The following is a 115,343-nucleotide window of genomic DNA, read 5'->3' on the forward strand; positions in this document are numbered from 1 at the left end:
TTCAATTTGATCAATAAGAGGGCCGATAATATCGTATGCCTCTACCCCTTCTTTTGCAGCCTCTGTTACTAAATACTGGCGCATATCAGGCTTAACTAACGTAAAACATATAAGTGCTTGATTACTCTTAGCAATCGAAATCACTTCTTTTAATGTCCCTGTATCTTCTACATACGGTACACGTCTAATATCAGGAGCAAATGGGAATTGCCCCATTGCTGCTCGAACAACCAAATCAGCCGTTTCCCCTACAGAGTCAGATACGACATATACGATTTTATTATCCATTACATTACCTCACTTTAAACAAATTACACTTATTCGTTATTTACTAAATTTACAAACGCACGTGTAATATTTGTTTTTGTAATTCGCCCAATCACTTCTAAACCTTGTTTCGTATCTTTTACAACTGGCATTGCATCAATCTGTCTTTCTATTAATTCCATCGCAATATCATATAAAGAATCCTCTCTACGACACATCGCAATGTTTGGCATCCTTGTCATGATAATATTAACCGGAAGAGAGGTTAAATCCTGCTTTCCTAAGCTCGCTCTTAATAAATCTTTACGAGACACAACACCAACTAATAGAGTCATCTGATCTACAACGAACAATGTACCAACGTCCTCTAAAAACATCGTACAAATTGCATCGTATACGGAAACATTTTTATCAATTACAACCGGTCTAGATTGATAATCTTGTACTTTAATTTTCTTAACAGCTTCAGATAATAGCTGCCCCCCAGTTTTACCCGTATAAAAATAACCTACGCGTGGACGTGCTTCTAAATAACCAGCCATCGTTAAAATTGCTAAGTCTGGTCTTAGCGTCGCACGTGTTAGACCCAATTGCGCTGCAATTGATTCCCCTGTAATAGGACCGTGATCTTTTACAATCTGAATGATATGTTCTTGCCGTTTATTCAGCTCTATGATAATCACCACCTTTAATGCACAACGAAAAAAGTTATACTATCTCTTAAATATTATATACTAAATATGCTATTCGAAAAAGAAAGTATGTAAAAAGGACCGTATACGGCCCAAAATTATATTTGAAACTTATCAAGTTGTTCTAAAAAACGTCTTGATTTCAAATAAATTCCGCAATATTCATCATAATATGTATTCAATACTAAACGCATTTGTTTTTTTGTGCTATCCTTTACCGATACATTTCCGAGCCTATGTAAATCGAAATGGAAGAAAAGACGTAATAATTTATGAACAGCTTCTCCTACCGGTATACGATATGGGTCTTGCTCTGCATGACGTGAGCACAGAAAACCGCCTTCCCTGACGGAGAAGGCGACAAAGTCTGTTTCTTGATGACAAATCGCACATGTATCAAAGTACGGGCGCATCCCTAATACCGGAAGCATTTTCGTTTGATAAATTAATGATAATACTTCTGGATCAACACCCTCACACATATAATGCAACGTTTGATATAACATTTCAAATAAATACGGATTATGTTTTTTATCTTCTGTTGCTTTATCAGTTAACTCAACAATAAATGATGCATAAGCAGTTAAAAATATATCCTCGCGAATTTCTTTCATAGTTGAAATAATCTCGCCTTGTTGCAATGTTCCAAGCCCAGATCCCATTTGAATTAGAAAATGGCCATGTGTCATTAATTGCGACACAGATGCTAATCGGCTTTTCGGTTTTTTTGCCCCTCTTGCCATTGCACTTACCTTACCAAGTTCTCTTGAGAATATTGTAACAATTTTGTTCGTTTCTCCGTAATCTGTCGTACGGATAACGATGCCCTCAACTTTTTGAAACATGTTCGTCACCATCCAAGGTTTGAACAAAACGGGTCAAGAAATTGGAGAGTCTAGATGCGCTAGCTCCTCTTCATGTTGATCCATCTCATCGTTTACGTCTTTTTCCATTTCTTTCAAAAGCAAGTACGTTTCAATGCTTCCTGTTTTGGAGAAAAACTTCCAGGTAAAATCTAGCATAAGAATCCACCTTTCTCAATAAGCGTAGCCTATAAACCAATTTCCTTTGTTGTTATTAAATTGACCCATTTTGTCCATTTTCATGTGAGAAAAATTTTTCCTAATTTATCAAAGTTCATAAAAACCAATAATCAGTGGATGAACCAACCATCCACTGATTACAACTTTACTCTATTTTAGTACTCATCCTCGCGGAAACCTAGGTCACGAAGCTGAGACATTTTATTACGCCAATCTTTTTGCACTTTTACCCATACTTCTAAAAATACTTTAGAACCAAGTAGCGCTTCAATATCAAAACGAGCTCGCTTACCAACTTCTTTTAACATTTTCCCTTGTTTTCCGATGATGATTCCTTTTTGTGATGCACGTTCAACAACAATCGTTGCATTTATATAAACTGCCCCGCCCTCACGCTTTTGAATCGCATCGATAACAACAGCCACAGAATGCGGCACTTCTTCACGTGTTAAATGTAGTACTTTCTCACGAATAAGCTCTGCAATAATAAATCTCTCCGGATGATCCGTTACTTGATTCTCTGGATAGTATTGTGGTCCTTCTGGTAAATACTTTTTAATTGTTCCAATTAAAGCGTCCACATTATTACCGTCTAACGCAGAAATTGGTACAATCTCTGCAAATTCATGTAGTTTACGATATTGATCAATTAACTCTAGTAATTGCTCTGGATGAAGTTGGTCAATTTTATTAATGACTAAAAATACTGGTTGTTTCGTTTCTTTTAATTTCTCAATGATGAATTCCTCACCACGACCAAATCCTTCAACTGCATTAACCATAAACAGAACAATATCAACTTCTTTTAATGTCGTTTGCGCCATCTTTACCATGAAGTCGCCTAATTTATGTTTAGGTTTATGTATTCCTGGTGTATCAATGAAAATAACTTGTGCATCATTTTCTGTATATACACCTTGAATTTTATTACGAGTCGTTTGTGGCTTATCACTCATAATAGCAATTTTCTGGCCGATAATACGGTTTAAAAATGTAGATTTTCCAACATTCGGTCTGCCAATAATAGAGACAAAACCTGATTTATAACCTTTTCTATTCATGTAAATCCTCCGCTAAAAATGCTCCTGGTAACAATTCTCCGACTGTCGTCTCTTGAATGTCACCATGTAAGTTTGATAAGTATACTTTCGTATCCTGTTTACATAATTCTACCATAACTTGTCGACATGCTCCACAAGGAGGTACTGGACGCTTTGTATCTGCTACAACCGCAATGGCTACAAATTCGTTATCCCCTTCAGAAACCGCCTTAAATAAAGCTGTTCTTTCAGCACAATTACATAAGCCATATGATGCATTCTCAACATTACATCCACGATACACTTTTCCATCGCGCGTTAATAATGCTGCACCTACTTGAAATTTAGAATATGGTACGTACGCTTGTTTACGCGCTTCGATTGCTTCTAGAATTAATTGTTTACTATTCATATTCCCGCATCCTTCCTGTTCACAGCTATGAAGAGATACACTCTCTCATTAAAGGCCCTTACGGCACTTCCAAAGCTTAATAAAAGCTTCGGAATGCAACTATACCATATACGGTAAAAAGATAATAGCACCAATTATAACAGCTATAATTGCAAACAATAAAACCGCTCCTGCCGCAACATCCTTTGCAATTTTTGCAAACGGATGAATATCGGCAGTCGCTAAATCTACCGTTTTTTCCACAGCCGTATTTACCATCTCTAAACTCATTACACTCCCTATTACAATAAGTAATATCATCCACTCTATTTTCGTAATATGGAAATAAAAGCCGCAGCATATAACAATGACTGCGGCTAAATAATGGATTTTCATATTTCGTTCATGACGAAAACAAAAGAATATACCAGCTATAGCATATCCAAAACTATCTATAAGTTTTCCTTTTTTCATCGTCCTAATCCAAAAGCTTCTAAAATTTCTTTTTGTCTTCCGAACATTTCTTTTTCATCTTCTTCTGTCATGTGATCATAACCAAGTAAATGTAAAAAGCCATGTAACGCCAAAAATCCAAGTTCACGATCGAAAGAATGTCCGTACTCTTCAGCTTGCTCTTTCGCCCTTGGAATAGAGATAATAAGATCCCCTAACATGCGCGGCATCTCTGCACCAACAATCTCCATTTCTCCTTCTCCCATCTCTTCCATGGCAAAGGATATTACATCTGTAGGTTGATCTTTATCTCGGTAATCACGATTAATTTCTCTAATGCGCTCATTATCTACAAATGTCACCGATACCTCCGCACCATCCTCGATATTTTCCATTTGAGCTGCTTTTTCTAACACTTCACGAATTAAACTCATATACTCTTCTTTTACTTCTTCTGTTTCATCAATAAAATCAATTAACAAATTCATTCTTTCTCCTTTTCTTCCGGAGGTTCCGGATATGTAATACGCGAATGGAAAATACCATTTAACGTTTCACACAACGTTTTTCCAACGATTTGTAGTTCCTTAAACGTCAAATCACATTCACTAAATTGACCGTCTTGCAGTCGATCTTTAATAATACTTTGCACCAAATTATTAATTTGTTCTGGCGTTGGGTGATTCATAGAACGTACCGCAGCTTCTACACTATCAGCAATACCAACAATTGCCGATTCTTTCGAAGTTGCTTTTGAACCTGGATAACGGAACATCTCTTCTGTATATTTTTCTTTATCTTCTTTAATAGCTTTATAATAAAAATATTTCAGTAACGTTGTACCGTGATGTTGCCCAGCGATATCAATAATTTCTTGTGGAATATGATATTCTTCGAGCATTCTTACTCCATCCGTTACGTGAGCAATTATAATATCTTTACTCGTTACAGGATCTAATTTATCATGCGGGTTTTTAATTCCCATTTGGTTTTCAATAAAGAATTGCGGTTGTACTGTTTTTCCTACATCATGATAATATGCCCCTACACGCGCTAATACACCATTTGCCCCAACTGCTTCACAAGCAGCCTCAGAAAGATTCGCTACCATTACACTATGATGATATGTCCCTGGCGCTTCTAACAAAATTCTGCGTAAAAGCGGATGATTTGGACTTGATAGTTCCATAAGCTTCATACTTGATACGATTCCAAGTCCACTTTCTAAATATGGTAAAATCCCCATAGCCAAAACGGATGATATAATCCCTGAAAGTGAAGCCATTAATAATTGCGTACCAATTTCAAGAGGCGAAAAATTCCCATTACGTAATAATAAAAGCGCCGCCAATACGACTACATTTAATACAGAAACGAGTATACCAGCTTGTAAAATCATTGTACGACGATTTTTTTCTCGCAAGAAAATACTAACCGATAACGAACTTAACAATACGTAAATCCCTACACTATAATTTAATGTACTCGTTACTCCTTCATTAAACATAATACTTCCGCATACAGAAAAAATCATACTCGTTAAAAAGACAAATCGATCACCAATCATTAGTTTTACAAGTATTGTTCCCATCGCAACTGGGACAACATATGCAATCCCTGCGTATTCAAGTTTTTGAAACAAACTAATGATTTTCATTAAGACGATTGTGATAGACAAAATTGTAATATACGCTAAAACATACGGTCTATCTTCTCTTTTTCTCTTTAAAAATAATTCAAATTGTTTATGCATAAAGTATAGTAACACACCAATGAGTACCGCTAATCCAACATAAGGTTGAAAACCGTTCCCTTTTTCTAACAAACCAACTAATTTCAACTGATTATACACATCACTTGAAATTGTTTCACCTTCTCTAACAAGAACTTGTCCTTGAAGAATATAAACAGGTGGAACTAAATCTTCCTCTGCTTTTCTCTTCTCTTTCGTTAAGATTGGGTCATAAAAATAGTTAGCTGAAATTGCATATCTTCCTAGCGCCTTAATTGATTCTTTTAAACCATTATCAACATTAACACTATTCATCTCACTTACATATCGTTCTTTCGCATCTTTCAATTCGTCCATTTTAATATGCTCAGTCATGATACTATTAATCGCTGTGACCGCAGCATCTTTCGCTAATACTAATTGGCTCGGATCTGCATTAATCAAATTCAGTAAGTTTGAATCAGATAACTCTTTCGTTAAGTCAGCGGGTAGTTTCTTTTTTAACTTGTCCACTTTCTCAGCATCAGTCATCTTTTTTTGATCATCCGGTCCAACAGCTTTAATCTCTTGCACCACTTCATCCACTTTAGCAAAGACGTCATTCACAATATCAACTTTGTTTTGTTTATACTCACTTTTATATGTATATTGATCTTCAACTTTTGTAGCGGCTTCTTTTTTCTTTTTATCCGTTGTAACTTTATCTTCAATTTTTATAGGAGAATGGATTGTCTTTTTCGCAATAGAATACATATTAACATCTAATTGTTCTGGTTTTACATTATTCATAAGCGCAAAAAACAGCACTGCTCCTAACACAACGTAAGAAATCCAACTTAGTTTTTTCGAATGTTGTAAATTACGAAACCACTTAGAAATTTCTTGAGATCTTGACATGATTTCAATACCTTCTCCTCTCCAGAAATAAAGTGAAACTATTTATAGCTTTCATTTCTTCTACCAAACGATACTTTGAGGCAATATTTTATACACTAGTACCAATAGTTTATTTTCCTTATCTTTCATGATAGTAAAAAATATGACGTTCGCCAACCTTATCATACAAAAAGAAATGATCCTGACAAATAGGATCATTCCATTTTATCATATGCCTCAATAATACGTTGCACCAATGGATGTCTCACAACGTCCGTTTGTTCTAATGTAATAAATGACAGACCTGATACACCAGATAAAATATTAGCAGCTATAGATAGCCCTGATTTTACCCCTTTTGGCAAGTCTACTTGTGAAGGGTCCCCTGTAATAACCATTTTAGAACTAAAACCTAATCTTGTTAAAAACATTTTTATTTGAGCACCCGTTGTATTTTGAGCCTCATCTAAAATAACAAATGAATCATCAAGCGTACGCCCCCTCATATAAGCAAGCGGAGCTATTTCAATTACTCCTCGCTCCATCATACGCTGCGTATATTCTTGTCCAAGAATATCATGTAAAGCATCATATAACGGGCGTAAGTATGGATCTACCTTCTCTTTCAAATCCCCTGGTAAAAAACCTAAATTTTCTCCAGCTTCTACAGCAGGTCTTGTTAAAATAATTTTCTTTACATATCCTTGTTTTAAAGCCCTCACAGCCATTACTACAGCTAAATATGTTTTTCCAGTTCCTGCAGGCCCTATCCCAAAGACAATATCATTCTTCTTCATCGCATGAATATATCTTCTTTGCCCCATTGTTTTTACACGAATGGATTTACCTTTTGCAGTCTTGAAAATTTCTTCCTCATATAACTCTTCAAATTGAGCAATTTTCCCTTGTTGTGCAAGCTGAATCGCATACGCAACATCTCTCTCTGAAATTGATATACTTTTACGAATTACAACAAGTAATTGCTGTAAGATTTTTTCTACGAGTGCCACCGTTTCAACTGCCCCAGATACATGAACAGTTTCTCCTCTAGTTACGATCGATACATTCAGTTCTCGTTCAATTACTTTTAAATGCGCATCATTAACTCCAAAAAGAGCGATTGCTTCGTTAGCATTTTCCAATTGTTGGTTCATTTCTACTAATTGTTCTGCCATTACTCAGTCTCCTTGAATATCGGATTCGGATATTGGTTGTGGCTCTGCAATATTTTCAACCACAGTATAATGCAATGTAACTTTTAGTTGATCCGCCTCAACCTCTTTACTCAAAATCTTATCACTTACAATCATAGCATGTTCATCCAATTTTTTCTTTAGTTCTTTTTCGGCCATCTCCTTCGCTACTTTCAGCGCTTGCTTTTCTGTATATTCTCGATTCGCTTCTTCCTCTTCTCTCACAACATCTTTTTCATATGCAATCGGCAGTGTAAAACCAAATAATTTCACATCATGCTTTACACTTTCAGTACGAGAGCGTTTATACTTATCATGCTGAAATCCCCATATTTTTATTTTCGTATCCCCGAATTTAAGAAAATGTTCATTGTATACATTACCAGTATACACTTGGAATTGCGTCTTTAACGGGACATCCACCTTAGATGTATACCACGTTTCGCCATATACAATACCTTTCGCTGAAACAATCGTCGGACTTTCCTCATTACCATATATTCCCGATACGAGAATCTGTCCTTTTTCTACATGATCATTTTTCAGTACAACCGGCTTTCCAACTTCTACAAACGTTTTTGTAATAATCGCTTCTTTTTTTGCTACTAAATTTTGCGGCCTTTGTTCCTTTTCTTTCTTCGGTTCGTTTTTTTCAACAATTTTAAAATGATAAGTCGTTCCCCTTACTTCTAGTCCCGCCCAAGTAATGGCATTAATATTATCTGTCAAATGGCGTTGTACATCTTCTACATTCGGCATTTGAAATTGTAGTTTCCCTTTTTTAATACCCATTTTATCCAATTCTTTCATCAATATATATTCTGTTTCAGGTTTAGCTCCTGTAATTTCAATTTTCCAAACCATATTTGACATTGCAATCACACCAAAAAAGAAAATTAAAAAACCAATTAAAAATCCACTGTTTTTAATTAAACGTTTATTCCAAAAAGGAAAACCATAACGTCCAATAAAATATAATTTACATTCATTTTTTCTATAAATTGGTTTTATTTTTTTCACATCGCGTAACAACATACAAAAAACTAACGTTTCATCAGCTATCTTTTTAACATCCCAAACTAATAAATTCCTCCGTACACATTCATTAACAAACCGTTCCGCTCCTCTACCTTCAATTCGCACTTTTACATATCCAAGCCACTTTATAAACCATTTATTTTTCATTTACCACCTTCACTACCTTTCTAAAAGTAGATATACTACTTTTTATTTGAAGCATTAAAATAGCTCGTACTAAAATAAAACAGAGTAAAACTGTAATCAGTCTCTATCAACGGAACTTTTACAGGATAAAGAAGAAAAACTTCACAAATGGAAGTTTCACTTCAATTACCTTTTTTTTCATTTTCTAAAAATGTTACTTGCTCAATTATCCCCTCGAGTAAAAGCTCTTCTGGAAGAATCGTTTTAATAACAAAGGATTGTCCTTTAATTAATAATTGACCGTGTTTTAAAAGCAATCGCACTTCTTTATCCGAAAACACTAATAACCCCCGATGATTTTCTATATAAATATGTATTTGCCCAACAAGAGTAATCCGAGGTAGATCCATTAATACATCCACTGGTAGGTCTACTTGTTTTGTCAACCAATTTTTCATTTGTTCTAATTTCTTCATCTCGAAAGACCCCCTCTCATCCCATATATATGTATTTCTTCACAAGTGCCTATCGTGTTATAACGACTTCACTAACATAACTATATTCTGCAAGAGTTCATATCATGTTAATTAAAACAGTCGCTATATGAAATCATATTTGTCAGGACAATGATGGATCAGAGGATGTTACCTTTAATAATAGAAGTATTAATACAAGAATATGCGCCTCTACAGGATATCAGTACAAGTTACATTAAGAAATTGAGCCTAGCGAGAAGTGGGAAACTTGAAAAAACCTGTTACAATTCGTTCTGGACGTGACATACTGACCATAGAATAAGTAGTTGTCATTTATTGGACAACTGAGATAAAGTAAAACTATAATCAATCCTCACCAATCGGGCTACCCGTTAATGCGGGATAAAATCAAAAAAAAGAAAATTTCTTCACTCTGAATGTTACGTTGTAAGTAAGAATATTTTATAGATGGTTGTTATATGAATTTCAAAAAATATTAGGGTTCATTAAAAAATGAATTAATAAATGAGGAAATACGAAAGGAAATCGGCTTTGGTCAAGAAGTTTTGAATGTTATAAAACAAGTTACCGACAGTAATATCCAGCCATTTTATGCAACTGATGCAAAATCTAAAATAGTTAGAATCTCTTTCGTTACCTTTGAGGATTATGCTGAAGAGCAAGCTATAAAACTTCAATCTGAGTTTCAGAAGGCTCGGTACTTAGCTTTTATTCGCGAAAGAAGTTTTAGTCAAGGAAGTAAGAATAGGTGTAGAATCGGAATTATACAAGGAAATAATAAATTGAAACTTTAACTAGAGGGGTTTCTATCACTTACAGAAACGCTTTTTAAGCAATATAGCGTTTCTCCTTAATAAGAACAATAAAAAAACGTCTCATACGAAATGAGACGTTTTTTTATGCTAATAGCTGGATAACCAGCTTATTCACAAGTGATCCGTCTGTTTTACCTTTTACTTTCGGCATAACAGCAGTCATCACCTTACCCATATCTGCTTTAGAAGTCGCACCAACTTCAGAAATAACTTGCTTGATTACATCAACTAGTTCTTCTTCAGTTAATTGCTCTGGCAAATATGCGCTTAAAATCTGAATTTCACTTTGCAGTTTATTAACAAGGTCTTCACGACCAGCTTTTTTAAATTCAAGGAGGGAGTCCTTATACTGTTTTACTTCACGAGCTAAAACTGTTATTTCCTCTTCTTCAGTAAGAGTATGTTGCAGTTTAATACCTTCATTTTGTAAAGCAGCCTTAACCATACGAATAACGGTTAATTTTTCTTTTTGTTTATTCTTCATCGCTTGTTTCATATCATCGTTTAAACGACCGAGAAGACTCATAACTTACACCCTCTCTTAGAATTTACGCTTTCTTGCCGCTTCAGATTTCTTCTTACGTTTTACACTTGGTTTTTCATAAAACTCGCGCTTTCTTGCTTCAGCAAGTGTACCAGTTTTAGAAACCGATCTTTTAAAACGGCGAAGTGCATCCTCCAAAGACTCGTTTTTACGAACGACTGTTTTTGACATTCTCTTTCCCTCCCTCCGAAACATCACACTTACATACTAACTTCAGCATGCAAAAAGAAACACTTCTTCAGCATGTCTTTTACGATTATAATACATTTTATCACTTCAGGTCAACTATTTGGCAGAATAAAAGAAGAATAGAAGCATTTCCTTTTCAAAAGTTATGCAAATAACTAGTATCCTTCACTGATGAAGACAACTATATTTTTATCATTTCATCTTTTTTCATACAGGGATGCATGAAACGCCTCCCCACCTTCTATTACTTAACCGCTTCAAATAAAGAAAGCATGCAAACCGTTTCCGGTTGCACGCTCTTTTTATGCGCTAGCTGATTCTTTTTTCACATCATCTTCAAGAACACGAACAAATTGCGCTTCGTTATATGGATAACCAGCTTTCGTAATTTTCACTTTCACTAGCTTACCAATTAATTCTTCTGATCCTTCAAATACAATTTTCAAGTAGTTATCTGTATAACCTACATATAACCCTTCACGGTCGCCCTCTTTAAATTGCTCTTCCGGAATGATTTCAAGCACTTCACCTTCAAACGCTGATGCGTACTCTTTCGCTAATTGATTAGATAGCTCAATTAAACGATGAACACGATCGTTCTTCACATCTTCAGGAACTTGATCTTCCATGCGCGCTGCAGGTGTTCCTGTACGTTTTGAGTAAGGGAACACATGTAACTCAGAGAAGCGGTTCTCTTTAATGAAATTGTATGTTTCCATGAATTCTTCTTCTGTTTCACCTGGGAAACCAACGATTACGTCAGATGTAATCGCAAGGCCTGGTAACGCTTCTTTCAAACGATCTAAACGCTCTTGGAAGAATTCCATCGTATATTTACGACGCATACGTTTTAATACAGTATTAGAGCCAGATTGCAACGGAATATGCAAGTGGCGTACAACTACTTCAGATTTATCTAACACTTCAATTACTTCATCTGAAATTTGACTCGCTTCAATCGAAGAAATACGAAGACGTTTTAATCCGCCTACTTCCGCTTCCATATCACGAAGTAATCCAGCTAAGTTATAATCTTTTATGTCTTCGCCGTATCCACCTGTATGAATACCCGTTAATACGATTTCTTTATAGCCTGCATCCACTAATTGTTGCGCTTGTTTAATAACTTCTTTTCCATCACGAGAACGCATTAAACCGCGCGCCCAAGGAATGATACAAAATGTACAGAAGTTATTGCAACCCTCTTGTATTTTTAAAGACGCACGTGTACGATCCGTGAAATAAGGTACATCAAGTTCTTCGTACACACGTGTTTTCATAATATTGCGGACAGCATTAATTGGTTGACGCTCTTTACGGAATTCTTCGATGTAACCTAACATCTTTTCACGATCCTGTGTACCAACTACAATATCCACACCCGGGATCGCCATAATTTCAGCTGGAGATGTTTGTGCATAACATCCCGTTACACAAATAACTGCATCTGGATTTTGACGCACAGCACGTCTGATTACTTGACGGCTTTTTTTGTCCCCAGTATTCGTTACTGTACATGTGTTAATAACATATACATCAGCTTTCTTTTCATATTCTGTTCTTTCATAACCACCTTGTTTAAACAATTGCCAAATGGCTTCTGTTTCATAGTGGTTTACTTTACAACCTAACGTATGGAACGCAACAGTTGACATTGATCATCACCCCATCAATTCAAAATGATACGAAGCAGCACTTAACGCGTATAACGGCGCCGTTTCTGTTCTTAAAATTCTTGGTCCTAAACTACATGGTACAAATTTATGTTCACGAAGCGCTGTAATCTCTTCCTCAGCTAAACCGCCTTCTGGGCCAAATACAATCAATAGCTTTTGACCTGGTTTCATTGTCGTTAAAGCTTTCGCAAAATTAGATTTCTCGCCTTGTTTTGCTTCCTCTTCGTAAGCAACAAGACAAGCATCATACTCACCACTCATTGAAAGCAATTGCTTAAATGATGCTGGAGCATGTACTTCTGGAATTTCACTTCTATGTGATTGTTCCGCAGCTTCTTTCACAATTTTTCTTAAACGCTCAACTTTTTTATCAGCTTTTTTCGCATCCCATTTTACGATAGAGCGAGATGCTTGAAATGGTAAGAATGCAGCTGCCCCAAGCTCAGTTCCTTTTTGAAAAATTAACTCTAGCTTGTCTCCTTTTGGCAGTCCACTTGCAATCGTCACGAAAACAGGAAGTTCACTTGACGCCTCTACCCATTCTACAATAGCCGTATTAATAAATTCACTGGTAATTTCATCAATTGAACATACTGCTGTTTTTCCATTTACACAGCAATAAATATGATCACCAGCTGACATACGCATCACTCTTGCGATATGATGTACGTCATCACCTACAATGCGAATACTTGTCTCATTTACATATTTCTCTTCTACAAAATAACGTTGCATATAATCACCTTAGTAGAGTTTCGTTCCTTTCGTAAGTCAACACTTACGAAAAGAACGAAACGTTATCATTTTTCATATAACAAACGGCAAGTCCCTCACCTTATAGTGAGAGACTCCCCTTTTCATTATAGACTAAAATCTATATTACGCATTTCGTGCAATAATTGCTACCCAATCTTCCATTCGTAACACTTCTTCAATTGTAAATCCAGCTTTTTCTAGCGCCTCAGAAATTATTTTTTCCTTCGCAGCAATAATGCCCGATGTAATAAATAATCCACCTGACTTCACAACTCTTGCTGCATCTTCAGGGAATAATAGAATAATTTCTGCTAATAAGTTAGCTACGATTAAATCAACAGGACCTTCAATACCTTCTAAAAGGCTATTTTGTCCAACAGACACGATATCATCTGTTTTATTTAAACGTACATTCATTTCTGCACTTTCAACCGCAACCGGATCTAAATCATACGCTTGAACAGAAGACGCACCTAATTTTGCTGCTGCAATACTAAGTACACCAGAACCTGTTCCTACATCAATAATAGCGTCACCTGGCTGTACTGTTTTTTCTAAAGCACGGATACACATCGTTGTTGTTGGATGAGTTCCTGTACCAAACGCCATACCCGGGTCTAATTCAATGATTTTTTCATCAGGAGAAGATGGTGTATATTCTTCCCAAGTCGGTACGATTGTGAATGTATCAGAAATTTGTACTGGATGGTAATATTTTTTCCAAGCAGTAGCCCAATCTTCTTCATTGACTTCGTTAACGGTAATATTTCCAGTACCAATTTCGATGTCGTAAGATGGAAGCACATCAATAGATGATTTTACACCTGCAATCGTTTCATGTAAAGAATCGGTTTGCGGGAAATATGCTTTTATTAATACACCTTCCGCCGGATATTCATCTGGATTCAATGCATAAATTTCACCATATTGTTGCTCGCGCTCTTTCGTTAACTCCGCTGGATCCTCAATCGCAACTCCGCTAGCACCAGCTTCATGTAAAATATGAGAGACAGCTTCTACTGCTTCTTCTGTTGTATGAATACTAATTTCTGACCATTTCACAATTTACCAACTCCATTTTTTATTTCCATTATTCCCCTTTGAAAGCACGTTTAAGCTTTCCGAATAAACTATCATCCTGCTCTTCTTGTCCTGCAAATTCACGTAATAAATCTTTTTGCTGTGAAGTCAATTTCGTCGGTACAACAACACGAACGACTACATATTGATCTCCTTGACCGTATCCACGTACGTTCGGAGCACCTTTTCCTTTTAAGCGGAACTCTGTTCCAGTTTGTGTTCCTGCTGGGATTTTCAGCTTCACTTTACCATGAACAGTAGGGACTTCCACTTCAGCACCAAGTGCCATTTGTGCAAATGTTAATGGCATTTCGCAAATAATGTGGTCTCCTTCACGCTCGAAGAATTCATGATTTCTTACATGAACAACAACATATAAGTCTCCTGCTGGTCCGCCATTTACGCCGGCTTCACCTTTTCCAGACACACGAATTTGTTGACCATTATCAATACCCGCTGGAATTTTAACATTAATTTTTTTACGTTTACGAACTTTACCTGAACCGTGACATGTCGTACATTTTTCTTTAATAATTTGTCCAGTTCCTGAACAATGACCACAAGCTTGACGGTTTACGATACGACCAAACGGTGTGTTTTGTTCAACACTCACTTGACCAGAACCTGAACAATGTTTACATGTTTCTTTTGAAGTTCCTGGTTTTGCTCCACTACCTTTACAAGTATCACATGGATCTTCTACTGGAATTTCTACATTTAATTCCTTACCAAAAATAGCTTCTTCAAAATCTAAAGTGACTTGATATTGTAAGTCAGCGCCTTGGCGCGGAGCATTTGGATCACGACGTCTGCCGCCGCCACCGCCAAAGAAAGAACTAAATATATCTTCAAAACCGAAGCCACCACCGAAGTCTCCTCCGCCGCCAAATCCACCGAATCCTTGATTTGCACCAGCATGACCAAATTGATCGTACTGCGCACGCTTTTGATCATCACTTAACACTTCGTATGCTTCTTGTACTTCTTTAAACTTTTCAATTGCATTTTCTTCTTTACTTACGTCTGGATGGTATTTTTTAGCCAAACGACGATACGCTTTTTTTATTTCATCTGTTGAAGCGCCCTTGCTAAGTCCAAGGACCTCATAATAGTCTCGTTTACTCATAAATTTACAACCCCCGAATCTTTCACATAAACGTAATTTTAACACCGAAAGAAAGTGCTTTGCAACAAAGTTTCCTCACTTACAGTATGCAAAGCGAAAAACTTAAGATCCTCACACATCGCTTCTCATTCGTGAAAAAAGCCAAAGTCAAGGCACGCTTGACTTTGACTTTTTGTCATCTTACTTATTATGTTTACAGTTGAATTACTTGTCTTCTTTTACTTCTTCAAACTCAGCGTCAACTACATTGTCTTTCTTCGCGCCAGCGTCTTGTGCACCTTGCGCACCTTCTGCTTGACCAGCAGCTGCTTGAGCTTGCTCGTATAATTTAACAGTTAATTGTTGTACGATTTCTTGTAAAGCATCTTTTTTCGCACGAATTTCTTCAAGCTCGTTTTTCTCGATTGCAGCTTGTAATGCTTCTTTCGCTTCTGTTGCTTTTGCAACTTCAGCTGCATCTACTTTACCTTCTAAATCTTTTACAACTTTGTCTGTTTGGAATACAAGTTGGTCAGCTTCATTACGAAGTTCAACTTCTTCCTTACGTTTTTGGTCAGCGTCAGCATTTGCTTCCGCTTCTTGTACCATACGTTCTACTTCTTCATCAGAAAGACCTGAAGAAGATTGGATTGTAATAGCTTGCTCTTTGCTTGTTCCTAAGTCTTTCGCACGTACGTTAACGATACCGTTCGCATCAATATCGAATGTTACTTCGATTTGTGGAATACCACGTGGTGCTGGTGGAAGGTCAGTTAATTGGAAACGACCTAACGTTTTGTTGTCAGCTGACATCGGACGCTCACCTTGTAATACGTGAATGTCTACTGCTGGTTGATTATCAGCAGCTGTCGAGAATACTTGTGACTTACTTGTTGGAATTGTAGTGTTACGCTCGATTAATTTCGTGAACACGCCACCCATAGTTTCAATACCTAAAGAAAGTGGAGTTACGTCTAATAATAGAACGCCTTCTACATCACCAGTAAGTACGCCACCTTGAACTGCAGCACCTAATGCTACAACTTCATCAGGGTTTACACCTTTATATGGCTCTTTACCAGTTTCACGTTTAATAGCTTCTTGTACAGCTGGGATACGAGTAGATCCACCAACAAGAATAACTTTATCTAATTCGCTTGGAGCAAAACCAGCGTCTTTTAATGCACGACGAGTTGGCTCTAATGTTCTTTCAACAAGACCTGCTGAAAGCTCTTCGAATTTCGCTCTTGTTAACGTTAATTCTAAGTGTAATGGACCAGCAGCTCCAGCACTAATGAATGGTAATGAAATTTGAGTTTGTGTTACACCAGAAAGATCTTTTTTCGCTTTTTCAGCTGCATCTTTCAAGCGTTGAAGCGCCATTTTATCTTGGCTTAAATCAATGTTATTTTCTTTTTTGAACTCAGCTACTAAGTGATCGATGATAACTTGGTCAAAGTCATCGCCACCAAGACGGTTGTCACCAGCAGTTGAAATAACTTCGAATGTGCCGTCTGCTAACTCAAGGATAGATACGTCAAATGTACCGCCACCTAAGTCATATACTAAGATTTTTTGTTCTTCGTCTTGTTTTTCTAAACCGTAAGCAAGTGCTGCTGCTGTTGGCTCGTTAATGATACGCTCAACTTCTAAACCAGCGATACGACCAGCATCTTTCGTTGCTTGACGCTCTGCATCGTTGAAGTATGCAGGTACTGTAATAACAGCTTTCGTTACTGTTTCACCTAAGTATGCTTCAGCAGAAGCTTTTAAATTTTGTAAAATGATTGCAGAAATTTCTTGAGGTGTATAATCTTTACCTTCAACTTCTACTTTGTAGTCTGTACCCATATGACGTTTAACAGACATGATTGTATTTGGGTTTGTAATTGCTTGGCGCTTTGCAACTTCCCCAACTTGACGTTCTTCATTTTTGAAAGCTACAACAGAAGGTGTTGTACGGTTCCCTTCTGGATTTGGGATAACCTTTGGTTCTCCACCTTCCATAACAGCTACACAAGAGTTTGTTGTACCTAAGTCAATACCGATAATTTTACTCATGGCGAATCCTCCTAGTTTTATGTAAATTATTGATTTACTTTTACCATTGATGGGCGAATCACACGGTCTTTTAACTTATAACCTTTTTGGAATTCTTCCACAACCGCGTTTGATTCAAATTCACTATCTTCCACTTGCATAATAGCTTGGTGTTCATTAGGATCAAACTGTTTACCAACAGCTTCAATCACTTCCACACCTTCTTTAGTCAGCGCTTCTAACAATTGACGATGCACCATCTCCATACCTTGTAACAATGATTTCGTTTGCTCATCAGTCGCTTCCACTTGCATTGCTCTTTCAAAATTATCAAGAGCTGGCAAGATGTCTGAAACTAGACTTTGTGCTCTATATTTTTCAGCAGCCTGTTTATCCATTTGGACACGGCGCTTATAATTTTCAAAATCAGCTTGTAGACGTAATGTGCGACCTTCCGTTTCCGTTAGTTTCGCTTGTAACTCATCTACTTTTTCTTGTAAAAGAGCAGCCTCACTTTTTTCTTCTACAGTTTCTTCACTGTTTTCTGGCGTGACAGCTTCTTCAACTTGCGCTTCTTTTACTTCTTCTACCACTTGTTCGTTACGCTCTTCCACAATATTCACCTCCTTAAAAGGTATTAGGTATCATGCATAGCATGATTACCTAAGCATTATATATTACACACAGCAATGAAAATTTCATCACTTGAGCGAATGTATTACTCTCATTTACTTTTTAAGCCCATCAGTAAATTGTCTCGTAAATAACTGTAACAAACTAATTACACGAGAATATTGCATTCTCGTAGGACCTAAAATAGCAATTGTTCCAAGTTGCTCTTCGCCGATCGAATATGTTGCAGAAATTAAACTACAATCCTCCATAGCCGTCGAAGAGTTTTCCCTACCAATTTTCACTTGAATCCCGACTTGTTTATGACGCAAAATGTCATAAAATTCGGCTTCATTATCAATCATGGTAAGTAAAGATCTAACCTTTTGAATGTCATGGAACTCTGGCTGCGAAAGCATATTTGCTTTTCCTCCAAAGTATATCTTTTCCGATAACGGAACTTGAAATGTACCATCCAACATTTTTATTGCACTATCGTAATTATGAACATACCCACGTAAAACTGTAACAATTTCCTTAAAGATTTTATTATGAAGTTCTTCCATCGGTACGCCAGATAGCTTTTCATTTAAAATATTAACCATTTTTTCTAAATCTGATAAATCAACAGATTCCGGAACGGTAATCGTTTTACTTTGTACATGCCCTGTATCGGTTACAATAATAGCGACTGCAGTTTGACGATCAAGCGGCACAATTTGTACATTTTTAAGTTTATTTGTACTTAACTTCGGTCCAAGAACAATTGCCGTATAATTCGTAAGTTCTGATAAAATTTGAGCAGATTGCTGTGCAATTTTTTCCGCTTCAAAAATTCTTTCAGCAAATAAATCTTTAATTTGTACAATTTCAGCGTTCGGTAAGTTTTGCGGCGCTAAAAGATGGTCTACATAAAATCGGTAGCCTTTCTCAGAAGGAACACGTCCAGAAGAACTGTGCGTTTTTTCAATAAAGCCTAATTCTTCTAAGTCCGCCATTTCATTTCGAATAGTAGCTGAACTAAATGTGATTTCATCTTTTTTAGCCAACGTTCTAGACCCAACGGGCTGCGCTGATCCAATAAAGTCATCAATAATTGTTTGTAAAATTAAGAGCTGACGTTCCGTAAGCATCTCATCATCACCTCTGTTAGCACTCTTTGTCTTTGAGTGCTAAATCTATTAATAACTTACCAAAATTGACATTCAATTGTCAACGGAAACGTCACGAAATAATGAAACTTTTTCACGCCTATGGAACATTTAATTAGTCAATCAAAAATGATTGGAATACTTCATTCCCTAATAATTTTCCTTTTCGCGTTAAACGCACATGTCCATCTTCCTCTTCAAGCAATCCCTGCTCTTGGTTGCTTTGTAACTGCTTCGCGAAAACTTGATCCATCTCTACATTAAATTTATTGCGGAACGCCGTTTTAGAAACACCTTTTGTTTTTCGAAGCCCTAAGAACAGCTCTTCTTCCATTCTTTCTTTCTCCGTCACTTTGTGAACATCTAAATACGGAAATCCTGTTTCATCAATTTTATTAAAATATTGCTTCAGAGGACCAACATTTTGAATACGTTCTCCGTTCACATAACTATGAGCTCCAGCTCCAAATCCATAATACTCTTCATTATTCCAGTATGTGAGATTATGTCTACTTTTATTGTCACCTTTTGAGAAATTACTAATTTCATACTGGTTATAACCGTGTTTCTCCATTTCATCCATTACTATTTCATACATTTTCGCTTCATGGTCTTCACCCGGAAGACGTAATTTCCCTTTGTTCATTAAGTTATAAAACACTGTTTTTGGCTCCACAATTAATGAATACGCCGAGAAATGTTGTACACCAAGCGTAAAAGCAATATCTAATGTTTCTTTTACATCTTCTATCGTCTGTCCTGGCAAAGCATAAATAATATCTACATTAATATTTTTAAAGCCTACTTCCTGTGCCTCTCGAATCGCGAGGAATGCATCTTCCCTCGTATGCTTGCGCCCGATCTTCTCAAGAAGTTCATCACGGAACGTTTGCACACCAAAACTAATTCGATTTACTCCACCTTCTAGCAGTACATTTAGCTTCTCTTTCGGTAAATCTCCTGGATTCGCTTCAAATGTTAATTCACAATTCGGGGCGAACGGACGTAAATGACGATTAATAATCTCGAGTAATTTTTTTGTCTGTTCCATATTTAACGCTGTCGGAGTTCCCCCACCCACAAAAATCGTTTTCATACTATCAAATGGAACTTTTTGAACCGTATTTATTATTTCCTTCTCTAAATAATCTAAATATTGATCAACCGGTTGGCGTTCAATAAACACTTTATTAAAATCACAATAGTGACAAATGTGCTGACAAAATGGAATATGAATGTATGCAGCTTGTACCAAATATAACTCCTACCTTTCTAAAAAGAAAACCTCCGCACTCCGGAGGGTTCTCTACTTCTCTAACGTATTACGAATTTGTTCCATTCGCATTTTTCCCCAATCATACATCATTTCAACGATCGGTAAAAGTGACATGCCTAGTTCCGTCATATAATACTCAACGCGAGGAGGAATTTCGGGATATACTGTCCGATCAACAATCCCATCTTCCATTAACTCTTTTAATTGGTTCGACAAAACTTTATGAGAAATGCTTGGGAATAACCGTTGTAATTCACTGAAACGATGCGGCCCTTCCACACCAAGATGCCACAGTATCACAACCTTCCACTTTCCACTAATAATAGAAAGCGTCAATTCCTTTTCACAATTAAAATTACCATTTTGTATTTTATCTTGAATATCTTTTCGAATATTTTCGGACATTAACAATCTCCTAACTCTATATGAACTAAAAAGCTCTCTCATTATTGTAAATGAGAGCTGCTCAGATGTCTAAAAAGTAATTATACAGAAAAAAGAAGCCGCACAAACGACTTCTTTTTTTATTTCAAATATTAGTTGTCATCCATTTTCAGTACAGCCATGAATGCCTCTTGCGGTACTTCTACAGAGCCAACAGACTTCATACGTTTTTTACCTTCTTTTTGCTTATCAAGAAGTTTACGCTTACGAGAAATGTCACCGCCGTAACATTTTGCAAGTACGTTTTTACGCATCGCTTTAATTGTAGAACGTGCTACAACTTTATTTCCGATAGTCGCCTGAATTGGCACTTCGAACTGTTGTCTCGGAATTAATTCTTTTAATTTCTCTACGATTACTTTACCACGGTCATACGCTGAATCACGGTGTACGATAAATGATAAAGCATCCACTTGTTCATTATTTAAAAGAATATCCATTTTCACAAGTTTAGATGGCTTATAGCCAATTAACTCGTAGTCAAATGATGCATACCCTTTCGTATTTGATTTCAATTGATCGAAGAAGTCATATACGATTTCTGATAACGGGATTTCATATGTTAATGTAACACGCGTTTCATCTAAATATTGCATATCAATAAACGTTCCACGTTTACCTTGGCAAATCTCCATTACAGCTCCAACATAGTCATTCGGAACCATAATTGAAGCCTTCACAAACGGCTCTTCTACACGATCGATAGACTGTGGATCTGGCATATTAGATGGGTTATCAACAATAACATCTTCACCGTTAGTTAAATAAACTTTATAAATAACGCTTGGCGCTGTTGTAATTAAGTCAATCTTAAATTCACGTTCAATACGTTCTTGAATGATTTCCATGTGAAGAAGCCCTAAGAAACCACAACGGAAACCAAATCCTAGCGCTTGAGATGTTTCTGGTTCAAACTCAAGAGCAGAATCGTTTAACTCTAATTTTTCTAATGCATCACGTAAATCGTTATAACGAGCAGAGTCAATTGGATACAGACCACAGAATACCATCGGGTTTAACTTACGGTAACCTGCTAACGGCTCTGCAGCTGGACGTTTCGCATGTGTAATCGTATCACCAACACGTGTGTCACCAACATTTTTAATCGATGCTGCTAAGAAACCTACATCACCTACTGTTAACTCGTCACGTTGCGTAGTTTTCGGTGTAAATACACCTACTTCTGTTACTTCAAATTCTTTACCCGTTGCCATCATACGTACTTTATCGCCAACTTTTACTGTTCCATTTACAACACGGATATAAGCAATTACACCGCGGTACGGATCATATAAAGAGTCGAAAATCATACATTGTAATGGCTCTTCTGAATCACCCGACGGAGCTGGTACTTTTTCAACAATTTGTTCTAAAATTTCTTCAATACCAATTCCAGCTTTCGCAGAAGCAAGTACCGCTTCTGATGCATCTAAACCAATTACATCTTCTACCTCTTGACGTACACGTTCTGGATCCGCACTCGGTAAGTCGATTTTATTAATAACTGGTAAAATTTCCAAATTATTATCAAGCGCTAAGTATACGTTTGCTAACGTTTGCGCTTCAATACCTTGCGCTGCATCTACTACAAGAATCGCGCCTTCACAAGCCGCTAAACTACGAGATACTTCGTACGTAAAGTCGACGTGTCCTGGTGTATCAATTAAATGAAGAATATACTCTTCACCATCTTTTGCTTTATAGTTTAATTGTACTGCGTTTAATTTGATTGTAATACCACGCTCACGCTCTAAATCCATAGAGTCAAGCAACTGAGCTTTCATTTCACGTTGTGTTAACGCGTTTGTTTTCTCTAAAATACGGTCTGCTAACGTTGATTTTCCGTGGTCAATATGAGCAATAATAGAGAAATTACGAATTTTGGACTGTCTTTTTGCTCTTTCTTCTTTATTCATCTATGTTCTCAACTCCTAATAGTCTCGCCAATATACACTAGCACTGATTATATCAATAGAGCAACAAAGATTCAATGAAAACTCGTGCTGCTTACGATACAAATCATTCTATCTATATCTTATGCGAATAAACCATAAGAGACAAACCCTTTTCAAAATTTAAAACGGCTGTCTTACAAACCAGTAAAACAACCGCCTCCCATGTTACTCTTAGCTAAAAATTCCTTTTATTTTCCCAACAACGATATCCGTTCCGAACTTCGTCATTTCATAAGCTACACTAGCTACTGCCATCCCAATTCCTTCTACAACATTAAAACTTCTTAAACGTTCTAACTGTTGTTGTTTTTCTGAGGCCGAAAACGAGCTACCCAAAATTTCTGATTCAGCACCTGTACTTTCTGTCCCTGTCATATGAGCTATTTGTTCATATGACAGTTGCTGATAGCCTTTCATACTTTTCAAACCATGATTAGCAAGTGCCACTCCTGCTATCATCATAAGTAAACATAAAGCCACACTACATATACACAAAAGCGTAAAGCGACTCAAACGATAATCATCTGTTCCCCTCAATGTGTATATGCTCCCGTATTATCTTGATCAATTTGATGATGCAGCGCCGCATTTAAACCACTCGCTATTACATTCGCCATATCCTCAATAAAAGTATCTACTTCTTTTGGGGTTACCATTAAATTATGACCAAGAGGAGATAGCACTTCATAAATCAGCCTTCTTTTTTCTTCTTCTTCCAACGTACCAACAGCACCTAAAAACATATTTCTGCTCTTTTCATCCGGCATATCTTCTTCCGTTAATTTTTTCTTTTCTCCAAATGAAAATCCCGCTGGTAACAAAGAGCGTGAAGGTTTATTTCCTTCTTTCATCTCTCGGCCGAAATGTTTCAAAATAAAATCAATCGTATCACTTGTAATCGAAACAGCATCGACCACAGTCGGAACACCAATCGCGATTACAGGGATACCTAATGTGTCTTTACTTAGTTCTTTACGTTTATTCCCAACCCCCGATCCGGGATGAATTCCAGTATCAGAAATTTGTATCGTGCTATTTACTCGTTCAATAGAACGGGCAGCTAATGCGTCAATCGCAATTACAAAGTCCGGGTTCGTCTTCTCAATAATCCCATAAATAACATCGCTCGTTTCGATCCCTGTAATTCCCATTACCCCCGGCCGAATTGCACTAACAGGCCTAAACCCTTCTTCTACACTTTCAGGCTGTAATTGAAACAAATGTCTCGTTACTAATACATTTTCTACAACTATCGGTCCAAGAGCATCTGGTGTTACATTCCAATTCCCAAGACCTACAATTAAACAGCTTGCTTCTTTTGTAACGCCAACCTCTTCTAAGAAATTAGAAAATTCTTTTGCAAAAATACGCTCCACTTTTTGTTGAAGTTCTGTATCTTGCTGACGTATACCTTGAACTTCAAGCGTTAAATAATTTCCAGGCTTTTTACCCATCGCTTCAGAGGCAGCTTCATCAATTGTTACTTTTGTAATTATAGTCCCCTCTTCTTCTCTCTCTTTTACAATAACTCCCTGTATCCCTTTTTGTTCCTCTTGGCTTTCTTGCAACATTTGATGGGCTTCTACAGCAAGGTCAGTTCTAATGCTATATTTACTTAAATCTAATGGTTCTTTCATCGTATCTCCTCCGTAATTCATAGTAAATATCGTTAGATTTCCCAAAGTTATATAAGGTCATTCTTTCCTTTACGTGAAATTTCATGGATATACTATTGCAATTCTCTTCACCGTTTGATAGAATATCACTTGTTCTATGTAAGAATCGAGTCATTCGATTGCACCAGGGAGGTGAAAAGTATGGCAAACATCAAATCTGCTATCAAACGCGCTAAACTTAGCGAAGAGCGTCGTGCACATAACGCTTCTATCAAGTCTGACATGCGTTCTGCTGTTAAAACTGTAGAAGCTTTAGTTACTAATAACGATCTTGAAAATGCTAAAGAAGCTTTCAAAACTGCTTCTAAAAAACTTGACAAAGCAGCTCGTAAAGGTCTTATCCACCAAAACGCTGCAGCTCGTCAAAAATCTCGCTTAGCGAAACAAGTAAACGCGTAAGGCGTTTAAAAAACGATCCATTTGGATCGTTTTTTTATATACAAAAAAGTTCATGTACTTAGTACATGAACTTTTTTGTGTCATCACATATGATTTAATCGCATTAAGAAAAACTCGAGCACAAGTTTCTTATCCATCTTTCCCGTCTTCATACTATAATCAGCTTCCGCTAATTCTATAATCACTTTTTTTAATTCTTCAAAAGAGAAAAACTTCGTTTGATTCATTGCCAACTTCACGCGATACGGATGTACACCAATATGAGACGCAATTTGATTTTGTCCATAACCACGTTGCTGTAGCTCTTTCACTTGATACAACAAGCGGAATTGACTCACTAATAACGCAAGCAATTTAATCGGCTCTTCCTGCTGCGTAAATAATCCATCCAAAATTTGCATTGCACCTGCAATATCTTTTTTCACCACTTTTTCTGTCAAAGCGAATACATTTTGCTCAACGGATTTTGGTACAAGCTCTGCAACAAGTTTCGTCGTAATCTCTCCGCCCATACCGACGTATAACGTTAACTTGTCCATTTCCTTCGCCAACATTGTTACATTACTTCCCACAAGCTCTAGCAACAAACTAACAGCCGCGTTATCAATATGCACATGCACTTCATCTGCACGAGCAACAATCCACTTCTGAACATCCTGTATTTGCATCGCATTTGCTTCTACTACATCTGCTGTTTTCTTTAATAGTTTTGTAATTTTTTTTCGCTCATCAAGTTTTTCGTAAGGCGCAACAAAAACAAGAATAGAAAATGGAGAAGGTTCACCAATGTATTCTTCTAAAATTTTTATATTTTGCTCTAACTTTTCTTTTTGAGAAGTCAAAAATAGCGGTGATTTTATTAACAGTACTTTCCGTTCTCCGAAGAAAGGAAGCGTACGCGCATCCTCAACCACATCTTCTAAATACGCTTCTTCTAAATCGTATGTCACAACATTAAACTCTCGATCTTCTTCTTCAAGTGCTTCTGTCGTAATAAGCTTTATCGTTTCATTTATAAAAAAAGCTTCCGTTCCATATAGTAAATATAACGGAGCAAACTGTTTCTTTTTAATTTTTTTATGTATATCACTCATACTTTTTCCTACTCCCTAACTTGGCAATATATATTTATACTAATGCCCTAGCTTTTGTTTTACAAGTACAAAGGAACAGGCTTTATAACCCGTCCCTTTATTTATATTAAACGCCACGCAATAAGCCCCGGGTTTCTTATTGGTGTGCGGTAATCACCTTCCCTTTATTATTCGCAATAAAAATTTGAGTATAAGTGCCAACTGTTAACATGCTTGGAAACGAAAAACTCACATTACTTCATGATTTAAAAGTAGCAAAAAAGCTCGTTTTCTCTTCATATGGAAATTGTAGATTTTTTTCTGACAATATTTTATACTAAAGTGGAATGTTGGGGAGGGATTCTAAATGAATGATTTTGAACAAAACGTTCAAAGTAAACGCAATGACGCTATTGATTCAGGGGTAGGATTTATCGTCTCATTTGGTTTTTTCGCAACACTTTTCATCATTGCAACTGTTATTAAATTTATCGGTTCTTAAAGACTGCCACTTCATGGCAGTCTTCTCTTTTTCATCTATTATGTGTTTTATCATATGTGATTTTACTTTTAAAGGTTCCATTTTCCCCTTTAAAAACATAGGAAATAGCACCTTGCTTGTCCGTGCGCCATATCGCACTCCCCATCTTCTCAAAACGCTCTATCACTTCTTTATGCGGGTGTCCATACCTATTCTGCTTACCAACAGATATAATCGCTACACGAGGCTGTATGACGTTCAAAAAAGGCTCTATAGATGACGTATTACTCCCATGATGAGCAACTTTTAAAACATCCACTTGTAAATCTGGATATGCCTCTACTAAAATCTTTTCCCCTTCTTCTTCCAAATCGCCTGTAAATAGCCACTTCAACCCTCCAAATTTTGCCCATATTACAATTGAAGCGTTATTTTCGCTTTTTTCTTTTCCTTTTGGAGCTAAAACGAAAAATTCCGCTTCATTTACACTCCAACTCGCCCCTTCCCCCACTTCAGTTATTTTCATTTCCTTTTCTAATGCCTGTTTCTTGACTACTTTTTCTAATACTGCATCTTTTCCCTTTCGGCCAAATACCACTTCTTTTACAGGTATATGTGATAATAATTCTTGCGCAGCACCTATATGATCTGCATCTCCATGCGTTACGATTAATTTATCAATTGTTTTAATACCTTCTTTTTGTAAAAAGGGTATTAAAACATCATTCCCAACAGAAAATTCATGCTTTTTTTGTTGCCATTCTTCCTTATTCACACGAAGCGTTCCACCTGTATCAATAAGATAAATCCCTTTATCATACGGAAGGCGAATTAATATTGCATCACCTTGTCCAACATCAATAAATGTTACACTTCCGCTTCCTCTAAAATATGGATATACATAATGACATGTGCTAATAAAAATAAATACACTCGCAACTATACAAACCATTTTTTTCGGCGCTCTTCTTTCCCAAACCATCAATATACTGACAATACTCGCGCAATATACAGCTACAAGATTGAAGGGCGTTTCCCCGAAGATAAGCTGGGTAAATGGTAAACTTTCACAATAACTTAGAAAATCATTAGACATACTCAAGCCTATTGATAATACATCCGCAAATCCTTTTGCAAGAAACGGGACAATTGGCATACACAGTAAAATAATAATGCTACATGGTAATACAATGATAGATAAAAACGGAACGTATAAGAGATTGAGGAGAATGCTATATGGAGAAAAATAACCAAAGTGATATAACAAAATCGGAGTACTAACGAGCTGTGAAATGATAGAAATATAAATAGAATTTCGGATTACTCCGTTGCTACTCCCTAACAATAACGGAGCAGACAAAAGTAAAGCGAAGCTACCTACAAAAGAAAACTGAAATCCAATATTAAAAACAAGATAAGGGTCATATATAAGCATACATATAGCTGTTACACTTAAAGCATCTAAACTAGATAAACGAATCGAGCACATAAAAGCAATCAACATCAAAACCCCTGTTATAGAAGCTCTTATAACAGAGGGTGAAGCCCCTGCTAAAACCATATACAAAGGAATACAAATGATAAGGCAAATTGTTGCTACCTCCCTCGTCGCACCGCTTCTTAGCAAAATAAAATATACTATCACCATCAACAATACAATGTGTGAACCTGAAATTGCTAACAAATGTACAAGACCAAATTGTTGATATTGCTCTTCCACTTCAAACGTCATTTGTTGTCTATCACCAAAGAGTAATGCATTCATAAAAGCACCTGATTGCTCTGGAAACATTTCTGTAACTTTCGAGATTGCTTGTTGCCTTAAAAGAAGAATCCATTGCGTGAACGACAGTGATGTTTTATAGCATTCAGAAATATATGTAGCCTCAAATGTGAAATGAATATGTTGCTTGTATAAATAATCACGGTAATTAAAACCATGAAAATTCCGAGCTGTTTCCGGTTCTTTCCTCTCACCCTCGAATACACATGATATCCCTGCGTATAATTGTTGCATTTTTTTCTTTTCCAAAGCTGATTTTATTCTATAACTTAACTGCACTATATTTTTATTCTGATCTTCAAATTGAAAAGATAGGCGATCCCCATTAACAAGCGGTGTGTTTTGTATAACCCCTCTTGTAACTGCATAGGGCTTCCCTAGAGACTTATTCCATACTTGAACATAGGAAGTGTATATAACGCTACTAAAGCACGCTACAATACAAAAAATGAAGGTTTTACGCGAAGTGCGATATAAACAGAAGAAAACATTTAAAAAGAGGCAAAAAACTATCAATAAAAGTGACGAGGAAAAGGCAATTGCAATCCCTATTATAAACGAGATTGCAACATACCCCCATTGTTCTTGCAACTTATACTCACTCCTTATAGCATCATTTTTGCTTTCGTGAATACATGCTGTAATTCTTCCATTGATAGATTATCTTTTTCTAAAGACACAAATAATTCTTTCAACTCTGTATAACGTTTTTGATCCTCTAATGCAGCAATATCATATTCTAGCGGAACGTGTTTCACTGTTACATTCGCTTGTTCAAATAACTCTATGGCGTATGGATGATTTTTATAATCCTGCGCATAATAAACCGCTGTAATACCACTTTGAATAATTGCCTTACAACATTGTAAACAAGGGAAATGCGTAACGTAAATTTCTGCTTCCTCTGTTTTCGCACCAAACTTGGCACATTGTAATAAAGCATTCATTTCGGCATGAATTGTCCGAACACAATGATTATCGATTACGTAACAACCATCATCTATACAATGTACGCCACCTTTAATTGAACCATTATATCCACCAGCAATAATTCGTTTATCGCGAACGATTGTCGCTCCTACCGCAAGCCTTGTACATGTACTACGCAAAGATAGTAGATGGCTTTGCGTCATAAAATATTGATCCCATGAAATTCGTTCCATATTTTTCACCTACTTTTTTGTCTACTTGTAGTGTAGCGAAAGAAGAAAAACTTCGTCAATCTTTTACGGAATAATAATTTGATCTTTTATCTTTTCAAGAGACTTCGCACCAATCCCATCAATCTCTAATAAATCTTCTATTTTCTGAAACGGACCATGTTCTTCTCGATATTTCAAAATACTTTCTGCCTTTCGAGAGCCAATCCCTGTAATTTTTTCTAGTTGTTCTTTCGCCGCTGTATTTATTCGAATCTTGCCATCTTCCTTAGAAGAAGTAAGCACCCCTTGTTCTGATTCATTTTTACTCGGTATATAAAGAAGCATTTGATCTTGTACAATTTGTGCTAAATTCACTTTTTTCATATCTACTTCTGATAAAAAACCACCAGCCTTTTGAACCGCATCCTTTACGCGATCTCCTTCCTTCATTTCATATACCCCTTCTTTACTAACCGCTCCTTTCACATCAATTATAATTGTTCTTTTCTGTTCCTTTGTATCCGATATTTTCGGTTTACCCTTTTTTTCGATCTCCTTCTCTTGTACATTCATTGTAATAGGCATTCGTTCTACACTCTGATTCGTTTTCCAAAAAACAAGAAAAAGTAAAGTTCCAATAATAGCTACTAAACCTAACCACTTTTTCGGAAAATCCCACATCATTTTACACCTCTAATCATAAATTTATAACATCATTCATATTGTTTAGGAGAAAGCTGTTACGAAGGAGGGATGAAACTTTGAACATAGGAATTATAGGGACAGGAAACATGGGGAATATACTAATCGATGCATTTTTAGAAACCCGTGCTGTCAAACCTTCGTGCCTTACAATCATTAATCGGACGCCTGCAAAAGCATATCATATAAAAGAAAAATACCCTTCTGTTCATATAGCAAAAACAATCCCGGAAGTAATCGAACAATCACAACTTATTTTTATTTGTGTCAAGCCGATAGATATATACCCTATCCTAAAAAAATACGCTGAACATTTTTCTGATGAAACGTGCTTAGTTTCTATTACAAGTCCAATATCTCCATCACAATTAGAGACTCTCGTACCTTGCCACGTCGCGCGTATCATTCCAAGTATCACAAATCGCGCGCTCTCTGGCGCCTCACTATTTACATTTGGAGATAATTGCTCTGAAGAATGGCAACAAAAACTACTTCGTCTATTCAAAAACATTTCTACACCTCTTGTAATAGAAGAAGATATAACGCGCGTTTCATCTGATATAGCAAGTTGCGGTCCTGCTTTCTTTAGTTATTTACTACAATGCTTCATTAACGCTGCTGTAGATAAAACAAATATTACACACGAAGAGGCTACTACTTTAGTAAGTGAAATGGTCGTGGGGATGGGGAAATTACTTGAAAAAGAAATCTTCACATTACCTACCTTACAAGAAAAGGTTTGCGTGAAAGGCGGCGTTACTGGGGAGGGCATTCGGGTTTTAGAAGAGCACGTTGGAGATATGTTCCATAAGTTAATCGAGCGAACACATGAAAAATTTGATGAAGATTTAGAATGCGTTGATCAGCAATTCAATAAACACACATAATAAATACGTCATTTTCATTCCAAATCCTTTTTATAAATACTTACTTTTTTACAATACATTTTCACTTCAACTACTATTCCCACACTTTACGCATACAATCTTCAGATTATGCTAGAACTAAAAATACATCTTCTTTATAAAACAAAAGCAACCTTCTCGGTTGCTTTTGTTTTATCCGTTTTTCTTCGCCATGAAGAAAATACGCTCTGTTTGTTCTGTAACTTCAAGTCGCTCAAAATCACCTGTTACACGAAGCACTGTAAAACCTGCTTCTTCAAGCCATTTCGTTAACTCTTCCACTTGATATGCACGTTGCACGTGACATTCGTCAAACCGATGGTACACATCTTCTTCCGGATCTTGAACAAAGAATGTTAAATCATGCTCTACACTATTTGATTCTTCACCAGGGAAGCAATTCCAAATAAGAGATATTTCTTCTCCATTCACTGTATACGTTTCATTTTGAAATACATGATGTATTTTATATAAAGAATGTACATCAAATAAAAACAAACCATCTTGACGTAAATGATGAAATACTCTTCTAAATGTTTCTTGTACTCCATCTTCTTGCAATACATAATTTAATGAATCACAAAAGATGGTTACACAATCAAACTCACCTGGAACATCAAGCTCTCGCATGTCTTGTTGATAAAAAGGAATAAAGTATCCCTCTCCTCCTAGTTTTTGCTGAGCGACTGTTAACATTTCTTCTGAAAGATCGACACCTATTAAATCGTAACCCTTTTGCACAAGCGGCAGGGTTACATTACCTGTACCGCATGCTACATCAAGAATTTTTGCCTCTTTCATATCTGCCTGCTGTAAACTTTCCTCTGTAAATTCCACCCATTTATCATAAGGGACATCATTCATTAGTTCGTCGTACAACAATGCAAATTGTTCGTATTTCATTGGCCTAACTCTTCTGTAATATCTTCACGTGGCACATCGCCCCATAGACGCTCTAAATTATAGTGATTACGCTCATCTTTATGGAATACATGAGCAACTACATCTCCAAGATCAACTAATACCCAACGTGCTTCGTCAAACCCTTCCATACGTTGTACGTCGATTTGGAACTCATGTGCTTTTGATTTAATTTCACGTGCAATTGCTTGCACTTGTTTGTCTGAATTCCCGTGACAAATAATGAAATAATCTGCAATTGGTGAAATACCTTGCATATTTAGGACAACCATATCTTCTGCTCTCTTATCATCAGCTGCTTTTGCCGCTAATACTAATAAATCTTTATCGTTCATTTACTCATTTCCTCCTTGATAACTGCATTGTATGTTTGGAATGTTAATGGATAAATCGTCTGATCTTTTTCCATTAAAAATTGAATTGTTCTCTTTAACGCAAATAATAAAGCTTGATTTATATCCGTATATGCGAGTTTACGAGCCTCTTCCACTCCTGGAAACTTTCGCCCAGGTTCAATGTAATCAGCTACATAAATCACTTTATCTAACATCGTCATATTCTCATGACCACTTGTATGATATGTAATAGCTTGCAAAATTTCAGAATCCGTAATGCCTACTTCTTTTTCTACTAAGTATGCCCCAACAGGTGCATGCCATAACTCTTTGTTATAGCAAAGTAAATCTTTCGGCAAATCTTCACGTTTAATAATCTCTTCCATCTCTGAAATTGCTCTACATTTCGCATAATCATGGAATATAGCTGCCATCTCTGCTTTTTTTTCGTCCACACCGTATAACTTAGCAAGCTCAATCGCTGTCTCCATTACACCAATTGTGTGTATATAACGTTTTTCATGCATTTGTTGTTTGACAATATGCAGTGCATTCTCACGATTCATACAACCCATTCCTCTCGATATATACCTGTACTTTTTCGGGAAGTAAATATTTACACGTTTTCTTCTCCTTATATCTCTCACGTAATAAGGATGAAGAAACTGCAAATTCCGGAATTTCCACTGTAGTAATCTTATATGGTGTATGCAATGTATACCCAGGTCTTGCAACTCCAACAAACGTTACAAGATTAAATAAAGCTTCAATGTTATACCACTTCGGTAAATACTCAACCATATCCCCACCAATAATAAAGTGAAACTGCACATCCGGATACTTCTTCGTCAATTGTAACATAGTGTCATACGTATAAGATGGGCCCTTCCTACTTAGCTCTTCTAAACAAATAGAAAAGTGCTCTTCTGCCTCAGTCGCGAGCTCTAACATATGTAAACGACTTTCTACACTTGTAATATTCCGCCCTTGTTTATGTGGCGGAATCTGGTTTGGCAAGAACCATACTTCTTCCAAGTTCAAAGCGTGATATACTTCATTTGCAATTAGCAAATGTCCATAGTGAGGCGGATCAAATGTACCGCCAATGATGCCAATTTTTCTCAAAAGAAACGCCCCTTCCTTTTACATACAGCAACTCTCCTCGGTTAGGAATGAAGAGAGTTGCTATTAATAAAAGTTCAATTGGTTTCGCTCTCTACATCATTACGCATAAACGATAAAAATAGCGCATGCTAGTCTTTTTATCGAGGAAGCTTAATTTGTTTATTTTCTCTTGATTCTTTGTATAAAACGATTGTGCTTCCAATTACTTGAACGATTTCAGCACGTGCACCTTTTGCAAGTTCTTCCGCAACCTCACGGCGATCAAATTCACAGTTTTGTAATACACTTACTTTAAATAACTCACGAGCTTCTAAAGTATCTGCGATTTGTTTAATCATATTTTCATTTACTCCGCCTTTTCCTACTTGAAAAATTGGTGTTAAATGATGTGCTTGTGCACGTAAAAATCTTTTTTGTTTTCCTGTTAACATATATGTTAGCCTCCAAGCTTTTCTATAACTAATTGTTTCATTCTCTCGATATTTGGCGTGCGTCCTGTCCACATTTCAAATGCAAGTGCTCCTTGATAAACAAACATATCAATACCATTTTGAATGATTGCACCTTGCTCTTTTGCCTCACATAAAATTTTCGTTTCAAATGGATTATAAATTATATCTGATACAATCGTTCCTTTTTTTAACGAACAAATTTGTAATGGCGTATGTTCTACGTGTGGATGCATACCTATCGTTGTCGTCTGAATGATAATATCATAATTTCCTTGTTCTTCTGTCGCTTTTTCTAACGACAAAGCAACAGAATTAACATCGGCCGTACGTGCAGCAATAAGTTCCTTTGCCTTATCTACTGTACGATTGGCTACATCAATCTCTTTTACACCTACATCAGCAAGAGAAAAATAAATAGCTCGGCTAGCACCACCTGAACCAAGTAACAAAATACGTTTCCCTTGAAGTGGTTCATTACTAATTGACTGCAGCGCTCGAACAAAACCAATCCCGTCTGTGTTATAGCCAATTAATCTTCCATCCTTATGAACCACTGTATTTACTGCACCGATTTTCCTTGCCAATGGGTCAATCTCATCCAAATACTCCATAATAGCAACCTTGTGCGGAGTTGTTACATTAAATCCTGAAATACCTAATGCTTTTAAACCTCTTACTGCTTCCCCTAGCAATTCCTCTTCAACAAGGAACGCATGATAATGGGCATCCATATTCAAGTGTTCAAATGCATCGTTATGCATAACGGGTGATAATGAATGTCCAATTGGATTTCCGATTACACCATATAATTGTTTCATAAATCCCTCTCCATATTAAATTAAAGATTTACGTAGTGAAACACTTACTCCTTTTGGTACGTGTGCAACAATTTTTGCTCCTGGTTCGTTCACAGTAACCCATCCTAATCCAGAGAATACAACATCCGTTTTAGGTTCACGAATATTAAATTCGTATTTCACTAGCTCAGGCATATTTGCTAATTCTTCTGGCGTTGGTGGGCTTAGTAAATCCCCGGCATGATTTTTATATAATTCATCTGCTTTCTCAAGCTTTGTACGATGGATTGTTAAGCGATTCGAGAAGTGACAAGTAAATGCACGACGACCACCACTTACATAATCAAAACGTGCCAATCCACTAAAGAATAACGTTTGTTCTTCATTTAATTGGAATACCATCGGCTTAATTTCTTTTGTTGGTGTAATAAGCTTTAAGCTTTGCTTTCCAACATAATGAGCCATTTGGTGGTGGTTAATAATACCTGGCGTATCATATAAAGAAGACTCTTCGTCCAATGGAATATCAATTAAATCAAGTGTTGTTCCTGGGAAATGAGATGTTGTAATTACATTTTCAGTCTCATCACTAAATTCTTTAATCATACGATTAATAAATGTCGATTTCCCTACATTCGTACATCCAACAACATAAACATCTTTGCCGCCGCGATAATACTCAATAGCATCTGCTAGTTCAGCGATTCCTTGTCCCTTCGCTGCACTAATTAAAAAGACATCTTCTGGTTTTAATCCTAGCTGCTTTGCACTATAGCGCATCCAATGTTTTACTTTATCATGTTTTACTGACTTTGGAATTAAATCAGCTTTATTTCCAACAAGTAATACTTTATTATTCCCTACGAAACGATGTAAGCCAGGTAACCAGCTACCATTAAAATCAAAAATATCTACAATTTTGACTACTAATGCATCTGATTTTCCAATTCCATTTAAAATGCGTAGGAAGTCATCATCTGTTAACGATACATCTTGAATTTCATTGTAATGCTTCAAGCGAAAACAACGTTGACAAATAACTTGTTCTTTCTCTAAAGATGAGGCAGGAGCATACCCCACTTCGTTTTTATTTTCTGTTTGAATTTCTACACCGCAACCAATACATTTAATTGTTTCAGTCAAACTTTATTCCTCCCAGTTAATTAAACCTTTTTTCTTCATATTTTTCATAATTCTTCGTTCAATTTTTCGATTAAAGCGCGTTACTAATCCGTCCGTTTGTGCTACCGGTACAACTAAAATTGTATGAAGGCCTACTCGGTTGCCACCAAGCACGTCCGTCAGTAACTGATCTCCAATTACTACAACTTCATCTGGCTGCAAACGCATCTCTTGTATCGCACGCTTAAATGCGCGAACAAATGGTTTACGTGCACTATGAATAAATGGAATACCTAATGGATCAGCAAAATCTTTTACACGTTGCTCATTATTATTTGAAACGACCGTTACTTGAATGCCTTGCTCTTTCATTTCCAAGAACCATTTTTCAAGTTGCGGTGTTGCATTGGGACGATCCCATTCAATTAAAGTGTTATCTAAGTCAGTAATAACGCCTTTAATCCCACGTTTTTTTAAATCTTCTGGTTGAACATGATATACATTTTTCACATATTCATTTGGTAAAAATAGTTTCAATTTCTTTCACCTCTTTGAGGATTTTTCATAAAATTTTTCGACAACATTTTTCGATATATAACCTGTGGATAAAATTGTACACATTTTCCACATTAATTTTTCAGTTAATTTGGAATTTACTAACAAACTATACACACTTTATCCACCTAGGTATGTGGATAACCACTCGTTTGTGACTGTCATATTTTTTTGGTACATTAAATGCATCAACGAATCAATCCTTATATTATTAGGAGGTGACTCACCTTGAAAACAAAACATATGGAACAGTTATCCACTGAGTTACTCACTGAGTCTTATTATAAAGCAAAAGAACTAAAATTAAATCCCGACTTCATTTTACTTATAAAACAAGAAATCATTAGACGCTCATTAGAGGACAAGCTTGTCAAATCATCTTGATTACATATAAAGTGAAAGTTTAATCAGCCCTTACCAATTAAACAGTTAAAGGATAATTTATTGGATGCCCTGTAAAAAGAGCCATCCTACGATGGCTCTCGAATAAACAAGTACTCCCATCTAGGGGATTTCATCATTAAGTATCTTTGCCCATAACTCTTACTTACGGTTATAAAAGCTTTTCTTTATTTATGAGCTAAGCGAGTAGCTATTTTTTGACCAAGACGAAGCTCTTGTCCACTCTTTAATTCCTGCACTACTTCTATCATATCTTTTTCAAACAATAACACAACTGTTGAACCAAATGTAAAGTATGCCATTTCTTCACCTTTTTGAACAGTGTCTCTCTCATGCAAAAGCTCAATACTATTAACAAACATGGCACCTACTTTTACAAGAGCCATATGCTCGCCATCACTGCTTACTTCTGTAACAGAACGATAATTTTTTGACAGTGGTTCTTTCCCGTATTCCATACCAGCTGCATTTACCGGATATGATTTTCTACCGAGTACAAATCTTTCAGTCACAGAACCAGAAAGCGGACTATGAATGCGATGATAATGACTTGGACTCAAATAAATTACCATATATGTACCGCCTGCATATCGCGTTGCACGTTCTTCATTACCTAGCATATCCACAATTGAATAGCGCTTTCCTTTAATATCAAATGTTTTTGTATCCTCAATAGGACCTTGATCTGCAAAAACACCATCAACAGGACTAACGATACTCGATGCATCTGTATCAATACTACGCTTTCCTTCTTTTAGCTTACGCGTAAATAATTCATGCAATGTTCTATATTCCTTCAAACCCTTTTCCATCTCATCTTGATTAATTTGAAAAACTTTCGCATACGATGGAATAATGATAGAGCTCAAACGAGATTGTGCAAATTTACGTAATATATAAGAAGTAAAGCGACCATTTGTAAGTTCTATCATAAGTCGATATAATGTACGTCGCAAATTGCGAAACCCCCTAATCAGTCTATAACTTTAGTTTTCCCTTCTTTTCTTTCTATATCATATGTAAAATTGGTTCTTATTCCCACATATCATATAAAGCAGCCTTATTATACATACAGAAAACTAAGTATGGTATTATTCTTAAATTATTTAGCACCTTCTAATATTACAGATAGAATCCGTCATTTTCAACAGTGAACATGTATTTCTTCTTAGCATAACGCGTTTTCTTTTCTTATTTACAATAAGAAAAGCAGCCCATTTTAAATATGGCTGCTTCTAATACACTTTACTCTTTCGCTTTTTTCTCTTTCTCTGCCCTTACAAACTCGTGGAACATTTTCATTAAAGCACGCTTTTCAATCCGTGATACGTAGCTTCTAGAAATACCAAGCGCCTTAGCGATTTCCCGCTGTGTTTTCTCCTTATCTAGCCCAAGTCCAAAACGTTTCACAATCACTTCTTTTTCTCTTTCGTCTAAAATATCGATATACTCTTTAATTTTTTCTAACTCCATACTAAGCTGAATCATATCAATTACATCTTCAGACTCTGATTTTAATATATCAATAAGCGATATTTCATTGCCCTCTTTATCTTGCCCGATCGGATCATGAAGTGAAACATCTTTTTTCGTTTTCTTTAGTACACGTAAATGCATCAAAATTTCATTTTCAATACAGCGTGCTGCATACGTCGCAAGCTTCGTTCCCTTTCCAGCAGAATAGCTCTCGATCGCTTTAATGAGCCCGATCGTACCAATTGAAATTAAATCTTCTGCATCTTCTCCTGTGTTCTCAAATTTTTTAACGATATGAGCTACAAGCCGTAAATTATGTTCAATTAAAAGATTTCTCGCTTGAGCATCACCTTGCTCCATTAACTCTAAGTACTTTCTCTCATCATCTGATGATAACGGCTGCGGGAACGCATTATTCTTCACATAAGAAACAAAGACAAACACTTCTCGAACCATATATCCAATTGCGGCGAATAGACTCAAACCTTTCACCTCCGCCAAAATAGTGGTCTTTATTATGTGTATGTGGGCGTGAGGTTGTTTGTGTCTGTACAGTTTATTTATAAAACTCAACACTTCCAACATTTAAAATAATTTATTGTTATATTATAATTATATAAAATTGTTATTTATATATGAATATGCTATTAAAGGGGACATTATTCATGATTACATTAGAACGATTATTAAATGTAACAATTTATTTAGGAGTATTTTTACTTTTCATTTCGTTCATTACTTTTGTTATTAAAAGAGGGCCTGATTTATTATTTTTTCAATTTGGAATTTCTTTATTTTTTGGAGCTCAAATTATAACTGGAATAAAATTTTTTCATAACTATGGTTTCTCGTTTCACTCAAAACTAGAACTACTTATCTTTATTTTCTATGTAATTGGAATTATTACATGTATACTATTGTTCTTTCATTTTCAAAATCTGTATCGAATTTTTTTATTAATTTGTAGTTTTTTATTTTTAACTGGATCCAATTATTACTTTAAAGAAACATTAAATTTTAGTAAAAAAATTCCAAAGCAACATAAAACTTTTTTAAGTACACAAGAAGACTCTTTTCCAAAAGAAGTCCGTAAATTTTCAGAGGATTACAATAACATAATAAGGAATGACTTTTATGAAATACCGATGATTCCTACTGAATTACAGATTACAAGCAAAAAAGATTCTTCCCATAGTACATCTTTCTTAGTTGAACTTCATAATAGCGAGAATGAAATTACTGATGACTCTGTACAATTAACTCCATCAGACCGTTTTTATGTGCTGTTAAATACACAAAAAACAAAAATATCAAAAATAGTATATGAAGGGCAGAATTTTTTCACATTTACAGTCACACTAAAGGCTCTTAATTTACAGCAAGAACCAGAAATTCATAATATGTTTTTAGAAATAGATAAACGTAGAGCGATAAATCTTCTTAATTTTGAAATTAAAGCCCATACTAAAGAATGGAAAGTAATATTTAAAAGTGATAGTTCTCATTCCAATCTTCCTATCACATTTACTTTTGAAAAGCGAACAGGCAAATTATAAAAATAAAAAGAGTTATTTTTCAAAGAAAATAACTCTTTTTATTTTACTTACTCCAAATCTTTCTCCCAGTTTGGGCATCAATATAACGAATTTCCCGACTACAATCAAAAGGTTCTTTATATTTTTCATCTGTCGTTTGTTTGTACAGTAGTTTGTATTTCGTTTCCTCTGCATCATGATCTACAAACCATTCTAATTTAACTCGGATAGCCGCTCTGTATATTTCTAACGCTTTTTCTTTTGTTACTTTTGGTGTTGTTTCATATGTAAGTAATTTTTTTATAAAGTTGCTAGACTCCCCCGAGTAGTGCATAACAGCACCATTTTCTGCATTGATGTTGATCATAAATTGGTTATACTCTGCCAGAATATCATTTATATATACAGAAAAGATAAATCTTTCAATCCCATCTTCTTCTGCTTCCCGTTCCTCCCAAAGACGCAGATATTGTTTGATATCTGGAATAACTCGTTCTAAAAATTGAAGTGCTTTTTGTAAACATTCCTCTCTAGACAGTATTTGCTTTACTTCTTTATCATCTGTCAGTTTTATAAAACCAGTTAATTCATTGGTTAATTTATCAATTGTAACGCTAACTAAATTATTATATTTCAACATCGGTAAATGCTTGTTAAAGAATTCATTCATTAAATATGGATTCTTTTCTTCTTTCTGTTTTTGTAATTCCTCTTTCGGAACAAATTTCATCCTTATTTCATCATCATTTTCCGTCTCAACTACTTTTGTAAAACTTTCTTTATCCCAGTCAAATAAATCGAATACATCATCTTGTTGGCTACCCTTTTTTTGTTTTCTAACAGCCACTGTTGGCGGTAATTTATAATGATCTGGTCCAAATAAATCTTTACCTGTACTTGCATCAATAAATACATGACTAGGTTCTGGTACATACACAAGGTGGTACCCTTTTACTTCTTCTCCATTTTCATATTTACATAAAGAATGTGTTAAATCTACAAATACAAGCCTCATATCTTGTTTGGCCTTTAAGTTGTCTAAAACGATATTCTCCTCAACAATCTCACTTGGCCATAACGGCTTTTCTTTTATGCTTTCTCGTCCGTTATAATGAAAATTCACAACATTCCCTGAAGGATGCACTTGCACCACACATCCTGTATCCGGTAATGGATATCCATTTACTTCTTGCATATAATTTATTTCTTTCCAGCCACGCCAATCATCCTGGATAGTTACATATGTATAAAACTCTAATCCTTCTTCCACATGTTTTTTTATAAATACATTTGCAATCTCTCTTACCCTATTCTCCTCTATAACTTCCTTATCACTCGAAAAATAATTTCCATCATCTATCCTAAATTCAATTAAATTACCAGTATGTCTATTCAATGTAATTTGTATCGTTCTCTCCTGATCCTCTTTATGCTCCCACCATAATAGATGATACGGGTCATCAACCCCTTCTTGATCATCTACAACAAGACTATATTCATCTGGAATGTTAATAATATGAGCCACTCGCTCTTTTCTTTCCTTATCTTTTTGATTCATCATACCGCTCCCTTTATTACATTTTAAGGTAATTATAACAAACAAAACCAAGGAACTATAAAAAAAAGACTAGAGATATCTCTAGTCTTTTACTTCGTCTCACGATGTAACGTTACTCGCTTTAATCGTGGACAATATTTTTTTAGTTCGATGCGTTCTGGATTGTTTCGTTTATTTTTCTTAGAAATGTAATTACGATCGCCGCACTCCGTACAAGCTAATGTAATATTTACACGCATATTTAATTCTCCTTTCTTTCAAAGATCGCAACTAAAACGTAATGATTACGATTTATATATTATAAAACTTCATTCTATTTGTCAATTGCAAAAACAAGAAGATTCCATTTAGAATCCCCTTGTTTTTATAGTTAAATCAATTTTGTCCCGCATTAACGGGCAGTAAGACCCCCACTAATTAACAGTTTCACTTTATTAAAACGATTCGTATGTAACAAATTCACTAATCGGCTTTCGATATCCTCGTGGGCGAGTTTTAGTCATATCACTTTTTCCTATCGTAATCATTAAAACAGGTACTATATGCTCCGGCATATTTAATTCACTTTGTACTGCTTTTTCATCGAAACCAATCATTGGACATGTATCATAGCCATAATATTTAGCTGCGTACATAAAAGTCATCGCGCTTAACGAAGCATTTCTAATCGCTTCATCCTCCATGAAACGCTCTCCTTTTCCTTCATATAAACCTTTCGTTTGCCTAATTGTATCTTCATATTCACATTCATCAATCATTTTTAAAACTTTCATACCGAAGTAAATATTTTCAACATTTTGGTATGCTTTTTTATCACCACAAACGAGCACTACCGCTGATGCACTCGATACTTTATATTGACCGAAAGCTAATTCTTTTAATCTTTCTTTTCGCTCTTGATCACGAATTACAACATAATGTGTGTGCTGCAAATTATAGCAAGATGGAGAAAGCTTAGTTAACTCAAATATTTTTTTAAAATCCTCATTAGGGATTTCTATACCTTGTATAAATTTCATTGCAGAACGTCTAGCGATTGCTAATTCTTCAAAGTTCACCATATATCCTCCTCAATAACTATAAATTCAAATATACATTAATTTATACAAATAGATAAATCAAATAAAAACACTTTAAATCCGAATAATAATTATGATTAACAGCAAAAAAGACAAAAAGCTGAAACAATTAGTTCATACGAAATTCACACGAATCTATTACTATAGAAACTGTACATAGTGAACTTATTAACAATCACGTTTATTTATATAAAATCTTACTCGAAAGGAGTTGAAAGTATGAAAACTAAATATCGCTTTATGATCTCATCATTTGCTGCTTGCGCTTATATGATTTGGTATTTAGTATAATAACGACCTCACTTGCAAATAGGAAAAGGTGTGTATATAAATGGAATATAATCAATCAACAGTTAACTACTGGAAAGCTTTTGTATTACCATATACATTTGCTTTAGAAGAGTTAAAAACTAAATTTGAAATTATGAACCGGGAAGCTCAATTTCTAGAGGATTACAACCCGTTTGAACATATAAAAACAAGACTAAAACAACCTGAAAGTATTATTAAAAAACTAGAGCGCAAAAGCTTATTACCAACAGTTGAAAACGCTCAAACACATTTACAAGATATTATTGGTATTCGTATTACATGTTGCTTCGTAGAAGATATCTATCATTTGAAAGAAGTCATTCAAAAACGCGAAGATATGGAAGTCATCGAAGTAAAAGATTATATCGCTAACCCAAAACGAAACGGATATAAAAGTTTACACATGATTATTAAATACCCTTTATCACTAAATTCTGGTACAAAAGATGTATTTGCAGAAATTCAGTTACGTACACTAGCAATGGACTTTTGGGCAAGTTTAGAACACAAACTTTATTATAAATATGAAGGGAAAATACCGGAGTATTTAAAAGATGAACTACATGATGCAGCAATGAAAGCTGAAGATCTTGATAATAAAATGGCCACAATCCGTCAAGATATTGATGATATTGAGGCATGCTCAAATCAAATTATGCTACCACTATAAAAAAAGGTTCTCGCCAATGAGAACCTTTTTTCTACCATTTTGGGAAGTACGACTCCTACACTTATTAAAGTTTCACGTTATTTTTTCTCTATTGTTCGAACCTCTTCAATCTTCCATTTATCCTCTTCTTTTCCAAGGGCATACTGTACTTTTTTTTGAAGAGTGATACTGTCGTCTACTTCCTTTTCTTTCGTTTCAACAATAACATACCCTACTTTACTAACTTTCATATCTATATGTTCCAATTCAATTTTCTTATTTCCCTTTTGAAATGCGGCTTCTTTTTGTGTTTTTAAGTCTTCAGCACTAGGCATCTTCTTTGAAAATAACTCCATATGTTCTGCAAGATTTTTTTCATTCGTCGTTCGCACAAATGTATGAATAACATCTTGAATAGATCTCTCTTCTTCTTTTGTTATTTGTACCTTTTCCTCAGTTTTTTTAGTAGTAGATTTTTGTTCTACATTATTCTCTTCTTGTTGACATCCAACTAGTAATACTACAAATACTAAAAGGAATCTTAATTTCCTAAATAAATTTTTCATATTCCCAACTCCTAAAAAGAAAAGTGAGGCATTTCGCCTCACTTTCGCTCTTAATTAGCGTCTTCCTTTATTCGGATCGCCGCCGCCAACAATATCAAAGACACGTTTCGCTATATTTGTATTCTCTTGAACGCCAGAGAACAAGTATTTACCTGGACCAAATGCATATACGTTCACATCTTCCCCTGTATGTCCACCCGTTGTCCAGCCTGTAACCGAGCGCTTATTGAAAATATCTTCAATTGCATTATCAATCTTTGTTACATCTTTTGAAGGAGCTATATCATTTACAGCTTGAATTTCTTCTGGAGTTAATTGTAAATCAATATACTTTTTCAATGTTTCTTCTACATTTGCACCTTTTGCAATCTCATTTGCCATAAAGTCTGGTGTACGCTTTGCAGCTTTAATTGGATCTACTTTAAAGTTATACTCGCCATTGGCACCTAAAGATAATCCACCAGTAGCGTGATCTGCCGTTGCAACAACTAACGTATTTTTATCTTTTTTCGCAAACTCAATCGCTGCTTTGAAAGCTTTTTCGAAGTCTTCCATTTCACTCATTGCACCAACAATATCATTATCATGTCCAGCCCAGTCGATTTGACTTCCTTCCACCATTAAGAAGAAACCATTTTTATTTTTGTTCAAACGCTCAATTGCTGCATTAGTCATTTCTTCTAATGAAGGTGTTTTCTCATTACGGTCAATCATTTTATCTAATCCACCTGGTGCAAATAAACCAAGAATTTGATCATTTTTATCATTTAACAATTGATCTCGATCCGTTACATAGCTATAACCAGATTTCTTGAACTCTTCTGTAAGATTACGATCTTTTCTAACAAAGTTCTTTACGCCGCCGCCAAGCATAACATCTACTTTATGCTTCCCTTTAATTTTCTCATCAAAATAATCATTTGCAATTGCGTCCATATTTTTACGGCTAATGTCATGCGCACCGAAAGCAGCTGGTGTTGCATGTGTAATTTCAGAAGTTGCAACGAGCCCCGTTGATTTCCCTTTTTCTTTCGCTTGCTCAAGAACTGTTTTCACTTCCGCTTTATCATTATCAACTGCAATTGCAGCATTATATGTTTTAATCCCTGCTGACATAGCTGTTGCTGCCGATGCAGAGTCTGTAATATTTTCATGTTCATCTTCTGGGTATGTTTTTTGTGTTCCTACAAGATGCTTATCAAATTCTGTAGATTCCATTTCAAAGGTTTTTGGATTATCTTTCATATAACGGTGAGCCGTCATATATGAAGGGCCCATACCATCCCCAATTAATACGATAACATTTTTAATCTTTGCATTGCTTCCGTTCTCATCTGCATTAACCTCACTAGAACGAGTAAAATTCCATGTTGCTACCGAAGTAACTGCTAATGATGCCACAACTGCAAATGGCCATGCTTTTTTCACAAACTTTTTCACTGTCTTGTCCCCCTAATTAGGTTATTCATTTCCCACTATCAAATTTAATGGAAGACTATTAAGAGAAAATTAGCTGTATGTAAATTTTTTGTTAACTTATGTAAATATCAGTTATAATTTGTATAACTTTGTCTTTTTGTATCAATCATCCCGCCCTTTACAATTTAAATATAAACAAGTTGGATTTCATTTAACGTAAATCTCTTTTTTTACATTTTGACTCTATTTTTATGAAAATAAATAGAAATGCGGTGAGCCTTTATGAAAATAGTAAAGCTAAATGAGTCTTTTATTTTTGAATTACTTAATCTTTGCAAATCTGTTGGATGGTTACACGATGAAATTTTTATGAAAAAACAATTCGAAATGTATCTTTCTATCGGCACACTTGTAGGTTACATTCATGAAAACAAACTCATTGCGACTGGAGGAGTATTTCCCTTTCCAAGTAACTTCGCTTCCATTGGTATGTTAATCGTTCACCCTAATTTTCAAGGACGCGGATTAGGGCGCATGTTGCTAAATCATTGCTTGGAACAAATTCATCCAAAACAACCCATTGCACTTATTGCGACAAAAGCTGGCGAACCTCTATACACATCATGTGGATTTCAAACAGCAACAACGATTCATCGTTTTGAAAAGCAGACTATTAAGACGTATCCTTCTCACTTACAACAAGTACAAGAAGAAGACCTTATATCTCTTACTTCTCTGGATCAAATTGCAACTGGTATGAATCGTTCTCTACTTTACTCTTTGCTATTACCAAGGGTCGTATACTCTTTTAAAATTGAAAGAAATAACTGTATAGAAGCTTTTTCATTATGCATACAAAAGGGCAATATATTATGTATCAATCCACTTATCGCCAAGCAAGAAGAAGATGCTATCCAATTATTAAAAAAGATATGTGAATGTTGGAATGGTATAGTACGAATTGATGTTCCACACTCACAATTTACATTTCGTCAATTTCTTCAAACAGAAAATTTCCAAGAAACGCTCCTTTCACCTCTTATGATAAAAAATGGTAGCCAACTTCCTGGAAATCGTAATATGCTATTTGCTATGATAGATACAGCGTTATGTTAGAAAGGAGACACCTAATTGAAGCGATTTAGCTATTTTATGGTAGGTTGTCTTACTCTTACACTATTAGTAGGATGTAGTGCAGCAGAAAAGCCAGTAGAACAAGTAAAACAAGTTAAAAATACAATTACAGCGAAACTAGCTACCGAGGAAAAAATGGTAGAAATAGATGGTCAAACCATTTACTTTAAAAAGATTGGTAATAAAAAACCACCTTTACTTATGATTCATGGCTTTGGAGGGTCATCAGATGGTTTTCAAAAGATTTACTCCGATTTAGCAAAAGATCATACAATTATTTCTGTAGATGCTTTAGGATTCGGGCGCTCATCTAAGCCAATGGATTTTTATTATTCTTTTCCAACTCATGCAAATTTGTATTATAAATTAATGAAAAAACTAGGGTATGATTCATTCGCAATACTGGGGCATTCCATGGGGGGAGAAATTTCTCTAAATTTAACATATTTATATCCTGAAGCAGTTTCTCACCTTATTTTAACTGATGCTACAGGTGGCCCTCATACATTCGTTAATAAACAAGGCTCACCAAAACCACAATTGTCGACTGATTTAAATGCCGTTTCTTCTATTACAGATTATGATGAAAGCAAAGTGAAATTCAAACGTAATGATGAAGAGCATTATAATAAAATGAAATTATGGCCTAGACGTCTTAAAATTAATGCAAATGAAATAAAACAGCCAACTTTAATTATATGGGGCAGAAATGATAGTAGCGTTTCCTGGAAAGAAGGAGAAACGTATCATCAATTCTTAAAAAATAGCACTTTACATATTATTGAAAAAGGTTATCATGCACCATTTCGCCAAGAACCACAAGAATTTGTCGGGTATGTAAAAGATTTCTTTAAGAACAATCCGATCAAAGTTGAAAAATAACATAAACGGGTATCTCAAAATGAGATACCCGTTTTCATATATTAAGCAGCTTGCTTTTGGCGTTTTGGAGTTTTTGATCCTAATACTTTCGGGATAACGAAGCCATCCATTCCAAATTTCCCAGCGTTCATACCGGAAACAAGAACAAACATAGATAAGATAACCATCTCAGGGTTCACACCAATTGACCCACTAAACATATAGGAAAAGTTCATTACAAGACCAAAAAAGACCGCTGTTTTTGTTAAACAGCCTACAATTAAACCAATTCCGACTAAAATTTCTCCCCATGTTACAAGTGTATTAAACAAATCTACATTTGGAATTGCAAATTCTTGTAAGAATGATGCCCACCAAGATTGAACAGCCGGTTGTGCACCTTTAGATTTTTCAATTGCCCCTTGCAAATAACCTGTTGCATCGAATCCTTTTCCTTGTAGTTTACCGATTCCAGCCATTAACCATGTGTAACCAAGATATACTCGAATTACTGCTAATGCAAAAGAAACTGCTTTGTTTTCTCTTAAAAATTGAATAACCATATCTTCCTCCTAAAGTTGTAATTAAGTTAGTTACAGATAATATAATAACATTAGTTACTTATTTTTTAAACGTTAATTATGAATAATCTGTGACATGCGTATGAAACATTAAAAACTAACGTTTATATAGTAACTTTTATTACCTGTAAAAACTTGAACATATCATACCACAAGTGATAACCATTTTCATTGAAAAAAATGTAAAAAAAATGTGAGTTAAATGTGAAACACGTTTATTCGAATATAGAATAAACGTGTTTCACACTAATTATAGAATCGAAATGTATGTGTCTCCTCATCAATTAAACTCGCTTCTTGAAAGGCTTCTTCTAACGTTTTCCCATGGTTAATAACCCCATAAAATAAGCGTATAGTAAACATAAGTGCTGCATTTCCATCTACATAATCAATCGATCCAATATATGATTTCGCACCACTATGTAAAAAAGACTTTGCTAGATTTTGCTCCCCTAACGTGCACCCGCTATTTACAATATGTGTATTATGCAATTTTGCATATTTATAAATTTCTTCTGTACCAAAATACCCTCTCGGTTCATCTTGTTCATATACTTCTTCGCCTAACTCTTCCATGACAAACTTCCCTTCTTCACCATGAAAGCAAAAAATAATATAATTAATATCGTTAAATAATTTCTTTCCAGAAAGAACTTCCACAAAATCTTTCGGTCTACCAATCCAATATGTCACAACCCTTGCACCAAAATATTCAAGAGATGCTCGGATTGATTGCGCCTCTAAATCCGAATTAAAACCAACTACTAGTGCAACATTCAACATACAACCCCCATCCTATAATCAGCCCTTATCAATCAGAATTTTATGGGATAAATCCATTTCATATATGCCCGTTTCTTTCAAAAAATCTGATCTAGTTAAAACGACTTTCTGTAAATATTGCCTATATGCTGTAATTGTTCCATCGTGAGATACAATGCAAATTCTTTCCGCACCCAGTTCATAACACCAAAGAAGAAATTTATCTACTATTTGCTGAAAACTATTCTCTGAAATAGTGTTTATACCTTCCTTCCATAACTGATTATTTGAGCTTTTCTCTATCGAAAAATGCGGAAATAACTTTGTTATCATTCCCTGATCTACTATATAATCGCACGGTAATGTTCTCGCTTCTTCTCGATAAGGAAAAATACGCGGAGATACATATGGATGAACGATTTTTTGACAAGCAACTTTCGCACTCCATATTGTCGCCGTTTGCAAAGTTCTAAGTGTAGGACTAGCAATTAATATATCCGCCTCTTGTAATGGCACATTGCATTGAAGTAATTTAGCCTGATTCCTTCCTTCATCCGTCAATGGCGGATGAAGCACTTTTAAACTTGATGGCAAATCCCTTGTATGTTCTCCTTCCCCGTGCCGAACAAAGACGATTTTCATCCCCTTCCTCCTCTCATTATGAAATCCTCTTACATATTTCTTCCCTATCTCATACTTTATTCCTGCTATATGAAAACCAATATGTAAAAAACATTTGACATGAAACTTTGTAAAATATTACAATATTATATGTAAAAAACTTTTTACATATAAAGGAGAATTACATATATGAAATGGATAATTGTCTTTATTGGAATGATTGTATGGGGATATATAAACGGCTTCTTTAGTAGTGATAAAACTGCTAATCCTTGGATTACAGATGATGAACGTGAAACAAAAATTAAGCAAAAAGCAATTACGGCAAGCTGGTCCGGTGTTTTTATGTTTTGTACCATTAGCCTCTTAAATAAATGGTTAGGTTTAAGCACAAACGATAAATCACCGTACTTACCAGACACTATCGCAGCTATTTTAAAAGAAAATGTAGAGTTACAAGTTTTACTCATGCTATTTGTTATGTATGGAATATTTTACTTACATTATCGAAGAAAATTAAGTGCCTAACTTCTAACTCATGATTATCCTCCTAAATGGTTATAGTAATCATGACAAAATGAAAGGAGAGATATAAACATGAGTAACTCGAATGAATTTTTAGATACACTACATGAAAAACAAGCAAAAGATGAACAAAATAGAAAGCGCCAAGGGAACGGAAACCCAGCGAAAAAAAAGCCAAATAAAACACATAAATAACAGTAAAAAACTGCCTAAAACAATCTTTTAGGCAGTTTTTTATTCTTCTTTTACCGAGATAACATTTCCCCAATTCCATTTCTCATAATACCATTCTGGTACATCTATATTTTCAATCCACTTCATTTCATGCTTTCCATCCTTATGAGCAAGCCATACATCCGCTTTCTTACGGTCTGAACGTATCCATATTAATTGATTACTCTTATTCATGAAGAGCGGATGATAATCTCCTTGCCTATGAGGTAGCTTTGTGATTCGATGTTGTTCGTCACTTGTACTATCGATCTCATATAAAGATGGTAGTGGTCTTTTTTCTGGTGGAGTTTCTATTCCCGCCTCTTTTGCTCGTGAAACGATAATTACGTTATCATTCTTCCATGTAAAATCCCAATCGACATATCCTTTCGGTGTAAATGTGTTCTGCTGAAGTGCTGGAAATTCTTTTACTTTCAAATGTTTATTCTCTAATGCAACTCTCCCGCTTCCTTCAATATAGGCCAATATATTGTTGGCTGGCGCCCATTTGAACCATTGTGTGTTTAATAACATTTGATCTACCTTTTCAAAACGACTACCATCTGCACGAACTAAGCAAAGCGTATTGCTATCAGCTGACCATGAAGCTGTCGGTACTGCTAAAAATGAAATCCACTTTTGATCTGGCGACCACTGAAAGCCACTTGCAACTAATGCTAGGAAATCATCATGTTCATTTGGTAATGCATACAAATGCTTCATTTTGTGAGGATTCATATGTGCATCTTTTTGCACTTCATATAGCTGAGCCCCTGTCCATCCTGTTGGAAGTAAGTGTGCTTCAGAGGATACAAAAAACTTCTTTCCATCAGGATACCATGCATAATCTCCTACACCTGCCGATACATTTTCAAAATCTGTATTCTTTTTTTCTACATCAAATGTATGTAATGTACCTGTAAATATAAATGCAATTATATTTTCTGTTGGTGACCATTGATAATTCGATGCTTCTGAGTGAAACGGCGTAACTTTCTTTCCATCTTTCAACCGATATAACTCAAGAATACTTTGTTTCTTCCCTTTTACATACGCTAGCCACTCCCCATCATATGACCACTTCGGCCCTGTTATGTACTCTCCTTTTGTAATCTGTATTTCTTTCCCATCAACTTTAATCCAAAGATTATGATGACGAATAAAAGCAACTTTCACACTATTATTTTCTGCACTAGTAATAGTGATAGAACATAAAAACATAAACAACACTACACTACTACGTACTATTAGCCTTTTCATACCATCACTCCATTTCCCTCATAGCATTCCTCACTTTATCCCTACAATATGTGAAAAATATCGATTCGACATAATCAGAAAAAATTTCCCAAGAAATTTTCAATCCATAGAGGATTGGTATGAATTATGTCGAAAGTATAGTTTAGCCAACATTTATATGTATAATTTCTAACTAAAATGCAAGATTTTATTTCTGAATATTGGCACTTTTTATTAGGGGGAGTATCAATGAAAAAAACTACATCTACACTATTAAGCATGGCGCTTGTCTTTTCTAGTTTTGGAGCTTTAAGTGCTCATGCTGAATCACTACAAAAGGAGAAGCAATTTAGTCCACAATTAAAAACAACGATTGAACAGTGGGGAGAACATAAAATCGCTCAAAATGTTGAAACGAAAACAACAAAAGAAATATCAGTAATTGTAGAATTACAACATGCACCTCTCGCTGCTCAAAGTAATATTCAGCATGCTCCAGATTTACAAAATAGTAATGCACAGTCTTATCATGCTGAGCTCAAAAAAGCACAAGAAGATACGACTAAGAAAATAAAAGAAAAAGCACCTGGTGCAAAAATTAAAAAAGTGTATAATACGTTATTTTCCGGATTCTCTATTTCAATTCCTGGAGATCAAATTACCTCTCTTGCCTCTTTACCTGAAGTAAAAGCAGTCTATCCGAACTTAACATATAAATTGCATGAAACATCAAAAAGTGCTACTAACGAAGAAGCACCAAATATCGGTGGACCGACAATTGGTGCACCTGAAGCGTGGAATTTAAAAGATCCATTTGGCAAACCGCTTGATGGAAAAGGCATGAAAGTAGCCATTATCGACTCTGGCGTAGACTATACACACCCTGACCTAAAGGCAAATTATATCGGTGGATATGACACGGTTGATGAAGATAACGATCCAATGGATGGTAACGTACATGGTACTCATGTAGCTGGAATTATTGCGAGTAACGGAAAAATTAAAGGCGTTGCTCCAAACGCTTCTATTCTAGCCTATCGTGTAATGAATGACGGTGGAACTGGTACAACAGATGATATTATCCAAGGAATTGAGCGAGCAATTCAAGATGGTGCGGATGTGTTAAACCTCTCCCTTGGGCAGGATTTAAATGTACCTGATCAGCCTGTAACATTAACGTTAGAACGGGCAGCGAAACTTGGTGTTACTGCTGTCGTTTCAAATGGAAATGACGGACCAAAACCTTGGTCTGTTGATGCTCCCGGTAACGCAAGTAGTGTCATTTCTGTTGGAGCATCTACGGTTTCTATCCCGTTTCCAACATTCCAAGTAACTGGTTCCAGCAAAACATATCAAGGGTTACCATTATCAAAATCCGATTTTCCAATAGGAAATGATTCTCCTCTTGTATATGTTGGTTATGGCAATCCAAGTGATTATGCAAAACAAGATGTGAAAGGGAAATTCGCACTTATTTTACAAGGTACTTCTAGTACATTAGTAAAAGCAGAACAAGCGAAGCAAGCTGGTGCACTTGGTGTGTTATTAATCTCTAGCGAAAAAGAAATTAATATGATGCCGGAATATTTTTCACGTGAACATCTAGCTGTCCCAGTAATGCAATTATCAAATACAAATGGGGAAGAATTAAAAACTTTAATTACAAAACGAAAGAAAAATATAAAAATTGGACAACCAAAGCAAACAGAACTTATCGGTAACTTTAGTTCAAGAGGACCATCACAAGGAAGTTGGCTAATAAAGCCTGATGTTGTTGCACCTGGAGTACAAATTACTAGTACAGTACCGCGAGGCGGCTATGAATCGCATAACGGAACAAGTATGGCTGCTCCGCAAGTAGCTGGAGCGGTTGCCCTCTTGCGTCAAATGCATCCTGATTGGACGACAGAACAATTGAAAGCGGCTCTTGCCAACAATGCCAAAACATTACATGATGTCAATGAAAATGCATACCCTGTTATGGCACAAGGATCTGGTTTAATTAACATTCCGAAAGCAGCTCAAACAAATGTATTAGTAAAACCTAACAATGTCAGCTTCGGTCTTATTAAGCCCAATAGCGGAAAAGTAAAACTGACGCAAAATGTTACATTACAAAACCTTTCTAGTAAAAAGAAAAGTTTTTCAACTCGTGTGGAATTACTAGATGCAAACACAAAAGTAAGAGCTTCTGTCCCTTCATCGATTAGCATACAACCAAATAGTAGTACCGAAAAACCATTTACTATCACTGTAGATAGCTCACTACCACAAGGTGTGTATACTGGAAATGTATATGTAAAAGAACAAGGGGCAAAAGAAGAAATTCGAATTCCATTCACATTTAGTATCGATCCTAAAGATTATAAACGTATCGATGGACTTGAAATTATTAATTCTACTTTTAGCCCAAATGGCGACCACGTACTAGATGATAATCTCATCAACTACTATTTAGTTGCGCCTGTGGATGATGTCACATTGCATGCAAATTTAGTTACGAAAGAACGTGTAACGTATCAAGGGATTATCCATCAAGCTAAAAATGCAACTCCTGGATACAAACCTTTCAAATGGAATGGTACAAAAGCCGATGGCACTCCTTTAGCTGACGGGCTATATCAAATCGAAGCAGTTGCTTCTAATTCTGGCGGAGAAACAAAACAAACAGCTGCTGTATTTCTTGATCGAACTGCACCTAAGTTAACATACGAAGTTGACCAAGAAAATCTCGTAATTAAAGGAAAAGTTGATGATATTCTACTAGATTGGATGTCAGAATCTGGTTGGATAGCACCTGGTATTCCAGTGAGAATGCAATATGAAATTAACGGAAATGGTGTATGGGACCAGGCATTCCTGAACCCTTGGGAGAAAAGTTATGACATTTATTTCGATCGTACTCAATTACAAGAAGGAAAAAATACTATTCACATTGTAGCAACTGATGCAGCTGGCAATACCTCTAATTTAACTGTTAATTTAGAAGTGAAATAAAGTGAAACTTTAATCAGTGGAGATTTCGTTCATCCCCACTGATTATTAGCCTTCACCAATCGGGAGTTACGGGCAGTTAATCTCCCCTCTCACTTCTTTACTCCAACCGAATTTTGAGGTAGGAATTTTACTGCTCATTAACACGGGATAAAAATTTTTGTTGACAATTTTTTTAATATAGTTTTATAATACAAAACATAGTTTAGTTGAACGAATTATATATCGGCTTTGAAGGAATACTAGTAGCGACTTATATCACTGTCTCAGAGAACTGATGGTTGGTGCGAATCAGTACATATACAAGCGTGAATTACAATTCTGGAGCTTCTTTCCCGTAATGCTTTTTATGCATGAAGAGAAAGACGGATCTTTCCGTTATCGTAAAGTGAGTGGTAAACAATTAGTTGTTTACAAATAGGGTGGTACCGCGATTTTTATCGTCCCTATCGGATTTTCCGATAGGGACTTTTTTGCGTCCATCCTCTTACACAATTTCATATATACGCGTTGAAAGAATCGCAGTAGTATCTTATATCCCTGTTACAGAGAGCTAATGGTCGGTGGAAATTAGCACATATATAAGTATGAATTACAATTCTGGAGCTTCTTTTTCGTAGTGCTTTTATGCATGAAGGAAAAGACGGAATTTTTCCGTTATCATTAATTGAGATGTAAGTATATTTTCACTTACAAATAGGGTGGTACCGCGATTCTTTCGCCCCTATCGGACTTTCCGATAGGGGCTTTTTCTATTTCTCACAGAAACAGATGTTAAATAATTCCGAATCTTATGATAAAATTTTATAAGCGCTTACAAAAATGAAAGGAGGTGATACAAGCTATACGAAATCGATATTCAATTTTATTGAAAAAAAGGAGGATGTCTAAATGACAAAGAAAACAGAAATTCCATCACATTTAAAACCATTCGTATCCACACAACATTATGATCAATACACACCGGTGAATCACGCTGTGTGGCGTTATATTATGAGACAAAATCATAGCTTCTTAAAAGACGTTGCTCATCCAGCCTATGTGAACGGACTACAATCATCTGGTATTAATATAGATTCAATTCCAAAAGTAGAAGAAATGAATGAGTGTTTGGCACCAAGTGGCTGGGGTGCTGTAACGATTGACGGACTTATTCCCGGCGTAGCATTCTTCGATTTCCAAGGACACGGATTACTACCGATCGCAACAGATATTCGGAAAGTAGAAAATATCGAGTACACACCAGCGCCAGATATCGTACACGAAGCCGCAGGACACGCACCGATTTTACTTGATCCTACATATGCAAAATATGTGAAACGTTTTGGGCAAATTGGTGCAAAAGCTTTCTCTACAAAAGAAGAACATGATGCATTTGAAGCTGTTCGTACATTAACGATAGTAAAAGAAAGCCCTACTTCTACTCCTGATGAAGTTAAGGCTGCTGAAAATGCTGTAATTGAAAAACAAAACTTAGTTTCTGGTTTATCAGAAGCTGAACAAATTTCACGTCTTTTCTGGTGGACAGTAGAATATGGATTGATTGGAAATATAGATGATCCAAAAATATATGGTGCTGGTCTCCTTTCTTCTGTTGGCGAAAGCAAACATTGCTTAACAGACGCTGTAGAAAAAGTTCCATTTTCTATCGAAGCATGTACAGGGACAACTTATGACGTAACAAAAATGCAACCACAACTATTCGTTTGCAAGTCCTTTGAAGAATTAACAGATGCGCTTGAAACATTTTCTAAAACAATGGCCTTTAAAACAGGTGGAAAAGAAGGTTTAGAAAAAGCAATTCGCTCTGAGAACTATGCAACAGCTGAGCTAAATAGCGGATTACAAATTACAGGTACATTTAGCGAGACAATTGAAAACGATGCAGGTGAATTAATTTACATGCGAACAAATTCGCCAACGGCATTAGCACTTCATAATAAACAGTTAGCGAATCATTCTACTTCTGTACACAGTGACGGATTTGGAACACCAATTGGATTACTCACTGAAAATATTGCATTAGAAAATTGTACAGACGAACAACTACAATCATTAGGAATTACAATTGGAACTACCGCTGAGTTTACTTTTGCAAGTGGTATTCATGTAAAAGGAACAGTAACAGATATTGTAAAAAACGATAAGAAAATTGCTCTTATTTCCTTTATCGATTGCACAGTTACTTATAACGCCCGCGTTTTATTTGATGCTTCATGGGGCGCATTTGATATGGCTGTTGGCTCACAAATCACTTCAGTATTCCCAGGTGCCGCAGATGCAGCAGCATTTTTCCCAATGGATGAAGAAGTTCAAGAAATTCCTGCTCCACTTGTACTGAATGAACTTGAACGTATGTATCAAACAGTTCGAGATATTCGAAGTGAGGGGATTTTACACGAAGCGCATATCGATCAATTAGTAGCAATTCAAGAAGTATTAAATAAATTTTATGCGAAAGAATGGTTGCTGCGCCTTGAAGTATTAGAGTTACTTTTAGAGCATAACAAAGGGCATGAAACATCTGCAGCATTACTACATCAACTTTCTACTTTCACAACTGACGAAGCTGTAACACGCCTTATTAACAATGGTCTTACGTTACTTCCAGTAAAGGATGTGAAAAATGATGCTAAGATTAACTGAAGAAGAAGTTCACGAGGAATTATTGAAGGTAGATAAATGGATGGTAAAAGATGAGAAATGGATTGAACGAAAATATATGTTTTCCGACTACTTAAAAGGAGTCGAATTTGTCTCTGAAGCCGCCAAACTATCAGAAGAACATAATCACCATCCATTTATCCTTATCCAGTATAAAGCAGTTATTATTACTTTGTCATCTTGGAATGCAAAAGGTTTAACGAAACTAGATTTTGAGCTTGCAAAACAATTTGACGAACTATTTTTACAAAACGAAAATGCAATTATAAGAAAATAAAAAAGAGAAGCCTTTTTAGGCTTCTCCTTTTATTTTGAAATGGATACAATGTCCAAATGGATCCTCGACTTGTAATATTCCATCTTTGTACGTAGCAATCTTGCCAATATTTTTTAAGCTTTCACATACTTGCTCTTTTTGTTTTTCATCCGCTAGTACAATTGTGAAATATTTTAAACCAACAGAACCTGGCATTTGCGGTGGTACCCCTTCACCTTGCCACGTATTTAAACCGATATGGTGATGATAACCACCTGCTGATACGAACAACGCTCCATTACGAGCTGGGATCGTTACTTCAAAACCAAGACCATCAACATAGAAACGTTTCGCTTCCTCTAAATCAGCTACATGGAAATGAATATGCCCCATCACAGTACCAGCTGGAAATCCATTCCATGTACTTCCTTGCTGTAATAATTCTTCACCAGCTAACGGGTTACTAACAAATGGGAGTTCTCCATTCTCATCACGCCAAACTTCTTTTTGTCGATCATGATAAATTTCAATCCCGTTTCCATCTGGATCAGCTAAATAAAGAGCTTCACTAAAGTAATGATCGGCTCCGCCATGTAGTGGATATACCATCTCTACAAGATGACGAAGAACATTCGCTAAATCCTGCCTACTTGGTAATAAAATTGCGTAATGATATAACCCTGTTCTTCCTCTTTGTTTCGGAAAAGCTTCTTTCTTTTCTTCAATGATAAGAAGTGGTTCATCATTTTCATTCCCAAATGTAACGACTGCTTCTTCTTCTTTTAGCACCTTCATACTTAGTACTTCCGTATAAAACTCTAGTGATTTCTTTACATTAGATACGTATAAATGAACAACATCAAGTGTTGTATCGGGATGAAGTTGAAAACTCATCTTGTTAGCCCCCATTTAAATTAGTTCTTCTTTGACATTTTTTCTTTTAAGAAATTATCTACAAAACCATCAGCTTTTGCAACAAATAAATATGCACCCATTGCTAATAATGCAAGTTCTAATTCGAAACCAGGATTTTTTCCATCTCCCAATAAACCAGCTGACCATTTCACTTTTACGATTGCTCCAACCATAACAAGCGCAAATAATAATCCAATATATCTTACACCTAAACCTAGAATTAATAATAGGCCTCCAACTAATTCAAATGTTGCTACACCGTATGCAAGTCCTCCTGGTAAACCAATGCTTGTAAACCACCCTGCAATATTGTCAATTCCTGATTGGAATTTTGTTAAACCGTGCATGAAGAATGTTACCCCTAACACGATACGAATAATTAAGTTACCAATATGTTGATTCATTTCTTTCTCTCCTTTATAGTTTTCTTATACAAAACTTTTATTTACATTACAAAACATACACTAATTTTTTTTATTCGTCAATTCATTTTCACTGGGAAAAAATATATTTTTTTTGCTATGATACAAATAGTTGTTTACAAAAAGGAGCTTGATTTTATGAATATTGGTTCTGCAATACGTGAAATTCGTCAACGTAGGGGCATAACAATCGCACAAATTTGTGAGGGAACAGGTCTTTCTAAAGGATTTATGAGTCAGGTTGAAAATAATAAAACATCACCATCTATCTCAACTTTAGAAACGATCTCCAATTTTTTAAACGTTCCCCTTCCCTATTTATTGTTAGAGCAAAAAGATCGATTAAAAATTGTCAAAAAAGAAGAACGGAAATACAGTGTATACGGCAAAGATGAGCAAAGAATTGAACATGTTGCGGAGCAAGGGGGCCTTCGCCTATCTTTAGTAGAAATCCCTACTGGATTCCCGAAAGAAAATTCACCAAATGCCCATGAAGGGGAAGAATGTCACCTTGTATTACGCGGAAAATTAGAAGTTCAGCACGGTGAGGATATTGCAATTGTAGAAGAAGGTGATTCTTTCTCATGGAATGCATGCGTTCCTCATATTGTTCGTAATATAGGAGAAGAAACTGCATTATTACTCATCTCTAGTTATGCAGAAAATCGAAAACGTGTTTACTAAATAATAAAAAAGAAGCCTGTTAAACAGGCTTCTTTTTTATCCCCTTATAATTCCATAACTTGTCCCAACTAGTACAGTCTTTTCATGCTGATTGCGATAAACTGACTCGATTGAAACTTTTTTATAGCCTTCCATTTGCTCAACATTTGTTAAAGTTAGTTCACAAGTGATCGTATCTCCTGTGAAAACTGGTCTAATAAACTCACTTACTAATTCTCTTGCTATGTAATGTAACTCTTCTCCCACTTTCGTCCCAATGCTAGCAGTCAATAAACCATGAACCATTAATCTTCCATTTTCATCGTATTCCACATGGTGTCTACCTTTATCACCGGTAATATTTGCAAATTCAAAAACTTCTTCCTCAGTAAATCTTCTTTCATATTTAAATACATCCCCAGCTTTTACACTCATTTTTATCCCCCTAATAATAAACAGAATTTTCTTTTATTTTATCATAAAACGAGCCTCAATCCATTCTCTATTATCAAAAGTCTCAAAATTACCTCGCTATACTTTTTTACTTTCCATTCATTTATCGGTGACCATCTCTTTTCGCGACTTGGTATCCATAATACGCACATGTTCCATTTCTCGATAGCTCTCTAACTTCAAATCCACAACTTCTATAAAAATCAAAATTGTTCGCTGATGTATGCGCAAACCAATCACCGTGGGGAAGTTTTTGCAGGCAAAGAGCTACAAGCTTCTTACCTAATCCCTTCCCTCTATATTCACACTTCACAACTAAATTTACTATGTTCGCAATCATAATTCCATCAGAAATGACTCTAACCATCGCAATCATCTCTTCCTCATCCCAAATTGTGAAAGCCCATGTTGAATTTTCGAATGCTATCGTAAATTTTTCAATTTGCCAAGAAGGGATATTATCATTACTCCAACCGGCATCTTCAAATAAAGCTTTAATTGCATATGCTGGTACACTACTCGTTCCCTCACGAATAATAAGTCCATTATGATAAATGTACATGTAACCCCTCCCTTTATTTTCATATACCATTCTTCAAAAAATGCAATTTACCTTTAAAAAAGTAATTTTTTCATCCAACACGCTTAATAGAATAAACTAGAGCATCGATTCCATGAAATGACGTTGTTTTCTCGTAGCTGAGCCCAGTTTTTCTAGCAACAAATATTGAGGCAGGATGATTCGGATTAATAAGAGAAATTAATTTATTCATTCGTAATGCTTGGAAACCATAGTCACGAAATGCTGCCGCCGCTTCTTTTGCATACCCTTTTCCCCAATACTGAGGAAGTAACCAATAACCAATTTCAATTTCCTCTTTTCCATCTATTTTCTGCTTTACCAGCCCTGCATGACCAATTCTTGTTCCCGTTTCCTTTTCAATCAATACAAATAAACCGAGACCGTTTTTATAGCTAGGAATCACCCATTCCTCCAGACTTTTTTTACACTGCATATATGTTTTTAATGTCCCATTTCCAATGTAACGCATTACCTTCTCGTTCCCCCATAGTGAAGCGTAGAACTGTAAATCATCCATTGTATATTTGCGAATTTGTAAACGTTCTGTATGAAACATGCTGGCACTCCTTTCCACTAATTTATTCTTCATTTCACGATCATGTTTTGTATGTATACGGTATGTTACTATTTATTATAAAGTGAAACTTTAATCAGTGGGGAATTTTGTTCACCCCACTGATTATTAGCCTTTACCAATCGGACGTTTACGGGCAGTGGATCTCCCGTCTAACTTCTTTGCTTTAACTGAATTTTTAGGCAAGAGTCTTACTGCCTGGAAAATAGCGGGATAAATGAACCAACGATAAAATACACAATATTCATTCCAAATAACTAAAAAAAGCAGTAGACAAATATTGTCCACTGCATCCATATCATAACTAGCATAAAGAAAACTACAATTGAGGGGGGTGTAGGATTTTCAAATATACTAGATACTTATCCCGTTCTAACGGGCGGTAAACTTTCCAATTGTTTCAAGTGAAAAGTTTACCGCTCATAAGAACTTCCTTCGTTCATTAAGATAGTATTGCTAGATAATCATATACACGCTTAGATTTCTCTCCACCCATTCGTGCATGTTGAAGAAGAGAAATACCATGAGGGCCAGATGCACGCAATGCTTCTGGTTGAGCTACTAAAATAGCTTGTACAACTTCTAATTCACCAAGCATAGCTGCTGCAAAAATATCCATCCGAGCACCCTTTTCTAGTAAATAAAGAGCAATATCTTTACGACCTACATGTGCCGATGCGCCTAACGCACTTTCCCAATCTGATCCACCCCAATTATAAGAAGCGTGAAGTAAGCTTGGTGATTCAACCAATAGCTCTTGTACTTTCTCTAAATCCCCGTGAGCTGCCATAACAAATTCTCTTACTAATTCAGTGGTAATACGCTCTTCTGTTTGCATCGCTCTTCTCCCCTTTTAGAAATTCGTTTCGGTGTAAAAAAAGGCTTGTCACTTCCTTGAAAAATATCTACATCTATGCCAAATACATGTTGAAACATTTCATGGCATAGTACTTCTTCTGGTATACCATCATACTGAATCTTTCCTCGCTTTAATACAAGTAAACGATCGCTATATTGAGCAGCTTGGTTAATGTCATGTAAAACCATTATAATTGTCATTCCAAACTCCTCATTTAATCGTTTCACAAGTTCCATTACTTCCAACTGGTGAACGATATCTAAAAAGGTTGTTGGTTCATCCAATAATAAGACATTTGTACGTTGCGCTAACGTCATCGCAATCCAAGCACGTTGCCGTTCCCCTCCTGATAAAGAATGTAAAAGACGATATTCATACCCTTCAAGATTTGTAACAGACAATGCCCAATCAACAATTTCTTCATCTTCTTTATTTAAGCGGCTACTCCATGATTTATGTGGACCTCTTCCGAACTCAATTAGTTCTTTCACTGTTAAATCTAATTGATGATCATGCATTTGTGGTAACATTGCTAATTGCTTCGCTACATCAGCACTCTTCATCATATGAATATTTTTCCCATCTAAAATGATGTCCCCTTCGCTTTGTTTCAGTAGCCTTGCTATTAAACGAAGCAAAGTAGATTTTCCCGATCCATTCGGACCAATTAAACTAACGATTTCTCCAACCTTAATATGTACATTCATATTTTGCATTTGAAATCTTTCAGAGTGTGCGTAAAACACTTTGTTAACGGAAATCACTTTGTTTTCCTCCTCTATGAATTAAATATAAGAAGAACGGACCACCTAAGAAGGACAGTAAAATACCAACAGGCAATTCGATTGGGTCAAACCAACTTCGAGCTATTGCATCCGCAAAAACAAGTAATACCCCGCCGCCAAGGCATGATAAAGGTAGCAAATATCTATAATCATTTCCAACTAATAAACGTAGCATATGTGGTACGACAAGACCGACAAATCCAATAAGACCAGACACACTTACTGCAATTCCAGCTAATAATGTACTTACTACGATTAAATAAAACCGACTTTTTTCCACATTATGTCCTAATAACTTTGCCATTTCATCTCCAAGCATTAACACTCGAATATGCTTAATACCAAAGAAAGCTAATATAATGGCGAATATTGCATAATAAATAATCATGTTTAAATGTGCCCAACTTACACCACCAATACCGCCCGCTAACCACGGTAACACCGATTGTACTTTGTCACTATGTAATAACATTAATGCTGACGTTGCTGCACCAATTAATGCATTGATCGACACCCCTACTAAGACGATTCTTGAAGGTGGTGCCCCTTTTTGCCATGATAAAGCATAAATAACCATCGCTGTTATGAAAGCTCCTAAAAACGCCCCTAGTGGTAAAAAAGCTAGATGCTGTGGGAATAAAATCATGATGACAATTGCTACAAAGCCTGCTCCAGATGAAACTCCGATAATACCAGGATCTGCAAGAGGGTTTCTCATAACCCCTTGTAGCAGTGTACCAGATGCAGCTAAACATGTTCCTACTATAAACCCAATAAGCACTCTCGGTATGCGAAGATCCCATACAATTCGATGAACTGTCGAACCTTCCTCTTGTATACCTGTTAAAATATCTCGTATAGAAAAGGATAAACTTCCTGCGAAAAGACCGTACAAGAGACCTAGGATTGTTAATATAACTAAAGTAACTGCTATTATCCATCTTTTTTTCGCAAAAGGATGTTCCTTTTCTCTTACTACTTCACTACTTTCCATACGTATCATTTCCTTACATCTTGTATACTTTTATACATAAAGTCCATTGCTTCTGTAACTTTTGTACCAGGATTAGATCCAAATAAATTAGGTGGCAAAATAACTACGCGGTTTTGTTTTACTGCCTCTAAATTTTTCCACGCTTCATTTTTCATCATTTCGCCTTCGAATGCTTTTTTCACACTTTTTGGATCTCCGTGTGTAATTAAATAAATCACATCTGGATTCGCCTCAATAATACGTTCTACACTTAGCTGTGCATATTGCGGATATTCTTTCGTTTCTGGAAAATCAGAAGCAATATTTTTTCCTCCTGTTTTTTCTAAAATATCACCTGATAAAGATGTTGGTAATGCCGCTAAATAAGTACCTGGTGCGCCATACACTAGCAATGCTTTCACATCGCTCTTTTTCTCATATTTCTTCATTTGATCATTCATTTTTTGATTAATTTCTTTTGCTTTATCTTCTTTCTTCATTACCGTTCCATATAATTCAATATTCTTTTGAATATCTTGTACAGAATTCGCAGAAGAAATGATAACTTGCGTTCCTTGTCCTTCAACCGTTGGCACATTCTTTTGGAATCCATTGTTAGCAACAAGTACATCGGGCTTTAAACTAGCAATTTGCTCAAAATTCGGTTGATGTGCATTCCCAATTACTTGTGCTTTCTTTAACTCCTCTGGAAGAGTTAATTTCGTATCCGGGCGACCTACTATTTTTCCACCTAAAGCATGAATAATATCCATGTCCCCCATACTTAATGTTGCAAAACTTTCTGGCACTTTATCGAATGTTACCTTTCTTCCTGATAGGTCGGTAATTTCGATTTTCTCTTTTCCTTTTTCTGTTTTGGTTGCAGACGCTTTTTCGTCCCCTTTGGCACTGCAACCTATTAACAAGAAAAAAATAGATAAAATCGCTGTAAATAGCGTAATAGATTTTTTCATTCCTTCACCTCTAATTGATAATGATAATCATTAACTACTATTCTACTTTAATTGATAAGGATTATCATTGTCAACATGAAACGCATACATTTTTCTACAAAAAACAAAAAGCGTGACAAAAAGATTTTTTCTTTTCGCCGCGCTCTAGTTAACAATATTATTCACATTCATTTTCCTCTAGCTGGTCACGCATCACTTTCACACGCTGAAAGAAAAAGAACGATAAACTTAAAAATATAACGATGCTCCCCATCATAACAAAAAATTGGATTGTCTCTTTTGCTCCATTCGGAATCAACAAGCCAACCATTAACAATGTACTTACAGCGAGAAGAATTTGTCCGAACCGAGTATAGTCTTCTATTTTTCCTTTTAATTCTTTCATTATATTCTCACTCCTCCATTTCACTGTATCATATTCTATGAAACTGAAAGACCAGTAAATACAGGCATTCTGGGAGATGTTTTCCAATAAAAAAAGAGCCGCTTTACTGCGGCTCTTTTTTAATCATTATTCACCTTTATATGCTTCCATATAAATTTCTTTCAGTTCTGAAATAAGCGGCAACTTTGGATTAGCAGTTGTACATTGATCTTCAAAAGCTCTTTCTGCTAATACTCCAACAACCTCTTCAAATTGCTCTTTATCTACTCCTTGTCCTGCAATACTCATATTAATATTTAAGCTTTTTCCAAGCTCAATAATTGCTTTGACGAGTGATTCCACCCCTTCTGCTGCCGAGCTTGCTGGAAGCCCGAGCATTCTCGCTATATGTGCATATCTTTCATCTGCCACAAAGTGCTCATATTTTGAGAACAATGCGTGTTTTCTTGGCTTAATAGCATTATAGCGGACTACATGCGGCATTAGAATGGCATTTGCGCGTCCGTGCGGAATATGGAATTCTGGTCCAATTTTATGTGCTAAGCTGTGATTAATACCGAGGAAAGCATTTGCAAATGCCATACCTGCAATTGCAGAAGCGTTATGCATTTTTTCTCTTGCTTCTTCATCATTTCCATCTTTATATGCTCTCGGTAAATATTTGAATACGAGATCAATAGCTTTTAATGCTAATCCATCTGTATAGTCATTTGCCATAACAGACACATACGCCTCAATTGCATGTGTTAAAACATCCATACCAGTATCTGCTGTTACATGTGGTGGTACTGTCATTACAAATTGCGGATCAACAATTGCTACATCTGGTGTTAATTCATAATCTGCAAGCGGATACTTTATATTATTTTTCTTATCTGTAATAACCGCAAATGGTGTCACTTCTGATCCCGTTCCTGATGTCGTTGGAATCGCAACAAACTGCGCCTTATTTCCTAATTCCGGATATTTACATGTACGTTTTCTTATATCTAAAAACTTCTGTTTAATGCCATAGAATGTCGTTTCTGGATGCTCATAGAATAACCACATTCCTTTTGCTGCATCCATAGCTGAACCACCACCAAGTGCGATAATTACATCTGGCTTAAAGCTTCTCATCATTTCCGCACCTTTAAAAACAGTTTCATCTGATGGATCTGGTTCGACCTCAAAGAAAACTTCAACTTTCACATCATTTGCATGCTTGTTTAAATAGTGCGCGACTGTATCGACATAGCCATGTTCAACCATTCCAGGGTCCGTTACAATAAATGCACGTGAAATGTTAGGCATATTTGCTAAATAAGCTGTAGCATGTTTTTCAAAATAAATTTTTGGTGGCAATTTGAACCACTGCATATTCTTTTTTCTATTTGCCAGCCTTTTTATATTTAATAAATGAGTGGCTGTTACATTTTGGGAAACTGAATTCTTTCCGTATGAACCACAACCAAGTGTAAGTGATGGAATAAATCCATTATATATATCCCCTATTCCACCTTGTGATGAAGGTGCATTTACAATGAGACGGCAAGCTTTCATACGTAACCCAAATTGCTTTTGCACATCTTTATTTGTAGAATGGATAACTGCTGAATGTCCTAAACCACCTAGGTTCAACATTTCTTCGCAATATGTAAATCCTTCTTCTAATGAATTCGCCTTCACACAAGCTAATACTGGACTCAGTTTCTCACGAGATAACGGATATGCTGCTCCGATACCTTGAATTTCAGCTACAAGCATTTTTGTATGTTCAGGAACAGTAATCCCAACTAAATCGGCAATATACTGTGCTGATTTCCCTACAATATCACTATTTACTGCACATGTATTTTCATTTATAACAAGCTTTTCTAATTTTTTTCTTTCTTCTTCTGTTACAAAATAACAATTGTTTTCAATCATTTCTGTTTTAACATCATCATAGATTTCTTTATCGACAATGATTGCTTGTTCCGATGCACAAATCATACCATTATCAAATGTTTTCGATAAAATTAAATCATTCACAGCTCGTTTTACATGTGCTGATTTTTCTATATAACACGGTACATTACCAGGACCAACGCCTAACGCTGGTTTTCCAGTAGAGTAAGCTGATTTAACCATACCAGCGCCTCCAGTTGCTAGAACGAGTGCTACACCATCATGGTTCATTAATTGTTTCGTCGCTTCAACAGACGGTCTTTCAATCCATTGAATACAGTGTTTTGGTGCACCAGCTTTCATCGCTGCATCATATACTGTTTTCGCCGCTGCCACAGAACATTTTTGTGCGGAAGGATGAAATGCGAAAATAATTGGATTTCTTGTTTTTATCGCAATTAACGCTTTAAACATTGTTGTCGACGTTGGATTCGTTACTGGCGTTACCCCAGCTACCACACCGACAGGTTCCGCGATTTCTATTACTTCTTCATGAGAATCTTCGTGAATAATTCCTACCGTTTTATCTTGCTTTATACTATGCCAAATATATTCAGTGGCAAAAATATTTTTAATGCATTTGTCTTCATATACACCACGGCCGGTTTCTTCAACTGCCAATTTTGCTAGCGGCATATGTTGATCAACACCTGCTAATGCCATTTCATGAACAATGTTGTCAATTTCCTCTTGTGTAAAACTTTCTAATGCTTGTAAAGCTTGTTGACCATTATTTACTAGCGTATCAATCATCTTTTTTACTTCCTGCATTTCATTTACAACTTTCTCTTTGACTACCATGTAAATTTCCTCCTATTCTACTATTACGGTCCTTATATGTCCCTATGGGGCAAAATAAGTCCCAATTAACATAAAAAAATAGAGATGCTTTCCTACATGAATTTAATTGTTTGTGAAATTTTTCACAAGTTTGTTCGTGAGTAACATTTCCTGAATTCAATATACATGAAATCATTTCGTTTGTGTATGTCTATTTTGTGAAATGTTTCACAAAATGATGTAATAAAAAAACACACTGCTAATATAGAGCAGTGCATTTTTTTATTATGCTAACGCTTTTGCTAAATCTTCAATTAAATCTTCACCATCTTCAATACCGACAGAAATACGAATTAATGTATCTGTAATTCCTAATTCTTTGCGGCGATCAGCTGGGATTGATGCATGTGTCATTTGAGATGGAATAGAAATTAAACTTTCTACTGCTCCTAAACTTTCAGCAAGTGTAAAGTACTGCAATTTCTCAAGTACTTTATTTAATGTCTCTTCACTATCTACATCAAATGAGATAATAGCACCAAATCCATTTGCTTGTTCTGTTGCTAATTCGTGGTTTTGATGTGATTCAAGACCTGGGTAATATACTTTATTTACTTTTGGATGATTATTTAAGAACTCAGCAATAGCGCGTGAATTCGTTTCATGTTCTTCCATACGAATTCCTAACGTTTTTAAACCACGAAGTAGTAAGAAGCTATCTTGTGGCCCAAGAATACCGCCTGTTGAGTTTTGTACAAAGTGAAGATCTTCTGCTAGTTGTGGGCTATTTACAACTACTAGACCTGCAACTACGTCACTATGACCTCCTAAATATTTCGTTGCACTATGAAGCACAATATCTGCTCCTAAAGAAATCGGCGACTGCCAATATGGCGTCATGAATGTGTTATCGATAATTGTTAATAAGTCTTTCTCTTTAGCAAGAGTAGATATTTTCTTAATATCAGTAATTTTTAGTAGTGGGTTCGTTGGTGTTTCTACATAAATTGCTTTCGTATTTGGACGAATCGCTTCTTCAACTTCCTCTAAGTTTGTTGTATCTACAAATGTATGCTCAATACCGAAACGGTTTAATACTTTCGTAATAACGCGGTATGTTCCGCCATACACATCATCTGTTAAAATAACGTGGTCACCTTTTGAGAACAACATAATTGTCGCTGTAATAGCAGCCATTCCTGAACCAAATGCAAATCCAGCATGCCCATTTTCTAATACAGCAATCATTTCTTCTAAAGCTGCACGTGTTGGGTTACCTGTACGTGAATATTCATATCCTTGATGCTTACCAACTGCTTCTTGTTTGTACGTACTTGTTTGATAAATCGGTACGTTTACAGATCCAGTTGAAGGTTCTCCTATGCGAATACCATGAATTAACTTTGTCTTTGCTCTCATTTTTTATTCCCATCCTTTGTATATGTCTTTACTTAAATAGCGCTCACTGCTATCTGGAAAAATGGTTACAATATTTGTACCTGGTGCTGCCTTCTCTGCCTCAAGTAAGCTCGCATGAAATGCTGCTCCTGAAGAGCTTCCAACGAGAAGTCCTTCTTTTTGCGCTAATTCTTTCACTCGTAAAAATGCATTTCGATCAGAAATCGTATGAATTTCATCAAAATAAGATGTCTTCAAAAATGGGGGGATAAATTCCAGTCCAATTCCTTCGGTCTCATGTGAACCAGCCTTACCACCATTTAAAATAGATCCTTCTGGCTCTACGATAACTGTTTTAATATCTATATTTTTTTCTTTCAAGTAAGATGCAGTCCCCATAAACGTACCGCCAGTTCCTGCTCCAGCAACAAATATGTTAATCTCTCCATTCAATGCGTCCCACAGTTCAGGTCCTAATGTTTTAAAATATGCACGAGGATTTGCCTCATTTGCGAACTGACTTGGAGAGTATGAATTCGGTATTTCATTTACTAATTCTTTTGCTTTTGCAATTGCACCGGTCATTCCTTGCTCAGTCGGTGTATGCACGACAGTTGCACCTAGTGCTTTCATTAATTCTTGTTTTTCAATACTAAATTTCTCTGGTACACAAACAATAACACGTAAATCATGTTCTAATGCTGCAAGTGCCAGTCCAATACCAGTATTCCCAGCAGTCGGTTCAATAATTGTTCCACCTTGGGTAACAAGCCCTTTTTCTAGCGCATCTTCGATTAATTCTCTTCCTAAACGATCCTTAACGCTTCCGCCTGGGTTATAAAATTCAAGCTTTGCAAATAAGCGGACCCCTTTCGGAAGTGAAAAACGAGTAATTTCTACAATTGGTGTATGACCAATTAACTCATGAACTCCACGATATACATTCATCGTGTTCTCCCCCTTGTTTGCCAATAAAGAAAAGGCAACTGTATGTATTTTCTTTATATGAGACAGTTGCCTTTTTGTTACATTACTTTAACTCTTCTAACACTTTTACGATAAAGTTTGTAGAATGAAGAGCTGCTTGATCTAAAAACTGATCAAATGAAACATTTGATTCTTTACCAGCAATATCAGAAAGTGCGCGAATGATAACAAACGGAACTTCATATTGGTGGCATACTTGTGCGACAGCTGCTGCTTCCATTTCTACCGCATAAAGATTTTCAAATTTATCACGGATGGCTGCAACGCGGTTCGGATCACTCATAAATGAATCGCCTGTTGCAATCATGCCTTTTACAACTTGAATATTTTCTTCAGTTTGCATACATTTCTCAGCTAATGCAACTAACGCCTCATCAGCTTTAAATCCAGGCGGCATTCCTGGTACTTGACCATATTCATAGTTAAATGCTGTTACATCTACGTCATGGTGACGAACTTCAGTGGAAATAACTACATCACCAACGTTTAGAGAATGATGGAATCCACCAGCTGAACCAGTATTAATTACTTTTTCAGGCTTATATTTTTCTAATAAAATTGTCGTTGACATCGCTGCATTTACTTTACCAATACCAGACTTTAACAAGATTACTTCATGTCCTGCTAATAGTCCTTTCGTAAATTCACAACCAGCAACCGTTTCTGTTTCTGCTTGTTCTAATTTGTCACGTAAAATACGTACTTCTTCTTCCATTGCTCCAATTACAGCAATTCTCAATCTAATCCCTCTTTCTATTGCTTAGTTGCCTCCATTACCCAAACGAAATGATTTAATCTCGTAAACGTTACATGGAAGCCATTGTTTTCAAAAATAGTCTGCATAACTGGAATACGTGTATAGTATTCCGTTTGCAAATCGTTTGCTAACTGGTGAAAACCTCTTTGTTTTGCTGTTTCAACAGTCTTATCATATGCATCTTGATCTGCAAATATCGTATCAGCAAACACTATTTTACCACCTTTGTTTAGCAATTGACTATACTTCGCAACCGCTACATTTTTTTCATCATCTGTTAAATGATGAAATGCATAGGTGCTTACAATGGTATCAATTGAATTTGGGACTTCAAACGAAAGAAAATCACCTTCTGTAATCGAAAATTCTTTTGGCAATTTCTCTTTTGCAATCATACGCATTTCACGCGACGGTTCTATACCGTAAACTGTGCGGCCAGCAAGTAATAATTTATTTGTTAAATTACCTGTACCGACACCAAATTCTAATACATTACCAAATGACTTGTTAACTACATCCTCTAGAATATCCTCATAATGGGCGAAAACTTCTTTATATTGTATATCCTCGCCTTGTACGAATGAGTCGTACGTATGAGCCCACTCATCAAATAAACCATTAAATTCTGTGCCCATAAAAATTCCCCTTTTTCTTATCGGTTTTATCAGTATGATATTCCCTCTTTCTAAAAATGTCAATTGAAATGTACATGGTATTTCCTTCTTTTCTTTGTTACACTATAGTTGATTACATAGGAGAGGGGCCGTCTTCATGTCATTTACCTTTGAAATGTTAGAAGATAAAGTAGAATTTTTTGAAGCGGGAGACTTAGCTTCTTTAGAACGAAAAATTAGTGAACAAATCGATAATAATAAAGCACTTATGCTTGAAGTTCATCACATCTCTCATCAAATGGTTATGGATCCTGAAAGCAAAAGACCGTATTATAGCGCGGTTGTTCATTTTAAATTAAAGAAATTGCGTTAACAAAAAAGAGAAGCTCCTAAGGAGCTTCTCTTTTTTAGTTTAGAGTTTGAACAAGTACTGGTTTCCAGCCCTCATTGTCTACCCAATCAATATTTACGTAATATCTTTTCCCACTTTGCTTATCTTGAACATCACCATAAGCTTTGCTCTTTCCAGTTTTGTCTCTTCCAACAAAATGGAATACTAATTGCTCTTTCGGTATCTCAACACCTGCAGCAATTGCACTTTGCATCTCATTCCAATCTGATGACCCTTGTTTAAACGTCATCGCCGGTGATGAACCTTGTTCTGTTCCTACAGCTTTCCAAGAAGGTTTTGTGTAAGCCTCTTTTGCCTTAGATACAGTTTTTTCAGCTGATACTTTCTCGTTAGCTTTCGCTTCTTCTTCAGCTTTTTTCTGTTCTTCTTCAGCCTTTAGCTTCTCTTCTTCAGCTTTTTTCTTAGCTTCTGCTTGCTCTTGTTCTTTTTCTTTTTTCTTAGCAGATTCTTTATCTTCTGATTTTCCAGCTTTCTCATTCTTTGTTGTTTGTTGAGAGACTTTCTTATCAGTAGAAGATGCTTGCTCTTTCGTACTAGGAACGAACAATTGATATGCTACAATAGCTACTAATAGTAATACAATAGCGATTGCAATATTTAAAACACCGTTTTGACGACGTTTTTGTTGTTTCTGTTGGAATCTTGATCCTCCTGCCATTCTCCAAACCTCCATGCAGTTTTTCCTAATTGCTATTGTAACATTAAATCTAGAAAGGTTGAACATTTACAATGATATTTTCATGAAATGAAGACATTTCACTATAAATTGCAAGATTACTTTTCATTCTCTAATTGATAGATTGCTCCCACCATATCTTTAAAAGTAGGTGTAACTTTATTCACTTTGCTATCAGTCTCTAGATCAACAACAACTAAAGCATATCTTGGATTCTCATACGGAAAATAACCTGCAAACCAGCGATTCACCCTCGTCCCTTTCCCCGTTTGCGCTGTCCCGGATTTTCCAGCGACACTTAGTGGCAACGAACGGAATGCCGTTCCTGTTCCTTTCTCCCTTGTTACAACGCCTCTTAATAACTCTTGTAATGTTTTCACTGTTTCATACGAAAGCTGTTTTCCATTTAACGTATGGCTCTCAAATGTAAAAAAATCCGCTCCATTTTTATATACTATTTTTTCAACAGCTTTCACTTCCATCTTTTCTCCATTCCTCGCAATCGTCGCCATCATATTTGCAATTGCTAGAGGTGATATACGTACATCTTTCTGTCCAATCGCTGTTTGTTCTACCGCTTTTTTATTACTTTTATTTTCTTCATTCCCCCAAATAGTAGTGCCTTTCTCTTCTGGCATTTGCTCAAAATGAGGTGTATGAAATACAGAACCTTTCCATCCAACCTTTTCATTTGCTCCTAGAGCTGCTACGTATGTTTCTAACACCGTCCTATCCTTTTGTAATAGCTCGTTACCTAACTCGGAAAATGTCCTGTTACAGCTCCTAGCAAAGCTCTCTTTAAAGTTAAGCGTACCCATCCTAACTTGCGGGTCGTTTTCACCATATAAATCTTTATTACAGTTAAATGTCCGATTAAACAAATTTACTTTTTGATCAATGACTGCAGCTGCAACTACTGTTTTAAAAACAGAGCCTGGAAAATGTGGCGTTAACATTTGATTTTCAAGTGTAGTTTTATATAAATTCTCATCCCTTACTTGTAAAGACGGCTTACTAACCATCGCTAATATTTCATTTGTCTTTACATCAAGTAATACTAATCCCCCCTTCTTTATTTCGTTTGCTTCAATCACTTCTTCTGCTTTTTGCTGCAACTCTTTATGTAAAGTAGTTTGAATCCTAACTGGATAAAATGGATTTCCTGGTGAAGTGTATTTCGCTTGCTTTCCGAAAATTGGTTCTCCTTGCCGATCTACTTGATATAATACTTTTGCCTCTCCATCAGTCAATAGAAATTCATCAAATGATTGCTGTAATCCTGAAATACCTATCGGCGTTTGTTTTGAAATTTTTTTCAATTCTCCATATCGCTTTTGAAATTCCCTTTCGTTCTCCCCTACATCACCAATTAAATGACTTATCTCTCCAGTTTGTTTTAATCGCACTTCAGCTGCTACAATACCTAATACATGTAATTCATTTACCTTCTCCATCTGCTCTCGTGTCACTCGAAATGGAGCAGTTTCTCCTTGTAGGGTAAATGCATTTTTGTTATTTTTCATTTGTCTTCTAATCTCTTGTCTCGACACACCAATGATATGCGCGATTTTCTCTAACATGTCATTTTTTATTTGTAAAAATGGAAAAATAATTAAAACAGGATATTTTTCCTCACCTATTTCTTTACCATTACGATCTATAAACTGCCCACGTCCATCGTCTACTGTAATGGATTGTGTGCGTTGCGTAACACTTTTTTCAATTAAATTTATTTTGCGATCAGTAAATGATTCTGTATCTATAATTTGAATTTGGATTAAACGACAAAGCAATAAAAACATAACGCTCATAAAACAAATTAAAACAATTGTAATTCTCCGTTTTATTTTCATAAAAAACACCTCGTCTATTGTAGTTTAGACGAGGTACTATTTTATTTATACAAGCTCCAAAACAAAAATAGATATTATATAAAGCTATTATTGTTTTTTTGGCTTCTCTAAAAATTTCGTAAGAAGCGATTTAAATTCAGTTTCATTCACTCCAGTGTTTTTAGCAACTTCAATTACAGTAGTTGTTACATTAGCCGCTACTTTTAAATAGTCCTTACTGAAATTATCCATTTCATTTCTTTTTTCTTTTGCATTCTCAACTGTTACAGAATCAATACAAGTAATCATCTTATCTACAATATGTAAATAATTATTTTGTGCATCTATTATTTTTTGAACGTCATCTTTATTACTTACTTTCGATTGTTTTAAATATGTATATGCTTGATTCACTTCATCTTTTAAAATTTTATCATTATTTTTCGCCTGTTCTTGTAACATATTCTTCATATCATCTATTGTTTTTTGATCCATCGAATCTCGCAATAAATAATCTGGATTCCCAATCGCATAATCGTACTTAATCGTTACATCTTGAAATATTTTCATCACAATAGCTAATTGATACGCTACATCAAAATCATTGAATTCCTTTTTATCTTGTGGATTTGCTAAGGCTTTTGAACTCTCAGTTGCTTTTGAACTCTCAGTTGCTTTAATATCCTGTTTTTCTTCTTGCTTCACTTTTTCTCCCTTTGATGATGTAGTTTCCTCTTTCGTTCCGCAGGCAGCAAGTCCTAATATAGAGATACTACAAACCAACCCTGTAAAGATTTTATGTTTCATAATTAGCCCCTTTTCCCTTTTGAAACCTATATTCTCCAATTATGATATCAAAGTTTAAAATGTTTTTTTGACATTTTTTGTCGAATCACTCTAAGGTTTACACAATTTTTTCTATTCTACAGATAAAGTGAAACTTTAATTAGCCCTCACCAAGCGGGCGTTTACGAGCAGTCCGACGCCCACCTAACTTCTTTACTTCCGCTGAAGTTTGAGATAGTGGTCTTACTGCCTGGCAAATAGCGGGATAAAAAAAAGATTCTCCCGATAGGAGAATCTTTTTTTTTATTTTACAGAGACAATCTCTACTTGCATTTCTCCGCCTGGTGTTTGGATTGTTACTTTCTCACCAATTTGCTTACCTAATAAGCTTTTTGCGATTGGAGAATCGTTAGAAATTCTTCCTTCAAATGGGTCAGCTTCCGCGCTACCTACGATTGTGTACGCTTCTTCATCTCCATTTGGTAATTCTTTAAATGTTACTGTTTTACCTAATGTAACAACAGTAGATACTTCGCCAGTATCTTTAATGATAACTGCGTTACGAATCATATTTTCTAATTGTGTAATACGTCCTTCTACGAACGCTTGCTCATCTTTCGCTGCATCGTACTCAGAGTTCTCAGAAAGGTCCCCGAAGCTACGTGCGATTTTAATACGTTCTACTACTTCTTTACGTCTTACTGTTTTTAATTGCTCAAGTTCGTTCTCTAGTTTTTGCTTACCCTCTTGCGTCATAGGGTATGTTTTTTCTGTTGACATATTTTCCACTCCTTTTATATACCAATCCCCCGAAAAAAAGAGGAGTTCCATATGAAAACTCCTCCGCTTCCATTGTTAGCGGAGGTTTCTAGTACCCTTGCACTAGCGGAGTTGTCACATACAACCCCGTATTTCCAATTCTTCTTTATATAAAGAAGATATGTATGGAAAGTTGATATAAATATGCCCTCACCTATATATAGATGAGGTTGCATGTTTCATTGTATTCGATAGGAAGGGAAAAAATCCCTTCCTACCGTATATCTTTTACTATGCTATTACAAATTTACTTTTTGTTCAAGAATTGTTGCAATTTTTGTCACCATAATATCAATTGCAACGTGGTTTTGTCCACCTTCAGGGATAATAATATCCGCAAATTTCTTAGAAGGCTCAATAAATTGATTGTGCATTGGACGTACAACATTTACGTACTGATCAATAACTGAATCCATCGTACGACCGCGCTCTTTAATATCACGCTGCATGCGACGCAGAATACGAAGGTCAGCATCCGTATCAACGAATAATTTAATGTCCATTAACTCGCAAAGACGTGGGTCTTCTAAAATAAGAATTCCTTCTAAAATAATTACATCTTTCGGCTCAACTGGAATAATTTCTTCTGAACGCGTATGCAATGTATAGTCATATACAGGCTTATCAATTTGCTCATATGCAAGCAACTGCTGCAAATGTTCAATTAACAGATCATTATCAAACGCAAGCGGATGATCATAATTTGTTTTTAAACGCTCTTCCATTGGTAAATGGCTTTGATCTTTGTAATAATAATCTTGCTCTAAGATTAAAATAGAATGACCTTTAAAATGGTCAAAAATCGCTTTCGTTACACTCGTTTTACCTGATCCCGAACCACCAGCAATTCCAATTACAACAGGCTTATTCGTCCCCATTCGACTATCACTCTTTCTTATTGAAGTATGCTTTTGCGCATCATATTATTCACATACACTCGTTGATCCACTTTGAATTTCACGATTTGCAACGGATGTCTCGCTGCATCTAATTCGTTTCCATCCTCATCCCAAATTTTCTCCACCGTTTGCGTAAAGTTTTCTATTTCTGGTCCAAAGAACTCCACTTCATGTCCTGGTTTGAAATGATTACGTTGCTCAATCGTTACGATGCCCGTTTCTTCATTATAATCTAACACTAAACCAGCAAAATCATACGTTGTTTTCTTACTATGATTTCCAAACATTTGCTCTTGATGTCCTGGAACCCCTTCAAAGAATGCAGGAGCTGTATCACGATTTGCACATTTATCAAGCTCATCTAACCATTCTTGTTTAAACTCAAAGTTATCTGGATCCGCACAATAAGCATCAATTACTTTACGATATACAGTTGCTACAGTCGCTACGTAATGGATTGATTTCATACGTCCTTCTACCTTTAAGCTATCGATTCCGATTTCAATCATTTTCGGAATTGATAAAATTAAATTTAAATCTTTTGGACTCATCGCAAAGTGAGCATCTCCTTCTTGGAATAGAGGAAGCTCTTTTGCATCTTTATGTTGTGATACTGTTTGAACTAAATCATAATCCCAGCGGCAAGATTGGCAACAACCACCACGATTAGAATCACGCGCTGTCATATGGTTACTTAATGTGCATCTTCCTGAATATGCGATACACATTGCACCATGTACGAATGCTTCAATTTCAATATCCACTTTTTCTTTAATTTCTTTCATTTCTTCATAGCTTGCTTCACGAGCTAATACAAGACGATGTAAACCTTCTTCTTTCCAATACTGTGCTGCTTTCCAGTTGGATAGTGATTGCTGTGTGCTTAAATGCACCTCAACAGAAGGCGCTACGCGTTTACAAGTCTCAATGATAAGCGGATCAGCAACGATAATTCCCGTTACGCCAGCTTTTTCAATCCCTTTTAAATATTCCTCTAGCCCGTCCATATTTTCATTATGTGCAAAGATATTTGTTGTTACGTATATTTTTGCTCCATACTTCTTTGCAAACTCAACGCCTTCTGCCATTTCTTCTAGCGTAAAGTTACCTGCATTCGAACGAAGACCAAATTCTTGTCCACCTAAATATACAGCATCTGCCCCGTAATGGATAGCTACTTTTAATTTTTCTAAGTTACCCGCAGGGATTAACAGTTCAGGTTTCTTCACAATAACACGTTTGCCATCGATCACTCGTGAAATTTCTTGTACAGTCATTTCCTACACCCTCCTCGTTTAGTAAACCGTTTCTTTAAAGAAGAATCCTGTATCTAACGGACGATTTACTGGTTGCATTTCTTCTATTTCTTTATATAGATCATCTTTCACGTCATAATATGCATCACGATCTTCTACGCATAAATCAATCGCTTGACGATATTTCTTCGTTACTTCAATAATGTATTCAGAGCTTTTTAGTACACCGTCGATTTTTAAGCTATCAACTTCAGCTTCGATTAGTTCCTCTAATTCATCGATGAAACAAATATCGTTCGGACTCATAATGTGAGTACCATTTTCATCTTCATAAATTGGATATTTATTGTTACGCTCTGGGTCATATAAGAACATATTCTCTTCATATTTTTTCTTTTCAATGTCAAGATTACGTCCTTGATACTCAAAGTAGTTTCCTACTAATGAACGCTTCGATTGGAACATACAAGTCATACCGTGAATTTGTACTTCTAGTTCCACTTCAGCATTTTCTTTTAAATCAACAATTTCATCTAAGCTCAGCTCACGAGCTAATACAGCGCGCTTCGCTCCTCTTTGTCCCCAGTAGTTACAAGTGAACCAGTTTGTTGCTGTCGTTTCTGTATTCCAGTGCAACTGCATATTTGGTGCTACTTCGCGAACAGCCATTAATACCGCTGGATCTCCGAAAACAATTGCATCTACATTTACTTCGTTTAAAAATGAAACGTAATCTGTTAATTCTTCTACTTTATCGTTGTGGAACATAGCGTTCATGGCTACGTATACTTTCACACCATTTTCATGTGCAATCTTCACAGTTTGTTTTACATCTTCACGTGAAAACTCCCCTGCTAAACGTAAACCAAACTTTTGCTCACCGATCATTACCGCATCTGCTCCTGCTTTCGCAAGAGGTTCGATATCCGCCACCGCTCTTGGCGTTACTAACAATTCAGGTTTCTTCATACCTTGGTCACCCTCTCTTTTTACTAACAGCTACTCCATCACCAATTGGGAAAATCGTTGTATCATATCCTTCATGATTCATAAGCCACTCATTGTACGTCTTAATACGACGGATTAAACCACGTGTACGTCTGTTTTCAATTTTCTCTTTTGTCGTTACAAGACCGTGGTACATAACATTATCTGAAATAATTACTCCACCAGGATTTAATAACGGTTCATATAAGTCAAAAAAGCGACGATACTGTCCTTTTGCTGCATCAATAAAAATAACGTCAAATGTCCCGTGTTCTTTTACTTGTTCACCTGTCTCTAACGCATCACCGTAAATAACTGAAATACGATCTGTTACTGGGGAACGTTCTATATATTCAAGTGCTTTTTCATATCTCTCACGATTGCGCTCAACTGTCACAATACGTGAATTTGGAATAGCTTGCATCATACGAATACTAGAATAACCGATTGCTGTTCCAAGTTCTAAAATGCTTTTCGGTCCAATTAAACGTAAAAATTGCAGCATAAATTCCATTCCAAGTCGATCCATAATTGGCACATGATTTTCTGTTGCATATTCTTCCATTTCAAGAATTAATTTATCTTTCGGATCAATAAATGATAATAGGTACTCGTTAACTGCATCCTCCATAAATGGTCCTCCTTATTTACATGGAGAAGTGCCTCTATGACGTCTTTTCACACATAGAATGCAATAAAAATACAAGCCAGCTTTACCCTTAGCTTGTACGTCCCGTTTTGATATTAAAAACGATTCTTCTGCCAGTTTTTAACCCGATATATTTTACCACAAAAAAGAGGGATGTGCGACTTTTTTCGCTATCCCTCCCCATTTCACTGTTTTTTCGTAATGTATTTTTGCTTTAATGCATTATGCTCTTCTAATGTTTTCGCATAATACACTTCACCACTTGGTGCAGCTAAGAAATAATAATAATCTGTTTGCGCAGGTTCTAACGCAGCTTCCACTGAATGTTTACCAGAGTTTGCGATCGGCCCTACCGGCAACCCTTTTACAACATACGTATTATACGGTGAGTTGACCTTTAAATCTTCGTATAATACACGTTGTTTATGCTTTCCAAGTGCATATAATACCGTTGGATCCGTTTGAAGTGGCATACCTTTTGTTAAACGATTATAAAAGACACTAGAGATCTTTTGACGATCTGTAAAACCAGTTGCCTCTTCTTCAATAAGTGAAGATAATGTTAAAAGCTGATGAACATCCCAATTCTTCGCTTTCATTTTCGCCTCATTTTGAACAATGATTGCATTTGTTTTCTCAAGCATTGGAATTACAATTGCTTCTAACGTCGTATCTTTCTTATAAAACGAATACGTTGCAGGATATAAATAACCTTCTAATGGGTATTTAATATTACTATCAAAGATTTTATCTGTTAATAACTTCGGATACTTTTGCTGCATTTTTTGAATAAATGCTTTATCGTTTAATTGACGCGTAACATCATCTTTATTCCACTTTAGTTCTGTCGCAATCGTTTCTGCAATTTCAGTTACTTGCGCCCCTTCTTTAATCGTCACTTTATAAAGAGCTGGACGATGCACGTTGCCAGATGACATTTGTTCGATCACATCTTCAGCATTCATTGAAGGATTTAATAAATATGTACCTGCTTGTAAACTTTTCGATTTAGCCTTTGTATAAAAACTAAAAACTGTACCGTTTTTTACAGCGCCTTTTTCTTCTAAAATTTCTCCAATTTTACTTGTAGATGATCCTTTCGGAATTTCTACTTCAATCTCTTTTTTATTCCCGCTATCAACTGGTCCTAATGCGGATGAAATATACGCATAGACTGAACCACAAACTAAAAGCAGTGCAATAATCGAAAATAAAAAGATGCGTCTACGCTTCTTTTTCACTTGATTCTCTATCAAAACATTTCCTCCTTACTTAATTGTAGACCGTATGTACACCTTTCTATACAGCACGATGTAAAAACGCAACAAATTCACTTATCTTTTTTAATTGATACTTTATTTTTCTACAATCCGTCTCATTATACTACAAAGACTTACACAGTTTCGACAAAAAATCTTTCATTTTACATATAAATACAAAAAAAAGATGGACTGTATGTCGTCCATCTTTTCAGTACTTATTATTCAGCTTCTTGCTCATCAGCAATAGTGTTAAATGTTTCTTGTACCATTTCCCACTCTTCTTCTGATTCGATTGGAAGTAAAACTCCGCCCTCTTCTTCATTTTGCTCATAAGCCATTGCATCATAAATTGGGTCTCCATCTTCATCTACTTCACCGATTGGAGAGAAGATTACGTATGATTTTTTACCAAATTTGTCAGCATCAAAAGTGAAAATAATTTCACATAAATGTTCGTTACCTTTTTCGTCTACAATTGTAATTTGACGTTCTTCCATTTTGGTCACCTCTTATTTTCTATCTAAAAATCCTTGTAAGATTACGACTGCAGCCATCTTATCGATTACTTGTTTTCGCTTCTTACGACTTACATCAGCTGAAATGAGTAGACGTTCCGCTGCCATTGTTGACAAACGCTCGTCCCACATTACAACGTCTAATTGTAACAGCTCTCGTAGGTTTTCTGCAAATTGTTGGCACGCTTCACCACGTGGGCCAATTGTACCATTCATATTTTTAGGTAAACCTACTACTATTTTGTCCACATTGTACTGCTTTACTAACTCAGAAATACGATCAAAACCAAAGTGACCTCGTTCTTCGTTAATCTTAATTGTTTCTAATCCTTGTGCTGTCCAGCCCATCTCGTCGCTAATTGCAACTCCGACTGTTTTTGTACCTACATCTAAACCTAATATCCGCATAAACTACTCCTCACGATGATGTTTCAAGTAAGACTTCACAAGCTCTTCAATTAACTCATCACGTTCAAGCTTGCGAATGATGCTACGTGCATCTTTATGGCGAGGTATGTATGCTGGGTCTCCACTTAATAAATAACCGACGATTTGGTTAATCGGATTATAGCCTTTTTCTTGAAGTGCATCATACACAGTTAAAAGTACATCATTTACATGGACACTCTGTTTTTCATCTTGAATGCTAAACTTCATTGTTTTATCAAAACCGTCCATTTCAAGCACCTCACTTATATAGTAAGTATAGGGAGAAGAACTTCTCCTCTCCCTACCATTGTACACTACTATCTCTTTATTTTGAAACAGATTTAACGTACTCTTGTACAAATGCTAAAGCTTCTTCGACTTGAGCTGGGTTTTTACCGCCTGCTTGTGCCATATCAGGACGGCCACCACCGCCACCGCCGCAACGAGAAGCTACTTCTTTCACAAGTTTACCAGCATGGTAACCTTGGCTAATTAAGTCTTTCGTTACACCCGCTAGGATGTTTACTTTATCGTCATTAACAGACGCTAATACAACAACTGCTGACTCTAATTTATTTTTCAGATCATCCATCATCGTACGTAAGTTGTTCATATCTGCAACATTTACTTTCGCTGCTAATACATTCACACCATCAACTGTCATTACAGAATCAGTTAAGTTTCCAGCTTCGATATTGCTTAATTTCGCAGCAAGAGATTCATTTTCTTTTTGCAGTTGTTTCACTTCAGCAAATAGACCATCAACTCTTGTTAAAATATCTTTCGGATTTGTTTTCATTTTTCCTGCTGCTTCTTTTAATAAACCTACTTGATCATTCATTAATTCGTATGCAGACTTACCAGTTACTGCTTCAATACGACGAGTTCCTGCACCAATACCAGACTCAGCAACGATTTTGAAAATACCGATAGAAGCTGTATTATCAACGTGACAACCACCACAAAGCTCTAAGCTGTAATCGCCAACTTGTACAACGCGTACAACATCTCCGTATTTTTCACCGAATAATGCCATTGCGCCCATTTCTTTCGCTTCTTCGATTGCTTTTTGAGAAATCTCAACATCAATACTTTCCCAAATTTTTTCGTTTACCATACGCTCAATTTTTTCTAATTCGTCAGCTTGTACTTGACCGAAGTGAGAGAAGTCAAAACGTAGACGTTCAGAAGTTACAAGAGAACCTGCTTGGTTAACGTGTGTTCCAAGTACGTCTTTTAATGCTTGGTGTAGTAAGTGAGTTGCTGTATGATTTTTTACAACGCTACTACGGTTTTTCGTATCGATAATAGCTTTTACAGCCGCATCTTTCGTTAATGTACCTTCTTCAACAACAACTTTATGCAAGTTTTGGCCGTTTGGTGCTTTTTGTACGTCTTTTACAAGAACTTTCACACCATCTGCAAGAAGGTAACCACGGTCTGCAATTTGTCCACCACTCTCAGCATAGAATGGTGTTACATCAAGAATTAACTGTCCTTCTTCACCAGCTTGTAAGCTGTCTGTGTATTCGCCGTTTTTCACAAGTGCAACAACGTTACTTTCTGTTGCAACTGTACCGTAACCAACGAATTCGCTCGCTACTTTAATTTCTCCAAGGACACCACCTTGAACTTGCATAGAATCAACGTCTTGACGAGCAGCACGTGCACGCTCACGTTGTTTTTCCATTTCATTTTCAAAACCTTCATGATCAACTGTCATGCCAGCTTCTTCTGCATATTCTTCTGTTAATTCAATTGGGAAACCGTATGTGTCATATAGACGGAACGCATCTACTCCAGAAATAACAGTTGTTTTTTCTTCTTTTGCTTTTGCAATTACTTCAGCTAAAATCGCTTCACCATCATGAAGTGTTTCATGGAAACGCTCTTCTTCGTTCTTCACAACTTTCGCAATGAAATCTTTCTTTTCAAGTACTTCTGGATAGAAGTCTTTCATTACTTCTCCAACAACCGGTACTAATTCAAACATAAATGGACGGTTGATGTTTAATTTCTTCGAATAACGAACAGCGCGGCGTAATAAACGACGTAATACATAACCACGGCCTTCGTTAGATGGAAGAGCACCGTCACCAACAGCGAATGTTACTGTACGGATATGGTCAGCAATTACTTTGAATGCCATATCTTTTTCTAAATCGCCATTACGATATTTTTCACCAGAAATTGTTTCTGTTGCACCAATCATCGGCATGAATAGGTCTGTATCAAAGTTCGTAGGTACATCTTGAACGATAGATGTCATACGCTCTAGACCCATCCCTGTATCAATGTTTTTCTTAGGAAGTGGTGTATATGAACCGTCTGGATTATGGTTAAATTGAGAGAATACAAGGTTCCATACTTCTAAGTAACGCTCGTTTTCTCCGCCTGGATATAATTCTGGGTCACTAAAGTCATTACCGTAAGCTTCTCCGCGGTCATAGAAAATCTCTGTATTCGGTCCACTTGGCCCTTCACCGATATCCCAGAAGTTTTCTTCTAAGCGGATAATACGCTCTTTTGGAACGCCCATTTTCTCATTCCAAATTGTGAATGCTTCTTCATCTTCTGGATGGATTGTAACTGATAGTAATTCTTTATCGAATCCGATCCATTTGTCGCTCGTTAAGAATTCCCAAGCCCATGTAATTGCTTCTTCTTTGAAGTAATCACCAATTGAGAAGTTTCCTAACATTTCAAAGAATGTATGGTGACGAGCTGTTTTCCCTACGTTTTCAATATCGTTTGTACGAATTGATTTTTGAGCATTTGTAATACGTGGATTTTGTGGGATTACACGTCCATCAAAATATTTTTTTAATGTAGCTACACCACTATTAATCCATAGAAGAGATGGATCTTCATGTGGAACTAGTGATGCACTAGGTTCTACTGCATGTCCTTTTTCTTGGAAAAAGTCTAAAAACATTTGACGAATTTGTGCGCCTGTTAGTTGTTTCATTGTATTTTCCTCCTTAAATATAAAAAACTCCCGTCCCTATAAAAGGGACGAGAGTTAACTCGCGATACCACCCTAATTATGAATTGATTACAATAACAATCAATTCATCACCTCATGGTGCCGTAACGTGGCAAGACGGCAGTGATTAGCTGCTCTCAGGATTAGCTTTCTGTTACCCTTCATTTAAAGCTTCTTTCAGCCATATGGAAGCTTCTCTCTATAAATGGACTGTAACGTACTTGTTCCGTCATTGATTTAATGTATTATATGACTAAATATAATAGAATTCTCTTAAGTTTGTCAATGTAGATAATCATTTATATTGTATTAATTGCTTATTTATCATAGGTATTCTACTATTCATTCTTAACAGCCTTTTCATATATTATGCGTTTATTAACAAATCGGAATCTCCTTATAAGAATGATTTATAAAAATTTCTAAATATTACTTTTTTTGCTACAATTAAATTATTGTTAATAAAATAAAGGAGCGATCACAATGACAACCTTACTTAGCAAAACTAAAAACATATTAGCGACTGACGAAACGATATTATTTTACGCAGCATGTTCATTAGACATATTTATTTATCGTTCCGTCGCAAGGCCAGGATTGCTAATTTTAACGAACAAAAGACTATTCTTTTATGGGCCAGATGTAAGTAAGAATCCAATATTTGAAGAGTACTCTTTCGCAAAAATTTCTAATCTAAAAGAACAAAAGCGTCTTTTCAACAATCAAATTATATTTATGTATGATAACGAATGGAAAAAAATAAAACATATTCAAACAAATGATGTGAGCTCCCTCATTCAAAAAATACACGAGCAACTTTCTAAATAAATATATGATTAGCCCTCTATTTCTTACATAGAGGGCTTCTATACTTACACATCTTCTTTTTTCAAGAGCGGTCTCACATGAACAATGACAGTGCGAATAACTGCTAAAATCGGAACCGATATTAGCAATCCTACAATCCCAGCTACCTCTCCCCCAACTAGTAAGGCAAGCATAATAATAACGGGATGCATACGAAGTGACTTACCAACGATGTAAGGCGATAAAATGTTACTCTCCACAAATTGCAAAATCGCAATCGTGATCCCCGCCTTAATAAGTAAACTCGTTGATACTGTTGCTGCAATCATTAACGTCGGGATCGCTCCTAAAATAGGACCGAAGTATGGGATTATATCCGTTACCCCAATAATAATGCCAAGCAATAATGGATATTTCATACCGATAAACCAAAAAGAAAGAGCTGATACTCCCCCTAATACTAAACAAACAAATAACTGTCCTCGAATATAGCTTCCAAGTGACTTATCAATTTCTTTCGCAAGCATTTGCCCCGTACCTCGCCATTTACTTGGGACTAGTTTCCAAAAGATATGATAAAACTCACCATAATCTTTTAATATGTAAAATACAATGAACGGTATTAAGAAAATAATGAGCAATGAATCGAGTACACCACGAGCTGTACTCATCACTTTATTTAAAAGCGCTTGAATCTTCGTTTCCACACCCACAAAAAGTTGTTTCACCTTTTCATGAATGAACGAAGGGAAATTCGCTGTTTGTTCTGTAACGCCATCCATCCACGAATCGTACATCTTTGTAAACTGGGGAAATTGTTCATTAATCTCTTGTAACTGTTTAATAACGACTGGTGTTCCTTTATAAATCCCATAACCAATTCCGCCAAAGAAAAGGATATAAATGAGCAAAATGGCAAGTGTACGGGGCATCCCTTCCTTATGAATTTTTTCAATTAAAGGGTGCAATAAATACGCAATAAAACACGCGATAAGAAACGGCGTGATTGCTACTTTAAATACAAAAATAATCGGTGCCCATAGCGGCTTAATTTTTAAAAAGACGAGCAGACAAAGAAAAACAAGTAACAATAATCCTAAACGATATATCCAAATGATTTTAAGATTCTTCACATGAAAAACCTCCTCCACCTTTATTTTGAAAATAAATGGGGTAGGTTATGTGCGAAACTTTTAAAATCTTTTCATACGGACCATACTGTTTTTTAAAGACGTACATATAAATAACATAACAAGGACAACCACCCCTGAGAATACAGCATGAATTAATATAATCAGGAGGGCTAATTATGGTTTTGTTTATGCTTGGATTATCAGCACTTTTTATGATTCTTGAATGGATTTGTATCGGGTTCGGTATTTGGAAGGGGTTCTTTATTCATTCCTCACGTAAAGAAAAAGCGAAGCAATTATGGCAGTATGGAATACTTGGCGTTGGCTGCTACGGTCTATCTTATCTTTTCTCAGAGATCGGACTTTTTTATTTGCATATGGGTGCATAAAAAAACTCCCTTGTCTACAAGGGAGTTTTTCAATTTATCGAAATGATTATAAGTAAGACTTAATCATCTTACGTGCTTTTTTCATATTGCGTTTTGAAAATACATCTTGTTTACGAGCATATTGATATGCTGCAGCTCCAACACCTAATGCGATTAATGAATTGCGTAGATTCAAAGTAAATCCCCCTTTTCGTTATCCGATCGTTCTTTCATTCTCATCAAATAAATCATCAAGAGAGCTTAATGAACCATCTTCCTCAACTTGATGTGTATGGATTTTCCCCTTTGAAACCGATAATTCGATATAACAATTCCAGCAATAAAATTGGTTGACACCTATTTTTCCAATGTCTTTCCCTTTGCAATTTGGACAAATGAACATATGGCTTTCATCTCCTTACAGTCTCCCAGATTCTATTCGCCATTATGTCCAAACTGCATTCATTTATACATTACTGGAGCCTTTCAACGCTATGCGTTTGAAAGTTTCACTATATAATTTCACCTTGTTACATGAAATCATACGGTGAAATGTTTTCCACGTCCATTTCCTCGCCATTAACTGTGACCATCTGTACTTCTCCTTGTGATTCTTGCAAGCGACTAGCTAAAGTTGTTTGACGCATTGCATCATCAAGGCGATTTACACCAGATTGGAAAGCTGCTTCCTCCCCGCAAATAATAAGGAACTTCTTACTTCTTGTAATACCCGTGTAAATTAAATTACGACGTAACATACGGTTGTAACTTTTCACGATTGGCATAATAACAATCGGAAATTCACTACCTTGTGATTTATGAATGGAACAACAATATGCATGCGTAATTTGATTTAAATCGGGCTTCGTATACGTTACCTCAATTCCATCAAATGAAACGATAATCATATCTTGTTGCTCAACGTTTTCTTTTGCATAAAACACCGAAACAATTTCCCCAATATCACCATTAAACACTTGGCTCTCCGGCTGATTCACGAGTTGCAGTACTTTATCACCTCTTCGGTACACAACATCACCGTAAGCAATTTCTTTACTCTTTTCCCTCTTCGGATTAAATACTTGTTGCAGCGCTTCGTTTAATACATTAATACCAGCAGGCCCGCGGTACATCGGTGCTAATACTTGAACATCCCTTGCACTAAAGCCTTTTGTTTTAGCATTTTCGCAAACTTTTTTCACAACCTCAACAATTTGAGCCCCTGTACAGCTGATAAACGAACGATCTTTTTTGTTTTGCGCTAAATCTGGTGGTAGAGTTCCATTTTTTATCGCATGGGCAAGTTGAATCACTGATGAGCCTTCCGCTTGACGATAAATTTCAGTAAGCTTCACTGTCGGAACTGCGCCTGCATTTAATAAATCTTTTAATACTTGTCCAGGTCCTACAGATGGCAACTGATCTTCATCACCTACAACGATAACTTGAATATTCGTCGGCAACGACTTAAATAGCTGATTTGCAAGCCAAATATCAACCATTGAAAATTCATCGATAATAAGGAGCTTACCTTGGACAGGATCCGTTTCATTACGCTGGAAAGATCCTTCTGGCGTCCAACCAAGTAAACGGTGAATTGTGCAAGCTGGAAGTCCTGTCGATTCACTCATCCGCTTAGCTGCTCTTCCTGTTGGAGCTGTTAATAGTATTGGAAATGGATTATCATCACTGTATTCATTCGGATTTAACGATAATCCGTGAAGTGACGCATACATTTCAACAATCCCTTTAATAACTGTTGTTTTCCCTGTTCCTGGTCCACCTGTCAATAACATCATCGGTTTATGAAGTGCCGTTTGAATTGCTTCTTGCTGAAACGGTGCATATTGTACGTTCAGTTGTTCTTCAATTTCACCTAACGTTTTTAACACTTCCGCTTCTGGAAATGAAGGTGTTTCTTCTTGATTCATAAGCCTGCGAATAGACTTTACAACACCTTTTTCAGAGTAGAATAACGTCGCTAAATACACTCGTTCTTCTTCTATGATGACTTTCCCTTCACTTTGCATCGTTTCAATACAACCTATAATATCTTCCTCAGTCACTCTTCCTTCTTGATTGTTTAAAAGTGACATCGTTTCTCTTACAAGTTGATCTTTCCTCATATAAACATGACCAAGTTGTAATGAGACATTCTCTAATGTGTAAAAACATCCCGCTCGTACACGGTCGTCATGATTACCCGATATCCCTAACGCACGCCCTATATCATCCGCTCTTCCAAAACCAATCCCGTCCACTTCTTCAATAAGTTGATACGGATTATTACGAATCACTTCTAATGTCATCTCTTTATATTGCTGGTAAATCTTAATAGAAAGTTTCGTTCCAAAACCGTAGCCATTTAAAAAGCTCATTACTTTCTCTAATCCTTGATGTTCAACAATTGTCTCATATATTTCCTGAGCCTTTTGTTTATTAACAACACCATTTAACGCCTCAGGGTCATCCATAATTTTAGAAATAGCATGTTCTCCGAGATGGTCCACAATTTTTTCAGCTGTACGTTTTCCTATCCCTTTAAATAAATCACTCGCTAAATATTGCACCATACCTGCTTTTGTTTGCGGCAATTCTTTTTTAAATGTTTCAACCATATATTGTTTTCCATACTTTGGATGGTCCTTAAAATGACCTGTCAATGTAAACACTTCATCTTCATGCATGCGGGGAAAATGACCGTTTATCATTACTTTCTTTTCGTCATACGTTTCATTCGTTTCAATGACTTTCATACTGACAACGGAATAGAGGTTTTCTTCGTTGTGGAAAATGGTATGAAGAACTTGCGCTTTTATAAACTTTTTTTCTTCCTCAAACAAATCCATTGCATGTTGATTTCCCATCTTTCCTCTCCTTTCCGATATTTTCACTTTAATGAGCAGTACATCCCCCACCTTTTTAGATGAGGGATAACTACCCATTAAACTATATTTTTATCTTATTCAGCTTCTTGCTCTAATAAACGAACGCCATTACCCGCTAAAAAGTGATCTGGCTGAATTTCAGTTGCTTTCTTAAATAAAGCGAGAGCCTTCTCATTATTTTCCTCAAATACGTACGCAACACCTAAATTGTAATACGCATCTGCATGCTCTTCATCCATTTCTAATACCTTTTCAAAATAAGGTTTCGCCTCTTGAACATGTTCTAATCGCGCGAAGCAAAGTCCGCACTGGAATACAGCTTCTACATCGTTTTCATCTAATTCTGTTGCTCTTTGTAAGAATGGTAGTGCAAGACGATCATTTCCAAGCTGTACATGTGTGATACCTAACATAAATGTTACATCAGCTGATTGTAATCCAGCTTGCATTGCTTGTTCAAATACAGCTTTCGCCTCAGTAAATTGCTCTTGGCCATAATATACATTTCCTAAACCATAATAGGCAGCTGCAGATTTATCATCTAACTCTAGTGCGCGTTTATAAAATAAAATCGCTCGCTCGCTATCACCTAATACGTCTAATAAATTTGCAAAATTAATGTATCCAAGCGCATCTTTCGGATTTTCTTCGATTGCTTCTGTAAAATTTTTAGCTGCTTCTTCCCAGTTTCCTTCTTGCATATATTGAATACCTGTTTCAAGTTTGTTTGACATGTCCTTCACCTCTACAACAAATTATAACAAAGAATGTATTTTCCAAGCGAACGAAAATTCGCTTTATGTAAAAGAAACCTCTAACCGCTAATCGGCAGAGGCTTCTCGTTTATCCTAAATAATCCAATTTCTTACCACTACGGTATACTTCATCAATTGTAGCACCGCCTAAGCACTCATCTCCATCATAGAAAACGACTGCTTGTCCTGGTGTAATTGCACGAATTGGCTCATCACAAAGAATACGAACTGTATTTTCATCAACGATTTGAACCGTTACTTTATTGTCTTCTTGACGATAACGGAATTTCGCCGTGCACTTAAATTCGGTTTCTTTTTCTTTGTTACTTACCCATCCTACATTCGTAGCAATAACTTCATCACCATATAGAAGTTCGTTATGGAATCCTTGATCAACATATAAAATGTTTTCTTTTAGATTTTTCCCAACAGCAAACCATGGATCACCATTACCACCAATTCCAAGGCCATGACGTTGTCCAATTGTATAATACATTAAACCGTCATGCTTCCCTTTCACTTCACCAGATAATGTTTGCATTACACCTGGTTGTGCCGGTAAGTAGTTACTTAAGAAATCTTTAAAGTTACGCTCACCAATGAAGCAAATACCTGTACTATCTTTTTTCGCCGCTGTCGCTAAGCCAGCTTCTTTCGCCATTTCACGAATTTGCGGTTTCTTTAATTCACCTAACGGGAACATTGTTTTTGATAATTGCTCTTGGCTTAATTGATTTAAGAAATATGTTTGATCTTTATTGTCATCAACGCCGCGAAGCATTTTATATTCGCCGTCCATATAAGCAACGCGTGCATAATGGCCTGTTGCCACATAATCTGCACCAAGCGCAATTGCATGCTCTAAAAATGCTTTAAATTTAATTTCTTTATTACACATTACATCTGGGTTTGGTGTACGACCAGCTCGATACTCATCTAAGAAGTACGTAAATACTTTATCCCAGTATTGTTTTTCAAAGTTTACTGCATAATACGGAATACCAATTTGGTTACACACTTCAATTACATCATTGTAATCTTCTGTTGCTGTGCAGACACCATTCTCATCTGTATCATCCCAGTTTTTCATAAAAATTCCGATTACATCATAACCTTGCTCTTTTAATAAAAGTGCTGCTACAGATGAATCGACGCCACCGGACATTCCGATGACAACGCGTGTTTCGTGAGGTAGTTTGTTCATCATGTCACCTCCCATGCTAATTTTGTGTTAATCGCTTCACGATTTTCACTGTTTCGTACGCCGCTTTTTCAATTTGCTCTTTCGTATTTCCAAGTCCAAAACTAAAGCGTACGGATGAACGTATTTGATCGGAGTCTTTTCCAAACATCGCTACTAATACATGTGATGGATCAATCGAACCAGCTGTACAAGCAGAACCGCTTGATACTGCAATGCCAGCAAGGTCTAAGTTCACAAGAAATGGTTCAATGTTCATTCCTGTAAAACTTACATTAAGTACATGCGGTAAGCGATGTTCTAAGTTTCCGTTTACCTCGAAAGTAATGCCTTCATTTTTGAAGACAGATACCATTATATCTTTAAACTCTTCATATTGGGCATTTTTTTGCTCACGAGTTTTTTCAGCTATAAGAATTGCATGCTGAAGCCCAGCAATACTAGGCACATTTTCCGTACCAGCACGGCGTTTTCTTTCTTGCTCTCCGCCTATTAATAACGGTTCAAATTTCACATTTGCACCAGCGTATAAGAACCCTACACCTTTTGGCCCATTAATTTTATGAGCTGAAATTGATAATAAATCAATTCCAAACTCTTTCACATTAATTTCTACTAAACCGTAAGCTTGTACCGCATCTGTATGGAAATAAGCTTGATGATCTTTTAGCAACTTTCCTATTTCCACAATTGGTTGCATTGTCCCTACTTCATTATTCCCAAACATAACAGATACAAGAATCGTCTCTTCTGTTAATGCCTTTTGTATGTCAGAAACTTGAATAAGCCCTGTTTCATCGACAGGTAAATATGTCACTTCAAACCCTTCACGCTCTAACAATTCGCACGTATGCAAAATCGCATGATGTTCAATTTGCGTCGTTATTATGTGGTTACCTTTATGACGGTTCGCACGTGCTACACCGATAAGCGCTAAATTATCAGCTTCTGTACCACCGCTCGTAAATATAACTTCATTCGGATTCGCATGAATGCTGCGTGCACACACTCGTCTCGCCTCATCTACTGCATGGCGAGTTTGACGTCCATAAAAGTGAATACTAGACGGGTTCCCGAATATTTCTGTCATATATGGAATCATCTTTTCGACCACTTCTGGGTGAGTCGGAGATGTCGCAGCATGATCTAAGTAAATGCGTTCCATTAAATCTCCTTCTTTCCAAATCGTTTCACAAGGAATTAAATGTAAAACATATAGCCCCCGTGATTTTCTTCCTCATAACGTACTAAATCTTCTAACGTTGTACTATCTAACACTTCTTGCACCGCATCACGAACACGCATCCATAACTGGCGCTGTGCTGGCTCTTCTTCTTCTATCATTTCTACAACACTAATCGGTCCCTCTAATACACGGATTACATCCCCAGCTGTAATGTTAGCCGGTTGATCAGATAATACATATCCGCCGTATGCCCCGCGCGTACTCTTTACAAGACGAGCGTTACGAAGTGGTGAAATTAATTGCTCTAAGTAATGCTCGGATAAGTCATGCGCCTGCGCAATTGATTTTAATGAAATCGGACCTTCACCAAACTTTTTTGCAAGATCAATCATAATTGTTAAGCCATAGCGGCCTTTTGTTGAAATCTTCATCTATTTTGCACCTCTTTTCAAATTTTCACTTCTATTGGTTATATCTTATTTATAAAAAGAACACAATTTAAAATCCTATGAAATTATAGCATAATATAGTATTATAAGAAATTTCAACTTGTGTATCAAAATGATAACATAAAATCACATTGAAAAACTCGGAAATTATTACAATTGAAAGAAAAATGAAAATATTAACCTTCATTTTTCCCATAAAACAGCATCCTATTTCAAATTCCGTAGAAAAAAATGATACGATAGAACGAGATTATATATTAAGGGAGACGGTCCAAATGAAACAACCACTCGCACATCGAATGCGCCCTACAAATATTCAAGAAATTATTGGGCAACAACATTTAGTTGGTGAAGGAAAGATTTTATGGCGAATGGTCCAAGCCAATCATTTTCAATCTATGATTTTATACGGTCCTCCAGGTACAGGAAAAACATCCATTGCCAGTGCAATTGCAGGAAGTACCGGTACCCCGTTTCGTCTATTGAACGCTGTTACTCACAATAAAAAAGATATGGAAGTTGTCGTACAAGAAGCGAAGATGCATCGACACCTCGTTTTAATTTTAGATGAAGTTCACCGTCTAGATAAAGCAAAGCAAGACTTTCTATTACCTCACTTAGAAAGCGGACTTCTTACTTTAATTGGTGCTACGACAAGTAATCCATTCCATGCAATAAACTCCGCTATTCGAAGCAGGTGTCAAATTTTCGAATTACACGCACTAACAGAAGAAGATATTTTAATTGGGTTAAAAAGAGCTTTAGAAGATAAAGAAAAAGGGCTTGGAGAATATGCAGTAACGGTAACAGATGAAGCACTACATCACTTTGCAAACGCCTCTGGTGGTGATATGCGTTCCGCTTATAACGCACTTGAGCTTGCTGTATTATCTAGCTTTACTACAGACGATCAAGCGGCTGAAATCACACTCGAGATTGCAGAAGAATGCTTACAAAAGAAGAGCTTCGTCCACGACAAAGGCGGCGATGCTCATTATGATGTATTATCAGCATTTCAAAAATCAGTGCGCGGAAGTGATGTAAATGCAGCACTCCATTATTTAGCACGCCTTATTGAAGCAGGTGATTTACAAAGCATTGGCAGACGCCTTCTTATTATGGCTTATGAAGATATTGGACTTGCTAGCCCACAAGCTGGACCACGTACACTAGCTGCAATTGAATCAGCTGAACGAGTTGGATTCCCAGAAGCACGCATCCCACTTGCAAATGCCGTTATCGAGCTATGCTTATCACCAAAATCAAATTCAGCTTATAAAGCACTTGATGCTGCATTACACGATTTACGCAACGGTCAAACAGGTGACATTCCAAGCCATTTAAAAGATAGTCATTACAAAGGCGCAGAATCACTTGGAAGAGGCATTGGATATTTATATCCGCACGACCATCCAAACGGCTGGGTAAGGCAACAATACTTACCTGATAAAATAAAAAGCAAGCAATATTATAAACCGAAAACGACAGGAAAATTTGAGCAAGCACTTTCTACTGTTTATGAAAGATTACAAACTTCGAATAAAACGAAAAATAAAGGGTAACATAAACGAAAACGTCACCATTATGGAGGCTTCGCTTATGAAAACACGTCAAGATGCATGGACAAAAGAAGATGATCTCCTTTTAGCAGAAACTGTTTTGCGACATATTCGCAGCGGAAGTACACAAATAAAAGCGTTTGATGAAGTTGGCGACGCTTTAAACCGCACTTCCGCAGCTTGTGGTTTTAGATGGAATGCTGAAGTAAGACCGAATTACGAAGATGCGGTGCAGCTTGCAAAAAAACAACGTAAAGAATTAAAACGTTCTGAAGCTAATATAGAAAAAGATCGGTTCACGAAAACGAAACAACTCGTAATTGACGCCGATTTTTCAGAAGATATTACGCCAAGTAAACAAGATCTTACAATGCAAAATGTCATTTCATTTTTACAAAATTTAGAACATAACAATCCTTCACTTGCAAAGTTGCAAACTGAAAATGATGTATTACAAGCTCAACTCACCTCTCTGCAAAAAACGAATCATGAACTTGAAACGAAATTAGCGGTACTCACAAAAAAACAACAAGCAATCGAAGAAGATTACGCGATGCTTGTTCGAATTATGGATCGTGCTCGAAAACTTGTTTCAGTCGAAGAGCAAGAAGAGCAAATTGCCCCGATTTTCAAAACCGATCAAAATGGGAATTTAGATATTATTTATTCTGCAGAGAATTAAAAACAGGGATGTCACTTTTTTAACTGAGTGACATCCCTGTTTGTTTTCGGTGAACCATATATAGATATCGATAAATGAAATTATATTAACGGTTTTTCGAATATATCTATCACAACTTGCAATATATCAACGATTTTTCAAATATATCTATCACAACTTGCAATATATCAACGATTTTTCAAATATATCTATCACAACTTGCAATATATCAACGATTTTTCAAATATATCTATCACAACTTGCAATATATCAACGATTTTTCAAATATATCTATCACAACTTACAATATATCAACGATTCAATAAAGGATATCGATTTAACGACAAAGATTGACAATAACATTCCTCCTTGTCATACAAGGAAACTCCTAAAACGCATTGGATATTTTTTACTAAAATGTTATTATAAACATATACCTTTAAAGGGAGATGGTTGCTATTTCATTAATAATCTTCAAAATAACTCTTGGCCTTCTCGTCCTAACTTTAGCTCTTTTCACCATTAACAGTCTAAAAAAGACATCCGCCTATAAATCAGATAAATATGATTATTGCTTACTAACCTTACTTACATTTGAACTAGTAGTGATGCAAATATTCATATTTCTTTAATACATATAAAAAAGCATATATCCAAAATGGATATATGCTTTTCTTTTATTCTTGCCCTACACGTTTCACTTCTACGTTTTTAATGCGTTCACGTACAACGTGACTTGCCATAATTAAGCCTGCCACAGATGGTACGAATGCATTTGATGAAGGCGGTAATTTCGCCTTACGAATTTTTGCATTCTCGTCTGGTACAATTTCTTTACGTACTTCTTCACGAATTACGATTGGGTTTTCGTCAGAGAAGACAACTTTTACACCTTTTTTAATACCCTCTTTACGAAGCTTCGTACGAATGACTTTCGCAATTGGATCTGTATGTGTTTTAGAGATGTCCGCAATACGGAAACGAGTTGGGTCCATTTTATTCGCTGCACCCATACTTGAGATAATTTTAATTTTACGACGTAAACATTGTTTAATTAAATGAATTTTGAACGTAATCGTATCAGATGCATCCACTACAAAGTCTAAACCGTACTTAAAGAACTCTTCATATGTTTCATCTGTATAAAACATTTCTAGTCCAATTACTTCACACTCTGGGTTAATGTCCGCGATACGCTCTTTCATTAATTCTACTTTTGAACGTCCTACAGTAGATACTAAAGCGTGAATTTGACGGTTTACGTTTGTAATATCTACAACGTCTTTATCAACTAATACGAGACGTCCTACGCCAGAACGTGCTAACGCTTCAGCTGCAAAAGAACCTACACCGCCAATTCCTAAAATACCGACTGTACTATTTTTTAATATTTCAAGTCCTTCTTTACCGAAGGCTAATTCATTACGTGAAAATTGATGTAACATTCAGCTCTACACTCCTATTACAAAAATGGTCTACCATGTATTCTAGCGTTTTTCCGACTATTTGTATAGAAAAAGTTATAGAATTCCTAAAAATACATATTTCGAGAATGAAAACATAGACCAGAATTTTATTTCTTCCTAAATACACGTTTAAAAAAGAGGATTTAGAGAACCGAGCAGATCAAGGCGCTGAAACCAGGAGGAGCGCAGTGTAGAAACACTACTCGAGCACCGGACTGGCGAAGCAACGATGGGATGCGACAGTTATCTGAACCAGACTTTTTAAACTTCCTTTCAATACACGTTTAAAAAAAGAGGATTTAGAGAACCGAGCAGATCGAGGCGCTAAAGCCAGGAGGAGCGCAGTGTAGAAACACTACTCGAGCACCGGACTGGCGAAGCAACGATGAGATGCGACAGTTATCTGAACCAGACTTTTTAAACTTCCTTTCAATACACGTTTAAAAAAGAGGATTTAGAGAACCGAGCGGATCGAGGTGCTGAAGCCAGGAGGAGCGCAGTGTAGAAACACTACTCGAGCACCGGACTGGCGAAGCAACGATGGGATGCGACAGTTATCTGAACCAGACTTTTTAAACTTCCTTTCAATACACGTTTAAAAAGGAGGATTTAGAGAACCGAGCAGATCGAGGCGCTAAAGCCAGGAGGAGCGCAGTGTAGAAACACTACTCGAGCACCGGACTGGCGAAGCAACGATGAGATGCGACAGTTATCTGAACCGGACTTTTTAAACAACCTCTCAAAAAAAGTCTAGACGGTTATAGTATAACCATCTAGACCCTATTCTTACTTCTCTTCTTTCAAGCTTAATTTTAAGTTCAGTTCTTCAAGCTGCGCTTCTGCAACTGGGCTTGGAGCTTCTGTTAATAAGCAGCTTGCGCTTGCTGTTTTCGGGAATGCAATTGTATCACGAAGGTTCGTACGGCCTGCAAGTAACATAACAAGGCGATCTAAACCTAATGCGATTCCGCCGTGTGGTGGTGTACCGTATTCGAATGCTTCTAATAAGAATCCGAATTGCTCTTGCGCTTCTTCTTGTGAGAATCCAAGTGCTTTGAACATTTTTTCTTGTACGTCACGCTCGTAAATACGAAGTGATCCACCACCAAGCTCATAACCGTTTAATACAAGGTCATATGCTTGTGCACGTGCTTTTTCTGGTGCTGTTTCTAGTAACTCAACGTCTTCACGGAATGGCATTGTGAATGGGTGGTGAGCTGCGAAGTAACGATCTGCATCTTCATCGTACTCAAGTAGTGGCCAATCAGTTACCCATAGGAAGTTAAATTTACTTTCATCAATTAACTCAAGCTCTTTACCTAGACGTAAACGAAGTGCGCCTAAGCTATCTGCAACAACGCTCTTCTTATCTGCTACGAATAGTAATAAGTCGCCAGCAGTAGCTTCTAATGTGCTCATTAACACATTTGCATCTTCTTCACCGAAGAATTTCGCAATCGGTCCTTTTAGGCCGTCTTCTTCAACTTTAAGCCAAGCTAGACCTTTTGCACCGTATACTTTCACGAATTCAGTTAATGCATCGATGTCTTTACGAGAATATTTACTTGCAGCACCTTTTGCATTAATTGCTTTTACTTGTCCGCCGCTTTCTACAGCACTTGTAAATACTTTAAAGCCACAATCTGCTGCAAACTCAGATAAGTCTGTTAGTTCCATTTCAAAGCGTGTATCTGGCTTATCAGAACCGTAGCGAGCCATTGCATCAGCATATTTCATACGAGGGAATGGTGCACTCACTTCTACACCTTTTGCATCCTTCATAACTTTCGTCATCATACGCTCCATCATATCTAAAATTTCATCTTGTGTTAAGAATGAAGCTTCGATATCGATTTGCGTGAATTCTGGTTGACGATCCGCACGTAAATCTTCATCACGGAAACAACGTGCTACTTGATAGTAACGCTCAAATCCGCCGACCATAAGAAGCTGTTTAAATAACTGTGGTGACTGTGGTAATGCATAGAATTCACCATCATGTACACGACTTGGCACTAAATAGTCACGAGCTCCTTCTGGCGTGCTTTTCGTTAAAATTGGTGTTTCTACTTCTAAGAACTCTTCTGTATCTAAGAAGTTACGAATTGTTTTTGTTACATCGTGACGCATTTTGAATGTGTTGAACATTACAGGACGACGTAAGTCTAAATAACGATATTTTAAACGCACATCTTCTGATGCATCTGTATCATCAGCAATGATAATTGGCGTTGTTTTCGCTGCATTTAGTACATTTACTTTTGTTGCTTGTACTTCAATACGACCAGTTGCCATATTGTCATTAATTGCGCCTTCACCACGTTCAACAACTGTACCTTCTACGTGTAATACGTATTCGCTACGAATTGTTTCTGCTACTTCTAACGCTTCTTTTGATGTTTCTGGGTTAAATACAACTTGTACGATACCTGTACGGTCACGTAAATCGATAAAGATTAATCCACCTAAGTCACGGCGTTTTTGTACCCAACCTTTTAATTGAACTGTTTGTCCAACAGCTTCTACTGTTACTTTTCCACATGCATGTGTTCTTTCAGCCACTGTAAGTTCCCCCTATATTAATTTCTCTGCTACGTATGAAGCAAATACATCTAACGCTACTTCTTCTTGTTCACCTGTTGCCATATCTTTTAAGTTAATGATACCTTTATCTAGCTCATCTTCTCCTAATACAGCTACAAATTTCGCCTTTAGACGATCTGCTGATTTAAATTGTGCTTTCATTTTGCGATCTAAATAATCTTTTTCAACTGACAATCCAGCTTTACGAAGATCGAACGCAACTTTTGCAGCATGGTCTTTCGCTTTTTCGCCAAGCGCTACAACGTAACAATCAATGCTATGTTCAAGTGGTAATTCAATGTTTTCAGCTTTTAGCGCCATAATTAAACGTTCAATACTCATTGCAAAACCGATACCTGGCATTTCTGGTCCACCGATTTCTTGTACAAGTCCGTTATAACGGCCACCACCGCTTAATGTAGTGATCGCACCGAAACCTTCTGCCTCACTCATAATTTCAAAAACAGTGTGTTGATAGTAGTCTAAACCACGCACTAAGTTCGGATCTTTTTCAAATGGAACATCCATCATCGTTAATAGTTCTTGAACTTTGTCATAGTATACTGCTGAATCTTCGTTTAAGTATTCTGTAATAGATGGTGCTGTTCCCATTAATTCATGGTTACGGTCTTTCTTACAGTCTAAAATTCGAAGTGGGTTCTTTTCTAAGCGAGATTGACAGTCAGAACAGAATTCGCCGATACGTGGCTCAAAGTGTGCGATTAATGCATCACGGTGTGCTTGACGGCTCGCTGCGTCACCTAAACTGTTTAATACAACTTTAATATTTTTTAAGCCCATGCCGCGGTAAAATTCAACAGCAAGTGCAATTACTTCTGCATCAATTGCAGGGTCATTACTGCCGATTGCTTCGATACCGAATTGTACGAATTGACGATAGCGACCTGCTTGTGGTCTTTCATAACGGAACATTTGACCGATATAGTATAATTTCGTTGGTTGTGTCGCATCACCAAACATTTTATTTTCAACGTAAGAACGTACAACAGGTGCAGTACCTTCTGGACGTAATGTTAAGCTACGCTCTCCACGATCTTGGAATGAGTACATTTCTTTTTGTACGATATCTGTCGTATCACCAACACCGCGTAAAAATAGCTCAGTGTGTTCAAAAATTGGTGTACGAATTTCTTTATAATTGTAACGACGGCAAATTTCGCGTGCTTGCCCTTCGATATACTGCCATAACTCAACAGTGCCTGGAAGAATATCTTGCGTTCCGCGTGGGATTTGAATAGACATATTCAGTTCCTCCTCAAATTGTTTTAATCTTAATAAAAATAAAAAAACTCCCGCCTCTACTGTTTAAACAGTAGGGACGAGAGTATTATACCCGTGGTGCCACCCTAATTGAAGCACGTATGCTTCCACTTTTTTAATAACGCTTAAATATGCGTTCATCCCTACTAAGCATATATGCCGTTCAAGTTGAAACCTCTAGAGTGTCATTCAATCAGTCATCATGCAGAAATGTTTTCAGCCTAAGACATTCCTTCTCTTTCCATGTGTGTCTCATTTACTCTTCTCTATCAACGGTTATATTCATATGTAAATATAAAATTACTATACGTTTGTTAAGTAGGATTGTCAAGTGCTCTAAGAACGTTCAATCTGCTTCTTTAAACGCTTTACATCTTGAAGAGAAATCCCAAACTCCGAAGCAAGCTCCATTGAAGTATTGTTTTGCTCTTTTGAAATAAAATCATGAAAATTCACGTTAAACAGTTGATTTGCACCATTTGTAACAGAATGCCCTTTTTCATTCATACGCATACGTATATCCCTCACATTCAATATGGATGTTTTACTTTTTATTGTTCCATATTGATGAGAGAGTTATACATAATCGAAACTGCTATTGATTCCAAATAAATGAACAAAACATACAACAATGTATAAAAAAGAGAGGATTATATAACCCTCTCTTTTTTATGAACACTATTTACTTTCTACAATTAAGGTCACCGGACCATCATTGATTAAAGAAACGTCCATCATTGCTCCAAACTTCCCTGTTTCCACATGTAATCCTTGTTTACGAACTTCTTCATTAAAGAAATCGTATAAACGCTCTGCATAATCAGGTTTCGCAGCATCCATAAAGTTTGGACGTCTGCCCTTGCGGCAATCTCCGTATAATGTGAATTGCGAAATAGATAGAACTTGTCCTTCTACATCAAGTACAGAATGATTCATCTTTCCGCTCTCATCTTCAAAAATACGTAAGTTTGCAATTTTTTCCGCAATGTAAGTTGCATCTTTTTCTGTATCTTCGTGCGTAATGCCAACTAGTAATGTTAAACCGAACGGAATTTGTCCTACGATCTCACCGTCTACTGTGACAGACGCTTTCTTTGATCGTTGTAAAACAACTCTCATCTTTCTACACTCCCTATTAATGCATCATGCGTCGTACTGCATAAATTTCTGGAACGCGTTTAATGCGTTCTACTACTTTTTTCAAGTGTTGTAAGTTACGAATCGAGATTGACATATTAATTGTTGCCATCTTATTACGGTCACTTCTACCAGAAACAGCTGAAATGTATGTTTTCGTCTCTGTAACAGCTTGCAGTACTTCATTTAATAAACCGCGGCGATCGTAACCTGAAATTTCAATATCAACGTTATACTCAATTTCTTTTTCAGGGCTACCTTCCCACTCTACCTCTAATAATCGTTCTACAGCTTCTTCTGTATGAACATTTACACAATCACGGCGGTGAATTGATACACCTCGGCCTTTCGTAATATACCCAACGATATCATCGCCCGGAACTGGGTTACAGCATTTCGATAAACGGATTAATAAATTATCAGCACCGCTTACCTTTACACCAGAATCCCATTTTCGAATTTTCATCGGTTTACGGACTTCTTTAACTTCAACAATTTCTTCTTCTTCGCGTTGTTTGCGGAACTTGTCCGTTAGTCGCGTAACAATTTGCGAAGCTGTAATTCCGCTATATCCAACTGCTGCAAACATATCTTCTTCATTTGCAAAGTTAAATTTCTCAGCGACGCGTTTTAAGTTATCCGGCGCCAATACTTCTTTCATCTCATACTCTAGACCACGTACTTCCTTTTCAACAAGTTCACGGCCTTTTTCAATATTTTCGTCTCTACGTTGTTTCTTAAAGAATTGACGAATTTTATTTTTCGCATGAGATGTTTGAGCAAGTTTTACCCAATCCTGGCTTGGGCCATATGAATGTTTCGACGTTAAAATTTCAATGATGTCGCCTGTTTTTAATTTATAATCCAGCGTCACCATTTTCCCATTTACTTTTGCACCAATTGTTTTATTCCCAATTTCCGAATGGACACGATATGCGAAATCAATCGGAACAGATCCAAGTGGTAATTCCATTACATCGCCTTTCGGTGTAAAGACGAATACCATGTCAGAGAATAAATCAATTTTTAATGACTCCATAAATTCTTCTGCATTAGAAGCTTCATTTTGCCATTCTAATATTTGACGGAACCATGTGAGTTTCTTCTCTAATGTACCTGTTGTTTCTGCTGTTTTTCCTTCTTTGTATGCCCAGTGTGCCGCGATCCCAAATTCTGCAATTTCGTGCATTTCTTTCGTACGAATTTGCACTTCAAGTGGATCACCTTTCGGTCCAATTACAGTCGTATGAAGAGATTGATATAGATTTGCTTTTGGCATTGCAATATAATCTTTAAAACGACCTGGCATCGGCTTCCAGCACGTATGAATAATTCCAAGCACCGCATAACAATCTTTAATACTATTTACAACGACACGTACAGCTAATAAATCATAAATTTCATTGAACTGCTTATTTTGCAGTGCCATTTTACGATAAATACTGTAAATATGTTTCGGTCTTCCAGAAATCTCAGGTTGAATTGCAACTTCTTTTAATTTCTCACGAATACCAGTCATTACTTCGTCTAAATATTCTTCACGTTCTGCACGTTTACGCTTCATTAAATTTACAATACGATAATATTGTTGTGGATTTAAATAGCGAAGTGACGTATCCTCTAGCTCCCATTTAATAGTACTAATTCCGAGTCTATGTGCCAAAGGTGCAAAGATTTCTAACGTTTCATTCGCTATGCGACGCTGCTTCTCTTGAGGCAAATGTTTCAATGTACGCATGTTATGAAGACGATCAGCTAGTTTAATTAAAATAACTCGAATATCTTGAGCCATTGCAATAAACATTTTGCGATGGTTTTCTGCTTGTTGTTGTTCGTGAGATTTATATTTGATCTTCCCAAGCTTTGTAACGCCATCAACAAGCATAGCAATTTCTTTGTTAAATTCCCGTTCAATATCTTCTAACGTAATCTCTGTATCTTCCACTACATCATGTAAGAAACCTGCTGATACCGTAGCTGGATCCATGTGTAAATCAACTAAAATACCTGCAACTTGAATCGGATGAATAATATACGGTTCACCCGATTTTCTATATTGTTCGCTATGCGCATCACGTGCATATTCATAGGCACGTGCCACTAGCTCAATATCTTCATCCGCTAAATATTGACTTGCTTTCTCGAGTACCTGTTCAGCTGTTAGTACCTGCTCATTTGCCATCGAATCACCTTTTATTGAAAATTGACTTTATCTTTATTTAATAGAATAAATTATATTCTATCATTATAACCCAATGATTGTGAATTGTGAAAAGGAAAAGATTTTACTGACATTTCACCATAATTTTTTGTTCAATTATACAAAAGTACCCGCTCCTCTCCAAGAGATTCACGGGTACTTTTTATCACCGTAGTTTTACCTATATAGTGATTAGTATTTTTCTAATACTAATACATCGTAACCATCTAACATTTTACGACCATCTAAGTAAGTAAGTTCTACTAAGAATGCAATTCCTGCTACAACTCCGCCTAGCTCTTCAACTAACTTAATTGTCGCTTCGATTGTTCCACCTGTAGCTAATAGATCATCTGTAATTAATACGCGTTGACCTGGCTTAATTGCATCTTTATGGATCGTTAAAACGTCTTTACCATATTCTTTACCGTAGTCAACTGTAATTACTTCACGTGGTAATTTTCCTAATTTACGAACTGGCGCAAATCCTACTTCTAACGCATAAGAAACTGGGCAACCGATAATGAAACCACGAGCTTCTGGTCCTACTACAACATCGATATCTCTTTCTTTTGCGTACTCAACGATTGCGTCTGTTGCTGCTTTGTATGCTTTACCGTCATTCATTAAAGGTGTAATGTCTTTAAACACAATACCTTCTTTCGGATAATCCGGTACAATTGCGATATGTTGCTTGAAATCCATATTTCTGAATCCTCCTCAGATCTAAAAGGTTTGTAAATACAAATCCTTTACCCTAACTGTTCTACTTCTTTATGATTACGAATCGTTTCAAACCATGTATATAGTTGCTGATATGTGCTATAAACCAATTCTTTTTCTAATTGTAAGTGGTTCATTTTCTCACGATATGTGTTCGATTCAATTAAATCACGCTTTTGTTTTTTGTCTGCCATAAAAATGACGCCATCTTTTATTGTAACAAATTCTAACTCAAAAAACACCTGTGTCATGAAATTTACTGTATCTTTTGACCAACCTTTATGACGACATAGTTGTTCTCCATATTGTCTTAAAGAAAATGGTGTTTTTTGGCTTAAGAAAGAATAGTACCATTTAAAGTGTTCTCTCGTCGGAACTGTACTAAATAAGTGGTTATTCTCTTGATAAAATAGCGTATAAATTCGCGCTGGGAATCCTACCTTAAATAGCTCACGTAATTCATCTGTTCCTTTTGGTAAATCAAGTAACACGATATATTGATCATCTAAATGCGTTACTTCTGAAGCATGCATGAGCTTTTCTTTATAGCTCTCTAAAGAAAATTTATTCAATACCTCTTCAGAAAAATACACCATTGTTATTTTTTCTTTCGGAAGTTCTGCTAAATTTGCTTCTGCATTACGCATACTACGCCAATCAAATAATTGCCACGCCTCTACAGCAATATCTTGTACCATTAGTTGTGGCTTCTTAAAGTTATTCCATTCATTAATAGACGCTTCTCCTATTACAGATACTTTTGCAACTGGAGAGATTTCTTTCGCATATGCACCAAAGCCAAATCCAATTGTATCCAGTGTTGCTTGTCCATCACGAAGAGCCATTTTTAAATGAGAGCCATCTGATCCAATTGCGCGAATGCTTTCTAACTCTGCATCTTTTACTGCAATACGTGGTTTCGGATTTCCAACACCAAACGGGGCTAGTTTTTGCATATCTTCAATTGCCGCTAGCGTTACATCCTCTACTTTACAAAAAACATCAACTGCTGTAATTGGAATAAAATCTTCTTCTGTTAAAATCGCATCTGCTTGTTCATTTAAGCGGCGACGTAATTCATCTACATCATTCATATGTAGCGTCATTCCCGCTGCCATCGGATGCCCTCCGAAGTGTGGTAATAACTCTCTACAATCTGATAAATTTGCAAACAAATCAAATCCTGCAATACTACGTGCTGAGCCTTTTGCTGTTTCTTTTATAGGATCAATGCTTAATACAATCGTCGGACGATAAAAACGTTCAACTAATTTCGAAGCAACAATTCCAATTACCCCTGGGTTCCAGCCTTCTTTCGCAAGTACTAATACTTTATTTTCTTCTGGTGGGAAGTTATTTTCCACTTCAGCGATAGCCTCTTCTGTAATTTGCTTTACAATATCTTTTCGCAGTTTGTTCAGCTCATCAATTTCTTCAGCTAGCTCTTTCGCTTCCTCTGGATCATCTGATAATAAAAGGTGTACAGCCGGCGCAGCATCTTCTAAACGCCCAACCGCATTAATACGAGGTGCAATTGAGAAACCAATACTCTCTTCGGTAATTTCACTTTGCGAAACGTTAGCAACTTTAAACAATGCCTTCAAACCAATATTTCTCGTCATACGCATATGTTTTAAACCGCGTTTCACTAGCAACCTATTTTCACCATGAAGTGATACTAAATCGGCTACTGTACCGATTACTGCGATCTCTAATAAATGTTCTGGTACACGGCCTAATAGTGCATGCGCAACTTTAAACGCAACACCTACACCAGCTAAATAGTGAAACGGATATACACCGCCATCTAATTTCGGATGTATAATCGCAAGTGCTTCTGGCAATTCTGGCGGTGGCTCATGGTGATCTGTAATAATTAAATCTATTCCAAGCTCTTTCGCTACATTCGCTTCATGTACCGCTGCAATACCAGTATCGACAGTAATAATTAGCGAGAACCCTGCGCTATGTGCCCAACGAAATGCTTCTTCGTTCGGTCCATACCCTTCTGTAAAACGATTTGGAATGTAAAATTCTACTTCTGCACCTAATTCTTGAAGAGCAAGATATAAAACTGTCGTACTACTTACTCCGTCCGCATCGTAATCACCAAATATTAATATTTGCTCTCCATTTTGAATCGCCTTATTTACACGTTCTACCGTTCTATCCATTCCTTCTAATAAAAATGGATCATGAAATTCTTGATTTTCTGTATTTAAAAAATCTAAAATCTTATCTTCTGTATCGAGTCCTCTACCGAGGAATAACGAAACGACAAGTGGCGATAACTGTAATTTACTTGCTAATTCACTCACTCGCTCGTCATTATATTCTTTTTCTTTCCAACGCGTCTTCGGTTGTAACACGAAATCACCCCTTAACCTGTTCATTATACAAGACAGATTAAGGGGTGACAATATAATGCAAACTACGATGCAATATCTATATACTAAAATGTTAATGATGTTTAATTTGGAGAATACGGATTTATATGTACGAATACATTTTGTACATTATCTTGTTTCATAAGTATTTCTTTCACATGTTTTCCAATACGGTGTCCTTCTTCTACAGTAATGTATGGATCTACGGACACTTTAATATCGACAATAACATAATGACCATGCTCCCGTGCATATAAAGAACCAATTTTTTTCACACCATCTACTTGAAGAACTGCTTCTCTAAGCGGAATAACATCCTCCTCATGAAGAACATGGTCAAGCGTTGCATGAATTGCTTCCGCTCCAATGCTCCATGCCATTTTTACAACAAGAAGTGAAACAACTAATCCCGCAATTGGATCAGCGTATACAAGCCAGTCTATACCAAGCTTACCACCTATTATAGCTGCACAAATACCGATTAAAGCTGCAATTGAAGAAAATACATCCGAACGGTGCTCATATGCATTTGCAATAATTGCATCACTGTTTACTCTTTTCCCTAATCGGAATTTATATTGAAACATTCCTTCTTTCACGACGATTGAAAGAACAACAGCAAATATCGTAATTCCTTTCGGCGGTTCTAGTTCTTGCGAAAAAGCTTTTATAGACGAAATCGCGATTTCAAGTCCCACAATAAATAATAATACCGCAACAATAATCGCTGAAATCGATTCCGCTTTACCATGACCATACGGATGATCCTCATCAGGTGGCTGCTTTGCCGCTCGCAATCCAAAAAGTACAGCTAGCGAACCTATTACATCTGATGCAGAATGCACGGCATCCGCTAATAGCGCTTTACTGTTCCCAATATAACCAATTACCGCCTTTACAATCGCTAATATAATATTACCAACGATCCCGACAATAGCACCAAACTCGGCCTGTTTAAAACGTTCATCTTTTTCCATAATTAAAATCCCTTCTTTTCTTAACCTATCTTTTTATTTTAACAAAAACAGCGATAACACCACCACTTTCTTCCATCTTCTTTCTGTTAAAAAGTTGCTATCTTATTGTATCCACAAACGAAAAAAGAGATGCCTCATAAAGAGACATCATCTTTTCTATACTTGCGGTTCAGATTCTACTTTCTCAACCTTCTTCTTGTTTTTTCCCTTTTTCAAACGACGGTTTTCAAGCATTAACCAAATTTGAGAGGCAACGAAAACAGAAGAGTACGTACCTACAATTAATCCAACAAGTAGCGCAAACGAGAAGTTACGTAGTGACTCACTACCGAAGATAAGCAGTGCAATTACTGGGAATAACACTGTTAATACGGTGTTAATCGAGCGACCAAGCGTTTGGCGAATACTTGCATTTACAATTTCTTCTAGATCTTTTATATCGCGCACTCGTTTTTTCTGTTTGTATAATTCACGGTTTCTATCAAATGTAACAATCGAGTCATTAATAGAATAACCGATGATTGTTAGTACTGCAGCAATAAACGTTAAGTCTACCTCTAGTTGGAAAATACTAAACATAACAATCATAACGAATGCGTCATGTAATAATGCAAGTACTGCAGATAACGCATACGTAAATCGGAAACGAATACTTACGTATAAAATGATAACCGCAGAAGCAATCAGTACTGCGATAAATGCATTTCGTGCAATTTCTTTACCGATTGTCGGTGAAACTGTACTTACGTTTGGATCTGTACCATATTTATCGTGGAAGAATGTTTTTGTTTTCGCAATTTCATCTTTTGATAAAACACCTAATGTACGAACTGCGAAACCTTTATTGTCATCTCCAGTCGGTACAATATTTTCTTCCTTCACATCAATGTTCAATTCTTTAAAATCTTTATGAACATCAGACACAGTAACGGCTTGTTTTGATTGCAAGTCGATACGTGTACCACTCGCAAAGTCAATACCAAGATTCAATTTGAAAATTGGTAAGATAATTGCACCCGCAATTACAACTACAATCGAGAAGATAAGGAATTTATGACCGATATTTACGAAATTAATACGATCAAATCTTGTTGGCGGATGTACTACACCTTTTGTTAATGGAATAATATCCTTTTGTTTCACACCAAAATATCCTGGTTTTTTATCAAAGTAACGGCTCTTTACAAGTAGACCTAGTAAGAAACGAGTACCGAATACGTTCGTAATAAAACCAACTAAAATACTTACGATTAAACTTGTTGCAAATCCTTTTACAGAGCTATTACCATAAACGAATAACACACCAGCTGCTGCAAGGGTCGTAACGTTTGCATCTAGAATTGTTGCTAATGAACGATGGTTACCAGCACGGAATGCCGACATCATTGACTTACCAATTTTCAGCTCTTCTTTCAGTCTCTCGTACGTAATAATATTTGCATCAACTGCGATACCTACCCCGAGCACTAACGCTGCAATACCTGGCAACGTAAGAACTGCATGCATCCAGTTAAAGACAAGTAATGTAACGAAAATGTATAACCCTAACATAATAACCGCTACAAGTCCTGGTAAACGGTAGAATACAAGCATAAATAAGAAAATAAGAGCGATACCAATCGCACTAGCGAAAATCGTTTGCTCTAACGCTTGTTGACCAAATTTCGCTCCAACAGATGTTGAATACATTTCTTTTAAATCAACAGGAAGTGCACCTGCATTTAATAAAGATGAAAGTTGTTTCGCACTTTCAACTGTGAAGTTTCCACCTACGATAGATACTTCAGCTTGGTTAAATACTTGGTTTACTGTTGCTGCTGATAAGAATTTCGGATTCGGTTTTGCAGATTCTGCTTTATACGAATCTTTTCCTTCTTCAAAGTCAAGCCAAATTACCATTAAATTCGTTGGTGGTGGCATTTTAGAAATTTTTTCAGTTACTTCACGGAATTTTTCAGCACTTTTTAGTGTAAGACCTACGCTCGCACGGCCTTGCTCATCAAATGTTTGCTTCGCTCCGCCGCCTTTTAAATCCGTTCCATCCATAAGAAGGTTATCATCCACATCACGGAATGTTAATTTCGCTTGTGTTGATAACATTTCACGTGCTTTTTGCTGATCTTGTACACCAGCAAGCTGTACACGAATTCGATCTTGCCCTTCGATTTGAATGTTCGGCTCACTTACACCGAGAACATTGACACGATTTTCAAGAGCACCTACTGTACTTACAAGTACATCTCGATCGATTTTATCACCTTTTTTGGCTGGTTTTACTTCATACAGAATTTCAAAACCACCGCGAAGGTCTAGTCCTAGACTAATTCCTTTTGCTATGTCTTTTCCTGCCGCACCAATTACTCCACCGATTAATAAGACGATGAGGAAAAAGGCGGCAATTCTCGTACCACGCTTTGCCATATGTACCCTCTTTCTGCTACTAACACTTTCAATAAATCTCTTACGATTCACTGCTATACGTGTGCATACGCCTAGTTAGTAGACTTCCTTTCTATAATTTTTGCTAGTTCATCACTAGCTCTATAGGTAAGCTTTTACACTACCTACACTTCCATCATTTATTTTCCTCTTCACTACCTCCTTTATATATAATCTTAGACATAATTATTTCCTCTTTATCAATACATATCATTATACTGCAAAAGGAAGAACAAACCAATTGCAGTCGGTTATTTATTTTCGTACTCATCAAATGACCAAAGTGGCGCTTGGTAAGCTTCAACAGTTAAATATGTCATATATTCATTAGCTGTTACTGTTAATACGTCATTAACTAATTCATACAATCTAACATCGCTGTCTATCTTCTTCCACTTTTTCACTTTAAGAAACTTCCAAATGTCATCATCTGTCACTCGGTCGTAACCGAACATTTGAAACTCTTCTACTTTACTTTCTAAAACGACTTGTAACTGTCCGCGGTATGATTCTACCAAAGCCTCTCTATCTAACATCTATAAACATCTCCTTCTTATTTCAGCACGAAAAAGTCGCTTTAATCCCGCTCTAATGGACAGCAATAACTACTTTCAAGAGCACTATCATACTTCACTCTCTTAAATGCTTGTCATTCTTGTCTCGTACGTGCATATAAATTATTGTAAATCATTCCATTGATTTTGAGAAGGTAGGAGAAGAACATGACGAGACAAAGCTTTTTAAAAGGCGCATTTATTTTAATGGTAGCCGGCTTTATTACAAAAATACTCGGCTTTATCAACCGCATAGTAATGGCACGTATTTTAGGAGAAGAAGGCGTTGGTCTTTATATGATGGCCGTTCCTACATTCATTTTAGCAATTACATTGACACAAATTGGTCTTCCTGTCGCAATCGCAAAATTTGTAGCAGAAGCGGAAGCTGTGAACGATAAACAAAGAGTTAAAAAAATATTAACCGTATCACTAGCTGTTACATCCGTTATTAGTATCATTTTAACAATCGGAATTATGTTCCTCACACCTATTTTAGCAAAAACATTATTAACCGACGAAAGAACCTACTATCCATTAATGGCCATTTTGCCCGTTGTTCCTGTTATTGCTGTTTCTTCTGTGTTGCGTGGTTACTTTCAAGGGAAACAAAACATGAAACCTAGCGCTTATGCGCAAGTTCTAGAACAAGTCGTCCGCATTACCATTATCGCTATATGCATTCAATTATTTTTACCTTACGGCATAGAATATGCTGCAGCCGGCGCTATGTTATCAGCTGTTCTCGGTGAAGTTGCATCCTTATTATTTTTACTCACGTTATTTCAGCGAGAAAAACATTTATCAATACGCTCTGGATTTTTCACTACTGTAAAGGAAAGCAAAGGGACATTTTATTCTCTGATGGATATTGCCCTTCCAACTACAGGAAGTCGTTTAATCGGCTCCGTTTCATATTTTTTTGAACCTATTGTCGTTATGCAAAGCTTAGCAATCGCTGGTGTCGCTGCTTCTGTTGCAACCCAGCAATACGGTATATTAAACGGTTATGCATTCCCGCTCCTATCACTACCTGCCTTTATTACATACGCTCTCTCTACAGCGCTCGTTCCTTCTATTAGTGAAGCAATGGCAAAAAGACAACATAAATTAGTAGAGCACCGTTTACAACAAGCACTTCGAATTTCATTAATTACCGGCGGATGGTCTGTCGTTATATTATACGTATTCGCTTCTCCTGTTTTAACTCTTATGTATGGATCAGACAGCGCAACAGCATTCATTCAACTTCTTGCGCCTTGCTTTTTATTTCATTATTTCCAAAGTCCACTTACCTCTGTTTTGCAAGCTTTAAACTTAGCAAGAGCCGCAATGATGAATACATTTATTGGTGCCATCGTGAAATTAATCGTTATTTTTGTATTAGCATCAAGGCCAGAGTTTCAAATGATGGGGGTTGCACTTGCTATTGCTGCAAATATTGTAACAGTAACATTTCTTCACTACGCTACTGTTTTAAAAAAGATTACATTTACCATTTACGCAAAAGACTATATTTTCGGCGGACTTGCCATCGGTATCGCAGGCGCCTTCGGTTTTTATCTTCATAAATATATTATTTTCTCTCATTCCCTTGGCATACAAACATTATGGGAAATCACTTTAACAACAATTGTTTATATCGTACTTCTCTTCACTTTCAAACTCATTCGAAAAGAAGAGTTAAGTCGTCTCCCTATCATTCGTAAGCTTTCATTTTTGAAATAAGGTGAAACTTTAATCAGTGGGGTAATCTCCACTGATTATTAGTTATACTAATTATCCTTACTCTTCCAAAGGATAAGTCTCTAATTTTCTTTTACATCAACAAAAAATTGTCCATTTTGAAAACTACAGTATAAAATTTGTGTTATATCGTTATAACCTAAGTTTTTTAATTTCTCAATAAGCCATTCATCTGTATGCTCAATCATTTGTAAATGACTAGATTGAATTTCTCCATCAATAATAAGAGGAAGCGTAAACTGCAATGTATCTTGTTTATTTTTTTGTTTTTGAAAGACAGATAACTTCCCAGACGGTTCCAAAATAGCATATTCTACATCCCGAATATCTCCAACTCCTTGTTCCCTTAATTGCATCATTAAATCATCAATATTATATCGTTGGTTTCTCATCTTTTTTTCATCAATCTTTCCCGCATTAATAATAATTGCTGGTTCACCTTCTATTAAATGCCGAAATCGTTGAAACTTTAATGAAATGACTGACAAAATGATTTGTATGCACATAAGAAAAGTCATCGGAACTAATTGATGCAAAAGTGATTTATCGGTATTTTCAATTGCTACTACAGCCATTTCTCCAAGCATAATAAATACGACTAAATCTAATACACTTAGCTCTCCTATCTCACGTTTACCCATAAGACGAAAAATAATTAAGATGATGATATACAAAAGCATTGTCCGTCCAATTACCGATATCCATTCCATTTCTACATCTCCTTTTTTACGTATAGACTCCCCTATAAAAAAGAAACTAGTCTAACTTGAGCAAAAGGAAAATATGCTTGTATTAAAAAGGGGGAATGCATAAATGGATGGAACGAAAAAATTATCAACTGCAATTGGCTTCGGTATTGTTACGCTACTAATTCTCGCATCTATTACTAGTATGATTATGGCTCTTTTATTAAAGTTTACGAATATAAATGAAGGGACATTAACCGTTACTATTTTTATACTCGCTCTTTTATCTATGCTTATGTCTGGATTTACTGCCGGCAAAAAGGCTCAAGGAAAAGGTTGGCTAGTAGGTTTCACAACAGGGCTCACGTTCACTATACTCGTCTTTCTAGTTAACTATTTAGGCTTTTCTCAAACCTTATCGAACTCACAATTACTATATCAATTAGCATTAATGGGGGCGAGTACACTCGGTGGTATTTTCGGTGTAAATATGTCAAAGCAAAGTAACTAAAAAAGGCCCTGCACATTTCATGCAGGGCCTTCCACATTAGTTTTTCACAACTTCACGAATCGCATTGCGATCGAAAGTTAAGTGTGAACCACCAGATTTAATAACGATTTTTGTCTCATCTACTGATTCGATTGTACCGTGTAAACCACCGATTGTTACGATAGCATCACCTTTTGCTAACTCACTTTGCATTTGAGCAACTGCTTTTTGACGTTTTTGTTGCGGGCGAATTAATAAGAAATAGAAAATCGCAAACATCGCAACGATCATAACGATATTCATCATACCTGCATTCATCTTTTGTTCCTCCTTTTAAATTATGTATTAGAAGTTTTTAGCATTCGGTTTATTAAAGCCATACTGTTCAAAGAACTCTTCGCGGAAATCGCCAAGACGGTCTTCACGAATAGCTTGTCTCACCTGCTCCATTAAGTTTAACAGAAAATGAAGGTTGTGATAAGACGTTAAACGAATTCCGAACGTTTCATCACATTTCATTAAGTGACGAATGTACGCACGTGAGTAGTTTTTACATGTGTAGCAATCACAGTTTGGATCAAGCGGACCGAAGTCTCTTGCGAATTTCGCATTTTTTACAACAAGGCGACCTTCACTTGTCATACATGTACCATTTCGAGCGATACGAGTTGGAAGTACACAGTCAAACATATCAATACCACGAATTGCGCCATCGATTAACGAGTCAGGAGAACCTACACCCATTAAGTAACGAGGCTTATTATCTGGAAGAAGTGGTGTTGTAAACTCAAGAACACGGTTCA

120 protein-coding genes and 4 other annotated features (2 of these 124 running past the window's edge) are annotated in these 115,343 nt (G+C 36.3%); of the genes, 21 read left to right on the plus strand and 99 right to left on the minus strand.

Annotation, left to right across the window (positions count from 1 at the left end; all coding sequences use genetic code 11):
* From ACUL40_RS13815 to gpr, 26 genes are all read right to left on the minus strand, one after another.
* Nucleotides 1-288: the start of a pyruvate, water dikinase regulatory protein gene (locus tag ACUL40_RS13815; protein ID WP_000368944.1), read on the minus strand. 525 nt of this gene lie to the left of the window's left edge; 288 of the gene's 813 nt are visible here — the first part of the coding sequence; its start codon is at nucleotides 286-288; its stop codon lies off the left edge, out of view.
* Between the two features lie 29 nt (nucleotides 289-317).
* Nucleotides 318-950 carry a helix-turn-helix transcriptional regulator gene (locus tag ACUL40_RS13820; RefSeq protein WP_000583756.1) on the minus strand — a complete coding sequence of 211 codons (633 nt, stop codon included), beginning with the start codon at nucleotides 948-950 and terminating at the stop codon, nucleotides 318-320.
* 107 nt (nucleotides 951-1,057) lie between these two features.
* Nucleotides 1,058-1,804: a DNA repair protein RecO gene (gene recO / locus ACUL40_RS13825; protein WP_000487009.1), complete on the minus strand. Its 747-nt coding sequence runs from the start codon at nucleotides 1,802-1,804 to the stop codon at nucleotides 1,058-1,060.
* A gap of 33 nt (nucleotides 1,805-1,837) precedes the next feature.
* The gene (locus ACUL40_RS13830; RefSeq protein ID WP_000883924.1) at nucleotides 1,838-1,981 is read right to left on the minus strand and encodes a YqzL family protein; all 144 of its coding nucleotides are present in this window, start codon (nucleotides 1,979-1,981) and stop codon (nucleotides 1,838-1,840) included.
* Between the two features lie 176 nt (nucleotides 1,982-2,157).
* On the minus strand, nucleotides 2,158-3,063 hold the full coding sequence (gene era / locus ACUL40_RS13835) for a GTPase Era (RefSeq protein ID WP_001080230.1): 906 nt from the start codon (nucleotides 3,061-3,063) through the stop codon (nucleotides 2,158-2,160).
* On the minus strand, nucleotides 3,056-3,454 hold the full coding sequence (locus ACUL40_RS13840) for a cytidine deaminase (RefSeq protein WP_079004400.1): 399 nt from the start codon (nucleotides 3,452-3,454) through the stop codon (nucleotides 3,056-3,058). Before ACUL40_RS13840 ends, era begins: the two co-directional genes overlap by 8 nt.
* A 99-nt stretch (nucleotides 3,455-3,553) precedes the next feature.
* A complete protein-coding gene (locus ACUL40_RS13845; RefSeq protein WP_000715464.1) occupies nucleotides 3,554-3,907 on the minus strand; it encodes a diacylglycerol kinase family protein in 354 nt (117 codons plus the stop codon).
* Nucleotides 3,904-4,374: an rRNA maturation RNase YbeY gene (gene ybeY, locus ACUL40_RS13850; RefSeq protein WP_001050397.1), complete on the minus strand. Its 471-nt coding sequence runs from the start codon at nucleotides 4,372-4,374 to the stop codon at nucleotides 3,904-3,906. Before ybeY ends, ACUL40_RS13845 begins: the two co-directional genes overlap by 4 nt.
* Nucleotides 4,371-6,515: an HD family phosphohydrolase gene (locus ACUL40_RS13855; protein ID WP_000091510.1), complete on the minus strand. Its 2,145-nt coding sequence runs from the start codon at nucleotides 6,513-6,515 to the stop codon at nucleotides 4,371-4,373. The genes ybeY and ACUL40_RS13855 overlap by 4 nt, the downstream gene beginning before the upstream one ends.
* 194 nt (nucleotides 6,516-6,709) lie before the next feature.
* Complete coding sequence (locus ACUL40_RS13860) at nucleotides 6,710-7,669, minus strand: PhoH family protein (RefSeq protein ID WP_000840501.1); 960 nt, start codon at nucleotides 7,667-7,669, stop codon at nucleotides 6,710-6,712.
* 3 nt (nucleotides 7,670-7,672) lie between these two features.
* Entirely contained in the window at nucleotides 7,673-8,872 is a 1,200-nt protein-coding gene (yqfD, locus tag ACUL40_RS13865) for a sporulation protein YqfD (RefSeq protein WP_000792498.1), read from the minus strand.
* 161 nt (nucleotides 8,873-9,033) lie between these two features.
* Nucleotides 9,034-9,327: a sporulation protein YqfC gene (yqfC, locus tag ACUL40_RS13870; RefSeq protein ID WP_223617752.1), complete on the minus strand. Its 294-nt coding sequence runs from the start codon at nucleotides 9,325-9,327 to the stop codon at nucleotides 9,034-9,036.
* A gap of 918 nt (nucleotides 9,328-10,245) precedes the next feature.
* Nucleotides 10,246-10,689 (minus strand): GatB/YqeY domain-containing protein, encoded by a 444-nt coding sequence (locus ACUL40_RS13875; protein ID WP_000054562.1) that lies wholly within the window; start codon nucleotides 10,687-10,689, stop codon nucleotides 10,246-10,248.
* A 15-nt stretch (nucleotides 10,690-10,704) separates the two neighbouring features.
* Complete coding sequence (gene rpsU, locus ACUL40_RS13880; RefSeq protein WP_000048061.1) at nucleotides 10,705-10,878, minus strand: 30S ribosomal protein S21; 174 nt, start codon at nucleotides 10,876-10,878, stop codon at nucleotides 10,705-10,707.
* Nucleotides 10,879-11,198: 320 nt separating this feature from the next.
* A complete protein-coding gene (mtaB, locus tag ACUL40_RS13885; protein WP_000108680.1) occupies nucleotides 11,199-12,551 on the minus strand; it encodes a tRNA (N(6)-L-threonylcarbamoyladenosine(37)-C(2))-methylthiotransferase MtaB in 1,353 nt (450 codons plus the stop codon).
* Between the two features lie 6 nt (nucleotides 12,552-12,557).
* Nucleotides 12,558-13,307: a 16S rRNA (uracil(1498)-N(3))-methyltransferase gene (locus tag ACUL40_RS13890; protein WP_001190154.1), complete on the minus strand. Its 750-nt coding sequence runs from the start codon at nucleotides 13,305-13,307 to the stop codon at nucleotides 12,558-12,560.
* A 144-nt stretch (nucleotides 13,308-13,451) separates the two neighbouring features.
* Complete coding sequence (gene prmA / locus ACUL40_RS13895; protein ID WP_142408073.1) at nucleotides 13,452-14,390, minus strand: 50S ribosomal protein L11 methyltransferase; 939 nt, start codon at nucleotides 14,388-14,390, stop codon at nucleotides 13,452-13,454.
* Nucleotides 14,391-14,418: 28 nt separating this feature from the next.
* Nucleotides 14,419-15,534, minus strand: a complete 1,116-nt coding sequence (gene dnaJ, locus ACUL40_RS13900; protein WP_000043946.1) for a chaperone protein DnaJ — start codon at nucleotides 15,532-15,534, stop codon at nucleotides 14,419-14,421.
* Between the two features lie 204 nt (nucleotides 15,535-15,738).
* The gene (dnaK, locus tag ACUL40_RS13905; RefSeq protein WP_000034700.1) at nucleotides 15,739-17,574 is read right to left on the minus strand and encodes a chaperone protein DnaK; all 1,836 of its coding nucleotides are present in this window, start codon (nucleotides 17,572-17,574) and stop codon (nucleotides 15,739-15,741) included.
* Between the two features lie 26 nt (nucleotides 17,575-17,600).
* On the minus strand, nucleotides 17,601-18,167 hold the full coding sequence (grpE, locus tag ACUL40_RS13910; protein WP_000392711.1) for a nucleotide exchange factor GrpE: 567 nt from the start codon (nucleotides 18,165-18,167) through the stop codon (nucleotides 17,601-17,603).
* A gap of 114 nt (nucleotides 18,168-18,281) precedes the next feature.
* Entirely contained in the window at nucleotides 18,282-19,298 is a 1,017-nt protein-coding gene (gene hrcA, locus ACUL40_RS13915; protein ID WP_000954941.1) for a heat-inducible transcriptional repressor HrcA, read from the minus strand.
* A 133-nt stretch (nucleotides 19,299-19,431) separates the two neighbouring features.
* Entirely contained in the window at nucleotides 19,432-20,571 is a 1,140-nt protein-coding gene (gene hemW / locus ACUL40_RS13920; protein WP_000249433.1) for a radical SAM family heme chaperone HemW, read from the minus strand.
* A gap of 51 nt (nucleotides 20,572-20,622) precedes the next feature.
* The gene (locus ACUL40_RS13925) at nucleotides 20,623-20,997 is read right to left on the minus strand and encodes a winged helix-turn-helix transcriptional regulator (protein WP_001293539.1); all 375 of its coding nucleotides are present in this window, start codon (nucleotides 20,995-20,997) and stop codon (nucleotides 20,623-20,625) included.
* A 131-nt stretch (nucleotides 20,998-21,128) separates the two neighbouring features.
* Nucleotides 21,129-22,952: an elongation factor 4 gene (gene lepA, locus ACUL40_RS13930; protein WP_001030951.1), complete on the minus strand. Its 1,824-nt coding sequence runs from the start codon at nucleotides 22,950-22,952 to the stop codon at nucleotides 21,129-21,131.
* 210 nt (nucleotides 22,953-23,162) lie between these two features.
* Complete coding sequence (locus ACUL40_RS13935) at nucleotides 23,163-23,528, minus strand: YqxA family protein (RefSeq protein WP_001215037.1); 366 nt, start codon at nucleotides 23,526-23,528, stop codon at nucleotides 23,163-23,165.
* Entirely contained in the window at nucleotides 23,525-24,628 is a 1,104-nt protein-coding gene (gene gpr, locus ACUL40_RS13940; RefSeq protein WP_000662618.1) for a GPR endopeptidase, read from the minus strand. Before gpr ends, ACUL40_RS13935 begins: the two co-directional genes overlap by 4 nt.
* Before the next feature lie 180 nt (nucleotides 24,629-24,808).
* Here gpr and rpsT point away from each other — a divergent pair, with 180 nt between their 5' ends.
* A complete protein-coding gene (rpsT, locus tag ACUL40_RS13945) occupies nucleotides 24,809-25,066 on the plus strand; it encodes a 30S ribosomal protein S20 (RefSeq protein WP_001274011.1) in 258 nt (85 codons plus the stop codon).
* 83 nt (nucleotides 25,067-25,149) lie between these two features.
* On the opposite strand, the gene holA is transcribed toward rpsT, so the two are convergent.
* Nucleotides 25,150-26,160 carry a DNA polymerase III subunit delta gene (holA, locus tag ACUL40_RS13950; protein ID WP_001279916.1) on the minus strand — a complete coding sequence of 337 codons (1,011 nt, stop codon included), beginning with the start codon at nucleotides 26,158-26,160 and terminating at the stop codon, nucleotides 25,150-25,152.
* A 346-nt stretch (nucleotides 26,161-26,506) separates the two neighbouring features.
* Between holA and ACUL40_RS13955 the strand changes: the two genes are divergently transcribed.
* Nucleotides 26,507-26,641, plus strand: a complete 135-nt coding sequence (locus tag ACUL40_RS13955; protein ID WP_000997609.1) for a YqzM family protein — start codon at nucleotides 26,507-26,509, stop codon at nucleotides 26,639-26,641.
* A 31-nt stretch (nucleotides 26,642-26,672) separates the two neighbouring features.
* Here ACUL40_RS13955 and ACUL40_RS13960 read toward each other — a convergent pair whose 3' ends face one another.
* The 3 genes from ACUL40_RS13960 to ACUL40_RS13970 all read right to left on the minus strand — a co-directional run bounded on the left by ACUL40_RS13960 (nucleotide 26,673) and on the right by ACUL40_RS13970 (nucleotide 30,229).
* The gene (locus ACUL40_RS13960; RefSeq protein WP_074048051.1) at nucleotides 26,673-28,994 is read right to left on the minus strand and encodes a DNA internalization-related competence protein ComEC/Rec2; all 2,322 of its coding nucleotides are present in this window, start codon (nucleotides 28,992-28,994) and stop codon (nucleotides 26,673-26,675) included.
* 14 nt (nucleotides 28,995-29,008) lie between these two features.
* Entirely contained in the window at nucleotides 29,009-29,566 is a 558-nt protein-coding gene (locus ACUL40_RS13965; RefSeq protein ID WP_000439770.1) for a ComE operon protein 2, read from the minus strand.
* A 63-nt stretch (nucleotides 29,567-29,629) separates the two neighbouring features.
* Entirely contained in the window at nucleotides 29,630-30,229 is a 600-nt protein-coding gene (locus ACUL40_RS13970; RefSeq protein WP_000989932.1) for a helix-hairpin-helix domain-containing protein, read from the minus strand.
* A 77-nt stretch (nucleotides 30,230-30,306) separates the two neighbouring features.
* Between ACUL40_RS13970 and comER the strand changes: the two genes are divergently transcribed.
* Nucleotides 30,307-31,134: a late competence protein ComER gene (gene comER / locus ACUL40_RS13975; protein ID WP_001020554.1), complete on the plus strand. Its 828-nt coding sequence runs from the start codon at nucleotides 30,307-30,309 to the stop codon at nucleotides 31,132-31,134.
* Nucleotides 31,135-31,305: 171 nt separating this feature from the next.
* On the opposite strand, the gene ACUL40_RS13980 is transcribed toward comER, so the two are convergent.
* From ACUL40_RS13980 to ACUL40_RS14015, 8 genes are all read right to left on the minus strand, one after another.
* Entirely contained in the window at nucleotides 31,306-32,055 is a 750-nt protein-coding gene (locus ACUL40_RS13980; RefSeq protein ID WP_000873069.1) for a class I SAM-dependent methyltransferase, read from the minus strand.
* Nucleotides 32,052-32,408, minus strand: a complete 357-nt coding sequence (gene rsfS / locus ACUL40_RS13985; protein WP_000998173.1) for a ribosome silencing factor — start codon at nucleotides 32,406-32,408, stop codon at nucleotides 32,052-32,054. The genes ACUL40_RS13980 and rsfS overlap by 4 nt, the downstream gene beginning before the upstream one ends.
* A complete protein-coding gene (gene yqeK / locus ACUL40_RS13990) occupies nucleotides 32,405-32,974 on the minus strand; it encodes a bis(5'-nucleosyl)-tetraphosphatase (symmetrical) YqeK (RefSeq protein ID WP_001078477.1) in 570 nt (189 codons plus the stop codon). Before yqeK ends, rsfS begins: the two co-directional genes overlap by 4 nt.
* A complete protein-coding gene (gene nadD, locus ACUL40_RS13995; protein ID WP_001226046.1) occupies nucleotides 32,964-33,533 on the minus strand; it encodes a nicotinate-nucleotide adenylyltransferase in 570 nt (189 codons plus the stop codon). The genes yqeK and nadD overlap by 11 nt, the downstream gene beginning before the upstream one ends.
* Nucleotides 33,534-33,670: 137 nt before the next feature.
* On the minus strand, nucleotides 33,671-33,964 hold the full coding sequence (gene yhbY, locus ACUL40_RS14000) for a ribosome assembly RNA-binding protein YhbY (protein WP_000955224.1): 294 nt from the start codon (nucleotides 33,962-33,964) through the stop codon (nucleotides 33,671-33,673).
* Between the two features lie 5 nt (nucleotides 33,965-33,969).
* The gene (gene aroE / locus ACUL40_RS14005) at nucleotides 33,970-34,803 is read right to left on the minus strand and encodes a shikimate dehydrogenase (protein WP_000812076.1); all 834 of its coding nucleotides are present in this window, start codon (nucleotides 34,801-34,803) and stop codon (nucleotides 33,970-33,972) included.
* 15 nt (nucleotides 34,804-34,818) lie between these two features.
* Nucleotides 34,819-35,925 (minus strand): ribosome biogenesis GTPase YqeH, encoded by a 1,107-nt coding sequence (yqeH, locus tag ACUL40_RS14010; RefSeq protein ID WP_000140799.1) that lies wholly within the window; start codon nucleotides 35,923-35,925, stop codon nucleotides 34,819-34,821.
* A 3-nt stretch (nucleotides 35,926-35,928) separates the two neighbouring features.
* On the minus strand, nucleotides 35,929-36,441 hold the full coding sequence (locus ACUL40_RS14015) for a YqeG family HAD IIIA-type phosphatase (RefSeq protein WP_000765314.1): 513 nt from the start codon (nucleotides 36,439-36,441) through the stop codon (nucleotides 35,929-35,931).
* A 246-nt stretch (nucleotides 36,442-36,687) separates the two neighbouring features.
* On the opposite strand from ACUL40_RS14015, the gene ACUL40_RS14020 reads away from it, so the two are divergent.
* The gene (locus ACUL40_RS14020) at nucleotides 36,688-36,843 is read left to right on the plus strand and encodes a sporulation histidine kinase inhibitor Sda (RefSeq protein WP_000850094.1); all 156 of its coding nucleotides are present in this window, start codon (nucleotides 36,688-36,690) and stop codon (nucleotides 36,841-36,843) included.
* 185 nt (nucleotides 36,844-37,028) lie between these two features.
* Here ACUL40_RS14020 and ACUL40_RS14025 read toward each other — a convergent pair whose 3' ends face one another.
* Nucleotides 37,029-37,817: a phosphatidylserine decarboxylase gene (locus ACUL40_RS14025; RefSeq protein WP_001255003.1), complete on the minus strand. Its 789-nt coding sequence runs from the start codon at nucleotides 37,815-37,817 to the stop codon at nucleotides 37,029-37,031.
* A 289-nt stretch (nucleotides 37,818-38,106) separates the two neighbouring features.
* Nucleotides 38,107-38,820: an RNA polymerase sporulation sigma factor SigK gene (gene sigK / locus ACUL40_RS14030; protein ID WP_000051382.1), complete on the minus strand. Its 714-nt coding sequence runs from the start codon at nucleotides 38,818-38,820 to the stop codon at nucleotides 38,107-38,109.
* Nucleotides 38,821-38,972: 152 nt separating this feature from the next.
* Between sigK and ACUL40_RS14035 the strand changes: the two genes are divergently transcribed.
* Nucleotides 38,973-39,893 carry a hypothetical protein gene (locus ACUL40_RS14035; RefSeq protein ID WP_002198192.1) on the plus strand — a complete coding sequence of 307 codons (921 nt, stop codon included), beginning with the start codon at nucleotides 38,973-38,975 and terminating at the stop codon, nucleotides 39,891-39,893.
* A gap of 43 nt (nucleotides 39,894-39,936) precedes the next feature.
* Here ACUL40_RS14035 and ACUL40_RS14040 read toward each other — a convergent pair whose 3' ends face one another.
* The 3 genes from ACUL40_RS14040 to ACUL40_RS14050 form a co-directional block, all read right to left on the minus strand.
* Entirely contained in the window at nucleotides 39,937-41,433 is a 1,497-nt protein-coding gene (locus ACUL40_RS14040) for a YcdB/YcdC domain-containing protein (RefSeq protein WP_033690635.1), read from the minus strand.
* Nucleotides 41,434-41,519: 86 nt separating this feature from the next.
* The gene (rpmG, locus tag ACUL40_RS14045) at nucleotides 41,520-41,669 is read right to left on the minus strand and encodes a 50S ribosomal protein L33 (protein WP_001265617.1); all 150 of its coding nucleotides are present in this window, start codon (nucleotides 41,667-41,669) and stop codon (nucleotides 41,520-41,522) included.
* Between the two features lie 195 nt (nucleotides 41,670-41,864).
* Nucleotides 41,865-42,491 (minus strand): nitroreductase family protein, encoded by a 627-nt coding sequence (locus ACUL40_RS14050; protein WP_000245983.1) that lies wholly within the window; start codon nucleotides 42,489-42,491, stop codon nucleotides 41,865-41,867.
* Between the two features lie 349 nt (nucleotides 42,492-42,840).
* On the opposite strand from ACUL40_RS14050, the gene ACUL40_RS14055 reads away from it, so the two are divergent.
* Nucleotides 42,841-43,491, plus strand: coding sequence for a GTP pyrophosphokinase (locus ACUL40_RS14055; RefSeq protein WP_000456230.1), 651 nt, complete (start codon nucleotides 42,841-42,843; stop codon nucleotides 43,489-43,491).
* Between the two features lie 77 nt (nucleotides 43,492-43,568).
* On the opposite strand, the gene ACUL40_RS14060 is transcribed toward ACUL40_RS14055, so the two are convergent.
* Together ACUL40_RS14060 and ACUL40_RS14065 are read right to left on the minus strand one after the other, a co-directional pair.
* Nucleotides 43,569-44,036 (minus strand): hypothetical protein, encoded by a 468-nt coding sequence (locus ACUL40_RS14060; protein WP_000792894.1) that lies wholly within the window; start codon nucleotides 44,034-44,036, stop codon nucleotides 43,569-43,571.
* A gap of 54 nt (nucleotides 44,037-44,090) precedes the next feature.
* Complete coding sequence (locus tag ACUL40_RS14065; protein ID WP_000714912.1) at nucleotides 44,091-45,476, minus strand: alkaline phosphatase; 1,386 nt, start codon at nucleotides 45,474-45,476, stop codon at nucleotides 44,091-44,093.
* A gap of 261 nt (nucleotides 45,477-45,737) precedes the next feature.
* Here ACUL40_RS14065 and ACUL40_RS14070 point away from each other — a divergent pair, with 261 nt between their 5' ends.
* Nucleotides 45,738-46,571 (plus strand): GNAT family N-acetyltransferase, encoded by an 834-nt coding sequence (locus ACUL40_RS14070; RefSeq protein ID WP_000706688.1) that lies wholly within the window; start codon nucleotides 45,738-45,740, stop codon nucleotides 46,569-46,571.
* Nucleotides 46,572-46,586: 15 nt separating this feature from the next.
* Nucleotides 46,587-47,471 (plus strand): alpha/beta fold hydrolase, encoded by an 885-nt coding sequence (locus ACUL40_RS14075; RefSeq protein WP_139019742.1) that lies wholly within the window; start codon nucleotides 46,587-46,589, stop codon nucleotides 47,469-47,471.
* Between the two features lie 41 nt (nucleotides 47,472-47,512).
* Here ACUL40_RS14075 and ACUL40_RS14080 read toward each other — a convergent pair whose 3' ends face one another.
* From ACUL40_RS14080 to ACUL40_RS14090, 3 genes are all read right to left on the minus strand, one after another.
* Nucleotides 47,513-48,013, minus strand: a complete 501-nt coding sequence (locus ACUL40_RS14080) for a DoxX family protein (RefSeq protein ID WP_000236592.1) — start codon at nucleotides 48,011-48,013, stop codon at nucleotides 47,513-47,515.
* A gap of 264 nt (nucleotides 48,014-48,277) precedes the next feature.
* Nucleotides 48,278-48,814: a delta-aminolevulinic acid dehydratase gene (locus ACUL40_RS14085; RefSeq protein WP_139019743.1), complete on the minus strand. Its 537-nt coding sequence runs from the start codon at nucleotides 48,812-48,814 to the stop codon at nucleotides 48,278-48,280.
* 18 nt (nucleotides 48,815-48,832) lie between these two features.
* The gene (locus ACUL40_RS14090; RefSeq protein WP_000706238.1) at nucleotides 48,833-49,435 is read right to left on the minus strand and encodes a histidine phosphatase family protein; all 603 of its coding nucleotides are present in this window, start codon (nucleotides 49,433-49,435) and stop codon (nucleotides 48,833-48,835) included.
* Between the two features lie 168 nt (nucleotides 49,436-49,603).
* Here ACUL40_RS14090 and ACUL40_RS14095 point away from each other — a divergent pair, with 168 nt between their 5' ends.
* Together ACUL40_RS14095 and ACUL40_RS14100 are read left to right on the plus strand one after the other, a co-directional pair.
* A complete protein-coding gene (locus tag ACUL40_RS14095) occupies nucleotides 49,604-49,942 on the plus strand; it encodes a hypothetical protein (protein WP_000871150.1) in 339 nt (112 codons plus the stop codon).
* Nucleotides 49,943-50,011: 69 nt separating this feature from the next.
* On the plus strand, nucleotides 50,012-50,134 hold the full coding sequence (locus tag ACUL40_RS14100; protein ID WP_000071866.1) for a DUF4023 domain-containing protein: 123 nt from the start codon (nucleotides 50,012-50,014) through the stop codon (nucleotides 50,132-50,134).
* Between the two features lie 39 nt (nucleotides 50,135-50,173).
* On the opposite strand, the gene ACUL40_RS14105 is transcribed toward ACUL40_RS14100, so the two are convergent.
* Entirely contained in the window at nucleotides 50,174-51,412 is a 1,239-nt protein-coding gene (locus ACUL40_RS14105) for an eIF2A-related protein (protein ID WP_063220099.1), read from the minus strand.
* A 228-nt stretch (nucleotides 51,413-51,640) separates the two neighbouring features.
* Here ACUL40_RS14105 and ACUL40_RS14110 point away from each other — a divergent pair, with 228 nt between their 5' ends.
* The 3 genes from ACUL40_RS14110 (at nucleotide 51,641) to ACUL40_RS14120 (ending at nucleotide 57,326) form a co-directional block, all read left to right on the plus strand.
* Nucleotides 51,641-54,388 carry a S8 family peptidase gene (locus tag ACUL40_RS14110; protein ID WP_139019745.1) on the plus strand — a complete coding sequence of 916 codons (2,748 nt, stop codon included), beginning with the start codon at nucleotides 51,641-51,643 and terminating at the stop codon, nucleotides 54,386-54,388.
* Between the two features lie 219 nt (nucleotides 54,389-54,607).
* Nucleotides 54,608-54,836, plus strand: a binding site (T-box leader).
* Nucleotides 54,837-54,886: 50 nt separating this feature from the next.
* Nucleotides 54,887-55,114, plus strand: a binding site (T-box leader).
* Nucleotides 55,115-55,276: 162 nt separating this feature from the next.
* Nucleotides 55,277-57,031: an aromatic amino acid hydroxylase gene (locus ACUL40_RS14115; protein ID WP_139019746.1), complete on the plus strand. Its 1,755-nt coding sequence runs from the start codon at nucleotides 55,277-55,279 to the stop codon at nucleotides 57,029-57,031.
* On the plus strand, nucleotides 57,012-57,326 hold the full coding sequence (locus ACUL40_RS14120; protein ID WP_000979538.1) for a 4a-hydroxytetrahydrobiopterin dehydratase: 315 nt from the start codon (nucleotides 57,012-57,014) through the stop codon (nucleotides 57,324-57,326). Before ACUL40_RS14115 ends, ACUL40_RS14120 begins: the two co-directional genes overlap by 20 nt.
* Nucleotides 57,327-57,341: 15 nt before the next feature.
* Here the strand turns inward: ACUL40_RS14120 and ACUL40_RS14125 are convergent, their stop codons facing one another.
* A complete protein-coding gene (locus tag ACUL40_RS14125; protein WP_000009840.1) occupies nucleotides 57,342-58,199 on the minus strand; it encodes a VOC family protein in 858 nt (285 codons plus the stop codon).
* Between the two features lie 20 nt (nucleotides 58,200-58,219).
* Complete coding sequence (locus ACUL40_RS14130) at nucleotides 58,220-58,624, minus strand: DoxX family protein (protein ID WP_001071553.1); 405 nt, start codon at nucleotides 58,622-58,624, stop codon at nucleotides 58,220-58,222.
* Between the two features lie 156 nt (nucleotides 58,625-58,780).
* Here ACUL40_RS14130 and ACUL40_RS14135 point away from each other — a divergent pair, with 156 nt between their 5' ends.
* Entirely contained in the window at nucleotides 58,781-59,326 is a 546-nt protein-coding gene (locus ACUL40_RS14135; protein ID WP_001020693.1) for a helix-turn-helix domain-containing protein, read from the plus strand.
* A gap of 36 nt (nucleotides 59,327-59,362) precedes the next feature.
* On the opposite strand, the gene ACUL40_RS14140 is transcribed toward ACUL40_RS14135, so the two are convergent.
* The 13 genes from ACUL40_RS14140 to ACUL40_RS14200 all read right to left on the minus strand — a co-directional run bounded on the left by ACUL40_RS14140 (nucleotide 59,363) and on the right by ACUL40_RS14200 (nucleotide 71,377).
* Complete coding sequence (locus ACUL40_RS14140; RefSeq protein ID WP_000111564.1) at nucleotides 59,363-59,740, minus strand: MaoC/PaaZ C-terminal domain-containing protein; 378 nt, start codon at nucleotides 59,738-59,740, stop codon at nucleotides 59,363-59,365.
* A gap of 121 nt (nucleotides 59,741-59,861) precedes the next feature.
* On the minus strand, nucleotides 59,862-60,320 hold the full coding sequence (locus ACUL40_RS14145; RefSeq protein ID WP_000276126.1) for a GNAT family N-acetyltransferase: 459 nt from the start codon (nucleotides 60,318-60,320) through the stop codon (nucleotides 59,862-59,864).
* Nucleotides 60,321-60,390: 70 nt separating this feature from the next.
* Nucleotides 60,391-60,930 carry a GNAT family N-acetyltransferase gene (locus tag ACUL40_RS14150; protein WP_004408018.1) on the minus strand — a complete coding sequence of 180 codons (540 nt, stop codon included), beginning with the start codon at nucleotides 60,928-60,930 and terminating at the stop codon, nucleotides 60,391-60,393.
* A gap of 427 nt (nucleotides 60,931-61,357) precedes the next feature.
* Nucleotides 61,358-61,753 (minus strand): ankyrin repeat domain-containing protein, encoded by a 396-nt coding sequence (locus ACUL40_RS14155; RefSeq protein ID WP_001192766.1) that lies wholly within the window; start codon nucleotides 61,751-61,753, stop codon nucleotides 61,358-61,360.
* Entirely contained in the window at nucleotides 61,720-62,538 is an 819-nt protein-coding gene (locus ACUL40_RS14160) for an ABC transporter ATP-binding protein (protein WP_000626552.1), read from the minus strand. The genes ACUL40_RS14155 and ACUL40_RS14160 overlap by 34 nt, the downstream gene beginning before the upstream one ends.
* A complete protein-coding gene (locus ACUL40_RS14165; protein WP_002026345.1) occupies nucleotides 62,525-63,553 on the minus strand; it encodes a FecCD family ABC transporter permease in 1,029 nt (342 codons plus the stop codon). The genes ACUL40_RS14160 and ACUL40_RS14165 overlap by 14 nt, the downstream gene beginning before the upstream one ends.
* 5 nt (nucleotides 63,554-63,558) lie before the next feature.
* Nucleotides 63,559-64,506 carry an ABC transporter substrate-binding protein gene (locus tag ACUL40_RS14170; RefSeq protein WP_000748458.1) on the minus strand — a complete coding sequence of 316 codons (948 nt, stop codon included), beginning with the start codon at nucleotides 64,504-64,506 and terminating at the stop codon, nucleotides 63,559-63,561.
* A gap of 157 nt (nucleotides 64,507-64,663) precedes the next feature.
* Complete coding sequence (locus ACUL40_RS14175; protein WP_000661263.1) at nucleotides 64,664-64,891, minus strand: YrhC family protein; 228 nt, start codon at nucleotides 64,889-64,891, stop codon at nucleotides 64,664-64,666.
* A 126-nt stretch (nucleotides 64,892-65,017) separates the two neighbouring features.
* The gene (gene adhE, locus ACUL40_RS14180; RefSeq protein ID WP_139020225.1) at nucleotides 65,018-67,621 is read right to left on the minus strand and encodes a bifunctional acetaldehyde-CoA/alcohol dehydrogenase; all 2,604 of its coding nucleotides are present in this window, start codon (nucleotides 67,619-67,621) and stop codon (nucleotides 65,018-65,020) included.
* A 264-nt stretch (nucleotides 67,622-67,885) separates the two neighbouring features.
* Nucleotides 67,886-69,019 carry a bifunctional cystathionine gamma-lyase/homocysteine desulfhydrase gene (locus ACUL40_RS14185; RefSeq protein WP_139020226.1) on the minus strand — a complete coding sequence of 378 codons (1,134 nt, stop codon included), beginning with the start codon at nucleotides 69,017-69,019 and terminating at the stop codon, nucleotides 67,886-67,888.
* 3 nt (nucleotides 69,020-69,022) lie between these two features.
* Nucleotides 69,023-69,946, minus strand: a complete 924-nt coding sequence (locus ACUL40_RS14190) for an O-acetylserine dependent cystathionine beta-synthase (protein ID WP_001103877.1) — start codon at nucleotides 69,944-69,946, stop codon at nucleotides 69,023-69,025.
* 82 nt (nucleotides 69,947-70,028) lie between these two features.
* Nucleotides 70,029-70,724, minus strand: coding sequence for a 5'-methylthioadenosine/S-adenosylhomocysteine nucleosidase (mtnN, locus tag ACUL40_RS14195; protein ID WP_001217027.1), 696 nt, complete (start codon nucleotides 70,722-70,724; stop codon nucleotides 70,029-70,031).
* Nucleotides 70,725-70,738: 14 nt separating this feature from the next.
* On the minus strand, nucleotides 70,739-71,377 hold the full coding sequence (locus ACUL40_RS14200; RefSeq protein ID WP_000536323.1) for a class I SAM-dependent DNA methyltransferase: 639 nt from the start codon (nucleotides 71,375-71,377) through the stop codon (nucleotides 70,739-70,741).
* A gap of 136 nt (nucleotides 71,378-71,513) precedes the next feature.
* On the opposite strand from ACUL40_RS14200, the gene ACUL40_RS14205 reads away from it, so the two are divergent.
* Nucleotides 71,514-71,729, plus strand: coding sequence for a YrzA family protein (locus ACUL40_RS14205; protein ID WP_000010984.1), 216 nt, complete (start codon nucleotides 71,514-71,516; stop codon nucleotides 71,727-71,729).
* Nucleotides 71,730-71,763: 34 nt separating this feature from the next.
* On the opposite strand, the gene ACUL40_RS14210 is transcribed toward ACUL40_RS14205, so the two are convergent.
* The 13 genes from ACUL40_RS14210 to alaS all read right to left on the minus strand — a co-directional run bounded on the left by ACUL40_RS14210 (nucleotide 71,764) and on the right by alaS (nucleotide 84,846).
* A complete protein-coding gene (locus ACUL40_RS14210) occupies nucleotides 71,764-72,426 on the minus strand; it encodes a YrrS family protein (protein WP_000897098.1) in 663 nt (220 codons plus the stop codon).
* A gap of 116 nt (nucleotides 72,427-72,542) precedes the next feature.
* Nucleotides 72,543-74,297: a peptidoglycan D,D-transpeptidase FtsI family protein gene (locus tag ACUL40_RS14215; protein ID WP_000695148.1), complete on the minus strand. Its 1,755-nt coding sequence runs from the start codon at nucleotides 74,295-74,297 to the stop codon at nucleotides 72,543-72,545.
* Nucleotides 74,298-74,384: 87 nt separating this feature from the next.
* On the minus strand, nucleotides 74,385-75,083 hold the full coding sequence (locus tag ACUL40_RS14220; RefSeq protein WP_000680872.1) for a hypothetical protein: 699 nt from the start codon (nucleotides 75,081-75,083) through the stop codon (nucleotides 74,385-74,387).
* A gap of 282 nt (nucleotides 75,084-75,365) precedes the next feature.
* A complete protein-coding gene (gene greA, locus ACUL40_RS14225; protein ID WP_000102591.1) occupies nucleotides 75,366-75,842 on the minus strand; it encodes a transcription elongation factor GreA in 477 nt (158 codons plus the stop codon).
* A 278-nt stretch (nucleotides 75,843-76,120) separates the two neighbouring features.
* A complete protein-coding gene (gene udk / locus ACUL40_RS14230) occupies nucleotides 76,121-76,759 on the minus strand; it encodes a uridine kinase (RefSeq protein WP_000537078.1) in 639 nt (212 codons plus the stop codon).
* 17 nt (nucleotides 76,760-76,776) lie between these two features.
* Complete coding sequence (locus ACUL40_RS14235; protein WP_000217974.1) at nucleotides 76,777-78,057, minus strand: peptidase U32 family protein; 1,281 nt, start codon at nucleotides 78,055-78,057, stop codon at nucleotides 76,777-76,779.
* 18 nt (nucleotides 78,058-78,075) lie between these two features.
* Entirely contained in the window at nucleotides 78,076-79,005 is a 930-nt protein-coding gene (locus tag ACUL40_RS14240) for a peptidase U32 family protein (protein WP_000742801.1), read from the minus strand.
* Between the two features lie 7 nt (nucleotides 79,006-79,012).
* Entirely contained in the window at nucleotides 79,013-79,654 is a 642-nt protein-coding gene (locus ACUL40_RS14245) for an O-methyltransferase (RefSeq protein WP_000389102.1), read from the minus strand.
* Nucleotides 79,655-79,857: 203 nt separating this feature from the next.
* A complete protein-coding gene (mltG, locus tag ACUL40_RS14250; protein ID WP_000572134.1) occupies nucleotides 79,858-80,928 on the minus strand; it encodes an endolytic transglycosylase MltG in 1,071 nt (356 codons plus the stop codon).
* Nucleotides 80,929-81,152: 224 nt separating this feature from the next.
* The gene (locus ACUL40_RS14255; protein ID WP_000392730.1) at nucleotides 81,153-81,431 is read right to left on the minus strand and encodes a DUF1292 domain-containing protein; all 279 of its coding nucleotides are present in this window, start codon (nucleotides 81,429-81,431) and stop codon (nucleotides 81,153-81,155) included.
* Nucleotides 81,432-81,443: 12 nt separating this feature from the next.
* The gene (gene ruvX / locus ACUL40_RS14260; protein ID WP_001221192.1) at nucleotides 81,444-81,857 is read right to left on the minus strand and encodes a Holliday junction resolvase RuvX; all 414 of its coding nucleotides are present in this window, start codon (nucleotides 81,855-81,857) and stop codon (nucleotides 81,444-81,446) included.
* 3 nt (nucleotides 81,858-81,860) lie between these two features.
* Nucleotides 81,861-82,127: an IreB family regulatory phosphoprotein gene (locus tag ACUL40_RS14265; RefSeq protein WP_000348590.1), complete on the minus strand. Its 267-nt coding sequence runs from the start codon at nucleotides 82,125-82,127 to the stop codon at nucleotides 81,861-81,863.
* Between the two features lie 76 nt (nucleotides 82,128-82,203).
* On the minus strand, nucleotides 82,204-84,846 hold the full coding sequence (gene alaS / locus ACUL40_RS14270; protein WP_000811825.1) for an alanine--tRNA ligase: 2,643 nt from the start codon (nucleotides 84,844-84,846) through the stop codon (nucleotides 82,204-82,206).
* A gap of 40 nt (nucleotides 84,847-84,886) precedes the next feature.
* Nucleotides 84,887-85,106 (minus strand) — a binding site (T-box leader).
* Between the two features lie 241 nt (nucleotides 85,107-85,347).
* Between alaS and ACUL40_RS14275 the strand changes: the two genes are divergently transcribed.
* Entirely contained in the window at nucleotides 85,348-85,692 is a 345-nt protein-coding gene (locus tag ACUL40_RS14275) for a PH domain-containing protein (RefSeq protein ID WP_065382168.1), read from the plus strand.
* A 44-nt stretch (nucleotides 85,693-85,736) separates the two neighbouring features.
* On the opposite strand, the gene ACUL40_RS14280 is transcribed toward ACUL40_RS14275, so the two are convergent.
* Nucleotides 85,737-86,804: an AI-2E family transporter gene (locus ACUL40_RS14280; RefSeq protein WP_000793128.1), complete on the minus strand. Its 1,068-nt coding sequence runs from the start codon at nucleotides 86,802-86,804 to the stop codon at nucleotides 85,737-85,739.
* A gap of 176 nt (nucleotides 86,805-86,980) precedes the next feature.
* On the opposite strand from ACUL40_RS14280, the gene ACUL40_RS14285 reads away from it, so the two are divergent.
* A complete protein-coding gene (locus ACUL40_RS14285) occupies nucleotides 86,981-87,193 on the plus strand; it encodes a hypothetical protein (protein WP_000242535.1) in 213 nt (70 codons plus the stop codon).
* A gap of 46 nt (nucleotides 87,194-87,239) precedes the next feature.
* Here ACUL40_RS14285 and ACUL40_RS14290 read toward each other — a convergent pair whose 3' ends face one another.
* The 7 genes from ACUL40_RS14290 to cymR form a co-directional block, all read right to left on the minus strand.
* On the minus strand, nucleotides 87,240-87,368 hold the full coding sequence (locus ACUL40_RS14290) for a YrzQ family protein (RefSeq protein WP_001053553.1): 129 nt from the start codon (nucleotides 87,366-87,368) through the stop codon (nucleotides 87,240-87,242).
* 18 nt (nucleotides 87,369-87,386) lie between these two features.
* Entirely contained in the window at nucleotides 87,387-87,575 is a 189-nt protein-coding gene (locus ACUL40_RS14295; protein WP_000469281.1) for a hypothetical protein, read from the minus strand.
* A 127-nt stretch (nucleotides 87,576-87,702) separates the two neighbouring features.
* Nucleotides 87,703-90,039: an SF1B family DNA helicase RecD2 gene (recD2, locus tag ACUL40_RS14300; protein WP_000528082.1), complete on the minus strand. Its 2,337-nt coding sequence runs from the start codon at nucleotides 90,037-90,039 to the stop codon at nucleotides 87,703-87,705.
* 95 nt (nucleotides 90,040-90,134) lie between these two features.
* Entirely contained in the window at nucleotides 90,135-90,794 is a 660-nt protein-coding gene (locus ACUL40_RS14305) for a tetratricopeptide repeat protein (RefSeq protein WP_000066409.1), read from the minus strand.
* 109 nt (nucleotides 90,795-90,903) lie between these two features.
* Complete coding sequence (mnmA, locus tag ACUL40_RS14310) at nucleotides 90,904-92,019, minus strand: tRNA 2-thiouridine(34) synthase MnmA (protein ID WP_001038010.1); 1,116 nt, start codon at nucleotides 92,017-92,019, stop codon at nucleotides 90,904-90,906.
* 16 nt (nucleotides 92,020-92,035) lie between these two features.
* Nucleotides 92,036-93,181 (minus strand): cysteine desulfurase family protein, encoded by a 1,146-nt coding sequence (locus tag ACUL40_RS14315; protein ID WP_000439884.1) that lies wholly within the window; start codon nucleotides 93,179-93,181, stop codon nucleotides 92,036-92,038.
* Nucleotides 93,182-93,216: 35 nt separating this feature from the next.
* Nucleotides 93,217-93,633, minus strand: coding sequence for a cysteine metabolism transcriptional regulator CymR (cymR, locus tag ACUL40_RS14320; protein ID WP_000704116.1), 417 nt, complete (start codon nucleotides 93,631-93,633; stop codon nucleotides 93,217-93,219).
* Nucleotides 93,634-93,926: 293 nt separating this feature from the next.
* On the opposite strand from cymR, the gene ACUL40_RS14325 reads away from it, so the two are divergent.
* Together ACUL40_RS14325 and ACUL40_RS14330 are read left to right on the plus strand one after the other, a co-directional pair.
* On the plus strand, nucleotides 93,927-95,213 hold the full coding sequence (locus ACUL40_RS14325; RefSeq protein WP_000812943.1) for a replication-associated recombination protein A: 1,287 nt from the start codon (nucleotides 93,927-93,929) through the stop codon (nucleotides 95,211-95,213).
* Nucleotides 95,214-95,250: 37 nt separating this feature from the next.
* A complete protein-coding gene (locus tag ACUL40_RS14330) occupies nucleotides 95,251-95,892 on the plus strand; it encodes an RsfA family transcriptional regulator (protein WP_000857709.1) in 642 nt (213 codons plus the stop codon).
* Between the two features lie 656 nt (nucleotides 95,893-96,548).
* On the opposite strand, the gene ACUL40_RS14335 is transcribed toward ACUL40_RS14330, so the two are convergent.
* The 11 genes from ACUL40_RS14335 to ACUL40_RS14385 form a co-directional block, all read right to left on the minus strand.
* On the minus strand, nucleotides 96,549-97,316 hold the full coding sequence (locus ACUL40_RS14335; protein WP_000903179.1) for a tRNA threonylcarbamoyladenosine dehydratase: 768 nt from the start codon (nucleotides 97,314-97,316) through the stop codon (nucleotides 96,549-96,551).
* A gap of 807 nt (nucleotides 97,317-98,123) precedes the next feature.
* Complete coding sequence (gene aspS / locus ACUL40_RS14340; protein ID WP_000840891.1) at nucleotides 98,124-99,899, minus strand: aspartate--tRNA ligase; 1,776 nt, start codon at nucleotides 99,897-99,899, stop codon at nucleotides 98,124-98,126.
* Nucleotides 99,900-99,911: 12 nt separating this feature from the next.
* Nucleotides 99,912-101,183, minus strand: a complete 1,272-nt coding sequence (gene hisS / locus ACUL40_RS14345) for a histidine--tRNA ligase (RefSeq protein WP_000027084.1) — start codon at nucleotides 101,181-101,183, stop codon at nucleotides 99,912-99,914.
* A gap of 69 nt (nucleotides 101,184-101,252) precedes the next feature.
* Nucleotides 101,253-101,483: a binding site (T-box leader), on the minus strand.
* Nucleotides 101,484-101,537: 54 nt separating this feature from the next.
* On the minus strand, nucleotides 101,538-101,714 hold the full coding sequence (locus ACUL40_RS14350; protein WP_001242605.1) for a hypothetical protein: 177 nt from the start codon (nucleotides 101,712-101,714) through the stop codon (nucleotides 101,538-101,540).
* A 165-nt stretch (nucleotides 101,715-101,879) separates the two neighbouring features.
* Nucleotides 101,880-102,320, minus strand: coding sequence for a D-tyrosyl-tRNA(Tyr) deacylase (locus tag ACUL40_RS14355; RefSeq protein ID WP_001266965.1), 441 nt, complete (start codon nucleotides 102,318-102,320; stop codon nucleotides 101,880-101,882).
* 16 nt (nucleotides 102,321-102,336) lie between these two features.
* Nucleotides 102,337-104,520: a GTP diphosphokinase gene (gene relA, locus ACUL40_RS14360; RefSeq protein WP_001262795.1), complete on the minus strand. Its 2,184-nt coding sequence runs from the start codon at nucleotides 104,518-104,520 to the stop codon at nucleotides 102,337-102,339.
* 210 nt (nucleotides 104,521-104,730) lie between these two features.
* On the minus strand, nucleotides 104,731-105,243 hold the full coding sequence (locus ACUL40_RS14365) for an adenine phosphoribosyltransferase (protein ID WP_000346215.1): 513 nt from the start codon (nucleotides 105,241-105,243) through the stop codon (nucleotides 104,731-104,733).
* 47 nt (nucleotides 105,244-105,290) lie between these two features.
* Nucleotides 105,291-107,630, minus strand: coding sequence for a single-stranded-DNA-specific exonuclease RecJ (gene recJ, locus ACUL40_RS14370; protein ID WP_000941229.1), 2,340 nt, complete (start codon nucleotides 107,628-107,630; stop codon nucleotides 105,291-105,293).
* A 101-nt stretch (nucleotides 107,631-107,731) separates the two neighbouring features.
* Complete coding sequence (locus ACUL40_RS14375) at nucleotides 107,732-108,625, minus strand: cation diffusion facilitator family transporter (protein WP_000409743.1); 894 nt, start codon at nucleotides 108,623-108,625, stop codon at nucleotides 107,732-107,734.
* Nucleotides 108,626-108,781: 156 nt separating this feature from the next.
* Nucleotides 108,782-111,046, minus strand: a complete 2,265-nt coding sequence (gene secDF, locus ACUL40_RS14380) for a protein translocase subunit SecDF (RefSeq protein ID WP_001119066.1) — start codon at nucleotides 111,044-111,046, stop codon at nucleotides 108,782-108,784.
* Between the two features lie 269 nt (nucleotides 111,047-111,315).
* Nucleotides 111,316-111,600, minus strand: a complete 285-nt coding sequence (locus ACUL40_RS14385; RefSeq protein WP_000886980.1) for a post-transcriptional regulator — start codon at nucleotides 111,598-111,600, stop codon at nucleotides 111,316-111,318.
* A gap of 186 nt (nucleotides 111,601-111,786) precedes the next feature.
* Here ACUL40_RS14385 and spoVB point away from each other — a divergent pair, with 186 nt between their 5' ends.
* Nucleotides 111,787-113,346, plus strand: a complete 1,560-nt coding sequence (gene spoVB, locus ACUL40_RS14390) for a stage V sporulation protein B (RefSeq protein ID WP_445423121.1) — start codon at nucleotides 111,787-111,789, stop codon at nucleotides 113,344-113,346.
* A gap of 80 nt (nucleotides 113,347-113,426) precedes the next feature.
* Here spoVB and ACUL40_RS14395 read toward each other — a convergent pair whose 3' ends face one another.
* Complete coding sequence (locus ACUL40_RS14395; protein ID WP_000454833.1) at nucleotides 113,427-114,074, minus strand: DUF421 domain-containing protein; 648 nt, start codon at nucleotides 114,072-114,074, stop codon at nucleotides 113,427-113,429.
* Nucleotides 114,075-114,177: 103 nt separating this feature from the next.
* Here ACUL40_RS14395 and ACUL40_RS14400 point away from each other — a divergent pair, with 103 nt between their 5' ends.
* On the plus strand, nucleotides 114,178-114,561 hold the full coding sequence (locus ACUL40_RS14400) for a TIGR04086 family membrane protein (RefSeq protein ID WP_000349148.1): 384 nt from the start codon (nucleotides 114,178-114,180) through the stop codon (nucleotides 114,559-114,561).
* A gap of 36 nt (nucleotides 114,562-114,597) precedes the next feature.
* Here ACUL40_RS14400 and yajC read toward each other — a convergent pair whose 3' ends face one another.
* Both yajC and tgt read right to left on the minus strand, forming a co-directional pair.
* On the minus strand, nucleotides 114,598-114,858 hold the full coding sequence (yajC, locus tag ACUL40_RS14405; RefSeq protein WP_000991115.1) for a preprotein translocase subunit YajC: 261 nt from the start codon (nucleotides 114,856-114,858) through the stop codon (nucleotides 114,598-114,600).
* Nucleotides 114,859-114,885: 27 nt separating this feature from the next.
* A protein-coding gene (gene tgt / locus ACUL40_RS14410; RefSeq protein WP_000125365.1) for a tRNA guanosine(34) transglycosylase Tgt crosses the window boundary here: on the minus strand, nucleotides 114,886-115,343 show its 3' portion. The gene runs 682 nt beyond the window's last position; 458 of the gene's 1,140 nt are visible here — the last part of the coding sequence; its start codon lies beyond the right edge, outside the window; it ends in the stop codon at nucleotides 114,886-114,888.

Source organism: Bacillus sp. KNSH39, from assembly GCF_052656585.1.

Coding starts and splice junctions, on each gene's coding strand:
- recO (WP_000487009.1), bottom strand. CDS start 1,804: ATGTTTCAAAAAGTTGAGGGCATCGTTATCCGTACGACAGATTACGGA.
- ACUL40_RS13830 (WP_000883924.1), bottom strand. CDS start 1,981: ATGCTAGATTTTACCTGGAAGTTTTTCTCCAAAACAGGAAGCATTGAA.
- era (WP_001080230.1), bottom strand. CDS start 3,063: ATGAATAGAAAAGGTTATAAATCAGGTTTTGTCTCTATTATTGGCAGA.
- ACUL40_RS13840 (WP_079004400.1), bottom strand. CDS start 3,454: ATGAATAGTAAACAATTAATTCTAGAAGCAATCGAAGCGCGTAAACAA.
- ACUL40_RS13845 (WP_000715464.1), bottom strand. CDS start 3,907: ATGAAAAAAGGAAAACTTATAGATAGTTTTGGATATGCTATAGCTGGT.
- ybeY (WP_001050397.1), bottom strand. CDS start 4,374: ATGAATTTGTTAATTGATTTTATTGATGAAACAGAAGAAGTAAAAGAA.
- ACUL40_RS13855 (WP_000091510.1), bottom strand. CDS start 6,515: ATGTCAAGATCTCAAGAAATTTCTAAGTGGTTTCGTAATTTACAACAT.
- ACUL40_RS13860 (WP_000840501.1), bottom strand. CDS start 7,669: ATGGCAGAACAATTAGTAGAAATGAACCAACAATTGGAAAATGCTAAC.
- yqfD (WP_000792498.1), bottom strand. CDS start 8,872: ATGAAAAATAAATGGTTTATAAAGTGGCTTGGATATGTAAAAGTGCGA.
- yqfC (WP_223617752.1), bottom strand. CDS start 9,327: ATGAAGAAATTAGAACAAATGAAAAATTGGTTGACAAAACAAGTAGAC.
- ACUL40_RS13875 (WP_000054562.1), bottom strand. CDS start 10,689: ATGAGTCTTCTCGGTCGTTTAAACGATGATATGAAACAAGCGATGAAG.
- rpsU (WP_000048061.1), bottom strand. CDS start 10,878: ATGTCAAAAACAGTCGTTCGTAAAAACGAGTCTTTGGAGGATGCACTT.
- mtaB (WP_000108680.1), bottom strand. CDS start 12,551: ATGTCAACTGTTGCGTTCCATACGTTAGGTTGTAAAGTAAACCACTAT.
- ACUL40_RS13890 (WP_001190154.1), bottom strand. CDS start 13,307: ATGCAACGTTATTTTGTAGAAGAGAAATATGTAAATGAGACAAGTATT.
- dnaJ (WP_000043946.1), bottom strand. CDS start 15,534: ATGAGTAAACGAGACTATTATGAGGTCCTTGGACTTAGCAAGGGCGCT.
- dnaK (WP_000034700.1), bottom strand. CDS start 17,574: ATGAGTAAAATTATCGGTATTGACTTAGGTACAACAAACTCTTGTGTA.
- hrcA (WP_000954941.1), bottom strand. CDS start 19,298: ATGCTTACGGAACGTCAGCTCTTAATTTTACAAACAATTATTGATGAC.
- ACUL40_RS13925 (WP_001293539.1), bottom strand. CDS start 20,997: ATGTCCGAAAATATTCGAAAAGATATTCAAGATAAAATACAAAATGGT.
- lepA (WP_001030951.1), bottom strand. CDS start 22,952: ATGAATAAAGAAGAAAGAGCAAAAAGACAGTCCAAAATTCGTAATTTC.
- gpr (WP_000662618.1), bottom strand. CDS start 24,628: ATGAAAGAACCATTAGATTTAAGTAAATATAGCATTAGAACTGACCTT.
- rpsT (WP_001274011.1), top strand. CDS start 24,809: ATGGCAAACATCAAATCTGCTATCAAACGCGCTAAACTTAGCGAAGAG.
- holA (WP_001279916.1), bottom strand. CDS start 26,160: ATGAGTGATATACATAAAAAAATTAAAAAGAAACAGTTTGCTCCGTTA.
- ACUL40_RS13955 (WP_000997609.1), top strand. CDS start 26,507: ATGAATGATTTTGAACAAAACGTTCAAAGTAAACGCAATGACGCTATT.
- ACUL40_RS13965 (WP_000439770.1), bottom strand. CDS start 29,566: ATGGAACGAATTTCATGGGATCAATATTTTATGACGCAAAGCCATCTA.
- ACUL40_RS13970 (WP_000989932.1), bottom strand. CDS start 30,229: ATGATGTGGGATTTTCCGAAAAAGTGGTTAGGTTTAGTAGCTATTATT.
- ACUL40_RS13980 (WP_000873069.1), bottom strand. CDS start 32,055: ATGAAATACGAACAATTTGCATTGTTGTACGACGAACTAATGAATGAT.
- rsfS (WP_000998173.1), bottom strand. CDS start 32,408: ATGAACGATAAAGATTTATTAGTATTAGCGGCAAAAGCAGCTGATGAT.
- yqeK (WP_001078477.1), bottom strand. CDS start 32,974: ATGAATCGTGAGAATGCACTGCATATTGTCAAACAACAAATGCATGAA.
- yhbY (WP_000955224.1), bottom strand. CDS start 33,964: ATGTTAACAGGAAAACAAAAAAGATTTTTACGTGCACAAGCACATCAT.
- aroE (WP_000812076.1), bottom strand. CDS start 34,803: ATGAAACAATTATATGGTGTAATCGGAAATCCAATTGGACATTCATTA.
- ACUL40_RS14035 (WP_002198192.1), top strand. CDS start 38,973: ATGAATATGCTATTAAAGGGGACATTATTCATGATTACATTAGAACGA.
- ACUL40_RS14040 (WP_033690635.1), bottom strand. CDS start 41,433: ATGATGAATCAAAAAGATAAGGAAAGAAAAGAGCGAGTGGCTCATATT.
- rpmG (WP_001265617.1), bottom strand. CDS start 41,669: ATGCGTGTAAATATTACATTAGCTTGTACGGAGTGCGGCGATCGTAAT.
- ACUL40_RS14050 (WP_000245983.1), bottom strand. CDS start 42,491: ATGGTGAACTTTGAAGAATTAGCAATCGCTAGACGTTCTGCAATGAAA.
- ACUL40_RS14055 (WP_000456230.1), top strand. CDS start 42,841: ATGGAATATAATCAATCAACAGTTAACTACTGGAAAGCTTTTGTATTA.
- ACUL40_RS14060 (WP_000792894.1), bottom strand. CDS start 44,036: ATGAAAAATTTATTTAGGAAATTAAGATTCCTTTTAGTATTTGTAGTA.
- ACUL40_RS14070 (WP_000706688.1), top strand. CDS start 45,738: ATGAAAATAGTAAAGCTAAATGAGTCTTTTATTTTTGAATTACTTAAT.
- ACUL40_RS14080 (WP_000236592.1), bottom strand. CDS start 48,013: ATGGTTATTCAATTTTTAAGAGAAAACAAAGCAGTTTCTTTTGCATTA.
- ACUL40_RS14085 (WP_139019743.1), bottom strand. CDS start 48,814: ATGTTGAATGTTGCACTAGTAGTTGGTTTTAATTCGGATTTAGAGGCG.
- ACUL40_RS14090 (WP_000706238.1), bottom strand. CDS start 49,435: ATGAAAATCGTCTTTGTTCGGCACGGGGAAGGAGAACATACAAGGGAT.
- ACUL40_RS14095 (WP_000871150.1), top strand. CDS start 49,604: ATGAAATGGATAATTGTCTTTATTGGAATGATTGTATGGGGATATATA.
- ACUL40_RS14100 (WP_000071866.1), top strand. CDS start 50,012: ATGAGTAACTCGAATGAATTTTTAGATACACTACATGAAAAACAAGCA.
- ACUL40_RS14105 (WP_063220099.1), bottom strand. CDS start 51,412: ATGAAAAGGCTAATAGTACGTAGTAGTGTAGTGTTGTTTATGTTTTTA.
- ACUL40_RS14110 (WP_139019745.1), top strand. CDS start 51,641: ATGAAAAAAACTACATCTACACTATTAAGCATGGCGCTTGTCTTTTCT.
- ACUL40_RS14115 (WP_139019746.1), top strand. CDS start 55,277: ATGACAAAGAAAACAGAAATTCCATCACATTTAAAACCATTCGTATCC.
- ACUL40_RS14120 (WP_000979538.1), top strand. CDS start 57,012: ATGATGCTAAGATTAACTGAAGAAGAAGTTCACGAGGAATTATTGAAG.
- ACUL40_RS14125 (WP_000009840.1), bottom strand. CDS start 58,199: ATGAGTTTTCAACTTCATCCCGATACAACACTTGATGTTGTTCATTTA.
- ACUL40_RS14130 (WP_001071553.1), bottom strand. CDS start 58,624: ATGAATCAACATATTGGTAACTTAATTATTCGTATCGTGTTAGGGGTA.
- ACUL40_RS14135 (WP_001020693.1), top strand. CDS start 58,781: ATGAATATTGGTTCTGCAATACGTGAAATTCGTCAACGTAGGGGCATA.
- ACUL40_RS14140 (WP_000111564.1), bottom strand. CDS start 59,740: ATGAGTGTAAAAGCTGGGGATGTATTTAAATATGAAAGAAGATTTACT.
- ACUL40_RS14145 (WP_000276126.1), bottom strand. CDS start 60,320: ATGTACATTTATCATAATGGACTTATTATTCGTGAGGGAACGAGTAGT.
- ACUL40_RS14150 (WP_004408018.1), bottom strand. CDS start 60,930: ATGAAGAATAAATTAGTGGAAAGGAGTGCCAGCATGTTTCATACAGAA.
- ACUL40_RS14155 (WP_001192766.1), bottom strand. CDS start 61,753: ATGCAAACAGAAGAGCGTATTACCACTGAATTAGTAAGAGAATTTGTT.
- ACUL40_RS14165 (WP_002026345.1), bottom strand. CDS start 63,553: ATGGAAAGTAGTGAAGTAGTAAGAGAAAAGGAACATCCTTTTGCGAAA.
- ACUL40_RS14170 (WP_000748458.1), bottom strand. CDS start 64,506: ATGAAAAAATCTATTACGCTATTTACAGCGATTTTATCTATTTTTTTC.
- ACUL40_RS14175 (WP_000661263.1), bottom strand. CDS start 64,891: ATGAAAGAATTAAAAGGAAAAATAGAAGACTATACTCGGTTCGGACAA.
- adhE (WP_139020225.1), bottom strand. CDS start 67,621: ATGGTAGTCAAAGAGAAAGTTGTAAATGAAATGCAGGAAGTAAAAAAG.
- ACUL40_RS14185 (WP_139020226.1), bottom strand. CDS start 69,019: ATGAGAGCAAAGACAAAGTTAATTCATGGTATTCGCATAGGAGAACCT.
- ACUL40_RS14190 (WP_001103877.1), bottom strand. CDS start 69,946: ATGAATGTATATCGTGGAGTTCATGAGTTAATTGGTCATACACCAATT.
- ACUL40_RS14200 (WP_000536323.1), bottom strand. CDS start 71,377: ATGGGCACAGAATTTAATGGTTTATTTGATGAGTGGGCTCATACGTAC.
- ACUL40_RS14205 (WP_000010984.1), top strand. CDS start 71,514: ATGTCATTTACCTTTGAAATGTTAGAAGATAAAGTAGAATTTTTTGAA.
- ACUL40_RS14210 (WP_000897098.1), bottom strand. CDS start 72,426: ATGGCAGGAGGATCAAGATTCCAACAGAAACAACAAAAACGTCGTCAA.
- ACUL40_RS14215 (WP_000695148.1), bottom strand. CDS start 74,297: ATGAAAATAAAACGGAGAATTACAATTGTTTTAATTTGTTTTATGAGC.
- ACUL40_RS14220 (WP_000680872.1), bottom strand. CDS start 75,083: ATGAAACATAAAATCTTTACAGGGTTGGTTTGTAGTATCTCTATATTA.
- greA (WP_000102591.1), bottom strand. CDS start 75,842: ATGTCAACAGAAAAAACATACCCTATGACGCAAGAGGGTAAGCAAAAA.
- udk (WP_000537078.1), bottom strand. CDS start 76,759: ATGGGGACGAATAAGCCTGTTGTAATTGGAATTGCTGGTGGTTCGGGA.
- ACUL40_RS14235 (WP_000217974.1), bottom strand. CDS start 78,057: ATGACTGTACAAGAAATTTCACGAGTGATCGATGGCAAACGTGTTATT.
- ACUL40_RS14240 (WP_000742801.1), bottom strand. CDS start 79,005: ATGAAGAAACCTGAATTGTTAGTAACGCCAAGAGCGGTGGCGGATATC.
- ACUL40_RS14245 (WP_000389102.1), bottom strand. CDS start 79,654: ATGGAGGATGCAGTTAACGAGTACCTATTATCATTTATTGATCCGAAA.
- ACUL40_RS14255 (WP_000392730.1), bottom strand. CDS start 81,431: ATGGAAGAACGTCAAATTACAATTGTAGACGAAAAAGGTAACGAACAT.
- ruvX (WP_001221192.1), bottom strand. CDS start 81,857: ATGCGGATATTAGGTTTAGATGTAGGTACAAAAACAGTCGGAGTTGCA.
- ACUL40_RS14265 (WP_000348590.1), bottom strand. CDS start 82,127: ATGGACGGTTTTGATAAAACAATGAAGTTTAGCATTCAAGATGAAAAA.
- alaS (WP_000811825.1), bottom strand. CDS start 84,846: ATGAAACAACTAACAGGCGCACAAATTCGTCAAATGTTTTTAGACTTT.
- ACUL40_RS14275 (WP_065382168.1), top strand. CDS start 85,348: ATGACAACCTTACTTAGCAAAACTAAAAACATATTAGCGACTGACGAA.
- ACUL40_RS14285 (WP_000242535.1), top strand. CDS start 86,981: ATGGTTTTGTTTATGCTTGGATTATCAGCACTTTTTATGATTCTTGAA.
- ACUL40_RS14295 (WP_000469281.1), bottom strand. CDS start 87,575: ATGTTCATTTGTCCAAATTGCAAAGGGAAAGACATTGGAAAAATAGGT.
- recD2 (WP_000528082.1), bottom strand. CDS start 90,039: ATGGGAAATCAACATGCAATGGATTTGTTTGAGGAAGAAAAAAAGTTT.
- ACUL40_RS14305 (WP_000066409.1), bottom strand. CDS start 90,794: ATGTCAAACAAACTTGAAACAGGTATTCAATATATGCAAGAAGGAAAC.
- mnmA (WP_001038010.1), bottom strand. CDS start 92,019: ATGAACAAACTACCTCACGAAACACGCGTTGTCATCGGAATGTCCGGT.
- ACUL40_RS14315 (WP_000439884.1), bottom strand. CDS start 93,181: ATGGAACGCATTTACTTAGATCATGCTGCGACATCTCCGACTCACCCA.
- cymR (WP_000704116.1), bottom strand. CDS start 93,633: ATGAAGATTTCAACAAAAGGCCGCTATGGCTTAACAATTATGATTGAT.
- ACUL40_RS14325 (WP_000812943.1), top strand. CDS start 93,927: ATGAAACAACCACTCGCACATCGAATGCGCCCTACAAATATTCAAGAA.
- ACUL40_RS14330 (WP_000857709.1), top strand. CDS start 95,251: ATGAAAACACGTCAAGATGCATGGACAAAAGAAGATGATCTCCTTTTA.
- ACUL40_RS14335 (WP_000903179.1), bottom strand. CDS start 97,316: ATGTTACATCAATTTTCACGTAATGAATTAGCCTTCGGTAAAGAAGGA.
- hisS (WP_000027084.1), bottom strand. CDS start 101,183: ATGTCTATTCAAATCCCACGCGGAACGCAAGATATTCTTCCAGGCACT.
- ACUL40_RS14350 (WP_001242605.1), bottom strand. CDS start 101,714: ATGCGTATGAATGAAAAAGGGCATTCTGTTACAAATGGTGCAAATCAA.
- ACUL40_RS14355 (WP_001266965.1), bottom strand. CDS start 102,320: ATGAGAGTTGTTTTACAACGATCAAAGAAAGCGTCTGTCACAGTAGAC.
- relA (WP_001262795.1), bottom strand. CDS start 104,520: ATGGCAAATGAGCAGGTACTAACAGCTGAACAGGTACTCGAGAAAGCA.
- ACUL40_RS14365 (WP_000346215.1), bottom strand. CDS start 105,243: ATGGATTTCAAGCAACATATCGCAATTGTACCGGATTATCCGAAAGAA.
- ACUL40_RS14375 (WP_000409743.1), bottom strand. CDS start 108,625: ATGGAAAAAGATGAACGTTTTAAACAGGCCGAGTTTGGTGCTATTGTC.
- secDF (WP_001119066.1), bottom strand. CDS start 111,046: ATGGCAAAGCGTGGTACGAGAATTGCCGCCTTTTTCCTCATCGTCTTA.
- ACUL40_RS14385 (WP_000886980.1), bottom strand. CDS start 111,600: ATGTTAGATAGAGAGGCTTTGGTAGAATCATACCGCGGACAGTTACAA.
- spoVB (WP_445423121.1), top strand. CDS start 111,787: ATGACGAGACAAAGCTTTTTAAAAGGCGCATTTATTTTAATGGTAGCC.
- ACUL40_RS14395 (WP_000454833.1), bottom strand. CDS start 114,074: ATGGAATGGATATCGGTAATTGGACGGACAATGCTTTTGTATATCATC.
- ACUL40_RS14400 (WP_000349148.1), top strand. CDS start 114,178: ATGGATGGAACGAAAAAATTATCAACTGCAATTGGCTTCGGTATTGTT.
- yajC (WP_000991115.1), bottom strand. CDS start 114,858: ATGAATGCAGGTATGATGAATATCGTTATGATCGTTGCGATGTTTGCG.